This is a genomic window from Streptococcus sp. Z554 (genome assembly GCF_053010305.1).
The window spans coordinates 1-115,343 of sequence record NZ_JBRKNV010000001.1 but is presented as its reverse complement, the minus strand read 5'-3'; the positions used below and the strand labels follow the sequence as shown (position 1 = coordinate 115,343).

The window sequence follows — 115,343 nt, the reverse complement described above, 5'->3', positions numbered from 1 at the left end:
GAGCAATTTTACCTGAACTCATCTACTTCTCCTATTCTGTATAAGATACTATCGGTTCCTAGAATGCCTAGGTCCTAAGTTCATTTCTCTGAGCAATATTGCTTTATTCTAAAGCACTAGCTCCTGCTACGATTTCTGTAATTTCTTGTGTAATCGCCGCCTGTCTGGCACGGTTATACTGAATGGTCAAATCATTGATAACTTTTTTAGCATTATCTGTTGCTGTTTGCATAGCCGTCATCCCTGCCGCATTTTCAGCTGTCTTGGCATCGATAATAGCACCGTAAATCATACTTTCTGCAAACTGTGGCAATAGCTGATCCAAGATTTCTTCACGACTTGTTTCAAGCTCAAATGTCAAGCTGTAGTTATCATCTGCTTCATTTGGGTCCAAGTCGACAATTGGAAGCATCTGCTCCACACGCATTTGACTTGTCAGTGTATTGACGTGGTGGTTGTAGCAAACATAGAGCTCATCGAAAAGTTCATTTTGATACATTTCAATGGTTTTTGAAATAATCTTGCGAACTTCATCGAAGCTTGGTTGGCTTGCTAGACCACGCAATTCATAAATTGGCTGAATACCACGAGCTTTAAAGAAGTCTGCTCCCATACCACCGATACAGATGACTTCAAAATCATCACCTGAAGGATGGTATTCTTGTTGAAGTTCCATGACTGCCTTCAAGATTGAAGAATTATAGCCTCCAACAAGACCACGGTCAGATGTAATGACGATATAGCCTGTTTTCTTGACAGGGCGACTAATCAACATTGGATTCGTTGATCCGCCAGCACCATCTCCGTGAAGGATGTCTGTAAGGAGTTTACGGACTTTTTGAGCATAAATCTGGAAGTTGCGTGCAGCTTCTTCAGAACGACCTAACTTAGCTGCAGAAACCATCTGCATGGCGTTAGTAATTTGACTAGTATTTTTCGTTGAGGCGATTTTTGTTTTAATATCATTTAGAGATACTGCCATCTGACACCTCTATTCTTATTGGAAGCTGGATTGGTTGAGAAACTCAGTAATCGCAGCATCCAAGACTGCTTCTTCTGGCAAGTCTTTTGTTTCACGAATAGTTTCCAAAATCTCTGGATGTTGCGCATCAAAGAAGGCATGGAATTCTTCCTCAAAACGAACAATATCATCAACTGATATAGTATCTAAGAATCCATGAGTCAAGGCATACAGAATGGTTACTTGTTTCTCAACAGGTAGTGGTTTATGAACTGGTTGTTTCAATACTTCTACAGTACGACGACCACGGTTCAATTTAGCTTGAGTAGCAGCATCCAAGTCTGAACCAAACTTAGTGAAGGCTTCTAACTCACGGTATGAAGCAAGGTCGATACGAAGAGTACCCGCAACCTTCTTCATCGCTTTAATCTGAGCTGAACCACCAACACGAGATACAGAAGAACCTGCATCAATGGCTGGGCGAATACCCGCATTAAAGAGACTATCACTTAGGAAGATTTGTCCATCCGTAATAGAGATTACGTTTGTAGCGATATAAGCTGAGATATCTCCAGCTTGTGTCTCGATAAATGGAAGAGCCGTGATAGATCCACCACCAAGTTCATCAGATACTTTAGCAGAACGCTCAAGTAGACGGCTGTGAAGGTAGAAGACATCCCCTGGGAAGGCTTCACGTCCTGGTGGACGACGAAGAAGAAGGGAAAGTTCACGATAGGCTACTGCTTGTTTAGATAAGTCATCATAAACGATCAAGACATGCTTACCTTGGTACATGAACTCTTCTGCCATGGCAACACCAGCATAAGGTGCAAGGAAGAGCAATGGTGAAGGCTGTGAAGCTGAAGCTGTCACAACGATTGTGTAATCCAAGGCTCCGTATTGACGAAGTGTTTCTACTTGTGTACGAACTGTTGATTCTTTTTGACCAATCGCAACATAGATACAAATCATATCTTGACCTTTTTGGTTCAAGATAGCGTCAATTGCGATGGTAGTTTTCCCTGTTTGACGGTCACCGATAATCAACTCACGTTGACCACGACCAATTGGTACAAGGGCGTCAATAGCTTTCAAACCTGTTTGCAATGGTTCTGAGACAGACTTACGTTGCATAACACCAGGAGCTGGTGCTTCAACGGGACGAGTCTTATCTGTGTTAATCGGACCCAAACCATCCACTGGACGACCTAGAGGATCCACAACACGTCCAATCAAGCTATCACCAACAGGGACTTCCATGATTTTACCCGTACGACGAATAGTATCGCCTTCACGAATATCTGTAAAATCACCAAGAATGATGATACCAACATCCGTTGACTCTAAGTTTTGCGCCATACCATATGAGCCATTTTCAAAAATCAACAGCTCACCACTCATGGCATTTTCAAGGCCATGAGCACGCGCAATCCCGTCCCCGATGTAGGTTACAACACCAGTTTCAGTCACATCAAAATTAGGTTTGAAATTTTCAATTTGTTGCTTAATTAAAGCGCTGATTTCTTGTGCGTTAATTGCCAAAAGAACACCACTTTCTATTTCAAATTTTCCTTAACAACTTTAAGTTGTTGTTTAATACTCACATCAATTGTCTTGTGATTGGCAATAATAACAAAACCACCGATTAAACTATCGTCGATTTTTTCCTTAATACTACGAACCTTTAAAGACATCTTCTTCTCGATTAGAGGAAGGAGGCGTTCTTTCTGTTCGTCAGTCAAAGGATGTGCAGACAAAATAGTCACTTCAAAACGATTGGTTTCTTTTTCAAGACGATTCAAGCAATCTACAATCACATCATAAAAAAGATTGGATCGATGATTGTAAAGCAGAACCTCGATAAAGTTTTGCATTAAAGGTGACACAGAACCTTGGAAAAAACGAACTGTTTTTTCTTTATCCGACTCATCTACCTCCACTTGAGATAAAAAAATAGGTAAGCCAGTTTCTTCAGCAACTTGCTTGATTTGAGTCAAGTCTGAAAAAATAGAGTCTTCTTCTCCTTTTTCAATCACCAATTGGACAAAAGGCATGCTGTATTTTTCAATTACCTTTAAAGTCTTTTTGTCCATTAAGCTTCTCCTAGCTGATCGATATACTGATCAATGAGTTCTTTATGGCCCTGACTGTCAAGGTTTTTAGAGATAATTTTTCCAGCTAGACTGATTGTCAAGTCTGCCACATCTCCCTTAACACTTTGTAAAGCTTCAGCTTTATCTTGAGCAATTTCTTGGTTGGCTTTTTCTTTTAAGCGGCCTGCTTCAAGTTTAGCTTCGGCTAAAATATCGGCTCTACTTTTCTCTGCAGTTTCCTTTGCATTCTCGATAATCGTTTTAGCTTCGGTACGGCTACCTGCTAACTCAGCTTCACGTTTGCTAGCTAGTTCCTCAGCCTTTTTACGGGCTTCCTCGGCACCATCAATATCTGAAGAAATCTTTTTAGCACGTTCATCCAAAATGCTGGAAATATTTCCCCAAGCATATTTTTTCACTAAAAAGATCAATAAAAGGAAGGAACCAGCGATAAGAATAAAGTCACCGATAATGGTACTAATAGTTAAATCCATCTTCTAATCCTCCTCTACTTACTCTTCCCCTTCATTTATTTTTTTACCAATGTACATAGATGACAACATGGTAAATACATAAGCCTGAATACATGAAATGAAAATTGAAAAGGCAGTCCATAACATGTTTGCGATAAAGGCAAAAGGATACCAATACAAAGCATATTGTGACAAGGCTAATAGCAATCCAGCTAAGACCTCACCGGCAAAAATATTTCCGTAGATCCGAATCGCCAAGGAAGCAAAATTGGTGAACTCTTCTAAGATGTTCATCGGAGTCATAAAGCCAGGTGTAACAAATGCTCTCAAATATTCTTTAACGCCTCTACGACGAACTCCTTCTACATGGGCGATCAAAGTGATCAAGAATGAGAGGGATAAATCGTATCCAAGGTTGGCTGTTGGAGAAGTCCACAAGTTATAACCGTTTGTTGTTTGTACTTTTGCCATTAAACCAATATTATTGGCAACCAAGATAAACAAGAATAGAGAAAATAGGAACAAGGAATAGTCCTTGATGTATGAATCTCCAATGTTTGGTTTTGCAAAACTAACCACAAAGTCATAAATCATCTCAAGAGCATTTTGTTTGCCCTTGGGACGGATGGTCATTTTTCGACTTGCCCAATAGACAAAGGCAAAAACCATCAAAACAGTTACAAGAGACATGGCAAGCAGGGTCAAATCAAAGGATATTGGTCCAATATTAACGGTTGGATTCAAACTTTCTTCCATGGTTTGACACCTCCATTTCTAAATAGAGTTGTCTATTTAATGACAAATGCCATCGCCAAGGTTACAAAGAAGGTACCTTCTACAAAGGCAACACCAAGAATCAAAAGGCTACGTAATTGATCAATAATTTCAGGTTGACGAGCTGCAGATTTAAAGAGATTACTCATAATCAATCCTTCTGCAATAGATACACCCATACAGGCAAGACAAAGTCCGAAAAATGTTAAATTCATGACGAATTCTCCTTTTTTAAATTAAATTTACATCCCTAGTTTAGTCCTAAAATCTGCTTTTGTCAACTTTTTGCTTGTAATGGAAGCGTTTCGAATCATTTATTTCCAATTTTACGATTTTCAAGACGATTATATAGAAAATTTTATTCCCATTTCACGACACTTTCACTATCTTTCTTTGTTTTCTGAAAACAAAAATCCGAGTTTTACAACTCGGATTTAGCATTTCTCATCTGAAATAAATTGAATGATGACTCTGGCAAGCTGGATTAAATACAGCATTACAAAATGGACAAGTTCCCTTCTCGGCATACTCCACATAGGTTAGTGTATTTCCACAGGAACCACAGTTGATTGGTCTATCCTCTTTCAGATTTAAAGGATAAGGACTAAATGTATGTGTTTCTAAATCATTGTGACACCGATAACAGGCGTAGTATTTCTTACAATCATAGCACTGAAGGGCTACGATATCTTTGTCACTATGATAATGAACACATCTGCTTTCATCATCAACTAGTAAGCCCTGAGCTTGAACCATTATTTCATCCTTATCTAGGCACGAACTGTGACGCTTGTTCCATCTTCTTTGTATAGATTAATCAGACCTTCTTTCAAAGCACGGACCATATCACCTGCTTGTACTGGCTGAGGAACCTTGATAGTCAAAAGTTCCATTGGATTTGGTGCACGGTCAATTTTGTTACCTTTAGCATCATGAAGGTCTTCGATATAAGTTTCAAAATGACGGAAACCTGGTCCGTAGAACTCAACTTGGTCACCTTCATTGATAACATTCCGTTGACGAATAGTTGCTGTTTGTGTAGCATCATCATAAGCTACTACTTCTGCAACAAACTTGTATTCTGGAATCTTACGACGAGCACCGAACAGTTGTTCATTTTCAGATGGTGTTCCGTAGTAGAATCCTGTAGCCAATTCACGTTGAGCTACCTTCCACATTTCATCAATCAAGTCTTGCTTGATAGCCTCAAACTTTTCAGGGCTCTCAAGGTAAGCATCAACGGCAGCCTTGTAGCAGTTTGTCACTGTTGAAACATAGTGGATGGACTTCATACGGCCTTCAATCTTCAGACTGTCCACGCCATTTTCAATCATATCTGGAATATGGTCAATCATCGACATATCAACAGCTGACATAGAGAATTCTTCAGGAATTTCTCCCTTAAGGCTCTTACGTTCTCTACCGAATGGCATGTCATAAAGATCGTATTTCCAACGACAAGATTGAGAACATCCACCACGGTTGGCATCGCGCATACTCATGTGGTTAGAAAGGGTACAACGACCAGAGTATGAGATACACATCGCTCCGTGGACAAAGGCCTCAATCTCCACGTCTGTACGTTTACGAATTTCCGCCAATTCTTCCATGGAAACCTCACGCGCCAAAACGACACGAGTCAAGCCAAGTTCTTTCCAGAATTCTAATGTTTCATAGTTAGTCGCACTAGCTTGTGTTGACAGGTGAATTTCAAGTCCTGGGGCTTCCGTTGCTGCAATCATAATCAAGGCTGGATCTGATACGATAACCGCAGCAATACCAATGTCACGTAGTTTACGGAACCATTCTCCAGCGCCTTCTTCATTTCCTTCGTGCATAACCATATTCGCTGCTACATATACCTTAGCGCCATATTTAGCCGCAAACTGAACCCCTTCTTCCATCTGCTCAAAAGTGAAGTTCCCTGCACGGCTACGAAGACCATAGGCCTGACCACCGATAAAGACAGCATCTGCTCCATATTGAACAGCTACTTTCAATTTTTCTAGAGTCCCTGCAGGTGATAGAACCTCAGGACGTTTCAAAGTTTTTGTCATGTTTTCTCCTATTTGCAATATAAAAGTTTGACACTAATCTTTACCATTTTATAGCAAAAAGGTTCTAAAATCAAGTTTTGATTGATTGTTTAGACAATTTTAATTTTCTAGGAATGTCCAAATTTATCGAACGGTTTCTAATTTCCAAGTGTTCCAGCCTTTAAAACGAATGGCTCCCTTTTTATCTGTTCTGTAGATTGCATTCTCAACTTCTTTATCTTCTTGGTTAATTACTTTAAATTTTTTCTTCTTGTCTACCGACATGACAGTCATTTTGGGTTGTAAAGTTTTATAGACCTCGGTATCAGTCTTTTTCTTAGATGATGGCTGATGAGTGATCACAACATCTGCTTGGAATTTGGGATCATAGTTAGTTAGGGATTTCTCCTCTATATTTCCAGTAACTAGAAAAGTTTGATTTAGTAGTTTTCCATACATGGCTATTGAGTCATTTTTATTCTTGTCTTGAGTTGGGATTACTTCCAAACTACTACCAAAAACAAATAAGCTCTCTCCTCTTTTGACAGCACGTACGTTGACTTTGCTTTGCTTGAGCTCATCCATAAATTCTTGCTTAGACAGAGTTTCTTCAGTTACTAAAATTTCTCCTAAGACGAAGACTTTACTGATTTCTAACACATGGTCTAGTTGCTGAGGTTCACTGGTCGTTAGCACAAGCTGATCAATCTTTGCAACTCCTCTACTTTTTAGATAAGGGATTAAACTACGCTTGGCAGTGCTAGTGGTGACTTTCTCCTGCCAGACTTCTTTCTTTTCAACTTCAGACTTTTCCCCGACATCCAGTAGGATGGTCTTTCCTGTCATGTCTCTTAGGAAAATGCTTCTTCCCTGATCCATATCTAAGACCGTGATTTCATTTTCCAGTGGGTGTTTGGTTACAAAAAAGAGAGATAGGGCAAATAGGACAATGATCGGTATTTTATTCAAATGTTTACGATAATCATAGACAAGAGCCAAAGACATTAACAGAAATACCAAAACCCAAAGACTAGGTTGACCAAAAACTAAGGGCCTAGTAGATAGCTGAGAAACATAGCGAATAATTCCTTCCAGCCATTCAAAGAGAAAGTTGACCTGGGTAATAGGATATATCCATGACAGACAGAAGAGAATCGATAAGAGGGGTAAAAAAACCATATCAAATAAGAATGAAAAAGCAAAGGTCAAGAGGATAGACCACGGTTGAAATTCAGAAAAGTAAAAGGACAGAATCGGCAGGATTCCTAAGGAAATAATGAAACTCTCTCTCACTAGACCTTTTATTCCTTCTACTTCCTCACCAGTCATGGTCAGGATAAAGGCATAGGCACAGGAGAGCACTCCTCCAGCACTTAGGAAGAAATTCGGCATCACAATGAATAAGACTAGGACTGTCAGAGCAAAATTATCGAGTGACTTAAAGCCATGTTGAGCCAAAAGTTTTTGTAAGAGGCTTCTAATAACAGAAGCAGAGAATCCTGTTAAACCTGCATAAACTAAGGAAAATGGATAGGCTATCCATTTGAACATTTCTTGCGTCAAGCCCAAACGCAATAGTAACTTCTTAAAAGCATCCATGAAGAAACCAACCTGCATACCAGATAATGCAAAGAGATGAATAATCCCTAAACTTGAGTAGAGTTCATTCATTTCTTCAAAGTCTGTATCTAAATGTCCCAATAAAAGACCTGTCATATAATTGCGCATGGGGTCGGGAAAATTCCTTTTTATCCAAACGACTGCTTTTCTCCGCAAGCTTGATAGATTTTCCCCTATATCCCAACTAGATATTTTCCTTGATTCGACAATTTCAGATATGGTCAAGGTCTGATAAATCCCCTGAGTTTTGAGATAGTTTCGATAATCAAAACCAGCAAAATTACTTGCTCCTTGAGGACTAGCTAGTTTTCCTTTCACTACCATTTCGTGCAAGTCAGATAACTCTTGAAATTTTTCCTTCTCAGATTCTGTCTGGAGCTTATAATAGACTTGATAGAGTCTACCATCAGCCTTTCCACGAAAGGATAGACTATCTCCATTCACCTTGATGGTATCAGGCAATATTCGCACTGTATCAACCGAGGCAACAAGGCTACGACTAGCTACTTCTTGCTGCCATTTCTGAAATAAAAACCAGCTAGCAAACAGTCCACAAATCAAGAGAACCTTGGTCACAGTCTTCCATGGAAATTGGAAAAAGAGACAAAATAGTAAAAAGACAAAACCAAAAAGCGCTAACACACTTGCTGAAAAGATTGCATAATAGAGCCATAATAGTAGAAAACTGAGATAGATTTTGGGGATGGGTAGGCGACTAATCCACTGTGACATATTCTTTTAACTTTTCTACTGTCTTAGCACCAATCCCCGAAACTTTCTTGAGGTCATCAACAGACTTGAACTGACCATTGGTTTCGCGGTGGTCGATGATGTCCTGAGCACGTTTGCCTCCCAATCCCTTAACCTGTTTTAGCTCCTCTAAACTGGCTTTATTGAGATTGACTTTCTTGTTTTCTTTGTTGTTAGAAGCATTTGAATGAGGATCTTGGTTAGCTGTTTCTTCCTTGGTCGGAACATAAACAAGTGCTTCATCACTAATTCTCTGGGCGAGATTGATAGACTTACTATCAGCATTTTCTGTAAGTCCACCCGCTTTTTGAACAGCATCATTGATCCGACTTCCAACTGGCAAATCATAGATTCCAGGTGATTTGACGGCACCTTTGACATCGACAGTAATCAGATCTTGCTCCACCACCTCTTCTGTCTCCGATTTCTGGCTCTTCTCCTCTTTTTCGCTAGCTGAATCCTTTGAAACAGTTGTAACTTCAGCTTGAAAGTTTGTTTCCTTAGCAGGTGCTTGAGTTGATGGCTTCAGGAGTAAACATCCACCCAATACCAAGCCCAAACCAGCAAAGATGACAATGATTTTGTATTCTTTTATTTTCTCAATAAGTTCTTCCATATTTTCTCCTCTCTTAGCTTATTCGTAAGAGAAAGAAAAAAACGGCTGAAAAAATTTTTCAACTGCTTACTTATTTGCAAAATATCCTTCCTTGGTCAAGATATAATGAACTCTTGTCACGATACGACCTTTTTCATGCTGGTCCATAGTAGCATATGGTTCTTCGTGGGAGAAGCGCATGCCTGATTTCTCCATGACCTTGCCTGACGCAGGATTATCCTTATCGTGAAGGGCTGTCAACTTATTCATTCCGATTTCTTCAAAGGCCAGTTTAATGACAGCTCGATTGGCTTCTGTCGTCAAACCTTGATTCCAATATTTTTGATTGATAATGTAGCCAATGGATGCCTTCTTGAGAACAGTATCCACCTTGTGCAAATCAATAGTTCCGATAAACTCTCCTGTATTTTTAAGTTCTATTCCCCATCGACCCAAGGGACTGGCTAGATAAAACTGAGCAATATTGTTCTTGGTTTCCTCTAAACTTTGATTGGTTGGAAAAGTATAGCGCGTATTTTCTTTATCTGAAGCATACTCAAACATAGCTTCTGCATCACCCAATGTCACAGGTCTTAGAACCAAACGTTCAGTTTCGATAACGGGATGCTTCGCTAGTTTGATAAATAGTGATTCCATCATTTCACCTCCCAAAATAGGTTTTTAAAAGAATAACATAAAAGAAATAGGTTTACAAGTTTTTCTTGCAATTTACAACGGTTTCATATAAAATAAGAACATCACAAGAAAAGACTGGGTTCTTCCCGTGATGATTTAATATAAGAATCCAGAGTTTTAATAAGGAGCAAATCTCTATGCTAATTGGAATTCCAAAGGAAATTAAAAATAATGAAAATCGTGTTGCTTTGACACCTGCTGGTGTACAGAGTCTCGTTGGTCGTGGACACCGTATCCTCATCGAAACAAACGCTGGTCTTGGCTCAGGGTTTACTGATGCTGACTATGAAAATCAAGGAGCAGAAATTGTCGCAACTGCTGCTGAAGCATGGGCTGCAGAGTTTGTTGTTAAAGTCAAGGAACCCCTTGCTAGTGAGTACCAGTTCTTACGTGACGATCTACTTCTCTTCACTTACTTGCACATGGCAGCAGCTCCAGAATTAGCAGATGCTATGCTTGCAGCTAAAACAACTGGTGTTGCTTATGAAACGGTACGCGATACTGAAGGTCAACTTCCTTTATTGGTTCCAATGAGTGAGGTTGCAGGTCGTATGGCTGTCCAAATCGGGGCTCACTTCTTGACTAAACAAGCTGGTGGTTCAGGAGTTCTACTCGGTGGTGTTCCTGGTGTTCCAAAAGGAAAAGTCACTATTATCGGTGGCGGTGTCGTTGGGACACACGCAGCACGTATCGCTCTTGGTTTAGGCGCTCAAGTAACCATTCTTGATATCAGCGCTAAGCGTCTTTCAGTCCTTGAAGATGTCTTTGGTCACCAAATCCAAACCCTCATGTCTAACCCATTTAATATCGAAGCAAGTGTGCGTGAAGCAGACGTTGTTATCGGTGCAGTATTGATTCCTGGTGCTAAAGCTCCGAAATTAGTAACAGATGACATGGTCCAACAAATGCGGCCTGGTTCTGTTATCGTAGACGTTGCTGTAGACCAAGGTGGTGTTATCGCAACGGCTGACCGTGTGACAACCCACGATGAGCCTGTCTATGAAAAACACGGTGTTCTTCACTATGCAGTTGCTAACATTCCTGGAGCTGTTGCTCGTACTTCTACTATCGCCCTTACAAATGTGACACTTCCATATATCGAAGCCTTGGCAGGAAAAGGATTTAAGAAAGCAATCCTTGAAGATGCTGGTTTGCTTGAAGGTGTAACAACTTATCAAGGTCAACTTACAAGTCAACCAGTTGCTGAAGGTTTAGAACGTGACTTTACACCTATCAGTGAACTTGTTTAAAATGATTTATAAATTAAAACTACAAAAATAAGAGGCTGGGACAAAAGTCCTAGCCTCTCATTTGTCTTTGGATTGTCGAGCAAGACGCAGTGGTTGAGTGGGCTCTACTGCGCTGATTTCATCAGCTTTTACAGTCCTACTCAACTGTGCGGAGGTGGGACGACGAAATCGAATTCTAACGAATTACCGATTTCTGTCCCACTCTCTTTTTCTTTATTCTGTTTCTTCTTGATTTTCTTCAGCTTTGACAGGTCGAGGTTCATAGGCTCTGATAATCTGAGCAACGACTGGATGGCGAACCACATCCTTGGCTGAGAAGTGTACAAAGTCAATCTGGTGAATATTCTTAAGTTTTTCCTGGGCATCAATCAAACCTGATTTAACATTACGCGGCAGGTCAATCTGGCTAATATCCCCATTGACAATCATTTTAGAATTAAAGCCTAAACGTGTCAAGAACATCTTCATCTGCATGATCGTTGTATTTTGTGCTTCATCCAAAATGACAAAGGCATCATCCAAGGTACGACCACGCATATAGGCCAATGGTGCAATCTCAATAATTTCTCGCTCCATGAGACGAGTTGTTTGGTCTTTCCCTAAAATCTGATATAAGGCATCGTATACAGGACGAAGATAAGGATCAACCTTTTCCTTAAGATCTCCTGGAAGAAATCCCAAGCTTTCTCCAGCTTCTACTGCTGGACGAGTCAGGATAATACGCTTGACTTGGCCACGTTTGAGAGCTGTCACTGCCAAAGTCACTGCTAGAAATGTCTTACCCGTACCAGCAGGCCCAATTCCAAAGGTAACGTCGTGATTCTTAACACTATCAACATAAAGTTTTTGCCCCAGTGTCTTCACACGAATAGGCTTACCAGTATTGTCCTTGATGATTTCTTCTTCATAGAGGGCAACAAATTTATCGATTTCATGATTTCTCACCATATTAATGGCTGTCACCACATCTGGAGTTCCGACAGTCATACCACGATTGACCAAGACCATCAAGGCTTGTATAACCTGTCGTGCTTCTTCACAAGAAGACTCCTCTCCCAAAACTTGTACAATCTCTGTACGGGCATGGATGATAACATCTAACTCTTCCTCCATCAAACGAAGGTGGCGTTCATTGGAACCAAAAAGATGAAACAGGTCATCTGGATGACTTAACTGAATGTCTATTGAATGTTCCTTCAAACAAAGAACCTCTCTAACTCTTTAATTTCTTTTTATTATAGCAAAGGCATTTAGAAATTGCTATCCCTAATACCTCTGCCATTTTAATGTTCTAAATATTCCTGCCAGATACGATCGAAGTCTCCCATATTAAAGGAAAAACTGGCATGTTCTTCTAAAAATCGACTGACTTGATCAAAATCATCGGTATGTTTTGGGAAAGCTGACTCCTCAAAGGCAAGATCCGCTAAAATTGCTTTAGGATTATTACTTTTAGGATTGCGCTCTGTCATCAGCCAAGTATAAAATGATTTTCGCATAAGCCTCCCTAAATTAACTCCGTACCAAACTGGTCTTGTTTAATTTTTCCAGCTTTCATTAAAACACCAAGCGCCTTTTTAAATTGACCTTTTGAGATACCAAAAGTTGCTTTAATGTCATCTGGTGAAGATTTGTCATTTAAGGTCATAAATCCACCGTTGCTTTCCAAGTAGGTCAAAATCATTTGTGCATCATTCTCTAACATCTCGAAAGAGCGAGGTTTTAGTGAAAGATTAAGTGTACGATCCACCTCACGGAAACCAATGACACGTACATCTAACACCTGCCCCAAACGAGGCTCTGCATAACGCTCACTTGGATGAATAAAGCCCAGCATGTTATTCTCCGGTAAATAAACGAAGGTACCTGACAGCTTGAGACGATAAACAATTGCAGGCCAGTTTTGATTCTGCATGTTATTATAGGCTGGACGTGCTAGTCGTTGGAAGTCCTCCTGATAAGCCAAGATTCCCCAAATACGGTCCTTCTTATCTACATCTAGACGAATATAGAGCTTATCGCCCTTCTTTGGCCAGAGCTCTTTGAGTTCAGGTAGGATATCCAGTGACACAACGATTTCCTTGTCAGGAAGTCCTGTATCCACAAAGACACCCAAATCCTTACGAACTTCTGTTACTGTTCCCCAACCAAATTGATCCTGGGTCGCAGTCACTTCTAGGGTCGTCAAGCGAAGTTTTTGCTTCATATCCGTGTAGGCGAAACCTTTGACCGTATCACCAACTGAATGCTGACCTTCTTCCTTAGCAAGAGCGTATGTTTGACCATCCTTTTGAACAAAGTAAAAACGGTCATTTTCATCGATGATAAGTCCAACGATAAAACTTGCAAGATTTGTATTCATGTTTCCTTCTTTCGAATAAAACTCAGCCAGCAATGCCAACTGAGTTTTTCTGTTTATTTTTTAGACTTCCAAGATTTCTTTTTCTTTATTGGCAGTCATGTCGTCGATGTGTTTAACAGCATCGTCTGTCGCTTTTTGAATATCTTTTTCAAGAGTCTTCAATTCATCTTCAGTGATTTCTTTAGCTTTTTCTTGTTTTTTAGCTTCATCCATAGCATCACGGCGAATGTTACGGATAGCTACTTTAGCATTTTCACCAACTTTTTTCACTTCTTTAGCGAGATCGCGACGAGTTTCTTCTGTAAGAGCTGGGATTACCAAGCGAATAACAGAACCATCGTTAGCTGGCGTGATACCAAGGTCTGAAGCATTCAAGGCACGTTCGATATCTTTTAAAGAAGATTTATCAAATGGTGTTACCAACAAAACACGCGCTTCAGGAATGGTGATAGAAGCAATTTGGTTCAGAGGTGTTTCGACACCATAGTATTCAACGTTGATACGGTCAAGCAAGCTTGCGTTCGCACGACCTGCACGGATACCACCAAACTCACGCGCAAGTGAGTGGTGAGATTGAGTCATTCTCTCTTTAGCTTTTTCTACAATTGCGTTAGCCATATTTTTCTTATTCCTTTTCTTCGATATTGTTTGAAACTGTTGTTCCGATATTTTCACCAAATACAACACGTTTAATATTGCCAGGCTGATTCATATTAAAGACAACCAAGTCAATGTCATTATCCATTGATAGAGTTGAAGCCGTTGAATCCATGATACGGAGACCTTTATTGATCACATCACGGTGAGTCAATTCTTCAAATTTAACAGCAGTTTTATCTTTCTTAGGATCTGCATTGTAGACACCGTCGACACCATTTTTAGCCATCAAAATAGCGTCCGCTTCAATCTCAGCTGCACGAAGAGCCGCTGTTGTATCTGTAGAGAAGTAAGGTGAACCAATTCCTGCGCCAAAGATAACAATACGTCCTTTTTCAAGGTGGCGAAGGGCACGTCCACGAATATAAGGCTCTGCTACCTGTTGCATGGCAATAGCTGTTTGTACACGAGTATCAACACCAGCTTGTTGCAATGAATCTGCCATCACAAGAGCATTCATAACTGTCCCAAGCATTCCAGTGTAATCCGCTTGAACACGATCCATCCCAGCTTCTGCTGCAGGTTCTCCACGCCAAAGGTTTCCACCACCGATAACCAAAGCAATTTCAATTCCTAGCTCGTGAACTTCCTTGATTTCTTGGGCCATACTTTGGACGGTCTTGATATCAATCCCGATACCACGTTCGCCAGCAAGGGCTTCACCAGATAGCTTGATTAAGATACGTTTATACTTAGGTTCTACCATTTTCTCTCTCCTTTTTTCATCCTACCTATTTTATCACAATTTCAAGGATTTTTATAGTATCATGAGCAATTCTTTCAAAAAAATTAGACAGATAAAAATTCTTCTAAATCAGACAAGGCACGTTCTGCAATTTTCTCATAACGAGCCTTTTTATCACGAATACGTTCGCCTTCTAACTCCTTGATAATGCCAAAGTTAACATTCATGGGTTGGAAGTGTTTGCTGTCCGCATGGGTGATATAATGAGCTAGACTGCCAATTGCAGTTGTTTCAGGGAAAATAGCTGGGCTTTCTCCTTTGAAAAGACGAGCAGCGTTGATTCCTGCAACTAAGCCTGATGCTGCTGACTCAACATAGCCTTCCACACCCGTCATCTGACCAGCAAAGAAAAGATTTGGCTGTTTCTTAGAACGGTATGTCTGCTCAAGAAGATTTGGCGAATCCATGTAGGAATTACGGTGCATAACACCATAACGGACAAACTCAGCATTTTCAAGACCTGGAATCATTTGGAAGACACGCTTTTGCTCACCCCATTTGAGGTGGGTTTGGAATCCAACAATATTATAGAGACTACCAGCAGCATTGTCCTGACGAAGCTGAACAACTGCATAAGGCGTTTTGAAGTCACCATCACGAGGACCTTTATAGTCATCAGGATATTCCAAACCAACTGGTTTCATCGGACCATAGAGCATGGTTTTAATGCCACGCTTGGCCATGACTTCGATTGGCATACATCCTTCAAAGTACTTTTCTTTTTCAAAAGTGTTAAGCGGAGCTTCTTCTGCATTAACTAAAGCTTCATGGAAATCCATAAACTCTTGTTTGGTCATGGGAGCATTGAGATAAGCAGCTTCCCCCTTATCATAACGAGACTTGAGGTAGACCTTGTTCATATCAATGGTATTGACGTCTACGATTGGAGCTGCAGCATCATAGAAATAAAAACCGTCTCCGCCATTAAGAGCATGGATCTTTTCGGCCAAAGCATCGCTAGTCAAAGGACCAGTTGCCACAACTGTGATGGCATCTGTTGGCAATTCGGTAATTTCGTCACGTACCACTTCGATCAAAGGGTGGTTGGCAATTTTTTCAGTGACCATCTGAGAAAATCCATCACGGTCAACCGCAAGAGCTCCACCAGCAGGAACACGTGTAGCTTCTGCGGATTCCAGAATGACAGAACCCAAGCGACGCATTTCTTCCTTGAGGAGGCCAACAGCATTTGTTAGTGAATCACCACGCAGAGAATTGGAACAAACCAACTCAGCAAAATTGTCTGTTTTGTGCTGAGGTGTTGACTTGACACCACGCATTTCATAAAGTTTGACTGGAATACCACGTTCTGCGATTTGGTAGGCTGCTTCAGAACCTGCCAAACCAGCACCGATCACATTGATATAAGATTGAGACATGACACTAATACCTCTTTGGGTGTAAGCTAAGTCCATATCAAAACAAGCACTGGACTATCTGACACCCACAAATCTTTCTATTTTTTCTTTTACTAGTATAACAAAAAAAGGGAAGAAGGCAAACTTCCCTGTTTAGTCGTTGGATTGTTTCTCTTCCCATTCGTGGTAGGCTGCGTAGAGCTGACTTTTATTCCACTGATATATCTTTGCGACTTCCTTAATGGCTTGATTTTTCTTGATTCCTTGCTGGAGACGAGCTTGTATCTCAGAGAATAAATCCTCTTCGTCCTTATCTTCTACTTTTAGACTAGCTCCTTCTACAATGAGAAGACACTCGCCCTTGAGCGGTATTTCAGAGATGCTTTTCAGTAACTCTGTAATATAACCTCGTTGGTATTCTTCGTAAATCTTAGTCAATTCTCGAACTAGAACTACTGGACGGTCACCATAAACTGCTAACATATTTTCCAGGGTATCTGCTACACGGTGAGGCGATTCATAGAAAATTTGAGTTTCAGGGTAGTCTTTTTTCAATTCGAAAAATTGCTTTTGTTGACCTGATTTTCGCGGCAGAAAGCCATAAAAGATATGGGGTTGTGGGGCCAATCCACTAGCAATCAAGGCAGAAATTCCTGCACTAGCACCCGGAACTGTAACAACTGGGATATCCTCTTCAATTGCAGCCTTAACCAAATCATGACCTGGGTCTGAAATGCTAGGCATCCCCGCATCAGAGACTTGAGCAATGTTTTGACCTTGTTTCAACAAATCAATCAAATCAGGGATCTTTTCCTTGGCGTTGTGCTCGTGAAAACTGATTTGTTTGGTCGGAATATCAAAATGCTTGAGCAATAGTCCAGTATTACGAGTGTCCTCAGCAGCAATCCAGTTCACTTCTTTCAAAGTCTGAATAGCACGAAAGGTCATATCCTCCAAATTCCCAATCGGAGTTGCGACAAGGTATAACTTACCATAAGGTGATTGCCCTTTAAAACTTTTTTGAATCTGCATGCTTACTCCCTAAACAACAATTCATCGCAAAACATACATTCGGCATCTTTTTCACGACGCTGGCCATAAAAATCACGACACACATGAAAACCGTCGTCATAAATTCGGCTCACATTTTCTCTGACGTGTTTGGTTTTAGTCGGAGCAGTTTCTTCTTCCTCACTCAAGCGCTCTCTTAGTTTATCATTCTCTAAACGGAGAGCTGTATTCTCTTCTACGACACTCTTGAGATTCTTTTTGATGGCTTCAACATCTGCCAAGGTTGCCAATAATTGTTGAGAAAAATCATCTAAAGCATCAAATAATTCTTTCTTGTTCATGGACAGCCCTTTCTGTTATTTATTTTCATTTTATTATAAAACTAAGAATTCTAAAGCATTTTGAAAGGAAACATTTGCCTTCCACATTCTTCTAGCTTCAAGGAGGTTTTGCAAAATTGTACGAGCTACATGTTTTTGAATCTCTTGGCCTGCTAAAACTTCCAAAATTCTGAATACTTGGTCTTGTTTTTCTTTGTCATCAGCTAAACTAGCTAATTTTGCAACTTGTAAGTAGGATTCCTTTTTCCCAGACTCCAACCAACTATAGAAACGTTCGCTTTCTTCAACCAAATTCCAAAAACTTGCTTGATTTGTCAGCTTTTCAGCTTCCGATGGCGATTGGCTAAACTCAGCCAACAGTCTTGCTTTGTTTTTGACCAATCCCGCTTGTTCCAGTTGATTCATAAGGCTTTCAACTTGTTTCTTAAATTGGAAAATCTGTGTCCGGCTTCGGATAGTTGGTAACATCTGCTCTTGATCATTGGTTAAGAAGAAAATATAGGTTTCACTTTGAGGTTCTTCAATGACCTTTAGTAGTGAATTCGCAGCATTCAGATGCATTTTTTCTGCTTGCTCAATGATAAAAACCTGACGTTGATTTTCGATTCCTGATTGAGAAAACTGCCCAACTAACTCTCGGATTCGTTCCGTTTTAATGATTTGATTGATCGGACGAATAATGGTGACATCAGGAAATTCTTCCTGTTCAATCAACTTACAATTTCGACAAGACTCACATGGTAAAACACCCTGCTTTTCTGTACAAAATAAACTCTTAGATAGGAATAAAGCCATCTCTAGACTTCCAAAATAACCCGAAAATAGATAGGCATGATTCAGCTGTTTTTGTTCCAAGATACGTAGAAAATACTCAAATTGTTGAGGTTGACAAGCTCTTAATTGCTCCTGATTCATTCTGTCAGCCCCATTCTGTCAAACAAGACTTGTTTTGTATTTTCAACCACTTGATTTAATGGTAAGCTCGCATCGATTTTAGCAATACGCTCACCTTCTTTCTCAAGAAGGGAAAGATAGCCTTGACGAACTTTTCTGTGCAAGTCTAAACCTTCCAAATCTAAACGATTGACTTCACGATTGCTGTTTGCTGCGATTCGTTCCAGCCCCTTTTCTACTTCAATATCAAAATACAGTGTCAAGTCCGGTTTAAGACCATCTGTCGCAAATTGATTGAGCCAATCAATCGCTTCAATATCCAAACCACGACCAAAGCCTTGATATGCAACAGAACTATCAATAAAACGATCCATGATGACCATTTTCCCAGCTGCAAGTGCTGGCAAAACTTTTTCCACTAAATGTTGTCTACGACTAGCAATATAGAGAAGAAGCTCTGTCTTCGGATCCATCTGAGTATGACTCGGATCTAAAATGACTTCTCGAATCTTCTCACCGATCAAAACGCCACCTGGCTCACGTGTTGTTAAAAACTCAATATTCTTTTCTTCTAACAAAGGAAGGATAGCTTTAAGCACACTTGTTTTTCCAGCTCCTTCTGGCCCCTCTAGCGAGACTAAAAATCCTTTTGACATGACGAACTTCTTTCTTTTTTTCTTCCTTCTATTCTATCAAAAAAATAGGCATTTGTGAAAAGCTTTTTGTCCTTAAAAATTTCTTCAGAAAAACTAGGATATACATTAGGTAAAAAAGATAATTGTTTAATTCAGTTCCTATATCCGTAATCAACTACCATACTTTCTTATTTTGTCTTTGTAAAACCGTAAAAAAAGAACCTTGCAAAGCAAGATTCTTTTAGTGTCTGACTTAAATAATTGTTCTTCTGGGAACTAAATCGAATTAAGCTTCGATTTCTGTAACCATACCTGAACCAACAGTACGTCCACCCTCACGGATAGAGAATGTAGTACCTTGTTCTACGGCGATTGGGTGGATCAACTCAACGTCGATTGTCACGTTATCACCTGGCATTACCATTTCAGTACCTGCTGGAAGTTCGATTGAACCTGTAACGTCAGTAGTACGGAAGTAGAATTGTGGGCGGTAGTTGTTGAAGAATGGAGTGTGACGTCCACCTTCTTCTTTAGTAAGGATGTAAACTTCACCTTTGAATTTAGTGTGTGGGTTGATTGAACCTGGTTTAGCAATAACTTGTCCACGTTCGATTTCATCACGTTGAACACCACGAAGAAGAACACCTACGTTGTCTCCTGCAAGACCTTCGTCAAGTTGTTTACGGAACATTTCAACACCAGTAACAACTGCTTTTTGGATTTTTTCTTTGATACCAACGATTTCGATTTCGTCGTTGACACGAACTGTACCACGGTCGATACGTCCTGAAGCAACTGTACCACGTCCAGTGATTGAGAATACGTCCTCGACTGGAAGAAGCAATGGTTTGTCAGTGTCACGTTCTGGTTCTGGGATGTACTCATCAACTGTGTTCATCAATTCCATAACGATGTCTTCATACTTAGTGTCACCTTCAAGAGCTTTAAGAGCTGAACCTTGGATAACTGGAAGGTCATCACCTGGGAAATCGTATTCTGAAAGAAGGTCACGGATTTCCATTTCAACCAATTCAAGCAATTCTTCGTCGTCAACCAAGTCAACTTTGTTCATGAAGACGATCAAGTGTTTAACACCAACCTGACGTGAAAGAAGGATGTGCTCACGAGTTTGTGGCATTGGTCCATCAGTTGAAGCTACTACAAGGATAGCTCCGTCCATTTGAGCGGCACCAGTGATCATGTTTTTAACGTAGTCCGCGTGTCCTGGAGCGTCGATGTGAGCGTAGTGACGTTTTTCAGTTTCGTACTCAACGTGTGCAGTGTTGATTGTGATACCGCGTTCGCGTTCTTCTGGAGCAGCATCGATAGACGCATAGTCTTTTGGTTGGTTAACTGAAGAAGGCAAGCGACGTGCCAAAACAGTTGTGATAGCTGCAGTTAGGGTAGTTTTACCGTGGTCAACGTGTCCGATAGTACCAATGTTAACGTGTGGTTTACTACGATCGTATTTTTCTTTTGCCATTTGAGTAAAAGCCTCCAATAAAATATATTTTATAGATAGACAGTAGGCAATACAGTCTAACTTTCCTTACTATTTTATCAAATTTTAGCTAAATTGCAAGTGTTTTACAAAGTTTTTGTTAATTATTCTGATTCTTTCTCTAAGTATTGAATCTATGGATAAAAAAATAAAGAAACAGATGAATCTGTTTCTTTTTAAAAATTTTTATTTTTCTTTTACTTCTTGTACTTCTTTATGTTTTTCATAAAGTTGAACTAGGAATTTGGATATTTCCTTGAGAATCGAATAGGTGGGAACAGCAACAATCATTCCAATGACCCCATAGATATTACTTGATAATAATAAGAGAACAAGAATAGTAATCGGATGAACCTTCATGACTCCACCAACAATACGGGGATAGAGAATATTCCCGTCTACTTGTTGGATAATTAACATGTAGATGACAGCTATAATCATCTTTTGAGGATCCGTGAACAAATTTGATATAATCATCGGTATTAATCCGATACTCGGCCCAACATAAGGAATCAAATTTGTAAAACCTGAGAAAATAGCAAAAACCAATGCATATTTCAAACCAATGACACTATAACCGATATAGGCCAATAAACCAATAATGAATGCATCAATTGATACACCACTAATATAACGGGAAATAGTCGCATTCAAGTTTGTAATTAAACCAGATATATTCAGTTTGTCTCGTTTTAATATAGTTCTTTCTAGCATCGGTAAAAATTTATGCCCATCTAGAAGGAAGTAAATCAAGAACACAGGCGTCATAATAATAATTAAAACAGTGCTTACTAAAGCTGAAAGAACACTTCCTACACTATTTGTCACACTATTTAAGATATTTTGTAAAATATCGACATAGGAAAGATTTAATTGTTGGATTGTTTGTTGAATATCAAGCTCTTGGAAAGCAGGATATTTTGATAATTCTATCACCAAATCTTGGAGTCGACCATAGATGCCTTGGCTAGAATTGATCAAACTACTCAACTGATTGATTAAAATCGGTAAGAGATATACGACACCTATTACGATACTCCCGAAGAGAACACAAAGTGTTAACAAAATCCCAATGATTCGGTTAATTCGGCATTCCTTCTCTAAAAAGATAACGATTGGATTTGTTAAGTAGTAGAGAAATCCTCCTAGTAAAAAGGGAATCATGATTGTATTTACGACACTTACAAATGGCGTAATAATAGCACCCATTTCTCTCCATAAATAGAAAATTAAGGTTATTAATAATATCTCAGTGGTCCAGAAGAATAGTTTATTTCTCCGAAACATAAGCCACCTCCTCTTTTTCCTATTTTACCATATTTCGAAAAAGATTGATAACCTACATTATAAAAACAAGAATATTTTTTATCTTTATGATAGAATAAAACTACTATGAAGAAATTATTTTTAACATTAATGACGCTTATTTCATTTGGTTCTGCTACTACTGTATTTGCTCAAGACTTTAATGTTGCTGCAAAACACGCCATCGCTGTCGAAGCTACTAGCGGTAAGATTTTATACGAGAAAGATGCGACTCAACCTGTTGAGATTGCTTCCATCAGTAAGTTACTGACTGTTTACCTAGTCTATGAGGCTCTCGAGCAAGGAAAAATCACTCTTTCCACTCCAGTAGAAATATCTGATTATCCTTACCAGCTCACGACTAACTCAGAAGCAAGTAACGTTCCTATGGAAGCTCGTAACTATACTGTTGAAGAATTGCTTGAAGCAACATTGGTATCTAGTGCCAATAGTGCAGCTATCGCTTTAGCAGAAAAGGTTGCTGGATCTGAAAAAGACTTTGTCGACATGATGAAGGCTAAACTTCTTGAATGGGGAATCCAAGATGCGACCCTAGTCAATACAACTGGACTAAATAATGAAACTCTTGGGAATAATATCTATCCTGGTTCTAAGAAAGATGACGAAAACAAGATGAGTGCCTATGATGTGGCTGTCGTTGCACGTAATCTCATCCTCAAGTATCCTCAGGTTCTAGAAATCACCAAGAAACCTTCTTCTACTTTCGCAGGGATGACCATTCATTCTACAAACTATATGTTAGATGGAATGCCTGCCTACCGCAGTGGGATTGATGGTCTTAAGACTGGAACGACTGATAAAGCAGGAGCATCTTTTGTCGGTACGACTGTAGAAAAAGGAATGCGTATCATTACAGTTGTTCTTAATGCTGACAACCAAGATAGCAATCCTTATGCTCGTTTCACTGCAACTTCAGCTCTTCTAGATTATATCTCATCAAACTTTGCTCTCCAAACAATTGTTAAGCAAGGAGAAAGCTACCAAGATAGCAAATCTCCAGTTTATGATGGAAAGCAAGATACTGTTACAGCAGTCGCTAAAGAGGATATAAAAATTGTTCAACGTCTTGGTAGTCAAGCACAATCAAATGTTACATACACACCTGATACTACTGAGCACACTGCACCACTCGAAGCAGGTACAGTCGTTGGGAACCTGACTTACGAAGACAAAGACTTAGTTGGTCAAGGTTATATTACCACTGATAAACCCAGCTTTGAAATGGTCGCTGAAAATAATGTTGAAAAGGCCTTCTTCTTAAAAGTTTGGTGGAATCGTTTCATTCGATTCGTCAATGAAAAATTATAAAAAATCGCGATAACTCGCGATTTTTTCTTTATTAATTATTTGACAGCCTAGAGTTTTTATAACCATAAGTAAAGTAAATAATAACTCCTACTACCAAGGCCAACACAAATGCTAACCATGTTTCAAGAGTATATTGAAGCATAAACGATAAGCAGATAAGAATAGAAAAAATTGGTAAAAACGGTACCAAAGGTGTTTTAAATTCTTCCTCTTTCGGCAACCCTTTATCTTTTCTTAGTTTGATAATTCCATACGCTAACAGAATCAGATAAGCTAAGGTACAGATATTGAGAAAGGCTGCAATACTTGCCAAAGGGAAAATCCCTGCAGCCATTGCTGAAACAACTCCTGTTAAGATGGTAGCATTCTTAGGAACCCGACTTGTCTTCGTCACTTCTTTAAAGTTTTTAGGTAAAAGTCCATCACGAGCCAGACTATAAATCATTCGTGATAAAGCGTATGTCATAGAAATACATACTGTAATCAAGGTAAAAATAGCTACAAGAGAAACATAATTGGCTGCCCAATCTAAACCAATACTTCTAAGAGCAAAAGCTACCGCATCATCAACGTTGAGTTTGCTATAGTGAACAAGACCTGTCAATAATAAGGTAACCAAGGCATATAAAATAGTTACGATCATCAAGGATAAAACTATTCCACGAGGAATATTTTTCTGAGGGTTTTGAATCTCATCAACAGCCATAGAAATAGACTCAAACCCTAAAAATCCAAAGAACATGAGTGAAGCACCTGCCATAATCCCAGTGCTTCCACCATAAATCTGACCAAACCCAAAAGGTGCAAAGTCTGACCAATTTTCAGGTTTAATGTACCAAATTCCAACTAGAATAAATAAGGCTAGAGCAGAAAATTTTAAAACTACGAGTATCGAATTAAATCTTAGAGCTGTTTTCGAATCTAACAATACAAGACCTGTAACGAGAAGGATAACTAGAATTGGAAGGAGGTCGATATAGCTTCCTTGTTCAGGATTAAATGTACTATTTAGGGCTTGGGGCAGAGTAATTCCATAATGACTAAGCAAACCTTTAAAATAGGCCGCCCAGCCAGAAGCAACGCCTGAAACTGCTGTCATAAATTCCATAATGGTTAACCAACCAGCTATCCAAGCTGGAAATTCACCCAAAATTGCATATAAATAACTATATGCTCCACCCGTTGCAGGAACACGAGAGGCAAATTCTGCGAAAAAGAGAGCGGATAAGGACACACAGATCGCAGAAATCACGATAGATACCACGAGAGCAGGCCCTGCCAGTGTTGCTGCAGCTGTTCCTGTAATGGTAAAAATACCAGTTCCCACCATAGCACCAATTCCCAAAAGAATTAAATCCCATAATTTCAAATGACGATGCATTTCTGTTTTACCTAGACTAACGTCCTTGGTTCTAAAAATATTCATTCTTCATCTCCACTAACAATAATTGTTTTATTTTACCATAAATAATGGATTTTGTGAATATTTATAAAGTTATATCTAAAAAAACTGAACAAATTTAATATTTGCTCAGTTTTTATCCATTTTATTACCCAACTGATCCTTCCATTTCATAGCTAATCAAGCGGTTAAGCTCAACTGCGTATTCCATTGGAAGTTCTTTGGTGAAGGGCTCTACAAATCCCATGACAATCATTTCTGTTGCTTCAGTCTCTGACAATCCGCGACTCATGAGGTAATAGAGTTGTTCTTCTGAAATCTTAGATACTTTGGCTTCGTGTTCCAAAGCGACTTGTGAGTTATGAATTTCATTGAATGGAATGGTATCAGATGCTGACAAATCATCCATGATAATGGTATCACACTCGATGTGGGAAACAGATTTCTTAGAATTTTTGTTAAAGGTTACTTGTCCACGATAGTCAACCTTACCTCCACCCTTAGCGATAGACTTAGACACGATAGATGAACTCGTATGTGGTGCATTATGGATCATCTTAGCTCCCGTGTCTTGGTGTTGTCCAGCATTGGCAAAGGCGATAGAGAGCATGGTACCACGCGCTCCTTCTCCATCAAGGTAAACAGATGGGTATTTCATGGTTGTTTTGGCACCCAAGTTTCCATCAATCCACTCAACAGTCGCATCTTTTAAAGCTTTGGCACGTTTGGTTACCAAGTTATAGACATTATCAGACCAGTTTTGGATGGTTGTATAACGCATGTAAGCTCCGTCCAAAGCAAAGATTTCGACAATGGCAGCATGTAAGCTGTTGCTTGAATAAGTTGGCGCTGTACATCCTTCTACATAGTGGACACTTGCTCCTTCATCAACGATAATCAAGGTCCGTTCAAATTGACCTGTATTTTCATTGTTGATACGGAAGTAAGTTTGAAGCGGAATATCGACTTTTACTCCTTTAGGAACATAAATAAAGGTTCCACCAGACCACACTGCTGAGTTGAGGGCTGCCAACTTGTTATCAGTCGGCGGTACCAACTTAGCGAAGTATTGTTTAAACAAATCTGGGTATTCCTTGAGGGCAGAATCTGTATCGGTAAAGATAATCCCTAACTTCTCAAATTCTTCCTTCATGTTGTGGTAAACTACTTCTGACTCGTACTGGGCAGAGGCACCAGCTAGATAAGCACGTTCAGCTTCAGGAATACCGATACGCTCAAAGGTTTCTTTAATCTTTTCAGGTACTTCATCCCAAGAACGAGCTGGTTTATCAGATGGTTTTTGGTAATAGATTAAGTCATCAAAGTCAATCTCTGACAAGTCTGCACCCCAGGTTTGCATGGGCATTTTTTTGAAGGTTTCATAAGATTTCAAACGGAATTCTAACATCCACTCAGGTTCTCCCTTAGCAGCTGATAGTTCACGGATGACATCTTCGTTCAATCCTTTTCCTGTCGATAGGACAGGCTCCACATCATCATGGAAACCAAATTTATATTCACCAAGGTCAATTGGTTTTGGTTCTACTCTTTCTTCAGCCATAATATCCTTTCTTTCATTCTTTAATTCTAATGATTCATAAGACAAAAGAATCTTGTCTTATTTGTTTTCTTGTTCTTCTATTGTTTTCTTAAGGGCATTCCAAGCTAGGGTTGCACACTTGATCCGTTGAGGGAACTTAGCAACTCCTGATAAGAAAGATGCATCTCCAAGCTCGTCCTGACGTTCATCTTTTTGTCCTTGGACCATGTCAGAAAAGATGGTCGCAAGTTCTAAAATTTCTTGCTTGGTCTTCCCTAAAACTACATCTGTCATCATACTAGCAGAGGCAGTTGAGATGGTACAACCTGAGTTTAGAAAAGCGATATCTTCCAAACGATCTTCCTCGTTAAACTTGACAGAGAGATTGATGACATCACCGCAAGTTGGATTGTTGAGACTGATTTGTTCAGCATCTTCCAACTTTCCTTGGTGATGTGGATTTTTCGAATGGTCCGCTACCACCGCCATATAGAGGCTATCTAGTTTAGAAAGTGCCATTGAAAAACTCCTTTGTCTTTTGTAAGGCATCGACTAGCTTGTCGCAATCTGCCTTGGTATTGTAGATATAAAAACTTGCACGAGCTGTTGCTGGGACGTCCAAATACTGGAGCAAAGGTTGAGCACAGTGGTGACCCGCACGAACTGCTACTCCTTCATAATCCAAAGCTGTCGCTAAGTCGTGAGGATGAAGGTCCCCTAGGTTAAAGGCAATAACACCCGAACGTTGAGCCAAATCTTGCGAACCATAAATAGTCAATCCTTCAATTGCCTGTAATTTTGGAAAGACATATGCAATCAATTCCTGTTCGTGGGCTTCAATGGCATCCATGCCAATACTTTCCAAATAATCCACTGCAGCAACTAGTCCGATAGCGCCTGCCATATTAGGAGTTCCAGCCTCGAATTTCCAAGGTAATTCCTTCCAACTAGCAGATTGCTCAAAGACAAAATCAATCATTTCGCCACCAAATTCAACTGGGGACATTTGCTCTAGATGCTTTTCTTTGCCGTAAAGGACACCGATACCAGTCGGACCAGCCATCTTGTGACCTGAAAAGGCAAAGAAATCCACATCCAAGTCCTGAACATCGATTTTCATATGTGGTGTAGACTGGGCGCCATCCACCACCATAATGGCTCCAACTTGATGAGCCAATTGAGTGATTTCTTTGATAGGATTGACCACGCCAAGAACGTTTGAGGCATGGGCTAGCGAAACAAACTTGACCTTGTTAGTCAATTTAGAACGCAAATCGTCCATATCTAGAGCTCCATCCTTGAGATAGACATAGACAAGCTCAGCTCCAGTCTTGCGACAGGCCTCCTGCCAAGGAATGATATTAGAATGATGTTCCATGACAGAAATCAAAACTTGGTCTCCCTCAGTCAAGATTTCTTCAGCATAATGCGCTACCCAGTTAAGACTAGTTGTCGTACCTCTAGTAAAGAGAACTTCCTTTGTAGAGCCTGCATTGATAAACTTGGCAATAGTTTCACGGGCAGCTTCATAAGATGCTGTCGCCCGTTCCGCCAAGGTATGAACTCCACGGTGAACATTGGCATTGTCGTGCTCATAGTAGTGGTTAATGGCTTCCATTACTGCTAGTGGTTTTTGTGTCGTCGCAGCATTGTCCAAATAGACCAATGGTTCATCGTTGACTATCTGGTCTAAAATTGGAAAATCCTTACGAATCGCTTCTACATCTAACATAGGCTTCCCCTTAGCGTTTTGACAATTTTTCTTCGATCGTCGCAATCATTTCATCACGAACTTCCTTAACTGGAATCTCAACGATTACAGATCCTAGGAAGCCACGAACAACCAAACGTTCTGCAGTTGCCTTATCTAATCCACGGCTCATGAGGTAGTACATGTCTTCTGGATCCACTTGTCCAATAGACGCTGCGTGCCCTGCAGTAACATCATTTTCATCAATCAAAAGGATTGGGTTTGCATCTGAACGAGCCTGATCTGAAAGCATGAGAACACGGCTCTCTTGTTGAGCATCTGCTCCCTTGGCACCCTTGATGATGTGTCCGATACCGTTGAATGTCAAAGTTGCTTTTTCAAGGATAACCCCGTGTTGAAGGATATTACCGATAGAGTTGCAACCGTAGTTTGTTACGCGAGTGTCAATCCCTTGCACCTGGCGACCACTTGAAAGTGCTACGACCTTGAGGTCTGCATGACTACCGTTTCCAAGCAAGTCACTATCAAAGTCAGCAACAACATTTCCTTCGTTCATCACACCGATCGCCCAGTCAATGCTTGCATCATTGCCTAATTTTCCACGACGACTAATGTAGGCTGTAACATTTTCACCTAGACGATCAATCGCAGCAAATTTCACTTGAGCACCAGAACGTGCAATCACTTCAACAGTGATATTAGCAGTTGCCTTAGCACTAGCCTCACCGCGTGATTCTAAACGTTCGAGATAGCTGATTTTAGAGTTTTTACCTGCAATGATCAGAATATGCTTGTTAAATGGCACATCGCTATCGCTGTCTTGGTAGAAAATTCCTTCGATTGGTTCTGTGATTTCGACATTGTCTGGAATATAGAGAACAGCGCCACTATTAAAGTAAGCTGTGTGGTAGGCTGCCAATTTGTCATCGTCGTATTTTACTGATGACATGAAAAATTCTTCGACGAGTTCTGGGATTTCTTCTAAAGCTGAATGGAAGTCTGTAAAGACCACTCCTTGTTCAGCCAACTCAACTGGAATTTGTTCGAAAACAGTTTGAGTTCCAACCTGCACCAATTTCAAGTGATTATCTAAAGCAGTGAAATCAGGAACATTTGCTGATGGTTCACTTTCTGTGATGGTACCATCACCAAGATTCCAACGGTGAAATTTTACACGCTCAATGACTGGCAATTCCAAACTCTCAATCTTATCAAAAGCTTTTTGACGGAGGTCTGACAACCAGCTTGGTTCAGCGTGCATTTCTGAAAAAAGTTTAATAGTTTCTTTAGTCATTTACTTCTCCTAAAAGATACGAGGGAATTACAATTCTTCCTTGTAGTCATAGCCAAGTTCTTCAGCTAGTTTCGCGTATCCTTCACGTTCCAAGCGTGCAGCCAATTCTGGACCACCAGAAAGAACAACACGACCTTCCATCATAACGTGTACCACATCTGGTGTGATATAGTTCAAAAGACGTTGGTAGTGAGTAATGATCATAGCACCAAAACCTTCACCACGCATAGCATTCACACCTTTAGAGACAACTTTAAGGGCATCAATATCAAGACCAGAGTCAATCTCATCTAAGAGGGCGAAAGTTGGTTCCAACATCAAGAGTTGAAGAATTTCGTTACGTTTTTTCTCACCACCTGAGAAACCTTCATTGAGGTAACGCTCTGCCATTTCTTCTTTCATGTTGAGCAATTCCATTTTTTCGTCTAACTTAGTGATAAATTCACGAACTGAAATCTTCTCATCATCTTCTTTACCAGCATTCATAGCTGCACGAAGAAACTCAGCATTTGTAATCCCAGGAATTTCTGATGGGTATTGCATAGCTAGGAAAAGCCCCATACGAGCGCGCTCATCCACTTCCAATTCAAGGATGTTTACACCGTCAAACAAGACTTCACCTTTAGTGACTTCATAGTTTGGGTTCCCCATAATAGCAGCTGAAAGAGTAGACTTACCGGTACCATTTGGTCCCATGATAGCTGCAATCTCTCCTGTTTTAAGGGTTAAATTAACCCCCTTCAAAATTTCCTTACCTTCAATTTCAACATGAAGATCTTTAATCTCTAATACTGACATGATTGTTCCTTTCTTTTCATCCATTTTACTGTATTTACCTGAAATTTAACCATTTTAAATCCCTAGAAAAACACAATAAAATGTCAATAAATATACTTTAATAGTATAACAAAAAAAAGCCTAAAAGGCTTTGATTTTGTCTAGAAGCTAGGAGCTACTTCTTCCCTTGAAAATGATCATCTATAGCGCTCACAATTTTACCCATGATATAACTCACGCGAAAATTTCTCAGGATCAAAATAGCCCAAAGCAAGGCCACGATATACCGTTGCTCCATGATGGATTCATTAAAGAAATAAGTCTCAGCAGCAGTAAATAAGGCCATGATAATGAATTGTTGTCTGTTCATAGTCTACTACCACAAATTCCCTTTAGTCTTCAGCTATGGTTACTTTATCTGCTAAAAATTCAAAACCTTGAGGGAGTATTGACTCCTCAACATCTTCCCTGATAGCTTGTCCTTGAGATGATTTAGCCTTAGCAGAAAAGTCTGCTCGAACTTCTAACCATTCTTCCTGTGAAATAGCCAAAATTTCTGGAGAAAAGCCAGCTGCTTGACTGAGAATATTGCCAAACATTAGATTCAAGTTATCCCGTTTCATGGTTTGACCAGCATTAAAATTAGATTCAAAAGCTAAAATCGCATGATGTTCGTTTGCTGCAACCGGTTGAGAACCAGCCAAGAGTGCCTTATCTGGCCCAGATAGGCTTTCGATGACTTCTCCCCAAGCATTCTGAAGACGAATTAAGTTTTGACGGGCTAAGTCTGGATTTTCTACTGCTTCTTGAAGAATAGATTGCACCTTATTTCGGTCCACACGATAAATTGACTTAGAGTTAGTCGGACGACTTGGTGTAGAAACAGTTTGCTTAGGGTTAGAACCAACATTGGCTAGGGCCTGTTTCAATCGTGCAACTTCTTCTCGAAGAGAAGACAATTCCTCAGCTACCTCACCTGAAAGTTCTGGTTGAGAATCAATTTCTGCTAAACGGATCGTCATCATTTCAGCATAAATTTTAGGTTGTAGGCTAGACTTAATGTCAGATAGACTTCTAGTGGCAAGGCTAATCATCTCAAATAAGACATCTTGCGGAAGGTCTAAGTTTCTCTTAAATACATCACTGTAATGTGTGTTTTCTCCGCCTGCTTGGACAATTAAGATATCACGTAGATATTGCAGCAAATCAACTACAAAACGTGTCATGCTCTTCCCATTTTCAAAAATCAGGTCAAGATTTTCCAAGGCTCCCGGTACATCCTTTTGAGCTAAAGCAGCAACGTAATGATCCAAGGCACTTAAACTAATGGTCCCTGTGATTTCTTCTGAGACTGCAGTTGTCAAGGTGGCTTCTTGAGTTAAACTTAATGCCTGGTCAAGGATAGATAGGGCGTCCCGCATTCCACCTTCAGCCCGACGAGCAATAATTTCAACAGCTTCTCTTTCGTAATCAATCCCTTCTTTTTCTAAAATCTGGAAAATATGATCTCGAATATCCTGAGTCTTAATAGACTTAAACTCAAATCGTTGAACACGAGACAAAATCGTTGCAGGAATTTTATGGAGCTCAGTCGTTGCCAAAATAAATACAACATTTGGAGTTGGTTCTTCCAGTGTTTTCAAAAGGGCATTAAAGGCACCTGTTGAAAGCATATGAACCTCGTCAATGATATAGACCTTATACTGAGCTATACTTGGAGCGTAAGTTGATTTATCACGAATATCACGAATTTCATCAACCCCATTATTAGAAGCCGCATCCATTTCAATAACGTCTTCTAAACTTCCATCCGTTACAGCTTGACAGATATAACAGTTATTACATGGTTCTCCCCCTACTTGATTAGGGCAATTCATAGCCTTAGCAAATATTTTGGCTACACTGGTTTTACCAGTTCCACGAGGCCCAGAAAATAAGTAGGCATGACTAATCTTATCCTGTTCCACAGCCTGTTTAAGAGTTCTAGCAACAACTTCCTGGCCCACTAGCTGTGAAAAATTTTGACTTCTATACTTTCGATAAAGTGCCTGATACATTATGCTTTCTCCTCAAACATTGAAAATTTCCATTCTGTTTTATCTAGTAGAATGGACACAAACTCTTCTAAATACTGTTGATCTATAGAATCATAATCATCTACATGAGATGAATCCAAATCTAATACACCCAGGAGCTGTCCATCTTTTACCATTGGAAGTACGATTTCGCTACGAGCACTACTATCACAAGAAATATAGTTTGGATAAGTCTTCACATCACCAACATTAACTGTTTGACGGCTAGCTGCTGATTCACCACAAACTCCTTTTCCGAGTGCAATTCTAACACAAGAAACTCCACCTTGAAAAGGACCTAAAATAAGCTCATTTCCATCATACAGATAGAAACCCGCAAAAACAGTATGCGGAAAATTCATTTTTAAGAGAGCACTAGCATTTGATAGATTTGCTAAAACATTGGACTCTCCTTCTAAAAGTGCAGTAAGCTGATCATTGACCATTTGATAAATGGATTCTTTTTCGGAATATAACATAAAACCATTATATCAAAAAATACTAGTTGAAAAAAGAAAAATCCCTTGTTTCAACAACAAAGGATTTGTAATTAAATCTGATTGATTAAAGCTCGATGTCTCCGAACAAGTCAGCCATTGAGAATCCAGTTTGTGTTTCTGGAAGTTCAAAGTCACGTTTTTCTTGACGTTTTGGACGACGTGGACGTGGAGCACGTTTTTCTTCGTTTTGTCCTTCTTCTTGAGCTGGACGTTCTTCAAGAGCCTTGATAGAAAGTGATACACGTTCTGCATCAGCATTAACATCAAGAACTTTAACAGTAACTTCTTGACCAACTGTAAGAGCTTCTTTTGGATTTTCAATACGTTTGTGTGAAATTTGTGATACGTGAACAAGTCCATCGATACCTGGCAATACTTCAACAAATGCACCGAAGTCAGTCAAACGTTTAACTGTACCTTCTACAACGTCACCTTTAGCCAATTTTTGCTCAACGCCATCCCATGGTCCAGGTGTTGTTGCTTTAAGTGAAAGTGATACACGTCCTTCTTCTTCGTTAAGATCAAGGATTTTCACTTCAACTTCTTCACCAACAGTTACAACTGATTTTGGTGAAACGTTACGTTCGTGTGACAATTCAGTCAAGTGAACCAATCCATCAACACCACCAAGGTCGATGAAAGCACCGAAGCTTGTGATACGAGCAACTTTACCAGTTACAACATCACCAACAGCCAATTTACCGAAAACTTCTGCACGAGCTGCTGCAGTAGCTGCTTCAACAACTTCACGACGTGAAAGGATGAAGCGGTTTTCTTTAGGGTCAACTTCTTTGATTTTAGCTTCAAATTCTTGACCTACGAAACGCTCAGTGTTACGTACGAAACGAGTATCCAACATTGAAGCTGGGATAAATCCACGCAAACCTTCAAATTCTACTGAAAGTCCACCTTTAACAGCGCGAGTTCCTTTAACTGTAACAACTTCTTCTTCGCGTCCTACAAGTTTGTCCCATGCTTTGCGAGCTTCAAGGCGTTTTTTAGATACAAGGTATGTTACTGTATCAGTATCTTTACCAACTACTTGACGAAGTACAAGAACATCAAATACTTCACCTACTTTTACAAAGTCATTGATATCAGCATCGCGATCGTTTGTCAATTCGCGAAGAGTCAAGACACCTTCAACACCAGTTCCTGAGATTGCAACGTTAGCTTGATTAGCATCAACTGTCAATACTTCAGCACTAACAACATCACCAGGTTCAACTTGGCTAACGCTATTTAGCAAATCTTCAAATTCATTCATCTAAAAAATCCTCCAACAATCAAGTTTTTCTAACTTGACATACTTATAATTTTTTTCCTAAGCACCCGCAACGACATGAACATCTCGAACGTCTTCAATTATAAAAATAAAATACCCTAAGATATTTTTCTTTTTATCTTGAATTTATTACCTAAGAACTGGGGTAGCTGGATTCGAACCAACGCATGAGGGAGTCAAAGTCCCTTGCCTTACCGCTTGGCTATACCCCAATGATGATATGGAGAGAGAGGGATTCGAACCCCCGAACCCGAAGGAGCGGATTTACAGTCCGCCGCGTTTAGCCTCTTCGCTATCTCTCCGACAATCAACGAAAACTATTATATCATGAAAATTTGCAAAAAACAAGCATTATTTTGCTAAATTATAGTTCTCAATCAATATTTCCACAGCTTTTTCAAGATTCTTGTAAAAACTATCGACATTTCCATTCTTTACGATAGCAAATTGGTCATCTAGTTCGGCAATTTCACCGATTATTTTTTTTCCGATTGTTAATGTGTAACCAGCGTAATGATCTTTTCCAACTACTACTTTAGCGTCTGATAATTGAATCTCAATTTTTTTATCTTTTTTACTCATACGATACCTCTTTTCATTTTTTCTATTTTACAAGAAATTCCTTAATCTAGCAAGAAAAAACTCTCTATCAAGCCAATATTGATAAAGAGTTATCTGAAAAAAATCTGGATTTTTTACTTTAATTTTTAAATTAGTGAGTTGCTCCACCTACTAATTTCAAATCCTTATCTTTATGGTCCACGATAGCACCAATCGCAGCCTCGATCCCTCTGACAATATCTGTTAAGCACATGGATGCAGTATTAGGCTTATTTACCACTTGTTCTGTCATATAGGGAATATGCATAAAACCTGCCCTCATATTAGGAAATTTCTTATCCGCTAAATAGAGAGCCTGATACATCAGATGATTGCAAACAAAGGTTCCAGCTGTATTGGATACTGAAGCAGGTAGCCCTTCTTCTTTTATAGCTTGTACCATTGCTTTGATAGGGAGTGTGCTAAAATAGGCAGCTTCTCCATCTAGGCGAATTGGAGTGTCAATCGGTTGATTTCCTTGGTTATCTGGAATTCTAGCATCATCTTGATTGATGGCAACCCGCTCAGGAGTTAAACTAGCTCTTCCTCCTGCTTGTCCAATGCAAAGAACAACATCTGGTTGATAGCGAACGATTTCTGCTTCTAAAACCTCTGAGGCTTTATAAAAGACTGTTGGAATCTCTACCCAAGCAATCTCAGCTCCATGAATTTTAGACGGTAATGATTTAACAGCTTCTAGAGCTGGATTGACCTGTTCACCACCAAAAGGATCAAATCCTGTAACTAATATTTTCATTTTATTTCCTTTACTAAAATGCCAAAAAGTACATCAGAAATACATGTATGATAATCATGACAATAGCTACTCCTACTTGCGCTTTGATAACACCATTTGGATCTTTCATATCCAAAAGGGCTACAGGTAGAGTATTGAAATTAGCAGCCATTGGGGTTAATAAAGTCCCACAACAACCTGCTGTCATAGCAAGAGCACCCGCCACGATTGGATCTGCTCCCAAGGAAAATACAAAGGGAACACCAATTCCAGCAGTAATGACAGTAAAGGCCGCAAAGGCATTTCCCATAATCATTGAAAATAGAACCATTCCCAATACATAAGCCACTACACCCATCAACCGACTCCCCGAAGGCACAAAACCACTTATCAGATGTGACATTAAATCTCCAACTCCTGCTACGGTAAAAATCGCTCCCAAAGCCCCTAAAAGTTGTGGAACAATCCCACTAGTTGAGACTTGCTGAACCATGCGATTATTTTCTGCCAGCAAGCTTTTAGGAGAACTCTTAGTAATCAATAAAAGAGAGATGGTTGCAAAAAATGCTGCAAGGCTGATAGCAATCTTACTTAACTCAGGGATCATTTTTGCTAATACTAAAGCAATCAAAGCCATCAGCATGACCGGAATAAAAATTTTATTCTTCAACCGTTTAGCTTCAATATTTGCCTTGACTTCATCCAGAGAGGGTAAGGTTCCGATACGAACCTGTTTAAAGAGTGTTAGTAGGGCTAATAGCACTACAATTACTCCAATATAGACAGATGGTAGATAGGAACCACCAATAAAACTGATTCCCAATAAAGCCCAAAACCCAGCTGTTCCATAGCGAACTGGGTTTGTTTTGTCTTTAGAACTACAATAGGCCGTGTGAAGAAATTGACAACCAATCACAATATAGGTTAACTCTAATAACTGTCTTGCTAGATTGGTCATTCTTCTTTTCCTTTACTAAGCTTATTCGCTAGCAATTTTCTATCAAATAAGTAATTGTAAATCCCTACCACAAGTAAGGCAACTCCTGCAACAATAAGAGAAGCCGAAGCGATCCCTGCATAATTACTTTCGTAACCTAATTGGTCCAGAGTGCCCCCAACTAAGAGGACACCACCTGCACCAACAAAAGTGTTCTGAGCAAAGAAATTTGCAAAATTATCATTTGCTGCTGCACGTGCTTTTAGCGCTTCGCTCTCCTGCTCCGTTAATTTTCTACCTAGTTGTGACTCTGCCGCTGCTTGTCCCATGGGTCGAACCAAGGGTCTCACAAACTGCGGCTGCCCTCCTAGACGAATAGCAAAGAACCCGTCGAGTTCCCGAAAAAAGAAATAAATTGTATAAAAACTTCCTACGGTCAGTCCTTTAATCTTTTGAATCAAGTCAACCGAACGTTGCTTGAGACCAAAAGTTTCAGATAAACCTACCAGGGGCAAGGTTACCATAAAAATTGTAAGAACTCGTTGATTACTAAATTCTCTTCCTAAAATTTCCAAGAACTCAACAAGAGAAACTCCAGAAACTAGAGCTGTAACTAAACTAGCTAAGACTACCGTTGCGATGGTATCTAATTTATAGATAAAACCAACCACAATGACAACTATCCCTATTAGTTTAATCCATTCCATATAGGCCCCTTTATTCCAAAAATACTAGTCTGTTTTATTTGACATGACTTTCTAGTTCTTTTTGGTATTTACTGTTTGATTCCAATTTTTCTTTTTGCCATTTTTCAAGAGCTGCTTGATATTCTTTAGCAGATACAATTTCTTTTTGCAATTTCATTCCCTTGAAGATATATGGATCACCCTTAATACCTACTTGTGAGTATGGTTTAGAGAAAGGAACGACGTTGCTGACAACTGGTGAACCACCTGATGAAGCGGTTGGCATCAAGAGAGAGCTATCAGTGAGCCATGCTTGAGCTTTAGCATATTTTTCATATCTCTTGTCCAAGTCGTTTGTTTCAGAAACCGCATCATCCAGGAGCTTCTTATATTCGTCCAGACCAAGTTGAGCGACTACTTCCTTGTCTTTACCTTTCGTAATACCAAGGTGTTTCATAGCAGAACCGGTCTTAGGATCCATAATATTGAGATAACTTGCTGGGTCTTGATAACTTGGAGCCCATCCAGTACTGTTCAAGTCATAGTCTTTTTGGGCTGGAACACGCGCTTGTGATGTAATACTTTCCTTTTCGTTATCGGTCATTTGAAGGACATCAATCACGACATTTTCAGAACCAAGAGTTGACTCGATTGATTGTTTAAAGGAATTGCTTTGTTGAACGGCAATTGTATCTGTCTGTTCAACTGGAACATCCAAGTGAATTGGGAAGGTTACACCTTTTGCTTCCAATTCTTTCTTAGCTTTCTCAAATGAAGCCTTAGCTTTGTCAGGATTGTAGATAGTATCTTTCCCGTCTACCAGCTCAACACCTTTCCATTGGTCTCCATAGTTGACCAATTCTGCTTGAGCGATATCACCAAAGTTTTTACCTCCAGATTGTACAAAGTTATCTGGTACTAGGCTGTTACGAATAATCTTGTCCGCACCATCTTCACCATTAAGCTGAGCAGCATAAGAATGACGGTTGAAAGCAAAGTTAATTGCCTGACGGAAGTCCTTGTTCAACATTGCTTCTTTTGTAGAAGTTTTTTCTTCTTCACTTGTTTTCGCAGTCTTATTGTAAGATTGACGGTTTACGTTAAAGGTAAAGTAGTAACTCGTTGAATCCTGTGGACTGTATGTGATTTTATCTCCGTATTGTTCCAATGTAGAAGCAAAGTTTGAGCTACTTGGGAAGATACGAGCTGTTGTATAAACACCTGAAGAGAAGCTACGGATTAATGATTCTTGGTCTGAACCATCATAGTAGGTTAATTTTACCTTCTCAATTTTAACCTTCTCTTTATCCCAATAATTTGGATTCTTTTCGTATTCGATTAAAGATTTTGAAGTCAATGTCTTCAGGATATACGGACCGTTATAAAGAATACCAGATGGACTGACTGCTCCGTAGTTCTTGCCTGAAGCTTTGAGGAATTCCTCGTTTACCGGCAACATGGTTGCTGAAGTTACTTTCGAATTCCAGAAACTTTCAGGTGCATTAAGAGTATACTGGACTGTGTAGTCATCCAATGCCTTAACCCCAACTGTAGAGAAGTCATTAGTCTCACCAGTCATATATTCATTCAAGCCCTTAATGGAGTTTTGAATAAGGGTAATACCGTCTGATTTCCCATCTGCTACGTGTTTCAATCCAGTAACAAAGTCATGCGCGGTTACTTCAGCGTATTCTTCGCCTTCGGACGTATACCATTTAACTCCTTTACGAAGTTTATAAGTATAAGTCAAACCGTCTTGTGAGACACTCCAGTCCTCAGCCAGCGAAGGAACCAAATTCCCATATTCGTCGTTTTCCAACAATCCATCAACAACGTTACCGATGATATCAGTCGTTGATGTACGAGTTGCGATACTGTAGTCCAAAGACGATGGGTCTACTCCATAGACGTAAGAAAAGGTTGTAGGGGCATCTGCTTCCTTGTCAGATTTCCCACAAGCTACAAGAAGAGCTGCTGTACTCAGGACCACTCCTGCTGTTAACATCCATTTTTTCGTTTTCATAAAGATCTCCCTTAAAAAATTTTAATCTACTTTTACAATCCAACCTTCTGGTGCTTCAATGTCACCAAATTGGATGCCGGTCAACTCATCATAGAGTCGACGAGTTACTGGACCAACCTCTGTTTCACTGTAGAAAACATGGAAATCATTACCGTGTTGGATTCCCCCAATAGGTGAGATTACTGCTGCTGTTCCACAGGCACCTGCTTCTACAAATCGATCCAGACTATCAATTGGTACATCTCCCTCGACAGGCTTCAATCCTAAACGATGCTCTGCCAAGTAAAGTAATGAGTACTTGGTAATCGATGGTAAGATTGATGGACTCAATGGGGTTACAAACTCATTGTCAGCTGTAATCCCAAAGAAGTTTGCTGATCCAACTTCTTCAATCTTTGTGTGAGTTGCTGGGTCAAGGTAAATAACATCTGAAAAATTACGAGATTTAGCCATTTTTCCAGGTAGAAGACTAGCTGCATAGTTACCCCCAACCTTGGCAGCACCTGTACCATGTGGCGCCGCACGGTCATATTCGTCTTGAATCAAAAAATTTGTCGGTGTCAATCCACCCTTAAAGTAATTTCCAACTGGCATAGCAAAGATGGTAAAAATATACTCCTCAGCTGGTTTTACCCCGATGATGTCTCCGACACCAATCAAAAGTGGACGAAGATAAAGGGTTCCACCAGTCCCATAAGGTGGTACGTAGTCCTCATTGGCACGAACAACTGCTTTACATGCTTCTACAAACATTTCTGTTGGCACTTGGGGCATCAAGAGACGATCACAGGTACGTTGCAGACGTTTAGCATTTTCATCTGGACGGAAGAGTTGAATACTGCCATCCTTTGTACGATAGGCTTTCAATCCTTCAAACGCTTGTTGTCCATAATGAAGGCTTGGAGATGATTCTGAAATATGCAAGGTTGCATCTTCTGTTAATTCTCCTTGAGTCCATTGTCCATTTTTAAAATAAGCGATATAACGATAAGGTAGTTTCATATAGGAAAAACCGAGATTTTCCCAATCAATCGTAACAGTCATGACAATCTCCTTTATTCTAATCAAAACTATGTGTTCTATTCTACACTATTCTCCTAAAAATTCAAGTATTATTTGTAATTTTCTGAAAATTTTACTTATAAAAAATCAGTCACTAGGACTGATTTTCTTCTTAATTATCTTTTTCTTCTTTAAAGACTTCTTTGAGGTAGGCATCGAAAACTTCCTCGTCTGAAATAGTATCTGAGATAAAGCTTCCATTACTTGTGCGCTCTGATAGATTCAAATCTTGCAAGATTGATTCGTAAATTGTTCCATTATTTGATTGGATAACAAGAGTTTGTTCACCATCTTCTACTTCTGTACTAAAAAGATCTCCGATAAATCCTTGTTCTGAGACAGCACCGGCCAAGAATACGCGATGTGGTTTGCTCTTCAATTCTCTCAGAACTTGAAGACCACGCTTAGCACGACTGGTTGCTGGAATTTCCTCTGTTGATACACGTTTCAAGCTTCCACGTTGCGTTAACAGATAGAAGGATGAAGTATTGCAGATAAAGGCAGCTTGAAGCTCATCATCTGCTTTCAGATTCATAGCTTTAACACCTGCGGCCTTGGCTCCAACAACTGGAACCTCTTCGATATTAAAGCGAAGGGCATATCCATTTTTACTAATCAACAAAACATCATCAAGTTTGATTGGTGCAACAGCTATAATCTGGTCAGTCTCATCTTTCAACTTAGCATATTTGACAGACTTAGAGCGATAGGTTCTCCATGGAGAGAATTCTTTGCGTTCGACACGTTTGATTTGACCAAGGCGAGTCGCTGCAAAGTAGGTTGTCGCATCATCAAACTGGTCCACAACTTCTACGTAAAGTACTTCTTCATTGGTTTCAAAGTTGGTAATCGTTTGACTCAAGTGCTCTCCGATGTCCTTCCAGCGAATATCTGCTAACTCATGGATTGGTCGATAAATGACATTTCCAAGAGTAGTGAACATCAAGAGGTGCTGGGTTGTCTTGGCAGTTTGCACAAAGATCAGACGATCATCATCCCGTTTGCCAATTTCTTCCAGCGTTGAAGCTGAGAAAGAACGAGGACTAGTACGCTTGATATAGCCTGCTTTGGTCACGCTGACGTATGTATCTTCTTCAGCAATAAGGCTAGCTGTATCAATCTCAATCACTTTTGCTGTATCTTCTAAAGAACTCAAACGAGGTGTCGCAAACTGTCTCTTGACATCACGAAGTTCTTTTTTCATGAGATTATACATAGTTCGTTCGTCACCGATGATAGCCGCCAGCATAGCAATTTTTTCGCGAAGTTCTGCTTCTTCTTCTTGCAAGACAACTACGTCTGTATTGGTCAAACGGTATAGTTGCAAGGTAACAATAGCTTCAGCCTGCTCTTCAGTAAAATCATAACTGACCTTGAGGTTTTCCTTGGCATCAGCCTTGTTCTCAGAAGCACGGATAAGAGCAATGACTTCATCTAAAATAGAGATGACACGAATCAAACCTTCCACGATATGGAGACGTTTTTCAGCCTTTTCCTTGTCAAAGCGAGAACGTGCCAAGATGACCTCACGACGGTGGGCAATATAGCTAGATAAGATAGGCACAATTCCAACCTGACGAGGGGTGAAATTGTCAATCGCAACCATGTTGAAGTTGTAGTTGATTTGTAAGTCAGTATACTTGAAAAGGTAGTTGAGAACAAGCTCGGTGTTCGCATCTTTCTTGAGTTCAATAGCAATGCGAAGACCGTCACGGTCAGACTCATCACGAACCTCAGCGATACCTGCTACCTTGTTATTGACACGAACTTCATCGATTTTCTTGACTAAGTTAGCCTTATTAATCTCATAAGGAATCTCAGTGATAACGATTTGTTCCTTACCACCTTTCAGTTTCTCGATTTCAGTCTTGGAACGAACAACCACGCGCCCCTTACCAGTTTCATAGGCCTTTTTGATCTCGTCACGACCTTGGATGATAGCTCCTGTAGGAAAGTCTGGCCCAGGCAAGAATTCCATCAACTTATCGACCTTAGCAGTTGGGTGATCAATCATGTAGACTGTAGCATCGATAACTTCTGCCAAATTATGCGGTGGAATATCTGTGGCATAACCAGCTGAAATACCTGTTGAACCATTGACTAAAAGGTTTGGAAAGGCTGCTGGCAAGACAGTTGGCTCTTTCTCGGTATCGTCGAAGTTCCAAGCAAAGGGAACTGTCTTTTTATCGATATCTTGAAGAAGGTAGCCTGCAATCTCTGATAAACGAGCTTCCGTATAACGCATAGCCGCAGGTGGATCTCCGTCCATTGAACCGTTGTTTCCGTGCATTTCAACTAGAATCTCACGGTTTTTCCAGTCCTGAGACATACGGACCATGGCATCATAGATAGAAGAATCTCCGTGTGGGTGGAAATTACCCATGATGTTCCCGACAGACTTGGCTGACTTACGGTAGCTCTTGTCAAAGGTATTGCCATCCTTATTCATAGAATAAAGAATACGGCGTTGAACCGGCTTCAATCCATCCCTAATGTCTGGCAAAGCCCGGTCTTGAATGATGTATTTGGAGTAGCGACCAAAGCGCTCTCCCATGATGTCCTCCAAGGACATATTTTGGATATTACTCATATAAGATACAAAGGGACGATTCGGCCTGCCGAAAATTTCTGTAGAAAAATAGGAAATCGATGCAGGGTTCAATGAACCCAAAGCGATTTATCTTTTTTCCTAGGTCTTAGTCCCGTGTTCAGTTACTACAAATAACTAAACGATCCTTTCTGTAGTTTAAAGTTATAATTTGTGTTCTTTATTTGCTTAGTGATCAGGAAGTTTTTCCTTAGCATATCTCATCATCTTCTCAGCTACTTCCTTATCATAGTCAAAGCCCATCTTTTGAGCAAGAGATTGAGCCTCTTGGTGGAAAAATTGCATCGTAGCAAACAATGACTGAGTAAGTTTTTCTACACTTGAAAAATCAAGGAGAGTAGAGATTTCCTTCTCTTTCTCTGTAGGTAAATACTGGAAAAGATACTTGTAGTTCTTACCAATATCGACTGTTCCCCTATCACTTGCGACCAGCCAAGCCAAGACCTTCAAGAGTTCTTGCTGGCAAATATCGTAGAGATGGTCAGTCGCATAAAGAAGTTGCTTGCGACAGATTCCCTTGACCACATAGGCGGAAACCCACCAAAATTCATTGCAGGCTTTTTCAAAATCTGTCTCACTAGCTGGATTCGTCCAATAGCGCTTAGGTGTCGGTGCATAAGAGTCAAAAAGCCCCTGCGGGTCATCCAGCACCGTGAAATCCGCTTCGCTATCCACCCACTCTTTCATGTGTTCTTTTGGGCAGAGGGTTAGATCAATTCGATTACCATCATCAAAAAGCATGAGGAAGAGACGACGGTTGCCTAGGATATTATGCTGCTCAATGATACGTTTGCCAAACTGGTCCAACCAAGCAAGATTGCTTGTTAGATTATCTAAGTCGTCCACGACATAGACCACATCGTAGTCTTGAAATTCATCTTTTGTGACATTTTGGTTTGTCCGTGAACCAGACATAGCGACAGCATCTACTTTTAAAGTTTCGGCAGTCTGTAAAATTACATCGAGCATTTCTGTTTCAGTTCTCATGGGAATACCTGCCTTTTTAGTGAAAACTCTTGATTCTGTAAAGAGTATGTCTATAAAGCGGACTGACTGCTGGAACTTTTTCATTATCAAATTCTTTGACAAATTCCACGCCTAGCTTTTGCATGACTTTTTGCGAAGGGAGATTGAGCAAGGTTGTAAAAGAGTAAACTTCTGATAAGCCAGCTTGCTGGAAAGCGAAGTCTAGACAGGCTTGGGCAGCCTCCGTCGCATAACCACGATTCCAAAACTCTTTTCGCAGACACCAGCCTATTTCTACAGCTTCTTTTCCAGCAAAAATCTGTAAATCCGAATGGTGCAGACCTACCAAGCCGATAAACTCCTAATTGTCTAAGTCACTCAGGGACAAACTTTTTACTTCATATACTTTTTTCATTTTTCTTTTCCTTTTCTTTTTAAAAATTTTTGTGCCAGTCTCTCCCATGAGACAGGTAAGCTGACTTTTTTCTGCCAGTCACTTTTTTGAAAATAAATCGCTGGTAGGTTTTTAATTAGATGATTTTTGGGGTTAATAATCTGGTACTAATGGATCCTGCGGTAAAATACGGTATTTGTGTAATAATTTATAGGCTATCGAGTGAAAATTATCCTCATCAGGAGTTTTCAAAATATCCATGAAATTATTTATTGTTTCTAATTTACTTTTTAGTGTATCAGAGTCAAGCTTCAAACCAGCCAATGCTAATAAATTAACTTTGTCATCATCTGAATTTATCCTCTTAAACTCATTTACTAAATAGTTATGTGCTGTCTCATAGATGCTTTGTTCCCCATTTATTTTAACTTCATTTCCCTTTATTGAATCTATATTTTTTGTATAATTTTTTAAATCCTCCCATTCCTCTTCACTAATCTCAATTTTATCTCCTACACTCATTGAAAGAAAAGTAATTTTTTTCAAATCTTTTGGATTATCTTTATATGAATATTGAACCTGTGTACCAATGAGTAGAGATGGATAAGTTCGTATTTTTACATCATTACCTAAATGACTTTCATTCACATCTCGCATTCCTTTTTTTGCATAGAAATTTTTTGGAAGAGTAGAAGTCATCACCTCATCAATAGTTTTTCCTGTTAAAGTTTGACTTTTTACATTCTCATAAGAAATTGGTAAAAGAACAAGAAAAATTGTCTCCCCTCTTTTTATGACTGACGGAATATACATCAAATAAGTTGGGTGCGGTGGAGAAGTTAGTGGCTTAGTTGACTCATTGTAAAGAGTATAGCTGGGGTTTTCCTGCCAAAAATTTTGTATAATATGAAAATTGGTAGTATCCATATATTTCGTTCTATTATAATTTATCCAAAAACTATATCCAGATAAACCAAGTGCTAATAAAGAAACTATTATAGGAATTATTTTTAGCCAATCAATATTCGCTAAATTACTATTACCATTTCCAGCAAAAAATTGAGTTTTCTTTAAAAACATTAACACTCCTTTCCTTAAAACACTGTAGCTTCTTCCAGCGTAAACTTGACATTATCCTCAATCCACTTACGGCGTGGTTCGACCTTGTCTCCCATGAGGACATTGACGCGGCGTTCGGCGCGTGCTAAGTCTTCGATGGTGACACGAATGAGAGTTCGGGTTTCTGGGTTCATGGTTGTTTCCCATAGTTGGTCCGCATTCATCTCACCAAGCCCCTTGTAGCGCTGTAGGGTGGCGCCTTTGCCAAACTGCTTGCGAAGTTCTTCTAGTTCGCCATCCGTCCAAGCATAGGCTACTTCTTCTTTCTTGCCTTTACCTTTGGACATCTTATAAAGAGGAGGGAGGGCGATATAGACATGTCCTGCCTCGACTAGTGGACGCATGTAGCGATAAAAGAAGGTTAAGAGAAGGGTTTGAATGTGGGCACCATCGGTGTCCGCATCGGTCATGATAATGATCTTGTCATAGTTAGCATCTTCAAGGGAGAAATCTGCCCCAACACCAGCCCCGATGGTATAAATCATGGTATTGATTTCTTCATTTTTGAGGATATCCGCCATCTTGGCCTTGGCTGTATTGATGACCTTACCACGAAGAGGCAAAATAGCCTGAAACTTACGGTCACGACCTTGTTTGGCAGATCCACCGGCAGAGTCCCCCTCGACCAGATAGAGTTCGTTCTTAGCTGGATTTTTAGATTGAGCTGGAGTCAATTTTCCAGACAACAAGCCTTTGTCTTTTTTATTTTTCTTACCATTTCGGCTCTCATCACGCGCTTTACGTGCTGCTTCACGGGCATCACGGGCCTTGATGGCTTTACGAATCAGATTCGAAGCCAATTCCCCATTTTCCATAAGGAAGAAAGTCAACTTATCAGCCACAATCCCATCTACAACTGGACGAGCTAGTGGACTTCCAAGTTTGTCCTTAGTCTGTCCTTCAAACTGAAGATGTTCTTCGGGAACTAGGATAGAAAGAACAGCCGCTAACCCTTCACGGTAATCTGAACCTTCAAGATTTTTATCTTTTTCTTTGAGAAGCCCCGTCTTACGTGCATAGTCATTCATAACCTTGGTAATGGCTGACTTGAGTCCTGTCTCATGCGTTCCACCGTCTTTGGTACGGACATTATTGACAAAGGACAAGATGTTATCTGAAAATCCATCATTATACTGGAGGGCTACTTCTACTTGGAAACCATTGTCTTCCCCTTCAAAGTATAGAACTGGTGTCAAGGTTTCCTTGTCTTCGTTAAGATAAGAAACAAAGTCCTGTACTCCATTCTCATAGTGGAATTCGATTGCTTCATCTGTTCGCTTGTCCGTTAATGACAAGGTTACATTCTTCAAGAGAAAAGCTGACTCATTGAGACGCTCTGAAATGGTATTGTACTTAAAGTCTGTCGTAGAAAAGATACTAGCATCTGGCATGAAGGTCACTTTGGTACCTGTTTTAGACTTAGGTGCAGTTCCAACCTTTTCTAGAGTGGTAACTGGCTTGCCTCCATTTTCAAAACGTTGTCTATAAACTGCTCCATCACGAGTAATTTCTACCTCTAACCAACTAGAGAGGGCATTGACGACAGAAGATCCAACCCCGTGGAGACCTCCTGATGTCTTATAACCACCCTGACCGAACTTTCCTCCAGCGTGAAGGATAGTAAAGATAACTTCAACCGTTGGAATGCCCATAGCATGCATTCCAGTCGGCATTCCACGTCCGTGGTCTTGAACCGTTAAACTTCCGTCTTTATTAATGGTCACATCGATCCGGTCACCAAATCCAGACAGGGCTTCATCGACCGCATTATCGACGATTTCCCAGACAAGGTGGTGGAGACCAGCACCGTCAGTCGATCCGATATACATCCCTGGACGTTTACGGACCGCATCCAACCCTTCTAACACCTGGATGGCATCATCATTATAATTGTTAATATTGATTTCCTTTTTTGACACAAGGAACCTCCTATTTGTTCATCTTTTCTATTTTACAGGTTTTCTAAGGATTTTGCAAAGTTTTTCTAATTCTAGATCCCTATTGTCAAATCTTTTAATAACAAGATTTCAGATGTCACAATTCCAGACAAGATTCCTTACGATTCTCTCCTATTTCATGGTATAATAGAAACATGATAACAATAGTATTATTAATTTTAGCTTATTTATTGGGTTCAATCCCTTCAGGCTTATGGATTGGACAAATCTTCTTTAACATTAATCTAAGAGAACATGGATCTGGTAATACTGGAACGACCAATACCTTCCGAATTTTAGGAAAAAAAGCTGGGATGGTAACTTTTGCAATTGATTTCTTTAAGGGTACTTTGGCTACTCTACTTCCACTAATCTTCCATGTGCAGGGAGTTTCACCAATCGTCTTTGGACTTTTAGCAGTCATTGGCCACACCTTCCCTGTCTTTGCAAAATTCAAGGGTGGTAAGGCTGTTGCAACCAGTGCTGGAGTTATTTTGGGATTTGCTCCTCTCTTTTGCCTCTACCTTGCAGTCATTTTCTTCGGAATCCTCTATCTCGGAAGTATGATTTCCCTTTCTAGTATATCGGCTGCTATTGCTGCAATTATTGGCGTCCTTCTGTTTCCTCTCTTTGGATTTATTTTAACTAGTTATGACCTACTTTTCACGGTGATTATGATTGGTCTTGCAAGTCTAGTAATTGTTCGCCACAAGGACAATATCAAACGTATCCAAAATAAAACAGAAAATCTCATTCCTTGGGGACTTAACCTAACGCACCAAGAACCTAAAAAATAAAACGTCAGTTGAAACTGACGTTTTTTTATGTTATTTAGACTTGATATAGTTGATACCATCTGCCTTCGGCGCAACAGCTTTACCAAAGAAGGCTGCTAGGACGACAATGGTCAAGAGATATGGTGCGATTTGCAAGTAAACGGCTGGTACTCCTTGCAAGAAAGGAAGCTGAGAACCGATAACTGCCAAACTTTGTGATAGTCCAAAGAAAAGACTTGAAAGCATCGCACCAACAGGATTCCATTTACCAAAAATCATGGCCGCAAGAGCGATAAATCCTGGACCGACGATGGTTGTCACTGAGAAGTTAACAGAAATTGATTGGGCGTAAATAGCTCCACCGATTCCTCCAAGGAAACCGGAAATCACAACTCCAAGATATCTCATCTTGTAAACATTGATTCCCAAAGTGTCTGCTGCTTGTGGGTGTTCACCGACTGAACGAAGACGAAGTCCAAAGCGAGTTTTAAAGAGAACAAACCATGCTAAGAATGAGAAAGCAATTGCTAGATAACCAAGTAAACTTGTTGACTTGAAGAAGATATCTCCGATAACTGGAATATTCGCCAAAAGAGGGAAATCAAATCGACCAAATGTTTGTGTTAAGTTATCCGTTTGTCCCTTGTTATAAAGCACCTTGACCAAGAAGACTGCCAAGGCTGGCGCCATCAAGTTAAGTACGGTACCACTAACAACATGGTCAGCACGGAAATGAATTGTAGCTACTGCGTGAATCAGCGAGAAGAGCGCTCCGACTAATCCACCAACTAGAAGCGCTACCCAAGGAGTTAATGCTCCCAAATCTTGAGCAAATTCAAGGTTAAAAACAACTCCAGAAAAGGCACCCATGACCATGATTCCTTCAAGACCAACGTTAACAACTCCACCACGTTCAGAGAAAACTCCTCCGATACTTGTGAAAATAAGTGGTGCTGAGTAAATCAACATGGACGAAACCATAAGGGTTAACATTGTTGTAATCGACATCCTTATTTACCTCCTTTAAGTTGTTTTCTCGGTTTAACGAAACGTTCGATGATGTAGTGAACGCTGACAAAGAAGATAATTGAGGCTGTAACGATACTTACAAGCTCAGATGGTACTTGTGCAGCATTCATACCAGGTGCTCCTACCTGTAGGACACTGAATAAGAAAGCCGCAAATAGAATTCCAACTGGTGAGTTTGAAGCAAGTAGACTTACTGCCATACCGTTAAATCCGACCGCCAATGATGAACCTTGAACGTAGACGTTTTGGAAGGTACCAAGTCCTTCTACTGCTCCACCTAGACCTGCAAGGGCACCCGAAATAATCATGGATAGAATAATGGTACGTTTAGCCGAAATCCCTGCATATTCAGAAGCATTTGGATTTAGACCAACTGCACGGATTTCAAAACCGAGCGTTGTCTTCTTAAGCATGAACCAGATAACTGCAACTGCTATGATAGCAAAGAAAATCCCAATGTTCATACGAGAATTTCCTGTTAACTCAGCAAGCCAAGGGGTCTGATAAGTTGCATTTGCACTTACTCGAATAGATGAGTCGGTACTTTGCATGATTTCTTTGGGGAAGTGGTGAATAAAGGCATTTCCCACATAAAGAACAATATAGTTCATCATAATGGTTACGATAACCTCAGATGTCCCAAGGTAGGCTCTTAAGATACCAGGAATAGCACCAACGATTCCTCCCGCAACTAAGGCAATAACAATGGTCGCAAGAATCATCAAGGGACGTGGCAAATCTGGGAAAGAAAGAGCGAACCAACCACTCATAACCCAACCCGCGAGGGCTTGTCCTGGAAGACCAACGTTAAAGAAACCAGCACGGCTTGCCACTGCAAATCCTAGAGCAATCAAGACTAAAGGACCCATGGCACGGAAGATTTCACCGATTCCACGTACACTACCAAAGGCTGTGTAGAAAAGTTCTTCATATCCCCAGATAGCATCGTAGCCAAAAATCCACATGACAATGGCTCCGAGTAGGATCCCTAAAATAACAGAAATCAAAGGAACCGAAATTTGTTGTAATTTTTTAGACATCACTCTTCTCCTTTTCCAATACACCACCAGCCATCAAGACACCAAGCTCTTGCTTGTTGGTTGTTTCTGGGGTTACAATCCCTTGAATCTTACCATCGTGGATAACGGCAATTCTATCAGAGACATTTAGAATCTCATCAAGCTCAAAGCTGACTACAAGGACAGCTTTCCCATTATCACGCTCTTGAATCAAGCGTTTGTGAATGTACTCAATAGCACCGACATCCAGACCACGAGTAGGTTGGCTGACGATAAGGAGATCAGGATTTCGATCAACTTCTCGAGCGATAATAGCTTTTTGTTGATTTCCTCCAGAAAGAGCTGAAGCTGGAACAATCTCACTAGCAGCACGAACATCAAATTCTTGCATTAATTGCTTAGCATATCCTATGATATTGCTGTAATTTAAGATCCCCTTCTTGCTAAGAGGTTCTTTATAGTAGGTTTGAAGAGCAATGTTTTCAGAAATCATCATTTCCAAAACCAAACCATCACGGTGACGGTCTTCTGGAACGTGACCCACACTCATTTCTGTAATTTGACGCGGATGTAATCCTACGATGGACTGGCCTTTCAACTCCACGCTACCTGACTCAATCTTACGAAGTCCAGTGATAGCTTGGATCAATTCTGACTGACCATTTCCATCAATCCCGGCAATCCCAACAATCTCACCAGCTCGAACATCAAGAGAAAGATTTTTAACTGCTGGAACACCACGGTTTTCGTTAACAACCAAATCTTTAATCGATAGAATCACTTCTTTTGGTTGCGCTGCCTGTTTCTCAGTTTTGAAGGAAACAGAACGTCCTACCATCATTTCAGCCAAGTCAGCATTGGTTGCACCAGCAATTTCAACTGTTTCGATAGATTTACCACGACGGATAACAGTGACGCGGTCAGATACAGCACGAATCTCATCCAATTTATGGGTAATCAAGATAATGGACTTACCTTCTTTGACCAAGTTCTTCATGATAGCCATCAACTCATCGATTTCTGATGGTGTTAAGACGGCAGTCGGTTCGTCAAAGATAAGGATGTCTGCTCCACGATAAAGTGTCTTTAAGATTTCAACCCGTTGTTGAGCTCCGACAGAGATATCTGCCACTTTGGCAGAAGGATCCACAGCAAGGCCATAGCGTTCAGACAACTCATTGATTTCTCGAGTTGCACGAGCAATATCTAGCACACCATTTTTGGTCAATTCACTCCCCAAAATGATATTTTCAGCAACAGTGAATGCTTCTACCAACATAAAGTGTTGGTGGACCATCCCAATTCCGAGGTTAGCTGCTTTTGATGGCGAGTCTAGCTTCACAGCTTGACCGTTGACCACAATTTCACCACTAGTTGGTTCTAGAAGCCCCGCTAGCATGTTCATAAGAGTGGACTTGCCCGCTCCATTTTCTCCTAAAAGTGCATGAATTTCACCTTTACGAAGCTCAAGGTTAATCTTGTCGTTAGCGACAAATTCACCAAAAACTTTGGTAATTTCACGCATTTCAATGACATTTTCGTGTGCCATGTGCTCTTCCTTTCAGAGTGTTATTTTGTTTCAATAAAACCTGCTAAAGAAACTTAGCAAGCTCTATTGAGACAAAAATGTCTCAATCCTTAAAGAAGCGGCCCAAGACCGCTTCCTAAGAAATGACTTCCATCAATTATTTTTCAGGAACTTTGATGCTACCATCAAGGATTTTAGCTTTTGCATCTTCAACAGCTTTTTTACCTTCTTCAGAAAGGTTTGTCACTGCCAAATCAACACCTTTATCCTTCAATGAGTAAACGATAACTTGACCACCAGGGAATTCACCTTTTTCAGCCTTGTTGGCAAGGTCTTTTACAGCTGTACCAACTTGTTTCAAAGTAGAAGCAAGTACGAAGTTAGCTTCTTTACCATCTTTAGAAGTGTATTTACCTTCATCTACTTGGTCACGGTCTACACCGATAACCCAAACTTTTTCACTTTCATTTTTGCTTTCGTTCAAAGATTTAGCTTCAGAGAAGACACCTGCTCCAGTACCACCAGCTGCTTGGTAGATAACGTCTGCACCTGCAGCGTATTGAGCTGCAGCGATTGTTTTACCTTTAGCAGCATCACCAAATGAACCAGCGTAGTCTACTTGAACTTTGATAGATGGGTCAACTGACTCAACACCAGCTTTGAAACCAGCTGCGAAGCGAGAAATAACTTCAGATTCCATACCACCTACAAAACCAACTTGTTTTGTTTTAGTAGTTTTAGCTGCAGCCACACCTGCAAGGTATGCTGCTTCGTTATCAGCAAAAGTAGCACTTACAACATTTTTTTGATCTTTAATCACATCGTCAATCAAAACATAGTTTATATCTGTATGTTCTTTGGCAGCATCAGCAACTGCATTTTTAAGTGCAAAACCAATACCATAGATCAAGTTGTAGTTTCCAGCTGCTTGTTGCAAGTTGTTTGCATAGTCCGCTTCACTTGTTGATTGGAAGTAAGTATAACCATTGTCTTTTGAAAGGTTGTGTTCTTTACCCCAAGCTTGAAGACCTTCCCAAGCTGATTGGTTGAATGATTTATCATCAACACCACCTGTATCTGTAACGATAGCTGCTTTAGTCTTCACATCAGAAGAAGATGAAGACGCGTTACGAGAAGAGCGATTACCACATGCAGCAAGTCCAAATGCTGCTACTGCAACTAGACCAAGGCCTAGCCATTGTTTCTTGTTCATTTCTGAACCTCCTAAATAAGATGCGCAACTAAGTTGCAAGTATGGATAGATAGGTCACAAGGACCCTTGTCACTGAATGAGTGACACAGACTAATGCAAGTCTGTAAAAGAATATGGAAGTAATTCCCCGACCGTCATCTCGACCGTCGTTTTATCTTTGGCGACTAGAGTCACCTTTAGATCTGGTTTAAAAAATTCGACCATGACTTGGCGACAAGCTCCACAAGGCGAAATCGGTTTTTCTGTTTGACCATAGACAATCAATTCTGAAAAGTCCCGTTGTCCTTCAGAAACCGCCTTAAAGATAGCTGTTCTTTCGCCACAGTTGGTCAAAGAGAAGCTAGCATTTTCAATATTGCATCCTGTATAAACACTTCCATCCTTAGCAACCAGAACAGCACCAATTGGGAAATGTGAGTAGGGTACATAGGCGTTTTTACTAGTTTCAATTGCTAATTCAATCAACTCAGTAGTCGCCATCTGCTAACTCTCCTTTTAGAATTGCAACACCAGAAGATGTTCCAATACGTGTCGCACCTGCTTCTACAAAAGCTACAGCATCTGCATAAGAACGTGCTCCTCCTGCTGCCTTAACACCCATATCAGGTCCAACTGTCTGACGCATTAACTTCACATCTGCTAAAGTTGCCCCACCAGTTGAGAAGCCTGTAGAAGTCTTGACAAAGTCTGCGCCAGCTTTCTGAGCCAACTGGCAAGCCAACACTTTTTCATCATTCGTAAGTAAGCAAGCTTCAATGATAACTTTAACGAGTTTGTCACCGCTATCCTCAACAACTGCTCGAATATCTGATTCGACCAAGTCAGCATTCCCAGACTTAAGCGCTCCAACATTGATAACCATATCAATCTCATCAGCACCATTTTGGATGGCTTCTTTGGTTTCATAGGCTTTGACAGCTGAAGTTGTAGCTCCAAGAGGAAAACCTACAACCGTACAAACTTTAACATCTGTATCTTTAAGACCTGCCTTTGCATGAGAAACCCAGCAAGGATTCACACAAACACTGGCAAAATCGTACTCTCTTGCTTCAGATAGCAAACGATCGATTTGTTGTTCGGTTGCATCTTGCTTTAAAAGCGTATGATCAATGTATTTATTTAATTTCATTTCGGTTTTTCCTTAAATCAGGAGATAATTTCGATGATTTCACGTGTTTTTATCACTTCATCACTCATTTTAATTTTAACATATTTTTGGAAATCTGTAACTAGTTCCGGAGAAATTTTGCCATTTGCATATACTTTTGCGACAATTTCACCCTTTTTGACTGATTCTCCAACTTTCTTCTCAAAAACAATCCCTGTCTCATAGTCAAGAGCATCTGTTTTCACTGCACGACCTGCACCTAATCTCATGGCAAAAAGCCCGAACTCCATGGCTGGAAGTGCCTCAATGACACCATCTTCTTGAGCAGGAATTTCTACTACATGATCAACTTTTACAGGTCGATAGAGATCTTCTAAATCCCCACCTTGAGCGAGAATCATCTCTTCAAACTTCTTGAGTGCCTGACCATTTTCAAGATGTTCTTTCACTTCCTCAACCGTTTTTTCAATATTTGCTAAAGACAGCATAATTTTAGCTAGTTGGCAGATAAAGTGACTAATATCCTCGCGTCCTTTTCCTTGAAGAATTTCAAGGGCTTCTAGGATTTCTAAACGATTTCCAATGGCACGTCCTAAAGGTTGGCTCATATCAGTAATGACTGCGACTGTCTTTCGACCTACAGCCTTCCCAAGATTTACCATGGTTTGAGCCAGTTGGCGTGCCTCATCGACTGTCTTCATAAAGGCACCTTCACCAACTGTTACGTCCAGTAAGATAGCATCAGCACCAGCTGCGATCTTTTTACTCATGACAGAACTAGCAATCAGTGGAATAGTATCAACTGTTGCTGTCACATCACGTAGTGCATAGAGCAACTTATCCGCTTTGACTAGTTGATCAGACTGTCCAATGACTGAAACTCCAATATCTTGAACCTGTTTGATAAAGTCATCCTGACTGCGTTCGACTTGAAACCCTTTGATAGATTCTAATTTATCGATAGTTCCTCCAGTATGACCCAAACCTCGACCACTCATCTTGGCCACTGGAACATCAAAACTGGCAACCAAGGGAGCTAAAATCAAGGTGACCTTATCTCCTACTCCACCAGTTGAGTGTTTATCGACCTTGATACCTTCAATAGCAGATAAATCAAATTCCTGACCTGTTTTCACCATATTCATTGTTAGGTCAGAAATCTCCCGAGTGGTCATACCTTTAAAATACACAGCCATAGCAAAGGCAGACATCTGGTAGTCAGGAACTATCCCTGCAACATAGCCTTCAATCAACCATTGGATTTCACTTGAGCTGAGTTCTTGGCCGTCTCTTTTTTTCTGGATTAGATCTACTGCTCTCATTCTTTCACACTTCTAAGGATATAATATCCCTTATCTTTCTTTACAATCTCGCAATTACCAAAAACTTCTTCCATCTTATTTTTGGCGCTGGGAGCTCCTTGCTTCTTTTGGATGACAATGGTCAAATCTCCACCATCCATAAGATAATCAATACTTTTCTCGATGATTTCATGAACGACCTGCTTGCCTGCACGAATGGGCGGATTCGAAATGACATGATTAAATTGTCCCTCTACCTGCTCATAAATATTGGACTGGAAGATAGTCGCTTGAACATTGTTTTTTACTGCATTTTGCTGAGCTAAATCCAGGGCACGATTATTGATATCCACCATGGTCGCTTGGGCACCATAAGCTTTAACCAAAGACAAGCCTATTGGACCGTAGCCACAACCAACATCAAGGATTTTTTCATCTTTTTCGACATCCAGACATCTTAACAACAGCTGACTTCCGAAATCAATCATTTTTTTGCTAAAAACACCTGCATCTGTCAAAAAGGTCATCTTTTGTCCAAGCAGTTCCACTCTTAATTCGTGAACATCATGGGCAGCATCTGGATTTTCTGCATAATACATTTTACTCATAGGATTATTTTACCATAAAATTTAGATATTTTAAATCGTTTACACGGTCTATACCAACTAAGGCCCTAAGAAGAGATAACCTAGGAACATACTAATAAAAAATGAAAATAGACAAGCTAGACCAATCAATATCAGCCACCATTTTCTTGTTAAAATGGCGAGAATCAAGTAAATAAAACCAATGATTGGTAGCAAAAATAACAATACAAAAGCAGACCAGCTAAAGGCTTGATTCCCCAATGTCACAGTATATTCTATTACAGTCGGAGATAGCCACAAAATCGCAACTAGTACGCTAGTTAATTTTAGAATGTTATCGCTCACTACTAGTCTCATAACATCACCTCTTTTGATGTTTATTCTACTTATATTCTAACAAAGAAAGCGCTTTTTCTCAAATGATTCAGATGCCTTTATTCCTAAATTATGGTATACTGAGATATCAAACGAGGAAAATTTATGACCAACGAATTTATACATTATGAAAAAATTAGCCGAAAAACTTGGCAATCTTTACATCGTAAAACAACACCTCCTTTAACCGAGGAGGAATTGGATTCGATTAAGAGTTTTAATGACCAAATTAGTCTCCAAGACGTAACAGATATCTATCTACCACTGGCACACTTAATTCAAATCTACAAACGTTCCAAAGAAGACCTAGCATTTTCAAAAGGGATTTTTCTCCAAAGAGAGAGTAAAAGTCAACCATTTATTATTGGAATTTCAGGTAGTGTCGCTGTTGGGAAATCAACTACTAGTCGACTCTTACAAATTTTGCTTTCCCGTATTTTTCCAGAAGCAAGTGTTGAATTAGTGACAACTGATGGCTTTTTGTATCCTAACAGCATCTTAAACGAGCGAAATATCCTAAACCGTAAAGGGTTTCCTGAGAGTTATGATATGGAAAGCTTGCTCGATTTCCTAGATCAACTTAAAAACGGACAAGATGTTGACATTCCTGTTTATTCTCATGAAATCTACGACATTGTTCCTCGTCAAAAACAACGAGTTCAAGCAGCAGATTTTGTCATAGTAGAAGGTATCAATGTTTTTCAAACACCACAGAATAGCCGTCTCTACATCACGGATTTCTTTGATTTTTCCATTTACGTTGATGCTGCAGTCGAGGATATTGAGAGTTGGTATTTGGATCGTTTCTTAAAACTTCTTAGCTTTGCACAAGATGATCCAAACAACTATTACTATCGTTTCACCCAGCAACCAATTAGTGAAGTAAAAGATTTTGCCCATCAGGTTTGGACAAGTATTAATTTGACCAATCTACAAAACTACATCGAACCGACCAGAAATCGGGCTGAGGTCATTCTTCATAAATCTAAAAATCATGAAATTGATGAAATTTATTTAAAAAAATGATTTCCCCTTGTCAAAATAACAGTTTTCAGATATAATGGTATAGTTAGTAAATATGGAGGTAAGAACATTGGCAAATATTAAATCAGCTATCAAACGCGCTGAATTGAACGTTAAACAAAACGAAAAGAACTCAGCTCAAAAATCAGCTATGCGTACTGCTATCAAAGCTTTTGAAGCAAACCCATCTGAAGAACTTTACCGTGCTGCTAGCTCAGCCATCGATAAAGCAGAAACTAAAGGTTTGATCCACAAAAACAAAGCTAGCCGTGATAAAGCACGTCTTGCTGCTAAACTTGGTTAATTAATAACTGAAAACAAAATGAGCTCTTCGGAGCTTTTTTTGTACCAAATTTTTGGAGGTTATCATGAAAATTGCTATTATCGGGTATTCCGGATCAGGTAAGTCTACTCTGGCAGAAAAACTAGCTAAGCACTACTCTATCCCTAAACTTCATATAGATAGACTGCAATTTCAGCCAGGATGGCAAGACAGTGACCGCGATTGGATGCTGAACGAAATGAAAACTTTTCTAGTCAAAAACGAAAACTGGGTCATTGATGGCAACTATACCTGGTGTTGCTATGAGGAAAGAATGGAGCAAGCCGATCAGATTATCTTTTTAAACTTCTCAGCTTGGAATTGTTTATTTAGAGCCTTTAAACGCTATCTAAGATACAGAGGAACAGTTAGAGAAAGTATGGCGGATGGTTGCCATGAACGTTTTAACTGGGAGTTTATTCGTTGGATTCTTTGGGATGGCCGAACAAATAATGCTAAGGAAAGATACCAAAAATTAAGTGATACCTACCCTGAAAAGATGCATATTCTCCATTCTCAAGCAGAGATTGATTATTTCTTGCAATCTCTTAAAAAATAGACGATAGAGCAATATTTCATTAAAGTCAGCATAGACTGAATGACTAAAAAAGGAAGATTTTCATTCAGAAAATCTTCCTTTTGTGTTCCCTTTTATTCTGCAATCAATGTTTCCAAACCAACCTTCATCATATCAGTGAAGGTATTTTGACGTTCTTCTGCTGTAGTATCCTCTTCTGGATTAACCAAGCTATCTGAAATAGTCATAATAGCTAGCGCATCAACATGGTGTTGAGCAGCCAAATAGTAAAGAGCTGCCGCTTCCATTTCAACGGCTTTCACTCCCCACTTACCAAGCTCGATATTCTTTTCAAAGTAGTTTGAGTAGAAAACATCTGATGACAAGACATTTCCTACATGCGTAGTCATGCCAAGGTCTTTGGCAATGTGGTAAGCCTTATCTAGCAAATCAAAACTAGCGATTTGTGGGAAATCGTATTGAGGCCAGTCATTGCGAATGATGTTTGAGTTGGTTGCGGCTGCTTGCGCTAAGACCAATTCACGGACATGAACATCTTCATTTAATGAGCCTGCAGTTCCGACACGAATCAATTTCTTCACACCGTAGTCGACAATCAACTCACGCGCATAGATAGAGATGGATGGCATCCCCATCCCTGTTCCCATGACAGATACACGGTGACCCTTGTAGGTACCAGTGTAACCAAACATGTTCCGAACTTCGTTAAAACAAACAGCATCTTCAAGGAAGTTCTCAGCGATAAATTTCGCACGAAGAGGATCCCCAGGAAGAAGAATTTTATCAGCAATTTCACCCTGCTTAGCAGCAATATGGATAGACATAGTTTATGATACAAAGAGCGAACAGAAAGCGACTGAAAATTAGGAATCTGACGAGAAATCCTGATTTCTCAGTCAGATTATCTATTTTCCGAGCTTTCCGCTCGTGTTCAAATTTGAACACATGCCCTTCCTTTCTGTGTGTATTTTTTTATTCAGAAAAGCTTTCCACTCGTGTTCAAATCTGAACACACGCTCTACCTTTCTTTTAAAATGATAATGATTATAAAACTAAAATGTATTTTTGATTAGATACCAAAGATAGTGATATCAACTAGTTGCAGACATGCAAATATAGCATAAGAAAAACAGTATCAGTATGATTTCGAGCTTCATTTGGACTAGAAAAACTAGAGTATTCTTATCAAGATTCTTTTATCCTTGTCTCTGGTCGCAAGTATTTCTCCCAAGGAATCCGATCCAGTATTTTAGCAAAACCAAATGCCAAGTAAGCAGTCACCAAAAGAAAAGGTATAGCCTCAAATGACTGACCAGTGAAACCCATTACCAACCCAGTTGCAGATAGGGGAGCCTTCAAGGTCACAGCTAAAAAACAAACCGAACCTAATAGCAAGACTGCTGGCTGATGGCCACCACCTAAAATCATGGTCAAAAGAGCAGCTCCTGCTATCCCCAAGGCAAAAGATGGGGTCAAGGTACCGCCATAGGCACCTGCCCAAAGGGTGAGTAAAACGACCACGGCTTTCAAGACAAATAAGAGAACTACCGTCTTGGCATTACTGCCGTTTAAAATCTCCTGAGCCATCATACGCCCATTTCCAAGTAGATGAGGCAAATAGCTAGCCAATCCAACAAGGAAAAGAAATACTACAGGAAGAGTATAGAGTATCCGTTTGTCCTTTATCCTATTTGAAGAAGCTTGTTTGTTCAATCGACCAAAAAGCCAAGCGAGTGGAGTCAGGAAAAGAACTAATAAGGGAACTAGCCACATATCACCTAGTGACCAAGTCATAGCTGTAATCTGGTAGAGAGCATGATCTGAAACAACAAAGCTTGCTATATAGGCTGACACATATGTAGTCAGACCGACTAAGAAAAAACGTTTGACAGACAAAGCAATCCCCAAGGTTTCAAAAACGAAAAACACACTCGTTAACGGAACCTGATAGACAGCCGCTAAACCCGCACCAGCTCCACAGGCAATGAGAAAAACTTGGTCCTTCACGGAGAGAGAAAAAATGTTGGCAATAGGTCTTGCAAATAAAGCTCCAATCTCCCGTGGCGCAGCTTCCTTACCGATAGGTGCCCCTCCTCCAACCGCAATAATCTGCCAAATTGAATGAACTAGTTGTTTTAAAAAATGAAGCTTGTATTGTGATGTTTCATCCTTCATCTGCGCTTTGATGGAAAAAATCTTTGCTTTTCTCTGCAAGAAATACCAGACCAAGGCAGAACTGACACCCACGATGATTAAACTGAAGCCTATACGTGATGAGGCAACCCCATCTGTCAAGAATCCAGTGTTATGCTCTGACTGACCGAAAGCAATTTCTTCAACCAGCTCTAAAAGATAATGGAGCAAAATTCCGAATATGCCTGAAACTAGCCCTAGCATGATGACCGCTAGGACTAATTTGAGGTTATATGGAATCTTCTGAAGACTACTCCTCAACTCTTGTAACATGATTATAGTTCTGCAAGAATCGCTTTAAGCAAGCCTTTAAAGTCGCCTTTGACACGTTCGGTCACTTCTACCACTTCTTCGTGGTTAAGTTCTTCTTGGAATCCTGCAGCATGGTTAGTGATACATGAAATACCGAGAACTTTCAAGCCTGAGTGAGCCGCAATGATGACTTCAGGAACGGTTGACATACCTACAGCATCAGCGCCAAGTGTCTTGTACGCACGGATTTCAGCTGGAGTTTCGTAGGTAGGACCTGTCACACCAATATAAACTCCATCATCCAATTTGATGCCAAGTTTGTCAGCCACTTTGTGGGCGATTTCGCGGTAGGCTGGAGTGTAAGCTTTCGACATATCAGGGAAACGAGGACCAAAGTCATCCAAGTTTTCACCGATCAATGGGTTTTGACCTGTCATGTTAATGTGGTCAGTGATAGCCATCAAGGTACCAGGACCGAAGCCGATACCTCCAGCAGCGTTGGTTACAAGAACTCCTTCACATCCCAAAACTTTCATGACACGAACTGGGAAAGTCACCACTTCCAATGGGTTTCCTTCGTAGAAGTGGAAACGTCCTTGAAGGGCCAAGACTTTACGTCCAGCAAGATCACCATAAACCAATTTACCAGCATGTCCGACTACTGTGGATTGACCCCAGTTTGGAATGTCAGAGTAGTCTACTACGACTGCATTTTCGATTTCTTCAGCCAATTCTCCAAGACCTGAACCAAGGATTAGACCAAACTCAGGCGCTTCTACTCCCTTGCCTTTCAAAAATGCTGCTGTTTCATTGATTTTATTTAATAGTGTCATTAGGTATCTCCTTCTTTCTGTCTTAAAAATTGACCAATTTTGTCAAAGGTATTAGCGTTACGAATGGTAATATTGCGATAGAAAGGCATCTTAAGCAAGTGCTTGTGATAAGCTGTTTTAGAGTAGCTAGCTTCTGACAATTTACCCCAGAAGATCCCTAATTTCCCAAAATGAAGCACTTCATCGACCAGTTCCAAACTGTTCACTTTCTCGATGACTTGGTCCACATCCAAGTTCTCAGTGTAAAAGAGCACATCTTTTCGAGCTAGGTCTTTGGTCCACCAATCAGGAAGATTGCTAAGCTCCTTTTCATAGTCTTGGTTAGACAACAAGGAAAAACTCTGGATAAATGGATAGCGTCTTTCAAAGAAAGCCTGTAATTTCTCTATTAATTTAGTTCTAGGCACAATGCTATTAAAGAAAATATTGCCACTATTGATGTAGGTTTCTACATTTTCTAATCCCAACTCCGTCAATTCTTGACGCAGTTGAGCCATGACCACCTTGTTCTTTCCACCGACATTAATTCCTCTAACAAGTAAAGCGTAGCGAATCATCTTAAACTAATTTATCTAAGAAGCTTTCACCGATCATGGCTTTTTCAACACCAAAGTTCTCTGCAATTGTTGCTGAGATGTCGGCGAAGTGTCCAACTGGAAGCAAACCATTTCCTTTGAAGGCTGGACTGTATGCCAAGAGTGGAATATATTCACGAGTATGGTCTGTACCAGCATAGGTTGGATCATTTCCGTGGTCAGCAGTAATCAAAAGAAGATCGTCTTCTCTCATTGCTGCCATGATTTCTGGCAAGCGCTCATCAAACTCATGCAAACAATCACGATAGCCGTGCGCATTACGACGGTGTCCGTAAAGAGCATCAAAGTCTACCAAGTTGGTAAATGAGAAGCCTTCTTGGAACTCAGGAAGTCCCATGGTCTTAATCAAGGTATCTATACCGTGGCTATTTGATTTGTTATGGCCCATATCGTGGTTGATACCAGCACCGTTGAAGATATCGTTAATCTTACCAACTGCATATGTATCAATACCAGCCTCATTCAATTTGTCAAGAACTGTTGGCGCAAATGGAGATACAGCCAAGTCACGACGGTTGGCCGTACGAGTGAAGTTTCCAGGCTCACCAACATAAGGACGCGCAATAATACGTCCAAGAAGAGCTGGACGCTCTAACGTAATCGAACGAGCGTATTCACAGATACGGTATAGTTCATCCAAAGGAATGATATCTTCGTGAGCTGCGATTTGAAGAACTGGGTCAGCTGATGTATAGATGATCAACTCGCCTGTTTCCATTTGGCGTGGTCCAAAATCATCGATTACTGCTGTTCCTGAGTATGGTTTGTTGGCTTCACGAATAACCTTACGTCCTGAAAATTCTTCGATTTTAGTCAAAATTTCCTCTGGGAATCCATTCCAGAAAGTATCGAAAGGTTCAGTGATATTAAGCCCCATGATTTCCCAGTGACCAGTCATAGTATCTTTACCTAGAGATACCTCTTCAAGCTTGGTCGCATAACCTGTTGGATTGCTCTCAGCTGGAACTGTCTTCAATGGTGTTTCGCGAGGAATGTTCCCAAGACCAAGTTTTGCCATATTTGGGACATTCAAACCTACTGATTTTGAAATATGTCCAAGAGTATCTGATGCGCCATCAGGTACCCCAGCATTAACAAAGTTATTAGCATCTGGTGCTGCACCAATCCCTACAGAATCTAGTACCACCAAGTGAATACGATTAAATTTTGGCATAGTATGTCTCCTTATTATTTTGATTATTTTGCTTTTGTTGAAGTTAAAATCTGAACGCCCTCTTGTCCAGCTACGATGACCTTACTCACCATTTGGTTAAACAAGCCATGCTCGACAACACCAACGACGTGGTCCAATTCTTGCCCAAGAGAAATAGGATCCTCGATGAGACCAAGATCAAGGTCGATAATAAAGTTCTGCATGTCTGTCACAAAACGTTGGCCATCCTTTTCGCGGAAGCTCGGTTTATAGCCAGCTCGTTCAAATCGACGGAAGACCTGTTCGGCACCATATTGAACAACTTCTACTGGTAATTTAAAGGCTCCTAGTTTCTCTACTAGCTTACTTTCATCAACTACCCAGATATATTCTTTAGATGGAGTTGCGACAACCTTTTCCATGAGAAGGGCCCCACCACCGCCTTTGATGCCGTTAAACTGACTGTCTACTTCATCAGCACCATCAACCGTCAGGTCTACAAAATCCACCTGATCAATAGACTTAAGAGGAATATTGAGTCCTTCTGCCTGCTTGCTGGTCACACTAGAAGTCGTTACAGCTGTAATCTGCAAGCCCTCTTCCTTGATGCGACGACCTATTTCTTCTACGAAATAGTAGGCAGTTGAGCCTGTTCCAAGTCCGACAACCATACCATCTTTGACGAACTCGGCAGCTTTAATCCCTGCCATTTTTTTCAGATTTTCCACTTATACACCTCCAAATAGAGCTACTTCTATTATATCATGAATACGCTTCAAATTCATCCTTGCACTAGAAAAACCCGAACAATTTATGTCGGGTTTTGTCATTTTTATTTAACCATATCAGGGTCATAGTCGTAAAATCCAGTATCAAGAAAACGATTTTTAGGGTGGAGCTTACGAACTTCTTCATCAAGCAAGAAGGCTTGGTCATGTGTAAAGTTACCTTCTTGAATCAAATTGCGCGCTTGGATAAAGAGTTTCGCAATTTCTACAAAGTTTTGCCCTGGAGTGTAGAGACCTTCAAGCTTCCAATGAGTGAAACCATGTTCTACCAACTCAGTCAACTTGGTCATCAAATCAAGGTCATTATTCGCAAAGATGTGGGTTCCATGATTGTCCTCAAAAATAGAATAATGGCTCTCTGGGTCACTTGGCTCAGCCAAGAACAAATCACGTTGACGAGATTTTTCATCATCAATTTGCGTGAAATTGTAGTAGTTTTGCAAGAGTGGACGCTTAGAATGGTGGATCACACTTGCCCCATATACCAAAACTTCTGCTGGAATTTCTAAAATTTCAGGCATTTTAAAGAGCTCAGCAGATGGGATTTCACGCGCCAAGACAGCTTCTGATGCTCCTGCTTTTTGTCCCCAGAAATTAATCTGACGACTGCTAGTTACCATGGTTGACGCATCGTAGATTGTTTTAAAAGAATAGCCATCACGGTTAACCACATAAAAAACACCTGCGTCTCCAACTGTGATGTAGTCCGTTTTGATTTCCTCTAAAAAGTCCAAGAATGGCTTGATACGATCCATCATGTCTTGGTGCATAAGAGCATTGACCGCAACGATTAACTCCTTGCCTGCATCATGAACGATTTTTGCGATTTCACGCAATTCATCATGACTAAAGGTCGTTGGCAAACGAAGTCCAAAATCTTTCTCACCGACATAAATGCGGTCGACACCAGCTTCAAGTAGCTGTTTTACTTGTTCAATACTTTCAGCAGTTGCTGTAATAATAATCTTTTCCATAGAGAAGATTATACCACATTTCCAAAAAATCTGCTATATAGAAAAGTGTGTCTGATGACAATTTAAAAGAATCCTGTCCTTCCTTCAAAATTGAATTTATTTGCATCTGTGTATGATTTTTATTCGCTTCAACCATCAAACTTCTCCTCGTATCAGATAGAAAAATATGATAAAGGTTAAACGATTTACCCATCCTATTATCTTCCCATAAGCATGTCGAGAAATCCAATTTTGACCTTGAAAACAGATTTTATGCAATTTGTAACCATTCTGTAATAATTCTCTCTTTAAAAAATGATAAAATAGTATGTACTGTTAAGGAGAGAAATATGCCCGCAAGAAAACTACACCCGTATGAGTTCGAACAAGAAAGTATAAAAACTGCTCAGTATCAAGATTATGTTCCAGAGAATACTTCTGTTGCTAGTGTAAAGGAAGTCCTATTTTTTGTAAACATTGCTTGCTTCTGCGTCTTTTTAGCTATCTTTAGTTTTATGTTCTTATCGCTAAAATTGAACACTGTTTTATCATTTGCTTTGGCTATCGGCCTCAGTCTTGTCGCTTTACAATTGCAGCGCACTTTTATCAAGAAAAAATTCAGATAAAAACCTTCGATGAATCGAAGGTTTTTTTATTTATTCTTTCGTCTTGATGGTGTTGAGATGGCTATCTTGACTTCAAGATTGTCTAATACTCTTCGAAAATCTCTTCAAACCACGTCAACGTCGCCTTGCCGTATATTTGTTACTGACTTCGTCAGTTCTATCCACAACCTCAAAACTGTGTTTTGAGCAACCTGCGGCTAGTTTCCTAGTTTGCTTTTTGATTTTCATTGAGTATAAGTTTTACGAAAATTCAATCACCTACTAACAAAGACATCCAGCTCGCTAGATGTCTCCGTCAGAGTTATTTCAGTTTTTCAACCAGAGGCAAGAGCTCTTCAATTTTCTCAACAATCCGCTGTTGCTCTGCGAGAGGGGGAAGGGGAAGTATCATCTTTGACAAAGTTTGCCCATTACAATTAGGCTGTGCCGTAGCAATCGTACCAGTACGTAATTGTGCCCAATATAATTCACTGCCCATAAAATATTTTAAGAATTGAGGAACAATATTTTTTCCATATTGAGTTCTAATAAGATAGCCTGCATAAATTGCCTTTTCTCTTATATTTTTTACCAAAAATGATTTTCCAACAGTTCCTCCTGTTCTAGCAAATAAAATATCGTTATTTTTTAGTAAGTACTGCTCTATTTCCTCTTCACGAATATCGCAATATGGGACCGTATCCCAACATACAGAATCGCCTTGTATGTCACTTATACGAACCATTTTGATTCGCCCTTTATTTTTTGCAGGTGCATTATATCCATATTGTACAGATTTAGAAATCTCACCCAACCTCACCCACTTCCAGGTATCAGGTATTTCAAAGGGAATTTCATCTTCTGTGATGTTAGGAAGGGCTTTTTGTTTCTTGAGTTTGCCTTCCTCAATCAGCTTTTCCTTTTCGTCTTGGATGGCTTTATAAAGCTCCTGACCTGTGCCTTCTTCTGCTCTCTGGTCGACTAGTTTTCCTTGGATGGCTTGCCCAAGGATAGCTTTTTGCATATCGAGAGGGAACTTTTTGTTGAGTTCTTCTAGTCTAGTCCAGGCCTTTTCATATCTTTCAACCAGAGGCAAGAGCTCTTCGATTTTCTCTACAATCCGCTTCTGCTCTGCGAGTGGGGGGACTGGCAACGACAAATTCTTTATAAATTTATAATGCCTACTATAACCACCTTTTTTTTCTAAACCAATGCTCAAAAAATCAATACTATATTTTAAAAATTTAGGTTCGATATCATCTATGGGTTCGAAAATTTTTATTCCGTCTGCACCAACCACAAAATTAAAATCGATATATTTTACAACAGTTGTATGATCACCAAAAATAATTACAGGTTTTTTTATTACTAATAATTTGTTTGTATCATTGAAATATCCTATTACTGCTTCTTTTGACTGACTAATAACTGGATATAAACCATCTTTTAAAGTCTCAGATTCTCTAATTTGATACTTTTTTGTAGATATGACTTTAGATACACCTTCAATTGTGCTTAATTTCCAGTTGTTTGGAATTTCGAATTCTGGTACATTCATATCTATATTTTTTTTGGCATTAAATAATTCTGTAGAAACGTATTCTTCTGCTCTTTGCTCGACTAGTTTTCCTTGGATGGCTTGTTGCAAGATGGCATTTTTTAACTGTTGGGGGGTCATTGAATCTTACCTCCCAGTCGTTTTTCTATCTCTTCTAAAACTCGGTCGATTTCTGCATTGAGGCTGGCTCTCTCTTCTTGGTACTGATGGATCAGGTCGTGTGGGGCCAGGATGACTTCTTCTTCATGTGGGTAACCACATAGATCGAGATTGTAGGCGTACTTTTCCTCTAGCTCTTCTCTTGAAAATTTCTTGGCCTTATCAAAACCGTCCACTAGGATTTCTTGTCGTTCATGCCACCAGGATATAACTGGCTCAAAGTGCTCTAACTTCATAGGTTTTGTCTTCGAGAAGTTCTTGTAGCCTTCTGGTTTGTCTAGTCGATAAATCCAAGTCTCCTTTGTAGGTCCTGTCTTATCAAAGAACAGGATATTAGTCGTAATTGATGTATAGGGACTAAAAACACTAGACGGCAAACGGACAATGGTATGTAGATTAAACTCATTTAAGAGTTTCTTTTTGATATTGACCTTGGCATTATCGGTACCAAATAAAAATCCGTCTGGCAGGATGACAGCTGCTCGTCCCTTGTCTTTTAGACGATACATGATAACGGACATGAAAAGGTCTGCCGTTTCAGAGCTGGCTAAATCGGACGGAAAATGACTTTTTACATCCGCTTTCTCGGAACCACCATAAGGAGGGTTCATCAGGATCACATCAAATTTGTCATCATCTGTATAGTCGAGGACATCTCTAAGGAGCGTATTGTCATGATAGATTTGCGGAACATCCAAATCATGAAGGAGCATATTGGTAACCGCCAGCATGTAAGGAAATTGTTTCTTTTCAATTCCATAGATAGACGACGAATAGGCTTCTTCATCAGCAACCGTCTCTACCTTTTGATGAAGCTCTTTGAGCCAACTCGTGATAAAGCCACCTGTACCGCAAGCCAAGTCCGCCATGGTTTCACCAATCTTAGGCTCTATCATCTTGGCCATAAAGTCCGTTACTGCACGAGGTGTATAGAACTCACCACTAGATCCTGCGCTTTGTAGTTCTTTTAGGATAGTCTCATAGATTTCTCCAAAGGCATGGCTTTCATTATAGTCTCCAAAGTCAATTTCATCAATGACATTGATAACTTGTCTCAGAAGGACTCCGTCTTTCATATAGTTATTAGCATCTTGAAAAACTGTCTGAACAATTGCTTTTTTGATTGGTGTCTCACGAGTTACTGCTAAGTTTTTTAGTGTTGGAAAGAGCGTATTATTGACAAAATTCAATAAATCATCTCCCGTTAGAGCAACTCCAGACTTATCATCATGAGCCCAGTTAATCCATCGGCATTCATTGGGAATGATGGAAGTGTAATCGTCCTCGTTCATTTCCCAGTCACTTTCTTTTGCGTCGTAGACTTTTAGAAAGAGCATCCATGTGATTTGCTCAATTCTTTGGGCATCTCCATTGATCCCTGCATCGTTACGCATGATATCTCGTAATCGTTTTATAAATCCTGATAGATTACTCATTATTAAATCCTTCCTTAGTTATAAATTGCATTTTGTAATTCTTCTACAGCATGTTTATAGCCATCTTTTCCTCCAAAATAACTAGCGATTTTAGATGGCTTGCCAAGTTTCATAAAAGGATCTAATCTCAAAACTTCCGTACTCGTAATTTCGGTAATTCCTTTATTCATATATTTATCGAGTAGGGCTTCTAAAACTTCTTTAGCAACTCCATTATAGCGACTAAAGAAATCCTGTTTCTTTACATTTTCTGCTCGTTCTTTTCTAGTCAGTGGTTTTTGATTAAAGGCAATATGGCAGATAAAGTCAAAATCATCGACTTCTTCCATCCCCTGTTCTTTTTTGAGCTGTTTTATGTCAATCCCACGTTCTAAAAGTATGCTTTGTATTTTGTCTTTTTTGGGGTCTTTTCTCCATTCACGAATGAAGGCATCTAATGTCGCATACTCTCCCCTGATATTTTCTTTGGTATAATCGACAATACTTTCCTGTCTCAGTAATTTACCATTTGTATCATAGACAGAGACTGTTTTGTGAATGATTTCAACTCTGCAACCATTTCTATCCACTATTGGTTTTATTGCAGGAGGATTTGGTGGGGTAAGACCTCCACCTCCATTTCTTTTTCCACCTTTAGGATTGTTTTCAGGGTCAAAGTCATCATCAATTTCAATTGGACCATCCCATTCTGGATCAGCAAAAAGTCTTGAAACATTTCTAAAGTCCATCACGACAAAGTGGGTCTTTCCTTCTTTTTCACGAAGTCTGGTACCACGACCAATAATTTGCTTGAACTCTGTCATAGAACCAATCATTTCATCTAAGACAATCAGTTTCGTCATCTTACAGTCTGCACCTGTGGATAGAAGTTTAGATGTTGTGGCGATAACCGGGTATTTTTCAGACACAGATATAAAGTAATCTAGCTTACTTTTTCCATAATCATCACTGCCTGTAATACGAACGCAGTAATCTGGGTTTTCTTTTACCATATCAGCATTATGGTTGACGAGGGCAATTCTCATCCTTTCAGCAGCTTCTTCTGTCGGGCAAAAAACAATTGTTTTTGCCATACGGTCTGTCGCTTTTAGATATTTTGTTATTTCACTAGCTACTTGATTGGTTCTATCTTCTATGATGATGTTGTAATCGTAGTCCGTGTTGTTATATTCTCTATCTTCAATGAGGTTTCCAAATTTATCTCTTTGCCCCTTGACTGGTCTCCAGCCCTCACCAATATCAGTTGAAATATTGATTACCTTAAATGGCGCTAAAAAGCCGTCCTCAATTCCCTTTTTTAGAGAGTAGGTATAAATAGGTTCTCCAAAATAATTGATGTTTGATACATATTTTGTTTCCTTTGGTGTTGCAGTCATCCCTATCTGTGTAGCAGAAGAAAAGTATTCTAATATTTTCCTCCATCTGGATTCTTCCTTAGCAGAACCGCGATGACACTCATCTACGATAATGAGATCAAAGAAATCGGGTCTAAAAAGTTCAGAAAAATGTTCCACCTCATCATCTCCAACAAGCTGCTGATACAGTGAAAAATATACTTGATGGGAAGTGATGGTACTTGGATCATCCTTTGCTACATTGATTTTATGGATAACTTTTTCAAGTGGTGCGAAATCTTGTTGAATGGACTGATCGACTAAGATATTTCTATCAGCCAAATATAATATTTTTCTTTTCATCCCACTTTGAAGCAGTCTGTAGGCGATTTGAAATGCAGTATAGGTTTTTCCTGTTCCAGTCGCCATCACAAGAAGGAGTCTATCTTTCCCTGATGCAATTTGTTCCACTGTTCTGTTTACTGCAACCCTTTGATAATATCTAGGAGGGTAAGAGTTCATACTCGAAAAGTAAGGCTGATCAATGATCTTTTCTTCTTGCGAACTTAGTCCTTCTCCATGATTCGATTCCGCCTTGAATCTATTTATGAGCTCCTCCTCAGTAGGAAACTCATCCATAGAAAGTTCTCTTTCTTTTCCAGTTAAAAAATTATGTTCAAAAAAACCATCTCCATTAGAACTATAAGCAAAAGGAACATCAAGCATTTCAGCATAGGTCATAGCTTGCTGCAAGCCATAAGAGATACTATGCTTATTATCTTTTGCTTCTACAATAGCAATTGGTTTGTTAGGATTTAGATAGAGTACATAATCTGCTTTCTTTGGCTTTTCTCTAGAGATTAAATTTCCACGAAGATTAATTTTCCCATCAGTTATTTTTGTCTCCATGGTTATCTTATCTTTATCCCATTTAGAGACAATAGCAGGACTTATATAATGAAATTTAATGTCTTCTTCTGTCATTTCTTTTTTTGAGAGGATTGTACTCATTTGATCTATGCTCCTGGGCATTATTTATTGTGTATATTTCAGTGATATTGATAAGATATCATCCGTTTATGTCGTGAATCAATTATGAAAAGCCTGCCATAATTGATTGTAGGTGATTATCATGATACCTCTAAATTCCAAAGTAGCTAAAATACCATTCATCCTATTTTATCATAATTAAAAGAAAAAGGTTAATCAGTAGATGATTCTACCAATTAACCTTTTCACTATTATAGGTATTCAGTTGCCTTTGATTTCTTTAGACCAAACTGAACAGTCCTTGTATAAGAATAAATTATTTATTCTTTCGTCTTGACGGTGTTGAGATGGCTATCTTGACTTCAAAAATTGTTCCGTTAGGTTTGTTATCTTTAACATTGATAGAGCCTTTGAGGGCATCGACGATTTGTTTCGCTAAAGACAAACCTAAACCAAAGCCACCTTTTTGACGTGTCCGAGCCTTATCAACACGATAAAAACGATCAAAGATTTTCTTTTTATCGGCTGCAGAAATACCAATACCATTATCCGCTACCGTTAGATAAAGGCTGCGCTCTGTCGTTGAAATCTCAAAATAGATCTCTCCTTCTTCTTCTGTATACTTGACCGCATTGTCAAACAGAATGGTCATCAATTGCTTGAGAAGAAGTTTATCTGTAATAATGGTACGATGAACTCGATTCTCGAAACGAAAGACACGATTATTCTCGGAGGCAATCATTTCATAGTTGGTAAAGGTCGTATTAAAGAAGTCGGGATCTACTTCTCCGAACTCTGGCTTGATGCCATCATCCCTACGTGCCAGATTGAGGAGATTGGTTGTTAAAAAGCGCATATTTCGAACTTCTTCCAAACTAGAAGCGATGCTCTCACTGGACTCAAGAATGGTAGCCTCTGGTTTTCTAAAAAGAGTTTCCAGACGGTTTTGAAGAACTGCTAAGGGCGTCCGTAATTCATGACTGGCATTTTCTACAAAGCTCTGCTGCTTTTGCATACTTTCAAGCAAAGGCTTCACACTGACACGAGCAAGATAGAGACTAGCCAAGATAGATAGAATCCAAAAACTTGCCATCACGACCACGATTAACTGTTCGTGGTTTTGACTAATCTGCTCTAGTTGGCTCGTATTAATCAGGATAGCAGCATACTTGATATTGGTCGAGACCGAATCAATGTTCATTTCTGTCAGGACAACACGATAAATTTCATCCTGACCGTAACTATTCACAACATGAAGTTGGCGAATATGGTTTAAATCCTTTTTATTGAAAGTGATTCTATCTAATCCTAAAAAACGATTTCCAGTCACTAATTGATTCAAATTTGAATCGAGCAAAATCACTTCAGTATTGGAACTCACATTTAGCGTTTTATCAGATGCTGGAGCGACATTGCCACTACCCAAATCCTTTACGTCTTCAGTTGCGCGATTGACCGCCAATTGAATAATATCTTGAGGATTTTTGCTGAGAGATAGCAGTTTCTCATCCACTGATGTGTAGAGACTGGAGTGCATAACCTGCAGGATAATCAAGGTCATTGCAGAGAAGATGAGCGTGAAAACACCAAAATTACGGATAAAGTAGCTGAAATCTTCTGCGTACCAATTCTTTCTTAATTTCTTAAACATGTTTTAAAATATACCCAACACTACGCAAAGTTTGGAGATTTTCAGCAAAGGCTGAACCTTTCAATTTCTTACGAACTTTTGATACATAAACTTCTACAACGGAAATGGTTGTGTCACTGTCAAATCCCCATAAACGGTCAAAGATTTGAGTTTTTGGTAAGATGACATTTTGGTTTTGGAGGAAATAAACCAAGAGTTCAAATTCTTTACCGAGCAGCTCAACAGAGGCATCCTTTACCTTCACTTCATTGGTAGATAGATTGACCGTCAAGTCACCGTATGATAAGGTATTTTCGTTAAATTTCCCTGAGCGTTTGAGAAGGGCCTGGATACGCATCTTGAGTTCTTCTAGGTAGAATGGTTTGGTTAGATAATCATCAGCCCCAAGCTCAAATCCATGTCCTTTGTCATCGAGACTTTCCTTGGCTGTCATGATGAGAACAGGGGTCGAAATGCCTTTTTCACGCAATTCTTTCAAGACTTGGAAACCATTTTTTTCAGGTAACATCAAATCAAGGAGAATCAGGTCATAAACGCCACTTTCAGCCTCGTAGAGACCTTCTTCGCCATCAAAAACCTGCATGACATCCGCAAAATCATCCAAAAAATCAAAAACTGAATTTGACAGACCTAGGTCATCTTCTACTAATAGAATTTTAATCATCAAAAATTCCTCCTTATTATATCCATTATAGCAAAAATATCTTAAAAAAAACTCAACTTTCCTTGTTTTTCCAAGAGAAAATTGAGTTTTGATTACTATTTAGACTGGAAGGTTTTAAGCCTTGCCGTATTGTGCAACAACTGCTTCAACCGCTGCTTTGTCACGTTTAATCAATTCAACGCGAGCTGCGATATCCTTGATACCCATGCGGATGTTACGGCTAAGAGCAAGGTCAGAAAGTTGTGGTTCAAAGAAGGCCTTGTATTCTGCCAAACGTTGTTCTGTTTTAAAGATGTGTGATGGGAAGATGACAAAGCTGTCAAAACTCATATCTCCACCAAGGGCTGCCTTGATCCAATCCCAGTTTTCACGCGCCCAAACCCAAACCGTTTCTTGGGTAGCTTGGTGTCCAAGGAATTGGAGGTACCATGAAGAAAGGTCTTGTGGCTTGACGACAAATTTGTCCTTCCAAGTTGCAAGAAGAGTTTGGATGTTTTCTGCGTCTGTACTGTATGCAAGGGCAGCTGCTAATTGACGTTTGAAAACTGCATCTGTTGCATGCGTGTATAGGTCCAGATAAGTCGCTACCAAGTCCTTAGTCTCGTGATGTTTGATTTCATTGATAAGGACTTGAGAACGAATGGCTGCTGGAAGTCCTGCAAGATTATCCTTGTGGGCTGCAAAGATTTGACTTGCTACCTGACTAGCTTCTTCATCATTTGAACGAATCATCATAGAAATGGTTAATTGACGAACCAATTCATCCTCATCTGATTCTCCGTCTTTTGCTTCAAAGCCGAGGCGTTCATAATTGTGACGAGCCAATTTAGCAACCAGAGTGTTAAAGTCTTTCTCAGCTTCTGTTCCTTCATCGATAAAGCGCTCAAGGGCAGTAATCACTTGAGAAACTGCAGCAACAACCAGGTAAGATTCTTCCTTAGCAAGTTTATCAAGAACTGGCAACAAGTCTGCATATGATACATGTCCTGCTTCAGCTAGCAAACGACGTTCTTGGACGATTTGAAGCTTACTTGTGTTATCAAGTTCCACTAATTCTGAAAGGATAGCATCCAGCAATTGACCTTGATAGTCAGTAATGTAGTGGGCAGTATTTTCAGTGTTCAGACGAAGAGCTGTTTTGTTTTCAGCAAGAAGCGCTGCATAACCTGAAATTTCAATGCTTTCAGTTTCAAAAGTATCTGGTAGACCTTTCCAGTTGCTGTTAAGCGGCACTACCCAAAGACGGTTCTTGTCTTCATGCTCACCGATAAAGAATTGTTTTTGTGAAATCTTCAAAACATCATTTTCAACTTTGACAGTGAGAACTGGATATCCAGGTTGCTCCAACCAAGAATCCATAAAGGCTGCAACATCACGACCTGATGCTTGACCAAGGGCATTCCAAAGATCACGACCAATAGTGTTTCCATACTGATGTTTTTCAAAGTAAGCATGCAAACCTTTAGCAAAATCAGCATCTCCTAGCCAACGACGAAGCATGTGCATGAGACGGCTTCCTTTGGCATAAACGATTGCAGAGTCAAAGAGCGTATTGATTTCATCTGGATGTTTAACTTCGACGTGGACAGACTGAACGCCGTCTGTCGCATCACGTTTAAGAGCGGCTGGTACTCCACTTGTTTGGAAGTCTTCAAAGATATTCCAGCTTGGTTCAATCGCATCCACACAGACGTATTCCATCATGTTGGCGAAGCTTTCGTTAAGCCAAAGGTCATCCCACCACTTCATAGTCACAAGGTTACCGAACCATTGGTGAGCGAGCTCGTGGGCAATGACGAGGGCTACTTGTTGACGGCTGGCAAAGGTAGAGTTCTCATCCACAACCAAGTATACTTCACGGTAAGTCACTAGACCCCAGTTTTCCATAGCACCTGCTGAGAAGTCAGGAAGGGCGATATGAAGAGATTGAGGAATAGGATACTTAACTCCGTAGTAGTCTTCGTAAAATTCGATAGAACGAACGGCGATGTCTAATGAAAAATCAAGGTTTGAAAGTGGATGTGCCTTGGTTGAGTAGACACCTACCAAGGTACCATTTTTAGTTTTAGCAGTTACCCCTTGCAAATCACCAGCTACGAAAGCCAGCAAGTAAGAAGACATACGAGGAGTTGTCTCAAATTTCCAGATGCCCGTTTCTTTTCGGTTTTCAACGTCAATCTCAGGCATGTTAGACAAGGCAAGTTCGCCATCTGCTTGGTCAAAGCGAAGAGCTAGATCAAAGGTTGCTTTGGCTTCTGGCTCATCCACACATGGGAAGGCTTCGCGGGCAAAGTGGCTCTCAAACTGAGTTGACAAGACTTCCTTCTTAACACCATCAACTGTGTAGTAAGAAGGGTAGATTCCTGTCATGTTGTCTGTGATTTTACCTGAAAAAGCGATGACCAAATCAACTGAACCAGCTTCTGCAAGTTCGATATGAAGGGCTTCGTTTTCATTATCAACTGTATATGGACGAGCTTGACCCGCTACCTCAACTGAAGCAATTTCCAAGTCTTTTTGGTGAAGGGAAATACGGTCGCTTTTAGCTTGACCGGTAATGGTTACTTTTCCTGAAAAAGTCTTGGTCTCACGACTCAAGTCTAAAAACAAATCATAATGTTCAGGAACAAATGTTTCGATATAATGTTCTACTGCTTGCATCATATTCTCCTATTCTAAAATTCTGAGCAAATGCTCTAGTTCAAACATACCTATTTTATCATATTTTAAGTCAGAAAAGAGCTTTGGACAATGATTTCCAAAACTTTCTTCCTTCTAGTAGTCTACAGAGGGTAAACTTTACGAAATTCTTCTAAAACCACCTTGCTGTCAGGTGCAAAAGTCAGTCCTGCCTCTCTCAGCCACTCAGTGAAAAACTCCTCATGAACCTGACGCCAATAGGCTAGGGATTTGTCTCCTTCACCTTCCTTGTAGGCATGGTCAGCAGACACTTGACTAAAAGGTTCAACAGAAACCTTGGTAATTTCAACAATGCAGACAGCCTGATCTTGGCTGTCTAAAATAACATCAAAGGTCCCTTCTTGTGGAAGAGGTTCGTCCTCTACTGCGTAGAGGTCGTAGGCTGAGGCTGTTGCTGTCTTTTCGCCTCTTAGTACCAAATCTGCCAAGAGATCTGCTTCCACTCCAAAAGCCCAAGCATCGATTTCATCTCCGATAGAAGGGTTGATTTGCTTGTATGCATTCCACATTTCTTGAGGTGTCATGATTGCTCCTTTTTTCTTTTACCTTCCAATTTCTATAGCTTGTCATTTCTAATTCTGGAAATCCTCGCAACTCCGCCTTGGCCTTTAATACTAAAGGCGAGGCATTTTCTTCGGTAATCTGCTCAAGAGGAAGCCAAATGGCATTTGCTGAATCATTACTTCCATCAAGAACCTCCTGAGGAAGGGATTGTTGAGAGCCTTCGAAATCGAGTACGATATCATAAAAGGCCATGATATGGTGTACTGCGAAATCTTGCCCATCCTCCTGAACCAGCACATCATAAATTCTAGGGTTTGAATAATCGCTAAGAGCATATCCTGTCTCTTCCAGAACTTCTCTCTTGAGGGTTTCTGTCAACCCCTCCCCTACTTCCTGGCTACCACCCGGTAGGTCAAAACGATGCTGATAGGGGCCTCTTGTTTTTTCAATACAGAGCATTTTTCCCTCTTGAAGACAGACTCCGTATACCCCAAAGTGTTTTTTGATTTCCATATTCTACTCTTTTCCAAAAGCTCAAGCATCTATCTCATCTCCGATAGAAGGGTTGATTTGCTTGTATGCATTCCACATTTCTTGAGGTGTCATGATTGCTCCTTTTTTCATTTATTCTTTTATTTAAAAGGATAGAGTTGCTCAAATCCATTTATTAAAATATAGTCACGAAGGATTGAAATCGTGTTTTGGATCTCATTATTGACTATATCCTGCTCGATTTCCAACTCATTAGAAAAAACTTTTAAATACAATAAATGAAATAAGATTCCCATTCTTCTATTCATTCGCGAAACTTCATCCTTGGCTTTTTCTAACTCTGTTTGAAGAGACTTCAATCTAAAACCTGTCAAAAAACGTTTGTGTATCTTTTTTTTCCCAAATACACTCGCTTCATCACCGTAATTTAATGCATAGAGAATCCTATCTTTTACTTGTCTAAGATATTTTTCTTCATCTATCAGAATAGCCAGTAATGCAGAATTTTGCACCGGTTCCCAATAGCGATAATCACCATCAAAGTCAACTTGAATCATTTTATCAATCATATACTGAGATAAAGCACTATTATCGGACAGATACAAGATATAACTTAAGCGATTGAGCACGTGCATAGTATCCATCTGAGTCTTCTTATTCTTTTTGGGGATTAGGTTTAAATACGATACTAACTCAAGATCATTTTCAACCTCTTCGAGGAGTTCTTTCACATTCATTTCTTTTCTCCTATCCAATTCACTTTTTGTTACTGAGAAAGGCTTTTCTCAGGTCGATTTTACCGAAGTAGATATTCTTTCGCTGTCGCTTGGACGTCTGAGGAAAGGTAGTGCTCTATTAAGTCACCTGTCCCAGCAATAAATTCCTCCAGAGGGACATCTTCTCTTTGTTTCCACAAATTTGAAAAAGCGAAATAGAACTCCAAAAACTCCGTTAAACTTTCACTGAGTTTGTAGAAATTAGGATCACCGGGTCTTCCAGCGAAAACAGGTGATTTTTCATCTTGCATATCACAGAAAAGAATATCATCTGTATCTGTAGTAGCGAATATCTGGAATTGCCCTTCACTAAACTGAAGAATATCTTGTAAGGCCCAACATTCGACTGTCCTTGCAGGAGAATCTAATGCCAACAAAATGATATTAAAATTTTGATTAGCAAAAAATAAATCCTCATTGAACACTATATGTTGATAATAATCAAGTAATTCTCCTGTCAAATCTGAGGACTGGATCCTTAATTTTTCGTTTGAAAAACTCACTGGTTGGGGAATAAACGTTGTTTCCTTATAGAGTCTAATGATCTTTTTTAATACAGTCACTACTGCCATTTTTCTCTCCTTGGTCATTCCTCTTACGTCTCCTTTAAGAATTCAAGCCATATCTTCACCTCTGGATTTATGTCATGCGCTATCTCAGCATGCTTCCTATAATCCATATCCAAGTAGCCTTGTTCATTCCGGAAAATAATGCCTTGTTCATAACATGCTTTAAGGGTTGCAAGCATAGATTTCAATGACCGGTATTCGACCTGGGTCTCTTCTTCAAATACATAAAAACCAAGAATTTGTCCCTGAGCTTCTGAAGCTAGGTTCATGGCATAAAAATCTCCACCTCCACTGGCAAAAATTGGGAACCAAGATTTGTCCCAAGCATCCGTTTCTCTTAGTTCTAAGTAGGTCTGAATACTCTCTTCCAGAGACATCAAATAGAAACCAGGAAAAAATGCCAGCTCACCGAGTGTGATCCCCTCACTATCTTTTGATCCGTTTCTCCAAGTATAAAGAGCACGCAAGTCCTGAGTTGGCTGCAATGGGATTTCCTCAAACAATTCTTGGATTTTTAGAGAAGATATGCCCGGATTTAGATGGTCTACACAAGGATGATCTAGCTGTTGGAGACTTTTTTCAATCTCATTTAATAATTGGGTGATCATTTCCATTTGTTCTCCTTACCTTGTAAATCATTAGAGACGAGTTCCTTCGTCCCTAGAAAAGAGCTTGCGATTATTCAATCCCATCCTCTTTATTGTACTCTATCATGCATTTGACCGCATATTCTACCCATTCCCAAAAATCGTTAAACTCTTTTCGTTGTTCCCAGCCTTCTGCAGCAAAATCATGAATGAGTTGGACCTTATTGCCCTTTCCTATTTCAAAACAAGCTGTATCATCACAATCTCCTCTTTTAGCAAATGGAATCAACTTTCTGCTTGGGTACCTTTCCTGCAATCCCTCATACAAAGACAGGGCCCATTCTGAATCCAACAAATACCAAATATCAAAATCAACTAAATTAAGTTCGATACATTTTTTAAACGATTCAGGATACTGAAATAGCCTTTCATCAAGTAAATAGTTTTTCATTTCTTATTTCCTTTTTTGTTACTTTTGAAATATAACTCCCTCAAGAGGATGTTTCTTATACATTGATACTACTATAAATCGATTGCTCATCATTTCCATGTATTCTACATGGCTACTCTATGATCGTTCCTAGAATCATCTTATTTTGCTCGGATATCTGGAAGTCATTCATGAAATAGGGTAAAAAGTCATCAAGCAAGGGATGGCTAAGCCCGTCGATTGGGAACCCTCTTTTCTGACGTTCTTTTAATAAAATCAAGATTTCAATTGGGAAATACTGCCATAGTAAGGTATTGAATTCAACTAAATGACTATCTTTGGTGTTCGCTAAATGATAATCACACATGGATAAAATTGTTTCTCTAAAAACATTAACATCCTCTGAAAAAATAGTTTCCATAACCTGTTTATAGGCATCATTCACATTATGATAAGGGTTTGAGTCCAAGGGTTTATATTTAGCATCACAGGCATTTTCGAGCAAGCTAGCTAACCGGTCTCCCTGTCCATTTCCATAAAGAAAAACAACTAAAGGCAATAAACTACTGGATGAAAAGAAAATAGGTTGCTTCCCTTTTTCAACTTGAGCTTCTTTAAAATAGACTAATTTATCAATTAAAAATTCGACATAAGTATCATCTAAATAGGCAAGGGCAAATAAGATATTCAAACAAATATCTGTATCAAAGTTTGAGCCTCCTTTAACCAAATATTTAGCAGAAGCCATATCTGCCATTACAGAACAAAAACAGCCGTTCAATAATAACTGGTAGTTTTCAGATGTTTTACTTTTTATAAAGTTAGAGACTAGAGGATACGGACTTATAGAATCAATCATATCTACATGATCATACAGGTATGATCTTATCTCACCATTTTCTTCGTAGTTAACTTGAACGCTTTTCTTATCAGATTTTAGAGCTGTTAAAATGGCCTCAGTATTAGATAGGTTTTCTGCCTCTAAGTGAAAATTTCTCGCCTTCAGTATTTGATTTTTGATAGTTGTTAATTTTCTTTTTTGATTTGAAAGTGTTTTATTCATATTGACCTCTAAGATTTCATTTCTTCCACTCAACTACCGGTGTTTTTGAAGTTCATCTCTTTCCGTCTTCCTACGTTATCCAGTATATCACAAGGAAGAATTGATCCACTTCCCATCATCAAGCCATTCTTTCTTATCAATCCACCATTTCCCCTTTTGAAACACCATTTGAAAACGATAGAGAGTTTCTATACCAGAACGATTCTCCTTGATGTAGAAATAAGCTTGATTTTCGTTATGCTCTTCATCAACGATGGGATGCGTTTCTAATTTATAGTCAAATGGAAATCGAATAGATAAAGATACTTCCCTTGCTCTGAGTGTTTTTTTAGATGTACAAAACTGATTAAAAATAGCAGCTAATTCATCCTTCAACGTCTCTTTATAGGCTTGGTTTCTTAGGCTCCTAGTGGCTTTTCTTTCCCAAGTATACATAGCCTGCATAAACTGGAGTAAGGTTTCTTTTGCTAGATTCGTATGAGTCATGTTTCCTCCTACTTTTCTCATTCTCCTGTTTTTATCATCAGCCCATCATAAAGGCTATAAAGTCCTTTTGATAGTCTTCAGGAATATGCTCCTTAATAATAGCCATAATCCCCTCCAAGAAGCCCTCTTTATAGTCCAATAAATCCTCATCAATATAAATATTGTTCTCAAACTGGGTGATTTCTAGCTTTTTCATCAGCATATAAGTAGCTAAGAAAGTAGAAAGAGAAGGGCTGAGAGCATAGAGCTTAGAATCTCCTGGGATTCTCCCATAGACTGGATTGAGATCGCTCACTAAGTCACAAAAGATAGCTTCATCTCCCATCAAGTGGGCAAAAACTATATAGGTTTCCTTCCAGCCTTGATCCTGCCATCCTTCTGCTGCAGCTTCGCAAGAGGAGAGAGGAAACAGAGCAAGATCATAGGGAGCCCCTCTAAAATAAGCTTCTTCATCAAAGTCTAAATGCTGGTAGAACTCTTTCAATTGACCAGACAAATCTAGCTTTTCGACATGGAGACAGTCACTAGTAAATACAAACTCTCCTAAGCCCTTGTTTCTATGATAGACTTCTACGAATTCCTTCAACAAATTGAGCATCATTATTGGACTCCTCTCACATTTTTGGGATTATATTTGGCTATTTTCAACTGACGATTACGTATCATTCTGACTGTTAGTGACAGCCTGAGCCCAAATTCGTTCAAATTCCTCTTGACTAATCTTGATGGAGTCTGATAGATCCAACTCATCTTTTCGACCATCATAGAGTAGAAACCCTATTTCTGGAACATAATCCTGTAGGCAAGAGGAAGCATAATAGTGCCCATTCAAAACGTTAATTTGTCGACTTGCACGCTGACCAGTAAACTCTGTATAAATAACTCCTAGGCCTGACATAAACTCACTATTGCCATAATAATAATATTCTTTTTCACACATTAGAACCACCTTTACCATTTGTCTCTCCAAGAATGGCATTCTTTCCTCTTTGCCTCTTTCATCGACTAATTCAATGTTGAGCTTTCACATTATAGAATCTACGGGTTATTAGCCTTATTCTCCAAGACTCTCACTTCTACTTTATCCTCCGCTAAATGGAGATCCAGTACTTTTTCCTGATCTCGAAAGAAAAGCGTCAGGTCTCTGGTAGAAAATTCAGTAGAATAAGAGGACAAAAAATTATCCAAAGACTCCATTTGAAACAAGACGTAAACTGGTGAAAACTCCCAAAAAACTAGGATAAACTGCCTTCTATTTCCAACTAGACTTTGAATTGATCTACTTAGATCTTTAGTAGTAAGATTGGTAGAAAACTCATAAAGGCAAGGAATCAGAGAATCGATAGGATTCAACTCCCCAGCACACCAAGCAATTTCTTTAGGTTTTTCGGTCAGAAAATGAACATCCTTTATCCCCTTCAAACTCTTGATTCGTCTTTCAACTTTTAATAAGGATAATTTCTTTTTTACGTCACTCATTGTTCTTGCTCCATCATTTTAAAACAGAAATTCTACTCACAACCTCATTCTCTTTATCCAACAGATATAGGAAGTTACCTTTTGCTTCCAGTCTACCAAGTTTGGCCCCATAGTCCATCTCGTGAGCAGGGCAGGATTGAATCAACTGACGGATACTCTTATCCTTATGCTCTATCTTCCAAAACAAATCCACCTTATCAAGCTGATGCTCCACTTGAATGGAAAACATCGTGGATTGGATCTTCTTCCTTTTCCACTCCCAGCTATTTTCGTAATTGTTTTTCTCTATTTCATTGACTACATCCTCTATCAAGGAGCAAGGAATAGAGAGCTCCTGAAACACGCGCTTTACCCCTTTTACTAAGGCCTCTAAGAGTAACTTTTTCTGTTCCAATGGACTCAAGGTTTTATAGCTAGAAAAATCAAATAAGACCTGAACAGTATAGACACCTAGTAGGTTCATGATAGCTGGATTGCTAATCGTATCTACACATTCTACGATGATTTTCCAACAATCCTTGGTCACAACTGGTTTGAAGAGGCGCTCTACCATAGAGGTCATACATTTGGATTCATGTACGAACGCTCTTCGTAGGTCTTTCCAATTCTGTCGATAGTCCTCAATTCTAGCTTCCTCGTAAGTTAGCGTAGCTGAGTCCATCAGCTCCTCAACCCTCTGTTGATTTTCCACATAGGGCTTATCTAATTCAAAATACTGTAACTTCATATTCGTGGTCTCCCTCCTAGCAATGGAGGATTGTTTGATCATCCAGAATCTCCGTAAATAAGCTAGGAATACATCTTTAAGTATCTATTTTCACAGGATCAATCTCAGCAATTCTAATAAGGTCAGAAGATCCTGATAACATCACATCATTTTGGTTTTTAAAATTGAATTCAACCTTATTCTCTAAAAAAAGTAGTTCCAGTTGACCATTCACCTTATGAATCCCCTTAGAATAAAAATGGATTTCATCTAAATTAAAAAACTCTAAATTAATTTTTATGGCATTAAATGCACTTTTCTGCCACTTTTCAGGGAAATTAGTTGGCAAATCAAATACATAAAGGACAAGATCTAACTTGTAATCGTAACATAATACAGTATCAAGAAATACATTATTCAATTCCAAATCACCATCAAACAGATGAATAATCTTTTCCCTGCCCACTGCTTTTTCAAACCATTTCACAATATGAACTCCTTTTTTAAAAATGAATAAAAGTCTTGTTTTTAAGAGTTATTGTTTCGCTCTTTAAGGAGATTTTAGAATAGACTGATCCTCCTTCCGTCCTTTCCTTTTGTAACGTCATTGATTAAGTCCTTGACGATAGATATATCGAACTGACGGGAAAAGTCTACAATTTTCTGGCGATTCTGTTCTGGATATAAATAAGATGCAGCTAAAATAAATAAAAATGGATTTATGACTTGACCAATATGCTCAAGGTATTTAGGCTGAGTCACATAAGACATAATTTTGTTAAAATCGTCATCTTTCAGCACAATCTTTCTCTGATATATCGCTGCACAGGCACCTGCAGCTTGAGATGAGTTATTCGATTCTAAGGACTCATAAACAAAAGATAGATTCTCTGTTTCTAAATTTTCTAGATAAGCAATCGCTACTGCTAGAGAGCGGTAGGTTACAGGTGTTGGGATGTCTTTCAGCAGTAATGACTTGAGATAGGGAATTTCCTCTGTGCAGTCAGTCACTGCCATTGCGTAGAGCAAGTACATTTGTGATTCCCATGATTTAGGCTTTGCCATCTCAACTTCCAAGGCCTTATGCAAGAGAGGCCCATAACCTTTAAGCCGCTCTTTTAAAATTTTTTTCGCAGCTTTTCTCACTAGTGGAGAACGGCCCGATGTTAAATCATCAATAAAGTCCATTTTTAAATCCTCTTTTTATCTCCATTTGATTTTACTGTTCTTTGTTCAGGATACGAAAAAGATCATCTCTTAGAACGATTCCATCGTCTTCTATCAAATAGGCCATGTGCTCCCAGAAGGGCAATTCTTGTTCAAGGGGCTTTTCCAAGGCAAGTACTTGGTTCTTCAAATTTGCTGCAATTTCTTCGACTTCATCTTGCTCAATCTCATAAAACTTTGCTTTCAAAAGAAAGATGCCTGATAGAAAGAGCGAATAAGAGGAAACAAAAGTATGTAAGGAAGAGTTGACATAAATCCTCGCTTCTTGAAAAACTTCCCTTCCTTCTTGATTGCAAAGTAAAAGGATCTGCTCTTTTTCTCCAATCACAAAAGCACCTAAAAAACACTGACCAAAAAGACTAGAGCTCTCTTGCTCTTTCCTAAGTTCTACCAAATCAGTAGCTACTTTAACAAAAGAAAATCCCATTTTGGAATAATCTTCTAAATAAGCAAAGAGGTTGAAACGAATCTCATCAAAACGAAATGGTTTCTCCTCTGAAGTTACCACACAAAAGCCGTGCTCCTTTACGAATTCATCAATAGTAACTGTCATTTTTCTATCCTTTCTTCTGCTAACTAGCTCTGATACTGTTCACATAAGAGCTAGTCAAGGACCCAGTCCAGTTCCAAACACTTGGCTACATCCTCAAAGTGTTCATCCCAGGCCCATTGGTAATCCTTGCGACTCATCAAGTAATCCACATACTCTTCATTCATCCAACTCTCTGTATGGATAGAAAGAGCTCGCCTTTTTCTGTCATCTTGGATCGTCGCTATTTTTTCCTGAGCCTTCTTTGATCGTTCACTCAAGTTTTTTATATAAAGAATATCTGGATCCTCTGGACGAATAGTCTCCGTCAAATCACAACTTGTAAACTCGACAAAACTGAGCTGAGCCTCTGATAGATCTGCATACAATTTTTCTACTTTCTTAGTTTTCGACCCAAAGGTACATTCAGACAATTTTCCAATAATTTTATTATTCTGAAAAGCTGGTAGGGGAAAGAAAATGTCGTGCATCCTACACTTTTTAAAGAGACAATCCCTCATCTCGCTGACATTTCCCAAAAGAGGACGCTTCATATGACAAGAAAGGAAGATAGACGATATAATGTGACTGTCATAAAATAAAGTTCCATTTAAATTGCATCGTTTGAAAGTACAGTTTCGAATAACTGTATGATTTTTGAAGCCCATTTCCCTCAAATCACAGTTTTCAAAAAAGACATTCTCAAAGATACAGTTTTCAAACACAACCCGAAGATCCGCTATTCCTTTGATTTTTGTATCCTTAAAGTGGCGGTTGTTAAAAAATATGATGTTCCTAGCACCCTCTATCATTTGATCAATCGATAACTCTTCCCCACTATTTAGGATAATTTGACCATCTTTTATGACAATCCCATCTATTTCTTTCATAATATCCTCCGTCTGCTCTCACAGCAACTTTGGCTTGTTACTCCTAGTAAAATCCTTTGTTCAATATCTAGTTCGATATTTAATTATCAAAAGTCATAAAACTATCATGCTCCTGATAATAATTCAAAGCCTCGAGCAAGTCTTGGGGACTTGCATCTGGCTTTTCCTCAAGTGCAACTGAGAGAACATCAAACAACTGCTCTCCATAGTAGACTAGCTGGAGATCTTGCTCCACTACATCCGTCGGGTAGACATCACGGTCTTCTACGACATCCGGATAATCTGATACCCAATAAAGCCTATCTAGTGCTAGCTCTCCATCCTCCTTGCCATAGAGGCAAAAATCATCTGAAGAAGACTCATTCACGCGCATCTGCTCGATTATCTGCTCTAGTGAAAGTTCTTGGTGTTTCCGCATCTCTTCTCCTTTTTGGTCTCACTCTTCAACAAAGGAATTCAAAAAATCCTCAAAAGATGCCCATTGACCGTAGATCTCTGCTTTTTCTTCTAAAACATAGAAATAAACCTTACCATAATCCTCTGCCCTTAGCGAAAGAGCATAGTGACCCGATCCAGGATCATAGGCAAAATGGAGAAGATCTGTACCCTTAAATCCTGCAGGTACAGCCTCATCGTCAAACCAGCTCAGAGACTTTTTCATTTCGTCAAGTGAATCAAAGAAATTGAAAGGAAAGAGATGACGGTCATCATGAACCCCCATTACTTGGGGCTGGCCACCGTTGTACTTGAGATAAAAATCCTTCATGGCTTCCGGCAATTTCTTTCCAAGAAACTCCTCAAATTGTAAAAAGTCTTCTTTTGAAATCGGTGAATCTGCATCTAGCACTCTAAACATGATTACTCCCTCCCATTTTTACAATTCTTCCTCTAAAATCTTATCAATAAAGTCATAGACGTTTGCAGCAACTTTTTGCATTTCTAAGGAGCCTAGAGCTCCCAAGTCATTTTCATAAATGCAATCATCTACATTTTTCTTGATAAAGTAGGCCAAATCTCCTTCCTGTCCAATCATAAAGTAATCTGGCTCTACTTCCTCAATCTGATAAGTTTCATTACGCTCTTTTAGATCCTCCTTGGCATACAAACAGATACCTGTATCTCCAATTTCATAGGGGTCAATCTCTTTCCACTCAGTTAAAAACTGATAGTAGAGATTGGGCAAGACAAATCCAAACTCATCTCTTTTCATAGCTCACCTCCACATATTCACTGAGTATCAACTATATTACTTCAAAGACCAACCACCATCAATTGTCACAATTTGCCCCTGCATGGCGCTTGCCTTTCCGCTTGCTAAAAAGAGGCTGACTTCTGCCACTTCCTCTGGCTCAATCCAGCGTTTGATAGGTGTTTCACTGGCTACCCAGTCTGCCAGACCACCTGGTTCAAAGTCAGCTGCTGTCATACCAGTCTTAACTGCACCAGGAGCAATACCAAAGATCTGGATTCCAGCTTCTGCATAGTCTAGAGCCAACTGCTTGGTAAATCCAGCTAAGGCGTGTTTAGAAGAGGTATAGGCATGCCCACCACCGCCTGCTAGACTTGAAGCAATGGAACACATATTGATGATGATTCCTCGCTTGTATTCCAACATGTTCATCAAATAATAACGGGTCAACTCCACTGGAGTTACGTAATTGATTTCAAAAATCTCTTGGATTTCTTGGGCTGTTTGTTCTAGTAAAGGTTTATAGTCATCCAAAACTCCAGCTGTATTGCAGAGAACATCCACCTGAGGACACCAATCAAAAATGGGTTCCAAGTCAAGCGTTAAATCACGTTGTAAAAAGTGAAAGTCACCCTGTAAATCAGGATTTTCACCCTGATCCACTCCAAAAACCTGATAACCTTTTTCTAAAAAGAGTCGAGCTTGAGCCAGACCAATCCCTGAGCTAACACCTGTAATCAATACACGTTTAGTCATGGACTTCCACCCAATCCGTCGCTAAGACATCACAAGGAGTTGGACTCCACATAGAAAAACCTTCTCCTTCACCAGATACGTTAATGAGGAAATAGGGTGTCACTTCAAGGGCGACGCCATTTTGCTCGATGGTATCAAAAAGCTGCACATAGTTTTCAGCCCCACCCCAGCCAGTACGTACATATTTCTTTTTTGCCTTTAGTCCAGGCAGGATTTCTTCGAATGTCATGTTTTTCTCCTTTGTTATCTATAAATCTTAATTTCATTATAACAAAAAACCGCTTTCCAACGGCTTTTTGACTGTGATTTCTGAAATGTAATTTCCCCTTACGGCAAATCATTCCCTGCTGCGAGGTAAATCTCATACCATTCTTTTCGAGTTAGGTTGACATTACTTGCTTGGCTTGCCTCTATTAAATGCTTAGGATTTGTTGTTCCTACCACCGCCTGCATCTTGGCTGGGTACCGTAACACCCAAGCAATAGCAATGGCTGATGGGCTCACACCGTATTTTAAGGCTAGGCGATTTAGGACTTGGTTTAGTTGTTGAAACTTCTCATTACCGACAAAATTCCCTTTGAAATATCCGAACTGCAAGACTGACCAGGCTTGAATAACCATGTCGTTTAATTTGCAGTATTCAAAGACGCTACCATCACGCAAAGCTGCCCTGTCACCTTCCATATTGACATGGAAACCTGATTCAAATCCTGGCGTGAAAGCTGCACTTAGTTGCAATTGATTGATCGATAAAGGTTGTTTGACCTCTTTCTTCAGTAATTCTATCATCATAGGATTTTGGTTGGACACACCGAAATCTCGAACTTTACCAGATGTGTGTAGAATTTCAAAGGCTTCCGCCACTTGGTCAGCTTCCATCAGAGCATCTGGACGATGGAGCAGCAAGCTATCTAAATAATCAACCTGCAATCTTTTTAAAATCCCATCTACTGATTCTAGAATATAATCTTTTGAAAAATCAAAATAGGTAAATTCTTCGATGCGAATGCCGCATTTGGACTGAATACACATCTTTTCTCGCAGGTCAGGACGATTGTTTAACACCTGACCTAGTAATTCTTCACAACGACCTCCACCGTAGATATCTGCCAAGTCAAAGGCATTGATTCCGACAGAGAGGGCTGTTTCAACCAACTCCTCAACTTCCTTGATCGACTTGTCACTGATTCGCATCATACCGAGAACGATTTCGGACAATTCTCTTTTCTCTTGACCAAATGGAATGTATTTCATGGCAATTTCCTCCGTTTTCTTCATTATAAAGTAGAATGCCACTTTTATCAACTTTTATCAAACTAAAAAGAACCAGTTCAAACTGGTTCTTTTTAGTTTAGCCAATCACACTTCCGTTTGGTACAGCTGGATCAACTGTGAGAAGGGTTAATTTGCCATCATGTTCAGCTGAGAGGATCATCCCTTGGCTGACATATTTTTTCATCATTTTACGTGGTTTGAGGTTGGCAACGATTTGGACTTTCTTGCCCACCAATTCTTGTTCATTTGGATAGTATTTTGCAATTCCTGAGAGAATTTGACGATCTTCGCCATCACCAGCATCTAAGCGGAATTGAAGCAACTTATCAGAACCTTCCACTTTGGAAACTTCCTTAACTTCCGCGACACGGATTTCAACCTTATCGAAGTCTTCAAACTTGATTTCTTCCTTGTTTAGTTTGAGTTCGACTTCGTCTGGATTCCATTCTTTTTCGACTGCTGGTTTGTTGCTTTCCATTTGTTCCTTGATATAGGCGATTTCTTCTTCCATATCCAGACGTGGGAAGATTGGTGTTCCTTTGGCAACTACTGTTACTCCTGCAGGGAAATCAGCCAGGCTCAAGTTTTCAAGGCTAGAAACTTCTGCGAGACCAAGTTGTGTCAAGACTGCACGACTGGTTTCCATCATAAACGGCTCAATCAAGTGAGCAACAACACGAAGGCTAGCTGCCAAGTGGCTCATCACACTTGCCAATTGGTCACGGAGAGCCTCATCCTTAGCCAAGACCCATGGAGCTGTCTCATCGATGTATTTGTTGGTACGTGAGATGAGAGTCCAGACTGCTTCAAGCGCACGTGGGTAGTCAACTGCTTCCATGTAGGTGTGGTAGTCAGCGATTGATTGTGCTGCAACGTCAGCAAGAGCATTGTCAAACTCTGTCACACCCTCTACATAGGCAGGGATTTGACCATCAAAGTACTTGTTAATCATAGAAACCGTACGGTTGAGGAGGTTTCCAAGGTCATTGGCGAGTTCATAATTGATACGGCCTACATAGTCTTCTGGAGTGAAGGTTCCGTCTGAACCGACAGGAAGACTACGCATGAGGTAGTAACGAAGTGGATCGAGACCATAGCGCTCTACTAACATTTCAGGGTAAACGACATTCCCTTTTGACTTAGACATCTTGCCGTCTTTCATGACGAACCAACCATGGGCAATCAAACGATCTGGCAATTTGATATCCAACATCATGAGAAGGATTGGCCAGTAGATGGAGTGGAAACGAAGGATATCTTTTCCTACCATATGGAAGACTGTTCCATTCCAGAACTTATCAAAATTGCCATGTTCATCTTGACCATAGCCAAGGGCTGTCGCATAGTTCAGAAGGGCATCGATCCATACATAGACAACGTGTTTTGGATTGGATGGGACTGGTACTCCCCATGTAAAGGTTGTACGAGAAACTGCCAAATCTTCCAAACCTGGCTCGATGAAGTTACGCAGCATTTCATTGAGACGACCATCTGGAGTGATGAAATCAGGATGTGATTTGAAAAATTCGACCAAGCGATCTTGGTATTTACTGAGGCGAAGGAAGTATGATTCTTCAGATACCCACTCCACTTCGTGCCCTGATGGTGCGATACCGCCAGTGACATTTCCAGCTTCATCACGAAAAACTTCTGCAAGCTGGCTTTCTGTAAAGAATTCCTCATCCGATACTGAATACCAACCAGAATATTCACCAAGGTAGATGTCATCTTGAGCAAGCAAGCGTTCAAAAACTTGCGCCACTACTTTTTCATGGTAATCATCAGTTGTACGGATGAATTTATCATATGAGATATCCAGTAATTGCCAGAGTTCTTTGACTCCAACTGCCATGCCATCAACATAAGCTTGTGGTGTGATACCAGCTTCTTCTGCTTTTTGTTGAATCTTTTGGCCATGCTCATCAAGACCAGTCAGATAGAAGACATCGTAGCCCATACGACGTTTGTAGCGAGCTAGGACATCACAGGCGATAGTTGTGTAGGCAGAACCGATATGAAGTTTACCAGATGGATAGTAAATCGGTGTTGTAATATAAAAATTCTTTTCAGACATATTTTTTCCTTTCCAGGCTAATGAAACCTGTTTTTCTAACACTTCATTATACCATATTTTTAGTGATTTTCGAAAAGGAAATCCAACCAAAAACAAGACAGACTTGTGTCCATCTTGTTTTTCTTGTTGATTATCTTATTCATAGCGAAGAGCTTCAATCGGATCGAGCTTAGAGGCTTTGTTGGCTGGTAAGACACCGAATATCATACCGATACCTGCTGAGACCGCTAAACTAAAGAGAGCGATTGGGATGGATACTCCAACTTCGATTCCTGCAATCAAGTTTTGAAGAAGAACTCCTGCAAGCATGGTCACCCCTGCAGCAAGCAGTAGACCAATGAATCCTCCTAACAAGGTTAAAATCATGGATTCAATCAAAAATTGAACCAGAATATTAGCCCGTGTTGCTCCTAGCGCTTTGCGTAGACCAATCTCACGGGTACGCTCTGTCACCGAAACAAGCATAATGTTCATAACACCCGTACCACCAACAAAGAGGGAAATTCCCGCAATGGCACTAATAATCGTTGTTATGAAGCCAAACATTTGTTGCACTTCGTTGAAGGCTTCCGTTGCATCAGCTATCTGATACTCCCCTTGTTGGAGACCTGCAATTTCCGTCATTCTCCTAGCCAGCTCTGGCCCCAAAGTCTGGGTCAAGCTGGTATCATTGACACGGAAGACAATATTTGAAATCTCATCGGTGTTAAAATTGACCGCAAGAGAAATATTGGTCGTAATTGGTAGTCCTCCGACTCCAAAAGCTTTTGCAGCCTTAGCTTCCTTACTTGCATAAACACCAATAACACGGTAGCTGATTTCATTTACTTCAACAATCTGATTGAGCGCATCTTTTGCTGAACCAAAAAGGCTATTGGCAAGTTCTTCATCTAAAATAATCACGTTTGCAAAATCTTTATAATCTTGTGCTCTAAGACTTCGACCTGCAATGATTTCATTTTCGACCGCATCCATATAAGTGACATTCCCACCAGTCATGTTAGCGTGTTCCACCTTTTTATCCTTATAGGTCAAGGTCACATTCATCGAGTTGGTTACATAATAGCTATCCACACCTTTCAGTTTGGCAGCTTCTTTAACCCATGATTCTTGAGGTTTTGGTGGTTCAACAATAACATCTTCCTCTTTACCAGACAGAGTTAGAGCAGACTGTTTCTGGGTAAAGGAACCATCCGTACTCTTGGTAGGTGAATAGAAGACATGAATGTTTTTCTGGGATTTGGTCATGTTTTTATTGACCTGACGAGACATAGAGTCACCCAAGGCCATGATGACGACGACTGATGATACACCAATGATAATCCCAATCATGGTTAAGAATGAGCGCATCTTATGGGCCATGATGGATGAAAAGGCAAATTTCAGATTCTGCATCTTAGTTTTCCTCCTTTTCTACTTGGGCACTATCAGACGAAATGATACCATCACGAATGACAATTTGTCTTTTGGCGTAGGCAGCAATTTCAGGTTCATGCGTAACCATGATGATGGTTTTCCCCTCTTTGTTTAATTCAACCAAGAGTTGCATGATTTGATTTCCAGTTTTGGTATCAAGGGCTCCAGTAGGTTCATCTGCCAAGATGATAGAAGGATTGTTAACAAGTGCACGCGCTATGGCCACCCTTTGCTTCTGACCACCTGATAATTCCGATGGCAAGTGATGACTTCTGTCCGTCAACTCAACTTTTTCCAAATATTCTTCTGCTAATTTACGACGTTTTGAGGTAGAAACACCAGCATAGATTAGAGGCAATTCTACATTTTGCAACGCATTTAATTTAGATAAAAGAAAGAACTGCTGGAAGACAAAACCAATTTCTTGGTTTCGAACCTTGGCTAATTGTTTTTCACCCAAACCAGCTACTTCTTTTCCATCTAGAAAATACTGACCACTTGTAGGGGTATCTAACATACCAATGGTATTCATGAGGGTAGACTTACCAGAACCGGATGGTCCCATGATTGCTACGAATTCTCCCTCATGAACCTCAAGGTTAATATTTTTAAGGACTTGAAGTTCCTGATCCCCATTTTGATAGCTCCGGCAGATGTTTTTGAGACTAATTAGTTGCTTCATCAGTCTTCACCTCTTTTCCTTCTTCTAAGGAAGCTGTCGGATTACTGATGACTTTTGCTCCATCTGTCAGACCAGATGTGATTTCTTGGTTTTCTGCATCTGCATTGCCCAATCCAACTTCAACTTTTTTGGCCTTTTGATTTTCATCAAGAATCCAAACATAGTTTTTATCTTCTTCCATGATGATACTTGTAATCGGAACAAGCAATGCTTTACTCATACTTTTCACTTCGACACTGACAGAAAAACCTTGTTTCAAATCGCCAATTTCACTAGTTACATCGACCGTATATGGGTATTTAGAACCTGTGTTTGAACCAGCTAAGCTATTGCTTCCTTCACTAGTGTTCTTTGGATAATTTGAAATATAGCTAATCTTACCATTCCAAGTTTTATCTGGATAAACCTTTGAAGTAAAGGTAACTTCTTGGCCTACAGATAGATTAGCAAGGTTGTACTCAGAAAGCTCTCCCTTGACCTGTAAATTATCGTTACTTACAATATGCACCAATACTTGACTATTTCCTGTTGGAGATTTTGAAACGTTGCGATTGACTTCAACAACTGTACCTTCTACTGTACTCAAAACTGTCGCTGCATCCAACTGCGCTTGAGCTTTTTCAAGTTGTGCCGCCGCGTCTGCACGAACATCACGCGCATCACTAATTTGTGAATCAATAGAGGCTGTAGCTGATGTTGAGGATTGAGCCTGGGCTTGATCCGTAGCTCCTTCTATCCCTGCTTGAGGGAACACAGGTGTTGCTGCGGCGGTATTTCGAGCCTCATTCAATTCATTGATATGACGGTCAGCTTTAGCAACTGCACGACTGGCAGCATCATAGGCAGCCTGGGCTTCAGTACTACTATATTTAACAAGTGCTTGCCCTTCACTTACCTTATCTCCGACAGAGACCGAAACCTCATCCAAGTCACCTTTACTAGCATCATAATAAACATATTGTTCATTTTGAGCTGTTACGGTACCAGATAAGAGAACCGATGAAGCCACTGACCCTTCTTTGGCAAGAACGATTTTTGCAGTTTCATCTTGTGTTGCAGCTTGATTTGGTTGTCTCAATAGAAGAACAGCAGCTGCTCCTACTACAAGAACTGACGTAACTCCTATAGCTGTAAATAGGGGCCATTTTTTAGCTTTTGACTTCTTATTCATATCCATACCTCTTTTAAAAACATATATTAAGATTATAGCACAAGTCCTAAAAATGGACAATTGCTTTCTGACTATCCAAAAATAATTGCCAAATCTTTTATTGTTGTGTTAGTTATATGATACAACTTCTTTTTTATTTTTGCAAGCATTTTCTTAAGAAATTTAAGCGTAGCAGATTTTTGCATTAACTCCCAAAAAAAGATAGAATATGACTAGAAAACAACTAAAGGAGCTTTCTATGAGAGAATATGATATTATCGCCATTGGTGGAGGTAGCGGGGGTATTGCTACCATGAATCGTGCTGGTGAACATGGTGCTAAGGCGGCAGTTATTGAGGAAAAGAAATTAGGTGGAACTTGTGTCAACCTCGGCTGTGTCCCTAAAAAAATCATGTGGTATGGAGCCCAAGTCGCAGAGAGTATCCACAAATATGGACCTGACTATGGATTCACAAATACTGGTAACGAATTTGATTATGCAACTCTTCGTAAGAATCGTGAAGCCTATATTGACCGTGCTCGTTCTTCTTATGATGGAAGCTTCAAGCGCAACGGGGTTGATTTGATTGAAGGACGTGCCGAGTTTGTCGATGCTCATACTGTCAGCGTTAATGGCGAATTGATCCACGCTAAGCATATTGTGATTGCGACTGGAGCTCATCCTCATATCCCTGCTATTCCTGGTGCTGAACTAGGTGGTAGCTCAGATGATGTCTTCGCCTGGGAAGAGTTGCCTGAATCGGTAGCTATTCTAGGTGCTGGTTATATTGCTGTCGAATTGGCTGGTGTACTCCATACACTTGGTGTTCAGACAGATTTATTTGTCCGTCGTGAACGTCCTCTACGTGGATTTGATAGCTATATCGTTGAGAGTCTAGTTCAAGAAATGGAAATTACAGGACTAAATCTCCACACACATAAGGTTCCTGCTAAACTTGAAGAAACAGAACAAGGTATTACCATTCATTTCGAAGATGGCAGCACTCATACTGCCAGTCAAGTTATCTGGGCAACTGGTCGCCGTCCAAATGTTGAAGGACTTCAACTCGAAAAAGCTGGTGTCACCCTCAATGAACGCGGCTTTATCCAGGTTGATGAATACCAGAACACAGTCGTTGACGGTATCTACGCTCTTGGAGATGTCACAGGTGAAAAGGAACTAACTCCTGTTGCTATCAAGGCTGGTCGTACCCTCTCAGAAAGACTTTTCAACGGTAAAACCAATGCTAAAATGGACTACACTACTATTCCAACTGTTGTCTTCTCACACCCGGCTATCGGAACTGTCGGTCTAACTGAGGAAGAGGCTATCAAAGAGTACGGACAAGAAAACGTTAAAGTCTATACTTCAAAATTCGCATCTATGTATTCTGCAGTTACCAGTCACCGTCAAGAAGCACGCTTCAAACTCGTGACTGCTGGTGCAGACGAAAAGGTAGTTGGCCTTCATGGAATCGGCTACGGAGTTGACGAAATGATTCAAGGTTTCGCAGTTGCTATCAAGATGGGAGCTACCAAAGACGACTTTGATGCTACAGTCGCTATCCATCCTACAGGTTCTGAAGAATTTGTAACTATGCGTTAAAACAAAAAGAGACCTCTTGGTCTCTTTTTTCTCTAAATCGGCCGTTACAGATTTGTAACCTTTTGTTTTAAAATAGGTTGACATTTAGTTCTCTTTCGGTATAATAGTTACTATAAATTATAGAAGAGGTTAACTATTTTGAAAAAATCGCACATTTACGCTATCCCTGCCATTGGAGCAGCCCTTATTGCAGTATTGGCCCAGATTAGTATCCCGATTGGTCCAGTTCCCTTTACGCTACAAAACTTTGCTATCGGGCTCATTGCTACTGTTTTTAGACCAAGGGAAGCAGTTCTTTCTGTTGGTCTCTATCTCTTGCTGGGTGCTATCGGTATTCCTGTCTTCGCCGGTGGAGGAGCTGGTTTTCATGTTTTGGTAGGGCCAAGCGCTGGTTATCTTTGGTTCGACCTTGTCTATGCGGGACTTACTTCCTATCTCATTCACACAAATAGTGGCGTCTTACGTATTTTCTTTGCAAATCTCTTGGGAGATTCTCTTGTCTTTGTAGGTGGTATTCTCAGCCTCCACTTCTTAGCTGGGATGCCATTTGATAAAGCACTGGCTGTCGGTGTTATTCCCTTTATCATTCCTGATCTTGCAAAAATCGTTGCCATCAGTTTTATCGGACGACCACTCCTTCAACGTCTCCGTACTCAATCTTATTTTTCAAGTAAATAAAAAGAAGCTGGTTTTTCCCAGCTTCTTTTGGATTATTCTTCCATAAATGCTTATTGATTCTTGAAGGCATCCACCATGACTTGAAACTCCTCGTTTGAGAGGGTGATCCCTTTCCCCATCTTCGTATGGTCTGGACTCCAACTACGGATATCAAACTTAGCTGGTGCACCATTAAAGCTGACACGATTGATTTCTTTGGTCCATCCTTTTTCGTTTTCAGATAGAGTAAGCAAGTGTTCTTCAATTTCAAAAGTAAATTCTGCCATATTCTTCTCCTTTTGTTCTCAATTGATTATTCGAAAAATCTTGTAGATTTCATAAAATTTTTATATAATGATTAAAAGAAGGGAGGCCGGAATGAAAGATTTTTTAAAACAGGCTTTGCAAAAAGTCCATGATTTTATTAATGGACATGAAGATTCCATTCCTGAAAAAAGCGATCCCCTAATTGCTAGACTTGAAGAAGCCTTAGCTAAAAAAACGGCTGTACACATCATTTTTGCCGAGTCCAGTTTTACAGGCGACATTATCAAGTATGATACTGACCGCCAACAAATTATCGTTAAAAATTTCGCCAAAAACGTCAGCCGTATTATTCGAGTGTCGGATATTCGAAGAGTAACTTTCGTTCCTTCTACTATCCAAACTGCTCAAAAAAGAAGATTTAAGAAAGAGTGAGATGCTTCTACCATCTCACTCTTTTTATTTTAGCGAATTTGTTCAAAATGAAGGTGAACAGCAATGTGATCGCCGTAACCACTTCTCTCCAAATCACGTTGCAAACGGTAAGAGATATAGTGTTCTGCGATTGTAATATAGCCAGCACCAAGTAAGCGGTGCTCAACCATTGATTGAATCATACTGATAGTTGCACGTTCTACTTTTGCTTCTTCCAAATCCAAAACAACCTTTTTAGTGACTTGAGCTAGGTTTTGACGCAAATCGTCAGTCAATACATAGACTGTTTGAGCTGCCTTAAGGATCGCTTGGTAGATTTTATCTGGATCAAAATCAGCGACTTGTCCATCACGTTTGATTACTTGCATAGGTTTCTCCTTTTAATTGTTATTTTCTTTAATTTCTGCTAACATTTTTGCTTCTTCTGCTGTCAATTCATAGTTGTCCAGCAAATCTGGTCTACGTTGGTAAGTTTTCTTTAGGCTCTCATAGAGTCGCCATTGACGTATGTTTTCATGATGTCCACTCATGAGTACATCTGGGACTAGCATGCCACGAAAATCATAAGGTCTTGTGTACTGAGGATATTCCAAGAGTCCTGATGAAAAGCTATCATCTTGGTGACTAGCTTCCTTGCCGATAACTTCTGGAATCAAGCGAACCGTCGCATCAATCATGGTCATTGCTGCTAGTTCTCCACCAGTCAGGACATAATCTCCCAGAGAAATTTCATCGGTTACTAAGGTCTTAATCCGCTCATCATAACCCTCATAGTGACCACAGATGAAGATAAGCTCTTCTTCTTTCGCCAAATCCTCAGCATAAGCTTGGTCAAACTGTTTTCCAGCTGGATCTAAGAGAATCACTCGCGGGTTCTTTTTTTCAATGGCATCAAAGGCATCAAAGATGGGTTGTGCTCGTAGTAGCATCCCTTGACCACCGCCATAGGGTTCATCGTCAACATGACGGGCCTTTTCAGCATAATCACGAAAATTATGATAATGAATCTCTAAGAGTCCTTTTTCTCGAGCCTTGCCAACGATGGAATGTTCTAAGGGTGTGAACATTTCTGGAAAGAGGGTTAAAATATCAATCTTCATCGTCTAACCCTTCTAAAAGTTCAACATCCACACGATTATTCGGAATATCTACATTGAGAACTACAGGAGGGATATAAGGTAAGAGTAAGTCTCGTTTACCTTTGCGTTTGACTACCCAGACATCATTGGCGCCTGGCTGAAGGATTTCCTTGATAGTTCCAATCAAGTTATCTCCCTCATAGACTTCTAAACCGATAATCTCGTGGTAGTAAAACTCACCCTCATCGAGGTCATTGAGATTCTCCTCAGCAACCTTCAGACTGTAGCCCTTATATTTTTCGATATCATTGATATGGTACATATCTTTAAACTTGATGATATCGAAGTTTTTTTGTTTACGGTGGCTTGCAATGACCACTGTTCGCACAAACTGATCTTTATCATCAAATAAGGCAAGCTCTGCCCCTTTTTTAAAGCGTTCTTCAGCAAAATCTGTCACTGACAAGACTCGCATCTCACCCTGTAGCCCCTGCGTATTGACGATTTTACCAACGTTAAAGTAGTTCATCTGATCTCCTGTATCTATTTCTCCCTTTATTTTATCATGTTATAGGGATTTTCTCAAGTTGGAGAAAACGGCTACTATGGATGCTTTCTTTCTAAAAATCCTTCCAAATCTTGTGCATGTTGATACTTGATGGCTGCTTTTTTATCTTTTTCAAAAATAGTCTTCGTTAGGTCGATATGGTTGATAGCTGCAATTGCCACTGTGTAGTGAATGATATCTGCCAACTCCTTTGCCAATTCCTCGTTTGAATCTTGGACACCCTCTTTTCTACCTGAACGTCCATTTAAAACCTCAGCAACTTCTCCAACTTCTTCAACTAGTTTTATAAAGAGTCCTTCTTCTGTTCTAGATTGTTGGTAGTGGTCAAGTAAGTATTCCTCTAGCTGTCTGACTGTTAAATCACTCATTTTTTCTCCTTGCAAAAAAAGCGAGACCATGTCCCGCTTTTCTTATTTTTCATTAATAACGATTCTTACTTTTTTGTCTTCAGTTGGGACAGAGTAGACAATCGTTCTTATCGCAGAAATAGTGCGACCCTTACGACCGATTACACGACCCACATCGCTCTGGTCAAGATCCAAATGATATTCCAAAAATTCTGGTGTATCTTCAATCTTGATAGTTAAGGCATCTGGTTGTGAAATCAAAGGTTTCACAATTGCAATAATGAGATTTTCAATCGTATCCATCTGTCAACCTACTTTAAACTTATTTTGAGAATTTAGAATCGTGGAATTTCTTCAATACGCCTTCTTTTGAAAGGATGTTGCGAACTGTATCTGAAGGTTGAGCTCCATCAGCCAACCATGCAAGAATACGGTCTTCTTTCAAAGTCACTTGGTTTTCTTCAACAAGTGGGTTATAAGTTCCAACTGTTTCGATGAAACGTCCATCACGTGGTGAACGTGAATCTGCTACGTTAATACGGTAGAAAGGTTTTTTCTTAGAACCCATACGAGTCAAACGGATTTTTACTGCCATTTTTAATATCTCTTTTCTTTTATTTTTTTATTTCGGTGAAATAGCTAAGCTATTTAGCACATGTTCTATTATAACAGATTTCTGAGAGGTGTCAAGAAAAAAACTTGACAGACTTTAAAATTTTTAGAAATTTGTTATATTTTTTAGGAAAAATCAGAAAGAGAATGTCATAAATACTATTTTAGAAACATTTTATAAAGACCATCAAGTCAAATCCTTCATCTATCCGGAACGTGATTTGGATGCTTGGCTCCTAAATCCCAAGCCCGTTCCCAAATGAAACAAGGACTTATTAACAAAACTATCCAAACCAAATCAGATGCATTGCTTCAAAGAATTCTTTAGTTGTTTGACTAGCGAGGTCTTTAATTAAAAATTTTTTCCAAATAATTGCTACATTGACACATAAAATTCTTGCTTTCTAAATTTAAGTGTGATATATTTATAACATAAAATTTAAATGTTATATATTTATAACATAAAATTTAAATGTTATATATTTATAACATAAAAAGGAGTCTATCATGAAAAAAAGTCAAAAAATGCGTGGCCTCATTTCAATGATTGCCGTAGCTCTCTCTATTGATTTTATTGTTTTATTTGGTTCTAATCTTAGTTGGGGACCCAAGTTAGTTATTGTTGGTATTTCAGTGTTAAGTCAGATTGTAGCTATTTGGGGCTGGCTACATATGAAACCACGACCTCATAAGATTCAGAAAGGTAAGGGAAAGACTATTTTTGACTTGTCTGCTAAGCTTTACACGATACTTGTGTTTGCAGCAAGCATTTTTTATACAGTAGGGTTTTTGGTTGCAACCCCTAGCGAAAGCTCTGGTATTAGAGAATGGATTTTGGGAATTGGCCTCGTTATTGAAGTGAGTGTATTTGGTTTTTTCTCTTTGAAAAATGTCAAGGAAACTCCGGACGAACGTTTTTATGCTAATTTAGCAAAGGCAGCTGGCTTGATGTTTGTTTTTATACTAGGCGCATTGATAATCCTAGCAGTTATCATTGGGTATATGGGGTCTCTCACTCTTTACATGGGCCAGATCTTTATTAGCTTAGCTGCCTTGATTTTCATCTTTGCGGTTGTCTATCTTATCTTGGAACGGAGGGGATAAGCATGGCAAAAAAAAGCAAGATTATTACTAATCTCAAATCTGTTCGTGAGTCCACAGGCATGACCCAGCAGGAGTTAGCCGACCTCATCGGTATTCGACGCGAGACAATTCTGCACTTGGAAAATAATCGTTACAATCCTTCGCTGGAAATGGCTCTTAAAATTGCTCAAGTTTTTAATCTGAAAGTAGAAGACCTCTTTGAACTCAGACAGAAAGAGGAAGCATAATTCTTTTCGAGACCTAGCATTAAGTTCATTGATTCGTTAGGAATTGAAGCCAAAAGGAGAGCGGATACTGGAACAATACCAGGACATTGTCAACCGTCATCCAAAGAAAAATCTCTAATCAAGCGACTTTTTAGTTGATTTCCTCTTAAACTACCTTGTTACTAATATTTGAAATCCACTTCCTTTTACGGTACAATGGTAGAAATGAATTTTGAAAGGAATAACATGAAAAAATTAGCTACACTACTACTCATTTCAACTTTTGCTCTCGGTGGATGTACAAGTATCCAACGTGCACTTCGTGGTGATGATTACGTGGATTCTAAGATTGCTGCTGAGGAGAGTTCCAAGGCTGCTTCCCAAGCAGAAAAAGATTTGAAAGACGCTTTAACCAACGAAAATGCGAACTTCCCTCAACTTTCTAAGGAAGTCGCTGAAGATGAGGCTGAAGCTATCCTCCACACTAGCCAAGGGGATATTCGTATCAAGCTCTTTCCAAAGTTAGCTCCACTTGCGGTTGAAAACTTCCTTACTCACGCTAAGGAAGGCTACTACAATGGGGTTACTTTCCACCGCGTGATTGACGGATTTATGGTACAAACCGGAGATCCAAAAGGGGATGGTACAGGTGGTGAATCTATCTGGCACGATAAGGACAAAACCAAGGACAAGGGGACCGGTTTTAAAAACGAAATCTCTCCATACCTTTATAATATCCGTGGTTCCCTATCTATGGCCAATACTGGTCAACCAAGCTCAAATGGTAGCCAATTCTTCATCAACCAAAGTACCACAGATTATTCTGCTAAACTTCCTACTAATATCTATCCTAAAAAAATTATCGAAGCCTACAAAGAAGGTGGAAATCCAACTCTTGATGGTAAACACCCAGTCTTTGGTCAAGTGATTGATGGGATGGATGTTGTAGATAAAATCGCAAAGACTGAAAAAGACGAAAAAGATAAACCAACAACTGCTATCACTATCGATAGTATCGAAATTGTGAAAGACTACGATTTTAGTAAACAATAACATCATTTATTTTAAGGAGATTATAAAATGATTCTATTTTGGGGGTCAAAAGGTTACCAAAAAGTGTTGGGACATACTCAAACTACTATCGAGTGTGGCCATTGTAACAATGTTGGTACTTGGGAAATTACGGAATACGGACATAAATTTACTCTTTACTGGATTCCACTCTTTCCTTACGGAAAAACTTATTTCGTTTCTTGCCCGATTTGTCACTATGGAAAAGAAATTCAAAAGTCTGAGATTGAACAATATCTAAACTATTAATAAAAGATAGGTCAATAGACCTATCTTTTTCATTAGTCAGTAACAATTTTGAAAGCGCTCCCTTGCGTATAATTCTATGGTATAATAGAGTTAACAATTTATGGAGGCTTTCTATGAAACCATATAAAATAAGCTTGATCAGACTTTGCTTGGTCTTATTAGGATATTTAATCTATAATCTAGTTTATTTTGCCCTCTTCTATTCAGCAGGTTATGCTTTTTTCATTCTATGGCCTGTATTCTTTTTAGCAATAGCTTTGATTCTTTTAGGTAATTTTTTTGCCTTTAGGGATCCTCTCAAATTAAAATCAACCTATAAAGAGAATCCCTTAGTTCGAAAGACTAGTAATATACAAGTAATTTTAGCGACTATAGGAGTTTGCTTACAATTATCAAATATGATATATCTACGCTGGTGGCCGATCAATTATATTGATAATTTTCCAACATTATTTTGTATTAATCTTCTCTACTCTGCTATTTTCTTTATTGGGAAATTTCAAAAAACAAAGCTCGATCAAATCGACAAGTCTTCAAACAAATCAAGTTTTGTTTTTGGGACTATAGTCGTTTTGTTATGTAATTTATTGTTAATCACGAATAGCAAAGTTTCAGTATGGGGGTCGACGGATCAATATGTACAGGACTTTAAAGACTTTGGCCTAAAAGGAAAAGTCGAAGTATATGAGAAAAAACATTTAATCGAGCCTTATAACGGAACACTTACTACTTTATTCTATAATGAGACTTTATCGAACGGAGAAAGTTTTATCGATTTTATTGATGTTTCTGATGTTCATAATGGAACACACGAAACAACATTAGATGAAAAGGACAAAAAAGAAATTCGTTCCTATCTTGAAAACGATACGGAAAAAGAGTTATTTGATAAAGTTACACTTGAACAATTTGAATTTGTCTTAAAAGTCTACGAAGAAAAAATAAGAGATTTAAAATTAAGAGATGATATAGCGACTAAACTAAATGAGGCAGTTGGTTTCAAATTATTAGAGAATTATTCTGTCGAGATTACACCAGCTGATCGAAAAAAATTTTATAGTATTCTTATTAAAGAGGCTGTGAAAAACAGAGAAAATGGAGATAATGATATTGCAGGCTTTTACAATATCGATATTGACAAACATATCAACAATAAATCTTTAATCGTTTCTATCAAACACTTAAATTTTAGTGAAATCGACGATATACAAAATCATAAAAATGATAATCGTGTGGACTACTTAAAAGATAAATTAATATCACTTCCAGTCGGAACTCTATCAGATGGTATCTATAAATTCACTGTTAGCACTTTATCTGACGGCAAATATACCGACGTCACCATCACGATGGTTGTTGAAAATGGCAAGAGTTACTTTGAGAACGATACTGTTAAGCAACTAAATTAGTTAAAAAATCCAAGTCTATTTGACTTGGATTTTTTTTTTATAACCATTTATGTTAATTCATTAAAGTCCCAGATTTGATCCATCCAACCTTCATAGAAGTCTGGTTCGTGGCAAACCATAAGGATTGAGCCTTTATATTCTTTCAAAGCACGTTTGAGTTCGTCCTTGGCATCCACATCCAAGTGGTTGGTAGGCTCGTCTAGAACAAGGACATTGTTCTCACGATTCATCAAGAGACAGAAACGAACCTTGGCTTGTTCCCCACCTGATAAGACTTGAATTTGGCTTTCGATGTGCTTAGTCGTTAATCCACAGCGAGCAAGGGCTGCACGGACTTCTGCTTGGTTGAGAGCTGGAAAGGCATTCCAAACAGCTTCCAAAGGTGTCTGACGATTGCCACCTTCCACTTCTTGCTCAAAGTAGCCAAGTTCTAAATAATCACCGCGTTCAACTTCACCAGCAATTGGCGGGATAATACCCAAAAGAGACTTCAAGAGGGTTGTTTTACCGATACCATTGGCACCAATGATGGCAACCTTTTGATTGCGCTCAAAGGTAAGATTTAATGGCTTGGTAAGCGGTCGGTCATAACCAATCTGCAAGTCTTTGGCTTGGAAGATAAAGCGTCCAGGTGTACGAGCTGTTTTGAAGTCAAATGAGGGCTTTGGTTTCTCACTTTGAAGCTCGATAATGTCCATCTTATCCAATTTCTTCTGGCGAGACATGGCCATATTACGAGTTGCGACACGCGCCTTATTACGGGCTACGAAATCCTTGAGGTCCGCAATTTCTTTCTGTTGACGTTCATAGGCCGCCTCTAGTTGTGATTTCTTCATGGCATAGACTTCTTGGAACTGGTAGTAATCACCAGAATAACGAGTCAACTGTTGGTTTTCAACGTGATATACGATATTGATAACGTCATTGAGGAATGGAATGTCATGCGAAATAAGGACAAAGGCATTCTCATAGTTCTGAAGATAGCGTTTAAGCCAGTCAATATGTTCCGCATCCAAGTAGTTGGTTGGCTCGTCAAGCAACAAGATATCTGGTTTTTCAAGAAGAAGTTTAGCCAAGAGTACCTTGGTTCTTTGTCCACCAGACAAGGCTGTTACGTCTGTATCCATCCCAAAGTCCATAACACCGAGAGCACGCGCAACTTCGTCAATCTTAGCATCCAAGGTATAGAAATCACGACTTTCCAAACGGTCCTGAAGTTCCCCGACTTCTTCCATCAGAGCATCAATATCAGCGCCCTCTTCTGCCATTTCCATATAAAGGTTGTTGATACGAGCTTCTGCTTTAAACAACTCATCGAAGGCTGTACGCAATACGTCACGCACAGTTTGACCTTCTTTGAGAACTGCATGCTGGTCCAGGTAACCTGCTGTCACATATTTGGACCATTCCACCTTACCTTCATCAGGTACCAACTTACCAGTCACGATACTCATGAAGGTTGATTTCCCTTCACCATTAGCACCGACCAGACCGATATGTTCACCCTTGAGGAGACGGAAGGACACGTCTTCAAAAATCGCACGGTCACCAAAACCGTGACTCAAATTTTTAACTTCTAAGATACTCATTTTATTTCCTTATCTTTATGTAGTAGTTTATAGAGGAGCCAAGCTAGGTAACCACCTAAAGTATTGGTCCATAAATCATCAATCTCAAATACCCGATTGAAATCAAATAAAAAATCTAACACTAGCTGTGTGCATTCGATTCCCAAGCTCAGTAAAAAGCTAATCAAAATCACTCTCTTCGTTTTTCTTAGACTAGGTATGAGATAGAGAAGCTGGAAAATCAATGGAAAAAGCAAGAGGATATTTAAGGCATTTTGCAAAAAAATCCAAAACAGTTGTATAGGGCTGGTTACTTCTCCCAGGTTCCACAAAGAGTTAAAAGGCGTCAAAAGAAAAACCAGGCGTCCAATAGTTTGAATACCTGGAGTTTCCACTCCTGTAGGAAGTTGAGGCTGGGGAGTAAAACAAAAACAGACGATACAAAGACTGTATAACACGATTCCCAGGCTTAGTAATGTTTTTCGATTCATCTTATGGATTTACTTCAGCTACTGCTTTTTGGCGATCACGTTTCATGGTATTTGAACGCAATTGTCCACATGCGGCATCGATATCTGTACCGTGTTCTTGACGAACAACACAGTTGACGCCTTTTTTCTTGAGCGTATCATAAAAGGCCATCACGCGTTCTTTAGGACTACGACTGTATTGGTCATGCTCACTAACTGGGTTGTAAGGAATCAAGTTGACATAGGACAATTTTTTGATGTTCTTCAGCAATTCTGCCAACTCAAGCGCTTGTTCAACTCCGTCATTGACTTCATTGAGCATGATATACTCAAAAGTCACACGGCGGTTGGTTGTCTCGATGTAATACTCGATAGCTGCAAAGAGTTTTTCAATTGGAAAGGCACGGTTAATCTTCATAATGCTTGAACGCAGTTCATTGTTTGGAGCATGAAGAGAAACAGCAAGGTTAACCTGTACTCCTTCATTGGCAAACTCACGAATCTTGTGAGCCAAGCCAGAAGTGGATACGGTGATATGACGAGCACCGATAGCCATTCCCTTGTCATCATTGATGATACGGATAAAGTTCAAAACATTATTGTAGTTATCAAATGGTTCCCCAATACCCATAACAACGATATGGCTAACACGTTCATCTTGTCCACGTTCGTCAAAATACTTCTGAACCAACATAATCTGGGCAACAATTTCTCCGTTATTGAGGTCACGTTGCTTCTTAATCAAGCCTGACGCACAGAAGGTACAACCAATATTGCATCCAACCTGAGTCGTTACACAGACTGATAAACCGTAGTGTTGACGCATCAGAACTGTCTCAATCAACATACCATCTGGCAGTTCAAAAAGATACTTCACAGTACCATCAGCTGATTCTTGAACGATCCGTTGTTTTAAGGGATTGACTACAAACTGGTCATTGAGCTTGGCAATCAAATCTTTAGACAAATTGGTCATTTCTTCAAATGTCTGAACACGTTTACGGTAAAGCCATTCCCAGATTTGATCTGCTCGGAATTTCTTTTCTCCTTGCTCTAAGACCCATTCTTGCATAGCTTGACGTGTTAAACTGTAAATCGACGGTTTCATCTTTTCTCCTTATTTTCTAGTCCTTCTTACGGATGACGAAATGACGTTGTTCCTTTTCTTCATTCTGAGGTTTCTGTTCTTTACGACGACGTCTATTTCTCTTATCCGTATGATTTCTTTTCCTATTTTGAGAAGATTTCTTCCCTTTTCGGTTGTCTTTTTCTTCTTCTTTCTTGCGCATTTTTTGATCAAATGGTGCTCGTTTAGGCGTCTCGTTTTCTAAGACAAAATAGGCACATCCATAGCTACAATACTCGAGTAGATAATCCTGTAAACGACTGATTTTCTCAAGAGATTCTTCAGCTCGCTCATTTTTGTAGAAACCACGCAAGCGTAACTGTTCATTACTCCAGTCTCCTACAATATAATCATACTTGGTTAAAACTTCTGAAAAGCGTTGAGAAAATACTGTGGCATCAAAGGCTTCCTTGCTATTTTCAACTAAGGTAAAAGTAAAACCTTCCGCTTCGACTTTATCTCCAGACAAATGAAATTCAGGACCAGGGAATTTATTGTAATTGTATAATTCAGGTGCAATTTCTTTACGCATAATATTCCTTTTTAACGTTTACTTAATACTCTATTTTACCATATTTTTGCCATATTTACATCTTTTGATTTAAAATGAAAAAAATCTGACGATTTAAACTCTTATAATAGAAACGAATCCAATACCATTTGTACAAGAAAAAACTGGGGCTAGCCCAGTTTTAGTTTCTTATAGGTAAAGGAATTTAAATAGTGCTACTGCTGTAATACCAGCTGCAATCGGTGCTACTACTGGTACCCAAGCATACCACCATTTTGAATCACCCTTGTGCTCACCAAGGATTGATTTAGGGAGTATAGCGTGAAGAAGACGAGGTCCAAAGTCACGAGCTGGGTTCAAAGCTGGTCCTGAAGGGCCACCAAGTGAAGTTACCAAAGCCATAACTAGGAAACCAAGTGCCAAATGAGCAACTGAAATTCCAGCAGCTGTGTGTGGTGCAATTTGAGCTTTCAATGACATTTGAGTAAAATCAATAGTCTGACCTGCTTGAGAAGCTGCTTGCTTCATGTATTGAAGAGCTTCAGCTCCAAAGAAGTTCTTTGTCATCCCTAGTGCTGCAAAGAAGAGAACGAATGAACCAACAAACTCGTTGATAAAACCATTCACAGTTGCTGCATAGCGTGTTTCTTTTGTTCCCTGGTCCAAACTTGAAATAGTTGAGAAAGATCCCAAGATATTGTTTGCTTTTTCAGTTTGCAAGTAGTATGGACGGTGAGTCGCAACAACCAAAGCTTGACCGAAGATTGCTCCCAAAACTTGAGCGATGATGTATGGTGCAACTTGCGCCCAAGGGAAAAGTCCACTAACAGCAAGACCTAGAGTGAAGGCTGGGTTGATGTGATTACCAGAAACGTTACCAAACATCAAGGCTGGAATCATAACCCCCATACCATAACCGACTGCAATAACGAGCCAGCCACTTTGGTGACCTTTTGTACCTTTAAGTTCAACGTTAGCAACAGCACCATTACCAAGAATGATCAAAATAGCTGTTCCCAAAAATTCTGTGGCATATTTAATAGCCCATGTGAAATCCATTGATAGATTCTCCTTAATATTTTTTTGACAAATCTTATTCTATCAATTTTTAATCTATTTATCAACAAATTTTATAAAATAATATGTTGAAAACGCTTATTTAACTGATATTTAGAAGAGCAAAAGAAATCAAGTTTCTTTTACCTTCTCTGCTTTATTCCTGACGCTGACCAAAATCTTTAATCATTTGTTCCATTTCTTCACGACTTGGTGTCGTTAGCATATAGAGATAGTCTCCCTGCAGTTCAGCAAAAGCAGCTGGCATGATTTTTTTGACCTTGAACTGCTGATCATATTTAGCCAGCAAGTCTTTCTCTGAATAAAGGTAGTTGGCATTGGCACGACGAGATGTTGCAAGACAATACTGAGTCTCAAATGGAGACTCTGGGAAGGGTTCCCCTGCAACGATAGCTGCATAGCCTTGGTACAAATCAATCGAATGGGCATAGTTATAAACATCAATCGTGAAACCACCTGCTGGACGGTTATTGTACTCAATGGCAATATAATCATCACCGTTACGGAAGAACTCAATGTGGAAGAAACGTTCTTTCATGCCAAATTCTTTGACAATCGCTTCACCATACTTACGTAATTTAGGATCCATTTCCTTAAGAACGTAATAAGAATTATCCATCTTGTAAAGCATCAAATCTAAAGGAGTGTAGGCATAGTCAAAGGTCGTAGAAAAGACAATATTTCCGTCTCTATCTACCAAACCGTCGAAGGTACAGATTTCACTTGAAGTTACAAATTTTTCAAAGAAATAAACGATTGAACGGTCCCATTCTTGCTTGAACTTGTCCACATCTTCCTGACTTTCTAGCTTAAAGGTTGCTGCTGCTCCTACTCCGTTATCAGGTTTTGCAATCATGGGAAGTCCGATTTCTTTCACAGCTTTATCAACGTCTGCTTCTGTTTCAATAACAGCACCTGGAACCACTGGAACTCCAGCTTTCTTGAAGAGTTTCTTCATTTCAGACTTGAACTTAGTCTTCTTGAGATCTTCTGGTTTGGCACCAAAGACATTGAACTGTTCACGAAGAGCAGCGTCCAATTCTAGCCAATATTCATTGTGAGATTCGATGCGATCAATTGGGCCATGCTTATAAAAGAGAAAGGCTACTGCACGTTTAACCTCATCGATATTTTCAAGATTATCAACTCGGAAGTACTCCGTCAAGCTATTGCGCAATGGTTCATCTAGTTGTTCGTAGGGTTCTTCCCCAATCCCTAGAACTGTGATTCCTTTATTGGCTAACTCAATACTAAATTGCTGAAAATTTTGTGGGTAATAGGGTGAAATTACAAGATAATTCATAAGCAACTCCTTTTATAGACTCATATGACCGAGGAAATAAGGCATTTGTTTGCGCCACCATTCCCAGTCATGGGCAACATCATGTCCCCATTCTGCAAACCAGGCAGGAATTTGTTTTTGGTCAAAGGCTTCTTTGAGTTTATAGTAAGAAGGCAGACCATCCTGCTCCCAAGCCCCTAATCCTGTACAAACAATAATCTCAGCCTGACGGTAACGGTCAATAAACCAACCATCATTTTGATTCCAGATGTAGTCTACTGGTGAATTTTGATAGATAGCATCATCATTGTAGTAGTCACCTACAAAGAAGCGCGCGTCATAGACACCGCTAAGGGCGATTACCTTGGTAAAGACATCTGGATGTTGCAGGAAGAAGTTGAGAGCGTGATAAGCTCCCATAGAGCAACCTGTTGTCATCATACCATCAAACCAGCCTGTTTTGTGCTTGATAAACGGAATCGCTTCTTCAATCACATATCGTTCATAGGCACGGTGCATTTCTGCTTGATCATGGCTATTTTTCCAAGTCGCAAGCCAGCTCTCACTGTCTACACTTGAAAGGGTAAAGAACTGTACTCGACCTTCTTCGATAAAGGATGCGCAAGCATCAATCATTCCAAAATCATAATATTCATTGTGGCTACCACCCGAGGAAGCAAAGACAACAACTGGGATGCCAGCATGTCCGTATCGGTTGATGTACATTTCACGGTTTAGGTTTCCACTCCAGTGGCTAAGATGTTCAATATGCATATCCTGTCTCCTTTATACGAATTACCAATTTTCTGCAAAAAAGCGTAGGCAAGCTGGAAGATTTTCTGACCATGGAATTTCATGGTGAATGGCTCCGGCTTGAACCTTTAGAGAGAGATTTTCCAACTGCACTCCTCCTGCTATCAAATCATGATAATAGCGAAGAGAAGAGTCGATATAGGCCTGCTTAATATTGCCAGCCATGAGGGTCTTATCTGTATCGTCTGCTTCTTCCGTCCCAACATAGATAAAGATACGCTGGTCTGGCAATAGCTTTTTTCGCTCGATATAACGATTAAAGGCCTCTTGGTGAAGCCAGTTAGCTGATGAAAAGACACCCAAGCACCCAATCTGGTCTTGATACTCCAAGCCGATAAACTGGGTAATATTGCCTCCTAGAGAAGATCCAATCATGGCAGTGTGCTTGCGGTCAGACTTTGTACGATAGTTTTCGTCTATAAAAGGCTTAACCACTTCCATGACAAACTCAGCATACTCGACACCCTTACCACCAAATTGTTGACCAGGAATATTAGACTCTTGGAATTTCCATGCTGCGTACTCATTCATCCGTCCAAATCCATCATTGTCAATAGCCACGATAATCATGCGACTGATATCAGGATTTCGCTTGATGGCAGGAATAATCTTCCAGGAATGTCCAACATAGGATTCTTTACTGTAAAAGACATTTTGACCATCGTGGAAATAGACAACTGGATAAGTTCGATCCGTGTCTTTCTCATAGTTTTTAGGAAGAAGTACACGTACCCGTCGCTCCTTTCCTGTGTAGGGAACCACTAATTTATGCTCTCGCATTTTCAGGTAAAAATAGGATTGATTCATTGTCAGAAAACTCTCTATATTCAAAATTTTATCTTATTATAGCACAAAAATAGAAAAAAGTCGGTTTTCGTCCAAATTTAGGATAAAAACTAACTTTTTTCTTAGGAATTTCAGTTATTCGCATTAAAGAAGATCTTCAATTAATTCATCGACAGCATCTTTTTCGGCTTGCGGTGTGATTTCTGTGATCATAATCCCTGCCACTGCTCGCTCAACTAATCCTTCAACATCCATACGTGTTTCATACTGTTCAGCATTCTTAATCTTTGGATTTGTTTTCGGACGATCAGGCGCAAAAATCGTACAGCAGTCTTCAAAGGGTTGGATAGAAATTTCAAAGGTGTCAATTTCTTGCGCAATATCAATGATTTCCAACTTATCCATAGTCACAACTGGACGGATAATTGGTGTATTGGTCACGGCATTGATAGCCTGCATACTTTCAAGGGTCTGGCTAGCCACCTGGCCAAGACTTTCACCATTGATGATGACCAAACCATTTCTCACTTCACGGATACGGTCTGTAATGCGCATCATAAAGCGACGGGTCAAAGTCATAAGATAGGCTTCTGGAGCTTTGGCTTTAATTTCTTCTTGGATTTCAGTGAAAGGTACTTCGATAAACTGGATATTGCCACCGAACTTCGTCAATTTACGGGTCAAATCCTGAGCTTTCTTGAGGGCACCTGGACTCGTATAGGGTGGGCTAGCAAAGTGAACAGCCTCAATATCTACACCACGTTTTAGTGCAAGATAACCTGCTACAGGGGAGTCAATCCCCCCTGACAACATGAGCATACCTTTCCCAGAAGTGCCAACTGGCAAACCACCAGCCCCACGAATGGTCTCATAAGAAAGATAGGCTGCTTCCTCACGAATTTCCACTTGAAGGTTAATGTCAGGATTTTTCATTTGTGCTTGCACATTTGGAATAGCATCAAAAACTGCTCCACCAAGCGTTTGGTTCAGTTCACGACTATCAAGTTCAAAGTTGTGGTCGCTGCGCTTACTTGAGATTTTAAAGGTCATGCCTTCCTTGTAGATATCTTTCATAATATCTTGGATAGCAGACTTAAGAACCTCGACAGATTTTTCAACCTTATATACTGGTGAAAAGTTTTGAATCCCGAAAACTTGTTTGAGTGACTCAGCTACTGGTTCATAATCAGCACCATTCAAATAAGCATGGGCACGGTCGCGATCAGCAGTTACCTTGACTTGAGGATAGATAGATAAAACGTCTGAGATATTATTACGTAGTTTATTAATGAAACGCATCCGGTTTTTACCTTTGGTTGACAGTTCCCCGTAGCGAATCATAATTTCTGAATACTGCATGAATACTCCTATCTTACTTTTCTAGTTTGATTGTAAATTAATTTTAGTTTAGTCAAAAATTGCTCCACTTGACTCATGTCATTTTCTAGGTCTAGGCTGAGGCGGACTGCTGACTGGGCCTTATCTTTTTCAACCCCCATAGCAATCAAGGTACCAGCAGGTTTTCCTGCCTTGGACGAGCAAGCAGAGGTTGTGGAAATGAAAATATCATAGTCTTCAAATGCATGAACGATGACTTCACCACGGACACCCTTAATCCCAAAAGTCAGAATATGAGGCGCAAAGTCTTCCTCACATGAGAAAACAAAAATGTCTGGATATTCAAGAAGGGCTTGCCGAATGACTGACTTCATCTGACTTGTTTTTCTTGTAAACAATTCCAATCTTTCCATAGCTAGACGCAGGGCCTTGGCTGTCGCTGCAATACCTGCTACATTCTCAGTAGTTGAACGATAGTCACGCTCTTGCCCACCACCCGTTAATAGGGGGGTGATTTTCTTGCCAGACTTGATATAGACAAATCCAACACCACGAACTCCGTGGAACTTGTGACTCGAGAAGGTTGCAAAGTCCACTCGGTCAGTCAAATACTTTTCTGTCGGAATCTTAGCTAAAGCTTGAACCGCATCCACATGGAAAGAGATCGTTGGCTTATCTGCTAAAAGTTCTGAGATCGCTTGAATAGGTTGAATTGAGCCAATTTCATTGTTAACAGCCATAACAGAGACTAAGATTGTATCAGGACGGAGTAGATTTGCTACAGCAGCTACATCTACAAATCCCTTTTCATCTACAGGTGCAAAATCCACCTCAAATCCTTGAGTCTTAAGCCAGAGAGCCGATTCCTTAACCGCTGGATGTTCAATGTCAGATACAATAATGTGTTTACCAAATTGCGATTTTTCAAAAGCAACACCTTTGATAACCCAGTTATCCCCTTCAGTACCACCAGATGTAAAGTAGATTTCTTCGTTTTTCTTACCAATTAAATCCGCTATCTGCTGACGAGAAGCTTCTAAAATTCTGGTCGACTGGTCTCCTAGACGATGGAGACTGGAAGGATTTCCTATAATTTTTGAAGCAACCTGCATATAGGTCTCTAATGCTTCAGGATAAGGCTTGGTCGTAGCCGAATTATCAAAGTAAATCATGGTTTCTCACGCTTTCTAAAATCACTCCTTCTATTGTATCACGAAACAGTTCAGGCGACAAGAAATGCTGTTCAGGTTCATTTAAGTTTTTTTTAAAGATTTTAGGTATAATGAATCATGATAAAGGAGAGAAATTATGTCTAACTATCATAGAAAATCAAAACCTAAAACTGAACATATCAAAAAAGGCTTTACCGTCTTTCAAAAAACAATTGCAACTTTAGCCAGTATCCTTGGTTTGATTACAGCTAGTATCACTATCATGAATGCTTTAGATAAAAACAAGGATCATAAAGATACGACTCCACAAACTACCATTATCAAGGAAGTTCAAAAGGAAGCTCCCGCTGAATCCAATGCTCCTGCACAAAGTCCATCCAACAATCAAGAAACAACTCAAAAAGAAGACCTTCAAGCTCCTAGTAAAAAAGAAGATACAAAATCAGATGACAAATCTCAGAAAAATGAGCCCTCTGATTCTTCAGTAAATACTCCTACTACTGAAGCAGGAGTTAGCGCTACTAACGGAGCATCTTAAATATTGCTCAACACCAACGGTTGCTTCGTTGGTTTTTTTATTTATTCTTATCATCGTTCTAATCACAAAAAACCAGGAACTAATGTCCCTGGTTTTCTTTTTTAAAACAAGCTATTCTACATCGAATGAAGATTCATACTTAATCTTCCTTCCCTTTTTTGATAAAGGTTGCAGATAGAACCAATCCAAGACTAGCTAGGAAGGCTAAGCCTACTGAATCTTGCTCACCAGTTGCTGGAAGCTGACCTTTAATTTCAGTCGCTGGTGCATTTGGTCCTTCTTGTTCTTGTTTTTGGCTTGTTGAACTTGAAATTTGCTTGTGATCCGCAAGTGGTGTAGCTGGGCTTGCAACAGGTTCTTTATATTCTGGAACCTCATTCTTAGCTGCTTCAACCCAATTAACGCCACCCTTGAACTCTGGGAGCTCATTCTTGTCCGCTTCAACCCAATTAACGCCACCCTTGAACTCTGGAATGTCATGAACAGCTGCTTCTGCAGCATTAACGCCACCCTTAAACTCTGAAATGTCATAAACAGCCGCTTCTGCACCATTAACGCCACCCTTGAACTCTGGAATGTCATAAACAGCCGCTTCTGCACCATTAACGCCACCCTTGAACTCTGGGATTTCATGAACAGCCACTTCTGCAGCATTAACTCCACCTGTAAATTCAGGAATTTCAACTACTGGTGGTTGCTGATCTCCCTTACTTGAAAGGACTTCAGGTTCTGGAGTTGGTTCTGGATCTGGAGTCGGCTCTGGATCCGGTGTTGGTTTCGGATCTGGAGTTGGCTCTGGATCTGGAGTTGGTTCTGGATCTGGAGTTGGCTCTGGATCTGGAGTTGGCTCTGGATCTGGAGTTGGTTCTGGATCTGGAGTTGGCTCTGGATCTGGGGTCGGTTTTGGATCTGGAGTTGGTTTTGGATCTGGAGTTGGCTCTGGATCTGGAGTTGGCTCTGGATCTGGGGTTGGTTTTGGATCTGGAGTTGGCTCTGGATCTGGAGTTGGCTCTGGATCTGGGGTTGGTTTCGGATCTGGAGTTGGCTCTGGAT

The 115,343-nt window shown here is 39.7% G+C and carries 125 protein-coding genes, 2 tRNA genes and 2 pseudogenes (1 of these 129 running past the window's edge); 16 read left to right on the top strand and 113 right to left on the bottom strand.

Annotated features, from left to right (window positions below; translation table 11 throughout):
* From atpD to ACVC7R_RS00590, 12 genes are all read right to left on the bottom strand, one after another.
* A protein-coding gene (gene atpD, locus ACVC7R_RS00645) for a F0F1 ATP synthase subunit beta (RefSeq protein WP_006152632.1) crosses the window boundary here: on the bottom strand, positions 1-22 show its beginning. 1,385 nt of this gene lie to the left of the window's left edge; the window shows 22 of its 1,407 coding nt (coding positions 1-22); it begins with the start codon at positions 20-22; its stop codon lies beyond the left edge, outside the window.
* An 81-nt stretch (positions 23-103) separates the two neighbouring features.
* Complete coding sequence (locus tag ACVC7R_RS00640) at positions 104-982, bottom strand: F0F1 ATP synthase subunit gamma (RefSeq protein ID WP_004253324.1); 879 nt, start codon at positions 980-982, stop codon at positions 104-106.
* A gap of 15 nt (positions 983-997) precedes the next feature.
* Positions 998-2,503 (bottom strand): F0F1 ATP synthase subunit alpha, encoded by a 1,506-nt coding sequence (atpA, locus tag ACVC7R_RS00635; protein WP_004253321.1) that lies wholly within the window; start codon positions 2,501-2,503, stop codon positions 998-1,000.
* A gap of 14 nt (positions 2,504-2,517) precedes the next feature.
* Entirely contained in the window at positions 2,518-3,054 is a 537-nt protein-coding gene (locus ACVC7R_RS00630; protein ID WP_447263072.1) for a F0F1 ATP synthase subunit delta, read from the bottom strand.
* Positions 3,054-3,548, bottom strand: coding sequence for a F0F1 ATP synthase subunit B (gene atpF, locus ACVC7R_RS00625; protein ID WP_447263071.1), 495 nt, complete (start codon positions 3,546-3,548; stop codon positions 3,054-3,056). Before atpF ends, ACVC7R_RS00630 begins: the two co-directional genes overlap by 1 nt.
* Positions 3,549-3,566: 18 nt before the next feature.
* Positions 3,567-4,283: a F0F1 ATP synthase subunit A gene (gene atpB, locus ACVC7R_RS00620; RefSeq protein ID WP_447263070.1), complete on the bottom strand. Its 717-nt coding sequence runs from the start codon at positions 4,281-4,283 to the stop codon at positions 3,567-3,569.
* 32 nt (positions 4,284-4,315) lie between these two features.
* Positions 4,316-4,516, bottom strand: coding sequence for a F0F1 ATP synthase subunit C (locus ACVC7R_RS00615; RefSeq protein ID WP_004253309.1), 201 nt, complete (start codon positions 4,514-4,516; stop codon positions 4,316-4,318).
* 229 nt (positions 4,517-4,745) lie between these two features.
* The gene (locus ACVC7R_RS00610) at positions 4,746-5,057 is read right to left on the bottom strand and encodes a CHY zinc finger protein (RefSeq protein WP_447263069.1); all 312 of its coding nucleotides are present in this window, start codon (positions 5,055-5,057) and stop codon (positions 4,746-4,748) included.
* Positions 5,058-5,071: 14 nt separating this feature from the next.
* Positions 5,072-6,358, bottom strand: a complete 1,287-nt coding sequence (locus tag ACVC7R_RS00605) for a peptidase U32 family protein (RefSeq protein WP_447263068.1) — start codon at positions 6,356-6,358, stop codon at positions 5,072-5,074.
* A gap of 123 nt (positions 6,359-6,481) precedes the next feature.
* On the bottom strand, positions 6,482-8,689 hold the full coding sequence (locus ACVC7R_RS00600) for a ComEC/Rec2 family competence protein (protein WP_447263067.1): 2,208 nt from the start codon (positions 8,687-8,689) through the stop codon (positions 6,482-6,484).
* Positions 8,673-9,323, bottom strand: coding sequence for a helix-hairpin-helix domain-containing protein (locus ACVC7R_RS00595; RefSeq protein ID WP_447263066.1), 651 nt, complete (start codon positions 9,321-9,323; stop codon positions 8,673-8,675). The genes ACVC7R_RS00600 and ACVC7R_RS00595 overlap by 17 nt, the downstream gene beginning before the upstream one ends.
* A 66-nt stretch (positions 9,324-9,389) precedes the next feature.
* Positions 9,390-9,959, bottom strand: a complete 570-nt coding sequence (locus ACVC7R_RS00590) for a GNAT family N-acetyltransferase (protein WP_447263377.1) — start codon at positions 9,957-9,959, stop codon at positions 9,390-9,392.
* Positions 9,960-10,135: 176 nt separating this feature from the next.
* Between ACVC7R_RS00590 and ald the strand changes: the two genes are divergently transcribed.
* Positions 10,136-11,248, top strand: coding sequence for an alanine dehydrogenase (gene ald, locus ACVC7R_RS00585; RefSeq protein WP_447263065.1), 1,113 nt, complete (start codon positions 10,136-10,138; stop codon positions 11,246-11,248).
* Positions 11,249-11,461: 213 nt separating this feature from the next.
* Here ald and ACVC7R_RS00580 read toward each other — a convergent pair whose 3' ends face one another.
* The 12 genes from ACVC7R_RS00580 to ACVC7R_RS00525 all read right to left on the bottom strand — a co-directional run bounded on the left by ACVC7R_RS00580 (position 11,462) and on the right by ACVC7R_RS00525 (position 22,039).
* Positions 11,462-12,448: a PhoH family protein gene (locus ACVC7R_RS00580; RefSeq protein ID WP_414339306.1), complete on the bottom strand. Its 987-nt coding sequence runs from the start codon at positions 12,446-12,448 to the stop codon at positions 11,462-11,464.
* A gap of 83 nt (positions 12,449-12,531) precedes the next feature.
* A complete protein-coding gene (locus ACVC7R_RS00575; protein ID WP_447263064.1) occupies positions 12,532-12,747 on the bottom strand; it encodes a YozE family protein in 216 nt (71 codons plus the stop codon).
* A gap of 8 nt (positions 12,748-12,755) precedes the next feature.
* Positions 12,756-13,610, bottom strand: a complete 855-nt coding sequence (gene cvfB / locus ACVC7R_RS00570) for an RNA-binding virulence regulatory protein CvfB (protein WP_447263063.1) — start codon at positions 13,608-13,610, stop codon at positions 12,756-12,758.
* Positions 13,611-13,670: 60 nt separating this feature from the next.
* A complete protein-coding gene (frr, locus tag ACVC7R_RS00565) occupies positions 13,671-14,228 on the bottom strand; it encodes a ribosome recycling factor (RefSeq protein WP_074324176.1) in 558 nt (185 codons plus the stop codon).
* A gap of 7 nt (positions 14,229-14,235) precedes the next feature.
* Positions 14,236-14,973, bottom strand: coding sequence for a UMP kinase (pyrH, locus tag ACVC7R_RS00560; protein ID WP_251935742.1), 738 nt, complete (start codon positions 14,971-14,973; stop codon positions 14,236-14,238).
* Between the two features lie 83 nt (positions 14,974-15,056).
* Positions 15,057-16,391, bottom strand: coding sequence for a methylenetetrahydrofolate--tRNA-(uracil(54)-C(5))-methyltransferase (FADH(2)-oxidizing) TrmFO (gene trmFO / locus ACVC7R_RS00555; RefSeq protein ID WP_447263062.1), 1,335 nt, complete (start codon positions 16,389-16,391; stop codon positions 15,057-15,059).
* A 132-nt stretch (positions 16,392-16,523) separates the two neighbouring features.
* Complete coding sequence (rsmI, locus tag ACVC7R_RS00550) at positions 16,524-17,402, bottom strand: 16S rRNA (cytidine(1402)-2'-O)-methyltransferase (protein WP_447263061.1); 879 nt, start codon at positions 17,400-17,402, stop codon at positions 16,524-16,526.
* 2 nt (positions 17,403-17,404) lie between these two features.
* Positions 17,405-17,722, bottom strand: coding sequence for a DNA replication initiation control protein YabA (yabA, locus tag ACVC7R_RS00545; RefSeq protein WP_447263060.1), 318 nt, complete (start codon positions 17,720-17,722; stop codon positions 17,405-17,407).
* 33 nt (positions 17,723-17,755) lie between these two features.
* Entirely contained in the window at positions 17,756-18,637 is an 882-nt protein-coding gene (locus ACVC7R_RS00540; protein ID WP_447263059.1) for a DNA polymerase III subunit delta', read from the bottom strand.
* A complete protein-coding gene (tmk, locus tag ACVC7R_RS00535; protein WP_447263058.1) occupies positions 18,634-19,272 on the bottom strand; it encodes a dTMP kinase in 639 nt (212 codons plus the stop codon). The genes ACVC7R_RS00540 and tmk overlap by 4 nt, the downstream gene beginning before the upstream one ends.
* Positions 19,273-19,537: 265 nt before the next feature.
* Complete coding sequence (gene tuf / locus ACVC7R_RS00530) at positions 19,538-20,734, bottom strand: elongation factor Tu (protein WP_447263057.1); 1,197 nt, start codon at positions 20,732-20,734, stop codon at positions 19,538-19,540.
* A 204-nt stretch (positions 20,735-20,938) separates the two neighbouring features.
* Complete coding sequence (locus tag ACVC7R_RS00525; RefSeq protein WP_447263056.1) at positions 20,939-22,039, bottom strand: AI-2E family transporter; 1,101 nt, start codon at positions 22,037-22,039, stop codon at positions 20,939-20,941.
* A gap of 105 nt (positions 22,040-22,144) precedes the next feature.
* Here ACVC7R_RS00525 and pbp3 point away from each other — a divergent pair, with 105 nt between their 5' ends.
* Positions 22,145-23,386: a D-alanyl-D-alanine carboxypeptidase PBP3 gene (gene pbp3 / locus ACVC7R_RS00520; RefSeq protein ID WP_447263055.1), complete on the top strand. Its 1,242-nt coding sequence runs from the start codon at positions 22,145-22,147 to the stop codon at positions 23,384-23,386.
* 31 nt (positions 23,387-23,417) lie between these two features.
* On the opposite strand, the gene ACVC7R_RS00515 is transcribed toward pbp3, so the two are convergent.
* From ACVC7R_RS00515 to parE, 23 genes and pseudogenes are all read right to left on the bottom strand, one after another.
* Positions 23,418-24,812 (bottom strand): APC family permease, encoded by a 1,395-nt coding sequence (locus tag ACVC7R_RS00515; RefSeq protein ID WP_447263054.1) that lies wholly within the window; start codon positions 24,810-24,812, stop codon positions 23,418-23,420.
* A 124-nt stretch (positions 24,813-24,936) separates the two neighbouring features.
* Positions 24,937-26,349 carry a Fe-S cluster assembly protein SufB gene (sufB, locus tag ACVC7R_RS00510; protein WP_049497655.1) on the bottom strand — a complete coding sequence of 471 codons (1,413 nt, stop codon included), beginning with the start codon at positions 26,347-26,349 and terminating at the stop codon, positions 24,937-24,939.
* A 57-nt stretch (positions 26,350-26,406) separates the two neighbouring features.
* Positions 26,407-26,847 (bottom strand): Fe-S cluster assembly sulfur transfer protein SufU, encoded by a 441-nt coding sequence (sufU, locus tag ACVC7R_RS00505; RefSeq protein WP_447263053.1) that lies wholly within the window; start codon positions 26,845-26,847, stop codon positions 26,407-26,409.
* Positions 26,834-28,060, bottom strand: coding sequence for a cysteine desulfurase (locus ACVC7R_RS00500; RefSeq protein ID WP_447263052.1), 1,227 nt, complete (start codon positions 28,058-28,060; stop codon positions 26,834-26,836). Before ACVC7R_RS00500 ends, sufU begins: the two co-directional genes overlap by 14 nt.
* A gap of 10 nt (positions 28,061-28,070) precedes the next feature.
* Positions 28,071-29,333, bottom strand: coding sequence for a Fe-S cluster assembly protein SufD (sufD, locus tag ACVC7R_RS00495; protein ID WP_447263051.1), 1,263 nt, complete (start codon positions 29,331-29,333; stop codon positions 28,071-28,073).
* A gap of 27 nt (positions 29,334-29,360) precedes the next feature.
* Positions 29,361-30,131 (bottom strand): Fe-S cluster assembly ATPase SufC, encoded by a 771-nt coding sequence (gene sufC, locus ACVC7R_RS00490; protein WP_000114489.1) that lies wholly within the window; start codon positions 30,129-30,131, stop codon positions 29,361-29,363.
* A gap of 154 nt (positions 30,132-30,285) precedes the next feature.
* Positions 30,286-30,480, bottom strand: coding sequence for a DUF3272 family protein (locus tag ACVC7R_RS00485; RefSeq protein WP_004253242.1), 195 nt, complete (start codon positions 30,478-30,480; stop codon positions 30,286-30,288).
* A gap of 22 nt (positions 30,481-30,502) precedes the next feature.
* Positions 30,503-32,167, bottom strand: coding sequence for a DNA polymerase III subunit gamma/tau (dnaX, locus tag ACVC7R_RS00480; protein ID WP_447263050.1), 1,665 nt, complete (start codon positions 32,165-32,167; stop codon positions 30,503-30,505).
* On the bottom strand, positions 32,167-32,664 hold the full coding sequence (locus ACVC7R_RS00475) for a GAF domain-containing protein (RefSeq protein ID WP_447263049.1): 498 nt from the start codon (positions 32,662-32,664) through the stop codon (positions 32,167-32,169). Before ACVC7R_RS00475 ends, dnaX begins: the two co-directional genes overlap by 1 nt.
* Before the next feature lie 85 nt (positions 32,665-32,749).
* The gene (rpsA, locus tag ACVC7R_RS00470) at positions 32,750-33,952 is read right to left on the bottom strand and encodes a 30S ribosomal protein S1 (RefSeq protein ID WP_006145742.1); all 1,203 of its coding nucleotides are present in this window, start codon (positions 33,950-33,952) and stop codon (positions 32,750-32,752) included.
* Between the two features lie 158 nt (positions 33,953-34,110).
* Positions 34,111-34,182 (bottom strand) — tRNA-Gln (locus ACVC7R_RS00465).
* 9 nt (positions 34,183-34,191) lie between these two features.
* A tRNA-Tyr gene (locus ACVC7R_RS00460) sits at positions 34,192-34,272 on the bottom strand.
* A 49-nt stretch (positions 34,273-34,321) separates the two neighbouring features.
* Positions 34,322-34,552, bottom strand: a complete 231-nt coding sequence (locus ACVC7R_RS00455) for a DUF2969 domain-containing protein (RefSeq protein WP_447263048.1) — start codon at positions 34,550-34,552, stop codon at positions 34,322-34,324.
* Between the two features lie 130 nt (positions 34,553-34,682).
* Positions 34,683-35,327 carry a pyroglutamyl-peptidase I gene (gene pcp, locus ACVC7R_RS00450; RefSeq protein WP_447263047.1) on the bottom strand — a complete coding sequence of 215 codons (645 nt, stop codon included), beginning with the start codon at positions 35,325-35,327 and terminating at the stop codon, positions 34,683-34,685.
* Between the two features lie 13 nt (positions 35,328-35,340).
* Positions 35,341-36,264, bottom strand: a complete 924-nt coding sequence (locus tag ACVC7R_RS00445; protein ID WP_447263046.1) for a DUF979 domain-containing protein — start codon at positions 36,262-36,264, stop codon at positions 35,341-35,343.
* Positions 36,261-36,950 (bottom strand): DUF969 domain-containing protein, encoded by a 690-nt coding sequence (locus ACVC7R_RS00440; protein WP_447263045.1) that lies wholly within the window; start codon positions 36,948-36,950, stop codon positions 36,261-36,263. The genes ACVC7R_RS00445 and ACVC7R_RS00440 overlap by 4 nt, the downstream gene beginning before the upstream one ends.
* Before the next feature lie 34 nt (positions 36,951-36,984).
* Positions 36,985-38,952 (bottom strand): peptide ABC transporter substrate-binding protein, encoded by a 1,968-nt coding sequence (locus tag ACVC7R_RS00435; RefSeq protein WP_447263044.1) that lies wholly within the window; start codon positions 38,950-38,952, stop codon positions 36,985-36,987.
* Between the two features lie 21 nt (positions 38,953-38,973).
* Entirely contained in the window at positions 38,974-39,996 is a 1,023-nt protein-coding gene (locus ACVC7R_RS00430; RefSeq protein WP_447263043.1) for a branched-chain amino acid aminotransferase, read from the bottom strand.
* 130 nt (positions 39,997-40,126) lie between these two features.
* Complete coding sequence (gene parC / locus ACVC7R_RS00425) at positions 40,127-42,604, bottom strand: DNA topoisomerase IV subunit A (RefSeq protein WP_447263042.1); 2,478 nt, start codon at positions 42,602-42,604, stop codon at positions 40,127-40,129.
* A gap of 186 nt (positions 42,605-42,790) precedes the next feature.
* Positions 42,791-43,609, bottom strand: a complete 819-nt coding sequence (locus ACVC7R_RS00420) for an aminoglycoside 6-adenylyltransferase (protein ID WP_281335454.1) — start codon at positions 43,607-43,609, stop codon at positions 42,791-42,793.
* A gap of 16 nt (positions 43,610-43,625) precedes the next feature.
* Positions 43,626-43,949: pseudogene (locus ACVC7R_RS00415) on the bottom strand (GNAT family N-acetyltransferase); the annotation flags it as partial.
* Between the two features lie 186 nt (positions 43,950-44,135).
* Positions 44,136-45,062: a hypothetical protein gene (locus ACVC7R_RS00410; protein WP_281335456.1), complete on the bottom strand. Its 927-nt coding sequence runs from the start codon at positions 45,060-45,062 to the stop codon at positions 44,136-44,138.
* 14 nt (positions 45,063-45,076) lie between these two features.
* Entirely contained in the window at positions 45,077-47,020 is a 1,944-nt protein-coding gene (parE, locus tag ACVC7R_RS00405; RefSeq protein WP_414290606.1) for a DNA topoisomerase IV subunit B, read from the bottom strand.
* Between the two features lie 173 nt (positions 47,021-47,193).
* Here parE and plsY point away from each other — a divergent pair, with 173 nt between their 5' ends.
* Positions 47,194-47,835 (top strand): glycerol-3-phosphate 1-O-acyltransferase PlsY, encoded by a 642-nt coding sequence (gene plsY / locus ACVC7R_RS00400; protein WP_447263041.1) that lies wholly within the window; start codon positions 47,194-47,196, stop codon positions 47,833-47,835.
* A 30-nt stretch (positions 47,836-47,865) separates the two neighbouring features.
* Here plsY and ACVC7R_RS00395 read toward each other — a convergent pair whose 3' ends face one another.
* From ACVC7R_RS00395 to ACVC7R_RS00360, 8 genes are all read right to left on the bottom strand, one after another.
* Positions 47,866-48,822 (bottom strand): ABC transporter permease, encoded by a 957-nt coding sequence (locus ACVC7R_RS00395; RefSeq protein WP_447263040.1) that lies wholly within the window; start codon positions 48,820-48,822, stop codon positions 47,866-47,868.
* Between the two features lie 2 nt (positions 48,823-48,824).
* Positions 48,825-49,883 (bottom strand): ABC transporter permease, encoded by a 1,059-nt coding sequence (locus tag ACVC7R_RS00390; RefSeq protein WP_447263039.1) that lies wholly within the window; start codon positions 49,881-49,883, stop codon positions 48,825-48,827.
* Entirely contained in the window at positions 49,876-51,411 is a 1,536-nt protein-coding gene (locus ACVC7R_RS00385) for an ABC transporter ATP-binding protein (RefSeq protein WP_447263038.1), read from the bottom strand. The genes ACVC7R_RS00390 and ACVC7R_RS00385 overlap by 8 nt, the downstream gene beginning before the upstream one ends.
* 136 nt (positions 51,412-51,547) lie before the next feature.
* On the bottom strand, positions 51,548-52,603 hold the full coding sequence (locus ACVC7R_RS00380; RefSeq protein ID WP_447263037.1) for a BMP family lipoprotein: 1,056 nt from the start codon (positions 52,601-52,603) through the stop codon (positions 51,548-51,550).
* 90 nt (positions 52,604-52,693) lie between these two features.
* Positions 52,694-53,083, bottom strand: coding sequence for a cytidine deaminase (locus ACVC7R_RS00375; protein WP_447263036.1), 390 nt, complete (start codon positions 53,081-53,083; stop codon positions 52,694-52,696).
* Positions 53,070-53,732 carry a deoxyribose-phosphate aldolase gene (deoC, locus tag ACVC7R_RS00370; protein WP_447263035.1) on the bottom strand — a complete coding sequence of 221 codons (663 nt, stop codon included), beginning with the start codon at positions 53,730-53,732 and terminating at the stop codon, positions 53,070-53,072. The genes ACVC7R_RS00375 and deoC overlap by 14 nt, the downstream gene beginning before the upstream one ends.
* Before the next feature lie 17 nt (positions 53,733-53,749).
* Positions 53,750-55,033 carry a pyrimidine-nucleoside phosphorylase gene (locus ACVC7R_RS00365; protein WP_447263034.1) on the bottom strand — a complete coding sequence of 428 codons (1,284 nt, stop codon included), beginning with the start codon at positions 55,031-55,033 and terminating at the stop codon, positions 53,750-53,752.
* Positions 55,030-55,620, bottom strand: coding sequence for a class I SAM-dependent methyltransferase (locus ACVC7R_RS00360; protein ID WP_447263033.1), 591 nt, complete (start codon positions 55,618-55,620; stop codon positions 55,030-55,032). Before ACVC7R_RS00360 ends, ACVC7R_RS00365 begins: the two co-directional genes overlap by 4 nt.
* A gap of 459 nt (positions 55,621-56,079) precedes the next feature.
* On the opposite strand from ACVC7R_RS00360, the gene coaA reads away from it, so the two are divergent.
* From coaA to ACVC7R_RS00345, 3 genes are all read left to right on the top strand, one after another.
* Positions 56,080-57,000: a type I pantothenate kinase gene (gene coaA / locus ACVC7R_RS00355; protein ID WP_447263032.1), complete on the top strand. Its 921-nt coding sequence runs from the start codon at positions 56,080-56,082 to the stop codon at positions 56,998-57,000.
* Between the two features lie 52 nt (positions 57,001-57,052).
* Positions 57,053-57,301, top strand: a complete 249-nt coding sequence (rpsT, locus tag ACVC7R_RS00350) for a 30S ribosomal protein S20 (protein ID WP_029689628.1) — start codon at positions 57,053-57,055, stop codon at positions 57,299-57,301.
* Positions 57,302-57,365: 64 nt separating this feature from the next.
* Entirely contained in the window at positions 57,366-57,878 is a 513-nt protein-coding gene (locus ACVC7R_RS00345) for a DNA topology modulation protein (RefSeq protein WP_447263031.1), read from the top strand.
* A 92-nt stretch (positions 57,879-57,970) separates the two neighbouring features.
* Here ACVC7R_RS00345 and deoD read toward each other — a convergent pair whose 3' ends face one another.
* The 7 genes from deoD to ACVC7R_RS00310 all read right to left on the bottom strand — a co-directional run bounded on the left by deoD (position 57,971) and on the right by ACVC7R_RS00310 (position 64,646).
* Positions 57,971-58,681: a purine-nucleoside phosphorylase gene (deoD, locus tag ACVC7R_RS00340; protein ID WP_178894854.1), complete on the bottom strand. Its 711-nt coding sequence runs from the start codon at positions 58,679-58,681 to the stop codon at positions 57,971-57,973.
* A 361-nt stretch (positions 58,682-59,042) separates the two neighbouring features.
* Positions 59,043-60,323, bottom strand: coding sequence for a chloride channel protein (locus ACVC7R_RS00335; protein ID WP_447263030.1), 1,281 nt, complete (start codon positions 60,321-60,323; stop codon positions 59,043-59,045).
* A gap of 2 nt (positions 60,324-60,325) precedes the next feature.
* Positions 60,326-61,135: a purine-nucleoside phosphorylase gene (locus ACVC7R_RS00330; protein ID WP_447263029.1), complete on the bottom strand. Its 810-nt coding sequence runs from the start codon at positions 61,133-61,135 to the stop codon at positions 60,326-60,328.
* The gene (locus ACVC7R_RS00325) at positions 61,135-61,692 is read right to left on the bottom strand and encodes a DUF1697 domain-containing protein (RefSeq protein WP_447263028.1); all 558 of its coding nucleotides are present in this window, start codon (positions 61,690-61,692) and stop codon (positions 61,135-61,137) included. The genes ACVC7R_RS00330 and ACVC7R_RS00325 overlap by 1 nt, the downstream gene beginning before the upstream one ends.
* 1 nt (position 61,693) lies before the next feature.
* On the bottom strand, positions 61,694-62,905 hold the full coding sequence (locus ACVC7R_RS00320; protein ID WP_447263027.1) for a phosphopentomutase: 1,212 nt from the start codon (positions 62,903-62,905) through the stop codon (positions 61,694-61,696).
* A gap of 23 nt (positions 62,906-62,928) precedes the next feature.
* A complete protein-coding gene (gene rpiA, locus ACVC7R_RS00315; protein WP_447263026.1) occupies positions 62,929-63,612 on the bottom strand; it encodes a ribose-5-phosphate isomerase RpiA in 684 nt (227 codons plus the stop codon).
* 104 nt (positions 63,613-63,716) lie between these two features.
* Entirely contained in the window at positions 63,717-64,646 is a 930-nt protein-coding gene (locus tag ACVC7R_RS00310) for a peptidase U32 family protein (RefSeq protein WP_447263025.1), read from the bottom strand.
* Positions 64,647-64,975: 329 nt separating this feature from the next.
* Between ACVC7R_RS00310 and ACVC7R_RS00305 the strand changes: the two genes are divergently transcribed.
* On the top strand, positions 64,976-65,251 hold the full coding sequence (locus tag ACVC7R_RS00305) for a DUF3270 family protein (RefSeq protein ID WP_447263024.1): 276 nt from the start codon (positions 64,976-64,978) through the stop codon (positions 65,249-65,251).
* A 301-nt stretch (positions 65,252-65,552) separates the two neighbouring features.
* On the opposite strand, the gene ACVC7R_RS00300 is transcribed toward ACVC7R_RS00305, so the two are convergent.
* The 33 genes and pseudogenes from ACVC7R_RS00300 to ACVC7R_RS00140 all read right to left on the bottom strand — a co-directional run bounded on the left by ACVC7R_RS00300 (position 65,553) and on the right by ACVC7R_RS00140 (position 94,023).
* Positions 65,553-66,908, bottom strand: coding sequence for a restriction endonuclease subunit S (locus ACVC7R_RS00300; RefSeq protein WP_447263023.1), 1,356 nt, complete (start codon positions 66,906-66,908; stop codon positions 65,553-65,555).
* Complete coding sequence (locus ACVC7R_RS00295) at positions 66,905-68,383, bottom strand: type I restriction-modification system subunit M (RefSeq protein WP_447263022.1); 1,479 nt, start codon at positions 68,381-68,383, stop codon at positions 66,905-66,907. Before ACVC7R_RS00295 ends, ACVC7R_RS00300 begins: the two co-directional genes overlap by 4 nt.
* Before the next feature lie 14 nt (positions 68,384-68,397).
* A complete protein-coding gene (gene hsdR, locus ACVC7R_RS00290) occupies positions 68,398-70,728 on the bottom strand; it encodes an EcoAI/FtnUII family type I restriction enzme subunit R (RefSeq protein WP_447263021.1) in 2,331 nt (776 codons plus the stop codon).
* A 295-nt stretch (positions 70,729-71,023) separates the two neighbouring features.
* Complete coding sequence (locus ACVC7R_RS00285) at positions 71,024-72,358, bottom strand: sensor histidine kinase (protein WP_447263020.1); 1,335 nt, start codon at positions 72,356-72,358, stop codon at positions 71,024-71,026.
* Entirely contained in the window at positions 72,351-73,022 is a 672-nt protein-coding gene (locus ACVC7R_RS00280; RefSeq protein WP_447263019.1) for a response regulator transcription factor, read from the bottom strand. Before ACVC7R_RS00280 ends, ACVC7R_RS00285 begins: the two co-directional genes overlap by 8 nt.
* A gap of 114 nt (positions 73,023-73,136) precedes the next feature.
* Complete coding sequence (locus tag ACVC7R_RS00275) at positions 73,137-75,683, bottom strand: M1 family metallopeptidase (protein ID WP_447263018.1); 2,547 nt, start codon at positions 75,681-75,683, stop codon at positions 73,137-73,139.
* Between the two features lie 122 nt (positions 75,684-75,805).
* Positions 75,806-76,246 (bottom strand): ASCH domain-containing protein, encoded by a 441-nt coding sequence (locus ACVC7R_RS00270; protein WP_447263017.1) that lies wholly within the window; start codon positions 76,244-76,246, stop codon positions 75,806-75,808.
* Complete coding sequence (locus ACVC7R_RS00265) at positions 76,188-76,739, bottom strand: NUDIX hydrolase (protein WP_447263016.1); 552 nt, start codon at positions 76,737-76,739, stop codon at positions 76,188-76,190. The genes ACVC7R_RS00270 and ACVC7R_RS00265 overlap by 59 nt, the downstream gene beginning before the upstream one ends.
* A gap of 24 nt (positions 76,740-76,763) precedes the next feature.
* A pseudogene (locus tag ACVC7R_RS00260) lies at positions 76,764-76,832 on the bottom strand (ASCH domain-containing protein); the annotation flags it as partial.
* A 26-nt stretch (positions 76,833-76,858) separates the two neighbouring features.
* A complete protein-coding gene (locus ACVC7R_RS00255) occupies positions 76,859-77,455 on the bottom strand; it encodes a DUF6707 family protein (RefSeq protein ID WP_447263015.1) in 597 nt (198 codons plus the stop codon).
* A gap of 59 nt (positions 77,456-77,514) precedes the next feature.
* Positions 77,515-78,066 (bottom strand): hypothetical protein, encoded by a 552-nt coding sequence (locus ACVC7R_RS00250; RefSeq protein ID WP_447263014.1) that lies wholly within the window; start codon positions 78,064-78,066, stop codon positions 77,515-77,517.
* A gap of 23 nt (positions 78,067-78,089) precedes the next feature.
* Positions 78,090-78,677: an SMI1/KNR4 family protein gene (locus tag ACVC7R_RS00245; RefSeq protein WP_447263013.1), complete on the bottom strand. Its 588-nt coding sequence runs from the start codon at positions 78,675-78,677 to the stop codon at positions 78,090-78,092.
* A 64-nt stretch (positions 78,678-78,741) separates the two neighbouring features.
* Complete coding sequence (locus tag ACVC7R_RS00240) at positions 78,742-79,101, bottom strand: hypothetical protein (protein ID WP_447263012.1); 360 nt, start codon at positions 79,099-79,101, stop codon at positions 78,742-78,744.
* Positions 79,102-79,213: 112 nt separating this feature from the next.
* Complete coding sequence (locus ACVC7R_RS00235) at positions 79,214-80,143, bottom strand: hypothetical protein (RefSeq protein WP_447263011.1); 930 nt, start codon at positions 80,141-80,143, stop codon at positions 79,214-79,216.
* Positions 80,144-80,230: 87 nt separating this feature from the next.
* Positions 80,231-80,629, bottom strand: coding sequence for an NTF2 fold immunity protein (locus tag ACVC7R_RS00230; protein WP_447263010.1), 399 nt, complete (start codon positions 80,627-80,629; stop codon positions 80,231-80,233).
* Positions 80,630-80,666: 37 nt separating this feature from the next.
* Entirely contained in the window at positions 80,667-81,230 is a 564-nt protein-coding gene (locus ACVC7R_RS00225; protein WP_447263009.1) for a hypothetical protein, read from the bottom strand.
* Positions 81,231-81,284: 54 nt separating this feature from the next.
* Positions 81,285-81,569, bottom strand: coding sequence for a hypothetical protein (locus tag ACVC7R_RS00220; protein ID WP_447263008.1), 285 nt, complete (start codon positions 81,567-81,569; stop codon positions 81,285-81,287).
* 98 nt (positions 81,570-81,667) lie between these two features.
* Positions 81,668-82,108 carry a hypothetical protein gene (locus ACVC7R_RS00215; protein ID WP_447263007.1) on the bottom strand — a complete coding sequence of 147 codons (441 nt, stop codon included), beginning with the start codon at positions 82,106-82,108 and terminating at the stop codon, positions 81,668-81,670.
* Between the two features lie 13 nt (positions 82,109-82,121).
* On the bottom strand, positions 82,122-82,835 hold the full coding sequence (locus ACVC7R_RS00210; protein WP_447263006.1) for a hypothetical protein: 714 nt from the start codon (positions 82,833-82,835) through the stop codon (positions 82,122-82,124).
* A 76-nt stretch (positions 82,836-82,911) separates the two neighbouring features.
* Entirely contained in the window at positions 82,912-83,301 is a 390-nt protein-coding gene (locus ACVC7R_RS00205) for an Imm50 family immunity protein (protein ID WP_447263005.1), read from the bottom strand.
* A 74-nt stretch (positions 83,302-83,375) separates the two neighbouring features.
* Positions 83,376-84,002, bottom strand: a complete 627-nt coding sequence (locus tag ACVC7R_RS00200) for a hypothetical protein (protein ID WP_447263004.1) — start codon at positions 84,000-84,002, stop codon at positions 83,376-83,378.
* Positions 84,003-84,033: 31 nt separating this feature from the next.
* Positions 84,034-84,594, bottom strand: a complete 561-nt coding sequence (locus tag ACVC7R_RS00195) for an immunity protein (RefSeq protein ID WP_447263003.1) — start codon at positions 84,592-84,594, stop codon at positions 84,034-84,036.
* Positions 84,595-84,644: 50 nt separating this feature from the next.
* Entirely contained in the window at positions 84,645-85,460 is an 816-nt protein-coding gene (locus ACVC7R_RS00190; RefSeq protein ID WP_447263002.1) for a hypothetical protein, read from the bottom strand.
* 79 nt (positions 85,461-85,539) lie between these two features.
* On the bottom strand, positions 85,540-85,878 hold the full coding sequence (locus ACVC7R_RS00185; protein ID WP_447263001.1) for a DUF7716 domain-containing protein: 339 nt from the start codon (positions 85,876-85,878) through the stop codon (positions 85,540-85,542).
* A gap of 18 nt (positions 85,879-85,896) precedes the next feature.
* Entirely contained in the window at positions 85,897-86,316 is a 420-nt protein-coding gene (locus tag ACVC7R_RS00180) for an SMI1/KNR4 family protein (protein ID WP_447263000.1), read from the bottom strand.
* 18 nt (positions 86,317-86,334) lie between these two features.
* Complete coding sequence (locus ACVC7R_RS00175; protein ID WP_447262999.1) at positions 86,335-86,670, bottom strand: hypothetical protein; 336 nt, start codon at positions 86,668-86,670, stop codon at positions 86,335-86,337.
* 36 nt (positions 86,671-86,706) lie between these two features.
* A complete protein-coding gene (locus ACVC7R_RS00170) occupies positions 86,707-87,405 on the bottom strand; it encodes a 3-oxoacyl-ACP reductase (RefSeq protein ID WP_447262998.1) in 699 nt (232 codons plus the stop codon).
* Positions 87,398-87,634, bottom strand: coding sequence for a DUF2829 domain-containing protein (locus ACVC7R_RS00165; protein ID WP_000141913.1), 237 nt, complete (start codon positions 87,632-87,634; stop codon positions 87,398-87,400). The genes ACVC7R_RS00170 and ACVC7R_RS00165 overlap by 8 nt, the downstream gene beginning before the upstream one ends.
* A gap of 98 nt (positions 87,635-87,732) precedes the next feature.
* Positions 87,733-88,659 (bottom strand): aldo/keto reductase, encoded by a 927-nt coding sequence (locus ACVC7R_RS00160; protein WP_447262997.1) that lies wholly within the window; start codon positions 88,657-88,659, stop codon positions 87,733-87,735.
* A 97-nt stretch (positions 88,660-88,756) separates the two neighbouring features.
* Positions 88,757-90,754, bottom strand: a complete 1,998-nt coding sequence (gene metG, locus ACVC7R_RS00155; RefSeq protein ID WP_447262996.1) for a methionine--tRNA ligase — start codon at positions 90,752-90,754, stop codon at positions 88,757-88,759.
* Between the two features lie 135 nt (positions 90,755-90,889).
* A complete protein-coding gene (locus ACVC7R_RS00150) occupies positions 90,890-92,149 on the bottom strand; it encodes an ABC transporter permease (protein ID WP_447262995.1) in 1,260 nt (419 codons plus the stop codon).
* A gap of 1 nt (position 92,150) precedes the next feature.
* Positions 92,151-92,852, bottom strand: coding sequence for an ABC transporter ATP-binding protein (locus ACVC7R_RS00145; protein WP_447262994.1), 702 nt, complete (start codon positions 92,850-92,852; stop codon positions 92,151-92,153).
* Entirely contained in the window at positions 92,836-94,023 is a 1,188-nt protein-coding gene (locus ACVC7R_RS00140; protein WP_447262993.1) for an efflux RND transporter periplasmic adaptor subunit, read from the bottom strand. Before ACVC7R_RS00140 ends, ACVC7R_RS00145 begins: the two co-directional genes overlap by 17 nt.
* Positions 94,024-94,261: 238 nt before the next feature.
* Between ACVC7R_RS00140 and gor the strand changes: the two genes are divergently transcribed.
* Both gor and ACVC7R_RS00130 read left to right on the top strand, forming a co-directional pair.
* On the top strand, positions 94,262-95,608 hold the full coding sequence (gene gor / locus ACVC7R_RS00135) for a glutathione-disulfide reductase (protein WP_447262992.1): 1,347 nt from the start codon (positions 94,262-94,264) through the stop codon (positions 95,606-95,608).
* Positions 95,609-95,746: 138 nt separating this feature from the next.
* Positions 95,747-96,286, top strand: coding sequence for a biotin transporter BioY (locus ACVC7R_RS00130; RefSeq protein WP_447262991.1), 540 nt, complete (start codon positions 95,747-95,749; stop codon positions 96,284-96,286).
* Between the two features lie 50 nt (positions 96,287-96,336).
* Here the strand turns inward: ACVC7R_RS00130 and ACVC7R_RS00125 are convergent, their stop codons facing one another.
* The gene (locus tag ACVC7R_RS00125) at positions 96,337-96,552 is read right to left on the bottom strand and encodes a YdbC family protein (RefSeq protein ID WP_006145796.1); all 216 of its coding nucleotides are present in this window, start codon (positions 96,550-96,552) and stop codon (positions 96,337-96,339) included.
* A 91-nt stretch (positions 96,553-96,643) separates the two neighbouring features.
* On the opposite strand from ACVC7R_RS00125, the gene ACVC7R_RS00120 reads away from it, so the two are divergent.
* Positions 96,644-96,964, top strand: coding sequence for a hypothetical protein (locus ACVC7R_RS00120; protein ID WP_447262990.1), 321 nt, complete (start codon positions 96,644-96,646; stop codon positions 96,962-96,964).
* A 29-nt stretch (positions 96,965-96,993) separates the two neighbouring features.
* Here the strand turns inward: ACVC7R_RS00120 and ACVC7R_RS00115 are convergent, their stop codons facing one another.
* The 6 genes from ACVC7R_RS00115 to rpsP all read right to left on the bottom strand — a co-directional run bounded on the left by ACVC7R_RS00115 (position 96,994) and on the right by rpsP (position 99,553).
* Positions 96,994-97,332: an ATP cone domain-containing protein gene (locus ACVC7R_RS00115; RefSeq protein ID WP_004253071.1), complete on the bottom strand. Its 339-nt coding sequence runs from the start codon at positions 97,330-97,332 to the stop codon at positions 96,994-96,996.
* A gap of 12 nt (positions 97,333-97,344) precedes the next feature.
* Positions 97,345-98,064: a tRNA (guanosine(37)-N1)-methyltransferase TrmD gene (trmD, locus tag ACVC7R_RS00110; protein WP_447262989.1), complete on the bottom strand. Its 720-nt coding sequence runs from the start codon at positions 98,062-98,064 to the stop codon at positions 97,345-97,347.
* Entirely contained in the window at positions 98,054-98,572 is a 519-nt protein-coding gene (gene rimM / locus ACVC7R_RS00105; protein ID WP_447262988.1) for a ribosome maturation factor RimM, read from the bottom strand. The genes trmD and rimM overlap by 11 nt, the downstream gene beginning before the upstream one ends.
* Positions 98,573-98,646: 74 nt before the next feature.
* On the bottom strand, positions 98,647-98,979 hold the full coding sequence (locus ACVC7R_RS00100; protein WP_447262987.1) for a MazG nucleotide pyrophosphohydrolase domain-containing protein: 333 nt from the start codon (positions 98,977-98,979) through the stop codon (positions 98,647-98,649).
* 42 nt (positions 98,980-99,021) lie between these two features.
* Positions 99,022-99,261 (bottom strand): RNA-binding protein KphA, encoded by a 240-nt coding sequence (gene kphA, locus ACVC7R_RS00095; protein ID WP_000379619.1) that lies wholly within the window; start codon positions 99,259-99,261, stop codon positions 99,022-99,024.
* Between the two features lie 19 nt (positions 99,262-99,280).
* Complete coding sequence (gene rpsP / locus ACVC7R_RS00090; RefSeq protein ID WP_004253064.1) at positions 99,281-99,553, bottom strand: 30S ribosomal protein S16; 273 nt, start codon at positions 99,551-99,553, stop codon at positions 99,281-99,283.
* Positions 99,554-100,077: 524 nt separating this feature from the next.
* Here rpsP and ACVC7R_RS00085 point away from each other — a divergent pair.
* The 5 genes from ACVC7R_RS00085 (at position 100,078) to ACVC7R_RS00065 (ending at position 103,609) form a co-directional block, all read left to right on the top strand.
* The gene (locus ACVC7R_RS00085) at positions 100,078-100,674 is read left to right on the top strand and encodes a DUF3796 domain-containing protein (RefSeq protein ID WP_447262986.1); all 597 of its coding nucleotides are present in this window, start codon (positions 100,078-100,080) and stop codon (positions 100,672-100,674) included.
* Positions 100,675-100,676: 2 nt separating this feature from the next.
* Entirely contained in the window at positions 100,677-100,901 is a 225-nt protein-coding gene (locus tag ACVC7R_RS00080) for a helix-turn-helix transcriptional regulator (protein WP_447262985.1), read from the top strand.
* Positions 100,902-101,126: 225 nt separating this feature from the next.
* Positions 101,127-101,933: a peptidylprolyl isomerase gene (locus tag ACVC7R_RS00075; RefSeq protein ID WP_447262984.1), complete on the top strand. Its 807-nt coding sequence runs from the start codon at positions 101,127-101,129 to the stop codon at positions 101,931-101,933.
* 27 nt (positions 101,934-101,960) lie between these two features.
* Positions 101,961-102,200 carry a zinc-ribbon domain-containing protein gene (locus ACVC7R_RS00070; protein ID WP_447262983.1) on the top strand — a complete coding sequence of 80 codons (240 nt, stop codon included), beginning with the start codon at positions 101,961-101,963 and terminating at the stop codon, positions 102,198-102,200.
* A 113-nt stretch (positions 102,201-102,313) separates the two neighbouring features.
* Positions 102,314-103,609 carry a hypothetical protein gene (locus tag ACVC7R_RS00065; protein ID WP_447262982.1) on the top strand — a complete coding sequence of 432 codons (1,296 nt, stop codon included), beginning with the start codon at positions 102,314-102,316 and terminating at the stop codon, positions 103,607-103,609.
* Between the two features lie 47 nt (positions 103,610-103,656).
* Here ACVC7R_RS00065 and ACVC7R_RS00060 read toward each other — a convergent pair whose 3' ends face one another.
* From ACVC7R_RS00060 to ACVC7R_RS00015, 10 genes are all read right to left on the bottom strand, one after another.
* Positions 103,657-105,198 (bottom strand): ABC-F family ATP-binding cassette domain-containing protein, encoded by a 1,542-nt coding sequence (locus ACVC7R_RS00060; RefSeq protein WP_447262981.1) that lies wholly within the window; start codon positions 105,196-105,198, stop codon positions 103,657-103,659.
* Positions 105,195-105,668 (bottom strand): VanZ family protein, encoded by a 474-nt coding sequence (locus ACVC7R_RS00055; RefSeq protein WP_447262980.1) that lies wholly within the window; start codon positions 105,666-105,668, stop codon positions 105,195-105,197. Before ACVC7R_RS00055 ends, ACVC7R_RS00060 begins: the two co-directional genes overlap by 4 nt.
* A 1-nt stretch (position 105,669) precedes the next feature.
* On the bottom strand, positions 105,670-106,755 hold the full coding sequence (rlmN, locus tag ACVC7R_RS00050; RefSeq protein ID WP_447262979.1) for a 23S rRNA (adenine(2503)-C(2))-methyltransferase RlmN: 1,086 nt from the start codon (positions 106,753-106,755) through the stop codon (positions 105,670-105,672).
* 16 nt (positions 106,756-106,771) lie between these two features.
* Positions 106,772-107,305 carry a YutD family protein gene (locus tag ACVC7R_RS00045; RefSeq protein ID WP_447262978.1) on the bottom strand — a complete coding sequence of 178 codons (534 nt, stop codon included), beginning with the start codon at positions 107,303-107,305 and terminating at the stop codon, positions 106,772-106,774.
* Between the two features lie 168 nt (positions 107,306-107,473).
* Positions 107,474-108,343 carry an aquaglyceroporin Gla gene (gene gla, locus ACVC7R_RS00040; protein ID WP_447262977.1) on the bottom strand — a complete coding sequence of 290 codons (870 nt, stop codon included), beginning with the start codon at positions 108,341-108,343 and terminating at the stop codon, positions 107,474-107,476.
* 154 nt (positions 108,344-108,497) lie between these two features.
* Positions 108,498-109,664 carry an ATP-grasp domain-containing protein gene (locus ACVC7R_RS00035; RefSeq protein ID WP_447262976.1) on the bottom strand — a complete coding sequence of 389 codons (1,167 nt, stop codon included), beginning with the start codon at positions 109,662-109,664 and terminating at the stop codon, positions 108,498-108,500.
* A gap of 12 nt (positions 109,665-109,676) precedes the next feature.
* Complete coding sequence (locus ACVC7R_RS00030) at positions 109,677-110,417, bottom strand: esterase family protein (RefSeq protein WP_447262975.1); 741 nt, start codon at positions 110,415-110,417, stop codon at positions 109,677-109,679.
* A 21-nt stretch (positions 110,418-110,438) separates the two neighbouring features.
* Positions 110,439-111,263, bottom strand: coding sequence for an alpha/beta hydrolase (locus ACVC7R_RS00025; protein ID WP_447262974.1), 825 nt, complete (start codon positions 111,261-111,263; stop codon positions 110,439-110,441).
* A gap of 123 nt (positions 111,264-111,386) precedes the next feature.
* A complete protein-coding gene (thiI, locus tag ACVC7R_RS00020; RefSeq protein WP_447262973.1) occupies positions 111,387-112,601 on the bottom strand; it encodes a tRNA uracil 4-sulfurtransferase ThiI in 1,215 nt (404 codons plus the stop codon).
* Positions 112,602-112,609: 8 nt separating this feature from the next.
* Positions 112,610-113,752, bottom strand: a complete 1,143-nt coding sequence (locus ACVC7R_RS00015) for a cysteine desulfurase family protein (RefSeq protein ID WP_447262972.1) — start codon at positions 113,750-113,752, stop codon at positions 112,610-112,612.
* Positions 113,753-113,888: 136 nt separating this feature from the next.
* Between ACVC7R_RS00015 and ACVC7R_RS00010 the strand changes: the two genes are divergently transcribed.
* On the top strand, positions 113,889-114,290 hold the full coding sequence (locus ACVC7R_RS00010; protein WP_447262971.1) for a DUF6556 family protein: 402 nt from the start codon (positions 113,889-113,891) through the stop codon (positions 114,288-114,290).
* 139 nt (positions 114,291-114,429) lie between these two features.
* On the opposite strand, the gene ACVC7R_RS00005 is transcribed toward ACVC7R_RS00010, so the two are convergent.
* On the bottom strand, positions 114,430-115,343 hold a 914-nt coding region (locus ACVC7R_RS00005; protein WP_447262970.1), incomplete at its 5' end, for an SIALI-17 repeat-containing surface protein.

Coding starts and splice junctions, on each gene's coding strand:
- ACVC7R_RS00640 (WP_004253324.1), bottom strand. CDS start 982: ATGGCAGTATCTCTAAATGATATTAAAACAAAAATCGCCTCAACGAAA.
- ACVC7R_RS00630 (WP_447263072.1), bottom strand. CDS start 3,054: ATGGACAAAAAGACTTTAAAGGTAATTGAAAAATACAGCATGCCTTTT.
- atpF (WP_447263071.1), bottom strand. CDS start 3,548: ATGGATTTAACTATTAGTACCATTATCGGTGACTTTATTCTTATCGCT.
- atpB (WP_447263070.1), bottom strand. CDS start 4,283: ATGGAAGAAAGTTTGAATCCAACCGTTAATATTGGACCAATATCCTTT.
- ACVC7R_RS00615 (WP_004253309.1), bottom strand. CDS start 4,516: ATGAATTTAACATTTTTCGGACTTTGTCTTGCCTGTATGGGTGTATCT.
- ACVC7R_RS00610 (WP_447263069.1), bottom strand. CDS start 5,057: ATGGTTCAAGCTCAGGGCTTACTAGTTGATGATGAAAGCAGATGTGTT.
- ACVC7R_RS00605 (WP_447263068.1), bottom strand. CDS start 6,358: ATGACAAAAACTTTGAAACGTCCTGAGGTTCTATCACCTGCAGGGACT.
- ACVC7R_RS00600 (WP_447263067.1), bottom strand. CDS start 8,689: ATGTCACAGTGGATTAGTCGCCTACCCATCCCCAAAATCTATCTCAGT.
- ACVC7R_RS00595 (WP_447263066.1), bottom strand. CDS start 9,323: ATGGAAGAACTTATTGAGAAAATAAAAGAATACAAAATCATTGTCATC.
- ACVC7R_RS00590 (WP_447263377.1), bottom strand. CDS start 9,959: ATGGAATCACTATTTATCAAACTAGCGAAGCATCCCGTTATCGAAACT.
- ald (WP_447263065.1), top strand. CDS start 10,136: ATGCTAATTGGAATTCCAAAGGAAATTAAAAATAATGAAAATCGTGTT.
- ACVC7R_RS00575 (WP_447263064.1), bottom strand. CDS start 12,747: ATGCGAAAATCATTTTATACTTGGCTGATGACAGAGCGCAATCCTAAA.
- cvfB (WP_447263063.1), bottom strand. CDS start 13,610: ATGAATACAAATCTTGCAAGTTTTATCGTTGGACTTATCATCGATGAA.
- frr (WP_074324176.1), bottom strand. CDS start 14,228: ATGGCTAACGCAATTGTAGAAAAAGCTAAAGAGAGAATGACTCAATCT.
- pyrH (WP_251935742.1), bottom strand. CDS start 14,973: ATGGTAGAACCTAAGTATAAACGTATCTTAATCAAGCTATCTGGTGAA.
- trmFO (WP_447263062.1), bottom strand. CDS start 16,391: ATGTCTCAATCTTATATCAATGTGATCGGTGCTGGTTTGGCAGGTTCT.
- rsmI (WP_447263061.1), bottom strand. CDS start 17,402: ATGCAGATTCAAAAAAGTTTTAAAGGGCAATCACCTTATGGTAAGTTA.
- yabA (WP_447263060.1), bottom strand. CDS start 17,722: ATGAACAAGAAAGAATTATTTGATGCTTTAGATGATTTTTCTCAACAA.
- ACVC7R_RS00540 (WP_447263059.1), bottom strand. CDS start 18,637: ATGAATCAGGAGCAATTAAGAGCTTGTCAACCTCAACAATTTGAGTAT.
- tmk (WP_447263058.1), bottom strand. CDS start 19,272: ATGTCAAAAGGATTTTTAGTCTCGCTAGAGGGGCCAGAAGGAGCTGGA.
- tuf (WP_447263057.1), bottom strand. CDS start 20,734: ATGGCAAAAGAAAAATACGATCGTAGTAAACCACACGTTAACATTGGT.
- ACVC7R_RS00525 (WP_447263056.1), bottom strand. CDS start 22,039: ATGTTTCGGAGAAATAAACTATTCTTCTGGACCACTGAGATATTATTA.
- pbp3 (WP_447263055.1), top strand. CDS start 22,145: ATGAAGAAATTATTTTTAACATTAATGACGCTTATTTCATTTGGTTCT.
- ACVC7R_RS00515 (WP_447263054.1), bottom strand. CDS start 24,812: ATGAATATTTTTAGAACCAAGGACGTTAGTCTAGGTAAAACAGAAATG.
- sufB (WP_049497655.1), bottom strand. CDS start 26,349: ATGGCTGAAGAAAGAGTAGAACCAAAACCAATTGACCTTGGTGAATAT.
- sufU (WP_447263053.1), bottom strand. CDS start 26,847: ATGGCACTTTCTAAACTAGATAGCCTCTATATGGCGGTGGTAGCGGAC.
- ACVC7R_RS00500 (WP_447263052.1), bottom strand. CDS start 28,060: ATGTTAGATGTAGAAGCGATTCGTAAGGATTTTCCAATTTTAGACCAG.
- sufD (WP_447263051.1), bottom strand. CDS start 29,333: ATGACTAAAGAAACTATTAAACTTTTTTCAGAAATGCACGCTGAACCA.
- sufC (WP_000114489.1), bottom strand. CDS start 30,131: ATGTCAGTATTAGAGATTAAAGATCTTCATGTTGAAATTGAAGGTAAG.
- ACVC7R_RS00485 (WP_004253242.1), bottom strand. CDS start 30,480: ATGAACAGACAACAATTCATTATCATGGCCTTATTTACTGCTGCTGAG.
- dnaX (WP_447263050.1), bottom strand. CDS start 32,167: ATGTATCAGGCACTTTATCGAAAGTATAGAAGTCAAAATTTTTCACAG.
- ACVC7R_RS00475 (WP_447263049.1), bottom strand. CDS start 32,664: ATGTTATATTCCGAAAAAGAATCCATTTATCAAATGGTCAATGATCAG.
- rpsA (WP_006145742.1), bottom strand. CDS start 33,952: ATGAATGAATTTGAAGATTTGCTAAATAGCGTTAGCCAAGTTGAACCT.
- ACVC7R_RS00455 (WP_447263048.1), bottom strand. CDS start 34,552: ATGAGTAAAAAAGATAAAAAAATTGAGATTCAATTATCAGACGCTAAA.
- pcp (WP_447263047.1), bottom strand. CDS start 35,327: ATGAAAATATTAGTTACAGGATTTGATCCTTTTGGTGGTGAACAGGTC.
- ACVC7R_RS00445 (WP_447263046.1), bottom strand. CDS start 36,264: ATGACCAATCTAGCAAGACAGTTATTAGAGTTAACCTATATTGTGATT.
- ACVC7R_RS00440 (WP_447263045.1), bottom strand. CDS start 36,950: ATGGAATGGATTAAACTAATAGGGATAGTTGTCATTGTGGTTGGTTTT.
- ACVC7R_RS00435 (WP_447263044.1), bottom strand. CDS start 38,952: ATGAAAACGAAAAAATGGATGTTAACAGCAGGAGTGGTCCTGAGTACA.
- ACVC7R_RS00430 (WP_447263043.1), bottom strand. CDS start 39,996: ATGACTGTTACGATTGATTGGGAAAATCTCGGTTTTTCCTATATGAAA.
- parC (WP_447263042.1), bottom strand. CDS start 42,604: ATGAGTAATATCCAAAATATGTCCTTGGAGGACATCATGGGAGAGCGC.
- ACVC7R_RS00420 (WP_281335454.1), bottom strand. CDS start 43,609: ATGAGAACTGAAACAGAAATGCTCGATGTAATTTTACAGACTGCCGAA.
- ACVC7R_RS00410 (WP_281335456.1), bottom strand. CDS start 45,062: ATGTTTTTAAAGAAAACTCAATTTTTTGCTGGAAATGGTAATAGTAAT.
- plsY (WP_447263041.1), top strand. CDS start 47,194: ATGATAACAATAGTATTATTAATTTTAGCTTATTTATTGGGTTCAATC.
- ACVC7R_RS00395 (WP_447263040.1), bottom strand. CDS start 48,822: ATGTCGATTACAACAATGTTAACCCTTATGGTTTCGTCCATGTTGATT.
- ACVC7R_RS00390 (WP_447263039.1), bottom strand. CDS start 49,883: ATGTCTAAAAAATTACAACAAATTTCGGTTCCTTTGATTTCTGTTATT.
- ACVC7R_RS00385 (WP_447263038.1), bottom strand. CDS start 51,411: ATGGCACACGAAAATGTCATTGAAATGCGTGAAATTACCAAAGTTTTT.
- ACVC7R_RS00380 (WP_447263037.1), bottom strand. CDS start 52,603: ATGAACAAGAAACAATGGCTAGGCCTTGGTCTAGTTGCAGTAGCAGCA.
- ACVC7R_RS00375 (WP_447263036.1), bottom strand. CDS start 53,083: ATGGCGACTACTGAGTTGATTGAATTAGCAATTGAAACTAGTAAAAAC.
- deoC (WP_447263035.1), bottom strand. CDS start 53,732: ATGAAATTAAATAAATACATTGATCATACGCTTTTAAAGCAAGATGCA.
- ACVC7R_RS00365 (WP_447263034.1), bottom strand. CDS start 55,033: ATGAGAGCAGTAGATCTAATCCAGAAAAAAAGAGACGGCCAAGAACTC.
- ACVC7R_RS00360 (WP_447263033.1), bottom strand. CDS start 55,620: ATGAGTAAAATGTATTATGCAGAAAATCCAGATGCTGCCCATGATGTT.
- coaA (WP_447263032.1), top strand. CDS start 56,080: ATGACCAACGAATTTATACATTATGAAAAAATTAGCCGAAAAACTTGG.
- rpsT (WP_029689628.1), top strand. CDS start 57,053: ATGGAGGTAAGAACATTGGCAAATATTAAATCAGCTATCAAACGCGCT.
- ACVC7R_RS00345 (WP_447263031.1), top strand. CDS start 57,366: ATGAAAATTGCTATTATCGGGTATTCCGGATCAGGTAAGTCTACTCTG.
- deoD (WP_178894854.1), bottom strand. CDS start 58,681: ATGTCTATCCATATTGCTGCTAAGCAGGGTGAAATTGCTGATAAAATT.
- ACVC7R_RS00335 (WP_447263030.1), bottom strand. CDS start 60,323: ATGTTACAAGAGTTGAGGAGTAGTCTTCAGAAGATTCCATATAACCTC.
- ACVC7R_RS00330 (WP_447263029.1), bottom strand. CDS start 61,135: ATGACACTATTAAATAAAATCAATGAAACAGCAGCATTTTTGAAAGGC.
- ACVC7R_RS00325 (WP_447263028.1), bottom strand. CDS start 61,692: ATGATTCGCTACGCTTTACTTGTTAGAGGAATTAATGTCGGTGGAAAG.
- ACVC7R_RS00320 (WP_447263027.1), bottom strand. CDS start 62,905: ATGCCAAAATTTAATCGTATTCACTTGGTGGTACTAGATTCTGTAGGG.
- ACVC7R_RS00310 (WP_447263025.1), bottom strand. CDS start 64,646: ATGGAAAAGATTATTATTACAGCAACTGCTGAAAGTATTGAACAAGTA.
- ACVC7R_RS00305 (WP_447263024.1), top strand. CDS start 64,976: ATGCCCGCAAGAAAACTACACCCGTATGAGTTCGAACAAGAAAGTATA.
- ACVC7R_RS00300 (WP_447263023.1), bottom strand. CDS start 66,908: ATGACCCCCCAACAGTTAAAAAATGCCATCTTGCAACAAGCCATCCAA.
- ACVC7R_RS00295 (WP_447263022.1), bottom strand. CDS start 68,383: ATGAGTAATCTATCAGGATTTATAAAACGATTACGAGATATCATGCGT.
- hsdR (WP_447263021.1), bottom strand. CDS start 70,728: ATGAGTACAATCCTCTCAAAAAAAGAAATGACAGAAGAAGACATTAAA.
- ACVC7R_RS00285 (WP_447263020.1), bottom strand. CDS start 72,358: ATGTTTAAGAAATTAAGAAAGAATTGGTACGCAGAAGATTTCAGCTAC.
- ACVC7R_RS00280 (WP_447263019.1), bottom strand. CDS start 73,022: ATGATTAAAATTCTATTAGTAGAAGATGACCTAGGTCTGTCAAATTCA.
- ACVC7R_RS00275 (WP_447263018.1), bottom strand. CDS start 75,683: ATGCAAGCAGTAGAACATTATATCGAAACATTTGTTCCTGAACATTAT.
- ACVC7R_RS00270 (WP_447263017.1), bottom strand. CDS start 76,246: ATGACACCTCAAGAAATGTGGAATGCATACAAGCAAATCAACCCTTCT.
- ACVC7R_RS00265 (WP_447263016.1), bottom strand. CDS start 76,739: ATGGAAATCAAAAAACACTTTGGGGTATACGGAGTCTGTCTTCAAGAG.
- ACVC7R_RS00255 (WP_447263015.1), bottom strand. CDS start 77,455: ATGAATGTGAAAGAACTCCTCGAAGAGGTTGAAAATGATCTTGAGTTA.
- ACVC7R_RS00250 (WP_447263014.1), bottom strand. CDS start 78,066: ATGGCAGTAGTGACTGTATTAAAAAAGATCATTAGACTCTATAAGGAA.
- ACVC7R_RS00245 (WP_447263013.1), bottom strand. CDS start 78,677: ATGGAAATGATCACCCAATTATTAAATGAGATTGAAAAAAGTCTCCAA.
- ACVC7R_RS00240 (WP_447263012.1), bottom strand. CDS start 79,101: ATGAAAAACTATTTACTTGATGAAAGGCTATTTCAGTATCCTGAATCG.
- ACVC7R_RS00235 (WP_447263011.1), bottom strand. CDS start 80,143: ATGAATAAAACACTTTCAAATCAAAAAAGAAAATTAACAACTATCAAA.
- ACVC7R_RS00230 (WP_447263010.1), bottom strand. CDS start 80,629: ATGACTCATACGAATCTAGCAAAAGAAACCTTACTCCAGTTTATGCAG.
- ACVC7R_RS00225 (WP_447263009.1), bottom strand. CDS start 81,230: ATGATGCTCAATTTGTTGAAGGAATTCGTAGAAGTCTATCATAGAAAC.
- ACVC7R_RS00220 (WP_447263008.1), bottom strand. CDS start 81,569: ATGTGTGAAAAAGAATATTATTATTATGGCAATAGTGAGTTTATGTCA.
- ACVC7R_RS00215 (WP_447263007.1), bottom strand. CDS start 82,108: ATGAGTGACGTAAAAAAGAAATTATCCTTATTAAAAGTTGAAAGACGA.
- ACVC7R_RS00210 (WP_447263006.1), bottom strand. CDS start 82,835: ATGAAGTTACAGTATTTTGAATTAGATAAGCCCTATGTGGAAAATCAA.
- ACVC7R_RS00200 (WP_447263004.1), bottom strand. CDS start 84,002: ATGGACTTTATTGATGATTTAACATCGGGCCGTTCTCCACTAGTGAGA.
- ACVC7R_RS00195 (WP_447263003.1), bottom strand. CDS start 84,594: ATGACAGTTACTATTGATGAATTCGTAAAGGAGCACGGCTTTTGTGTG.
- ACVC7R_RS00190 (WP_447263002.1), bottom strand. CDS start 85,460: ATGAAAGAAATAGATGGGATTGTCATAAAAGATGGTCAAATTATCCTA.
- ACVC7R_RS00185 (WP_447263001.1), bottom strand. CDS start 85,878: ATGCGGAAACACCAAGAACTTTCACTAGAGCAGATAATCGAGCAGATG.
- ACVC7R_RS00180 (WP_447263000.1), bottom strand. CDS start 86,316: ATGTTTAGAGTGCTAGATGCAGATTCACCGATTTCAAAAGAAGACTTT.
- ACVC7R_RS00175 (WP_447262999.1), bottom strand. CDS start 86,670: ATGAAAAGAGATGAGTTTGGATTTGTCTTGCCCAATCTCTACTATCAG.
- ACVC7R_RS00170 (WP_447262998.1), bottom strand. CDS start 87,405: ATGACTAAACGTGTATTGATTACAGGTGTTAGCTCAGGGATTGGTCTG.
- ACVC7R_RS00165 (WP_000141913.1), bottom strand. CDS start 87,634: ATGACATTCGAAGAAATCCTGCCTGGACTAAAGGCAAAAAAGAAATAT.
- ACVC7R_RS00160 (WP_447262997.1), bottom strand. CDS start 88,659: ATGAAATACATTCCATTTGGTCAAGAGAAAAGAGAATTGTCCGAAATC.
- metG (WP_447262996.1), bottom strand. CDS start 90,754: ATGTCTGAAAAGAATTTTTATATTACAACACCGATTTACTATCCATCT.
- ACVC7R_RS00150 (WP_447262995.1), bottom strand. CDS start 92,149: ATGCAGAATCTGAAATTTGCCTTTTCATCCATCATGGCCCATAAGATG.
- ACVC7R_RS00145 (WP_447262994.1), bottom strand. CDS start 92,852: ATGAAGCAACTAATTAGTCTCAAAAACATCTGCCGGAGCTATCAAAAT.
- ACVC7R_RS00140 (WP_447262993.1), bottom strand. CDS start 94,023: ATGAATAAGAAGTCAAAAGCTAAAAAATGGCCCCTATTTACAGCTATA.
- gor (WP_447262992.1), top strand. CDS start 94,262: ATGAGAGAATATGATATTATCGCCATTGGTGGAGGTAGCGGGGGTATT.
- ACVC7R_RS00125 (WP_006145796.1), bottom strand. CDS start 96,552: ATGGCAGAATTTACTTTTGAAATTGAAGAACACTTGCTTACTCTATCT.
- ACVC7R_RS00120 (WP_447262990.1), top strand. CDS start 96,644: ATGAAAGATTTTTTAAAACAGGCTTTGCAAAAAGTCCATGATTTTATT.
- ACVC7R_RS00115 (WP_004253071.1), bottom strand. CDS start 97,332: ATGCAAGTAATCAAACGTGATGGACAAGTCGCTGATTTTGATCCAGAT.
- trmD (WP_447262989.1), bottom strand. CDS start 98,064: ATGAAGATTGATATTTTAACCCTCTTTCCAGAAATGTTCACACCCTTA.
- rimM (WP_447262988.1), bottom strand. CDS start 98,572: ATGAACTACTTTAACGTTGGTAAAATCGTCAATACGCAGGGGCTACAG.
- ACVC7R_RS00100 (WP_447262987.1), bottom strand. CDS start 98,979: ATGAGTGATTTAACAGTCAGACAGCTAGAGGAATACTTACTTGACCAC.
- kphA (WP_000379619.1), bottom strand. CDS start 99,261: ATGGATACGATTGAAAATCTCATTATTGCAATTGTGAAACCTTTGATT.
- rpsP (WP_004253064.1), bottom strand. CDS start 99,553: ATGGCAGTAAAAATCCGTTTGACTCGTATGGGTTCTAAGAAAAAACCT.
- ACVC7R_RS00085 (WP_447262986.1), top strand. CDS start 100,078: ATGAAAAAAAGTCAAAAAATGCGTGGCCTCATTTCAATGATTGCCGTA.
- ACVC7R_RS00080 (WP_447262985.1), top strand. CDS start 100,677: ATGGCAAAAAAAAGCAAGATTATTACTAATCTCAAATCTGTTCGTGAG.
- ACVC7R_RS00075 (WP_447262984.1), top strand. CDS start 101,127: ATGAAAAAATTAGCTACACTACTACTCATTTCAACTTTTGCTCTCGGT.
- ACVC7R_RS00070 (WP_447262983.1), top strand. CDS start 101,961: ATGATTCTATTTTGGGGGTCAAAAGGTTACCAAAAAGTGTTGGGACAT.
- ACVC7R_RS00065 (WP_447262982.1), top strand. CDS start 102,314: ATGAAACCATATAAAATAAGCTTGATCAGACTTTGCTTGGTCTTATTA.
- ACVC7R_RS00060 (WP_447262981.1), bottom strand. CDS start 105,198: ATGAGTATCTTAGAAGTTAAAAATTTGAGTCACGGTTTTGGTGACCGT.
- ACVC7R_RS00055 (WP_447262980.1), bottom strand. CDS start 105,668: ATGAATCGAAAAACATTACTAAGCCTGGGAATCGTGTTATACAGTCTT.
- rlmN (WP_447262979.1), bottom strand. CDS start 106,755: ATGAAACCGTCGATTTACAGTTTAACACGTCAAGCTATGCAAGAATGG.
- ACVC7R_RS00045 (WP_447262978.1), bottom strand. CDS start 107,305: ATGCGTAAAGAAATTGCACCTGAATTATACAATTACAATAAATTCCCT.
- gla (WP_447262977.1), bottom strand. CDS start 108,343: ATGGATTTCACATGGGCTATTAAATATGCCACAGAATTTTTGGGAACA.
- ACVC7R_RS00035 (WP_447262976.1), bottom strand. CDS start 109,664: ATGAATTATCTTGTAATTTCACCCTATTACCCACAAAATTTTCAGCAA.
- ACVC7R_RS00030 (WP_447262975.1), bottom strand. CDS start 110,417: ATGCATATTGAACATCTTAGCCACTGGAGTGGAAACCTAAACCGTGAA.
- ACVC7R_RS00025 (WP_447262974.1), bottom strand. CDS start 111,263: ATGAATCAATCCTATTTTTACCTGAAAATGCGAGAGCATAAATTAGTG.
- thiI (WP_447262973.1), bottom strand. CDS start 112,601: ATGCAGTATTCAGAAATTATGATTCGCTACGGGGAACTGTCAACCAAA.
- ACVC7R_RS00015 (WP_447262972.1), bottom strand. CDS start 113,752: ATGATTTACTTTGATAATTCGGCTACGACCAAGCCTTATCCTGAAGCA.
- ACVC7R_RS00010 (WP_447262971.1), top strand. CDS start 113,889: ATGTCTAACTATCATAGAAAATCAAAACCTAAAACTGAACATATCAAA.